Genomic DNA, 113,962 nt, shown 5'->3' with positions numbered 1-113,962 from the left:
AATACCGCCACGAAGTGGGTGATCGACTGGTCATGATTGCGCACGGCGCTGATGGTCAGCCAACTGGGATACAACTCGCCGTTCTTGCGCCGGTTGGAGATCTCGCCTTGCCAGTGGCCGTTGGCGGTCAATTGATGCCACATCGCTGCGTAGAACGCGCTGTCGTGCAGGCCGGAAGCCAGCAGGCGTGGGGTGTGGCCCAGGGCTTCTGCTTCGCTGTAGCCAGTGATTTCGCTGAAGGCGCGGTTGACGGCGCTGATGTTCTGCCGGGTATCGGTGATCAATACGCCTTCGGCGGTACTTTCGAAAACTGTTGCGGCCTGTTGCAGTTTTTCCTGCATCAACTGGCGTTCGGTAATATCGCGGGCGATGGTCAGCATGCAATCGTCATCACCGATGGGCAGTGGGCGGCTGGACACCTCGCACAGGCGAATCTGCCCGTCACTGCGTCGGATATGGCAGACGAAATCACGCACCAGGCCGTCGCGCTGCAGCAGCTCGAGCATGTGCTTGCGTTCGTTCAAGTCCACCCAGATGCCCAGGTCCAGGGTCGATTGGTCCAGGGACATCGCACTGTTGAACCCGGTGATACGGCTAAAGCCTTCATTGACTTCCAGCAGCAGGCCATCACTCTGGCGAGTCAGTAACAAGCCGTCCGGCGAGGCGTGGAAGGCCTTGGCGAACTTCTCTTCGGTAGTCTGCAGCAGTTGCTGGGTTTCCTTCAGTTGGGTGATATCCCGCACCACCACTACCAAGGCTGCGGTGGTATCGAGCTGGAAGGGTTCGGCAGAAATCAGCCCGGTAAACGCCTGGCCGTTGCTGCGCAGGAACGGCATCTCCAGGTTGCGGATACTGGTGGTCTGCACGCGCTTGAGCAGGTTGGGCCCCACACCCTGGATACCCCAGATGTTCAGCTCGGTAGCGGTCTTGCCAATGACGTCTGCGGCGCTCAGGCCAATCTGGTCCTCGAATGCCTTGTTGACCTCCAGCAGACAGCCATCGGACAGGCGGGCGATTACCAGGATGTCCGGGCACTGCTGGAACACCGAGGCGAACTTCTCCTGCGAGAGCCGCAACGCTTCCTCGGTGCGCTTGGCCTCGCTGATATCAATCATCAGACCACGCAGAACCGGCTCATGCCCATACTTGATCAGGCTGACAATGTCCCTGACCCACAGGCAGCGGCCGTCAGCGGTGATCACCCGGTAATCAATGCTGTGGTCGCGGTTGGCGCGGGTTTCCTGCTGGCAGAAGCTGTCGGCGCGGGTCAGGTCGGCGGGGTGAATGATGTTGCGCCAGAAGCCGGGGATCAGCCAGTGAGCGCGTGGATAGCCCAGTAGTTCTTCGGCGTGGGGTGACACGTAGCTGTAGGTGAAATCGTTGATGTCAGCTTCCCAGGCTATGGCGGAGAGGCTCTCTACCAGCCCACGGTAATGGTATTCGCTGCTGCGCAGTTTTTGCTCCAGGGCTACCCGGCGGGAAATTTCCGAACTGAGCCGGCGGTTGATCCGAATGACGATGGCCAGCACGGTACTCAACAGCAGCACGGCAGGCAGGCCGTAGAGCAGCAAGTCGGCCCAGAAGGCCCGGTGATCAATGACATTGCCAACCCAGTGCTTCTGGATCTCGTTAACTTCGCTGGGGCTGAGGTCGGCGAGCACTTTATCCAGAATGCCAATCAGCAGTTTGTTCTCTCGAGGCACGCCCATTGCCAGTTGGTAGCGATAGGGCGTTTCGCCACTGACATACAAGCCGTCGAGCTTGAGCTGGCGCAGGCTCCAGACGCTGGAGGCGAGGTCGCCGACGACGGCGTCCACCTCATCGGTGGCCAGGGCCTGCAACGTCGAGCTGACATTGGGCATCGCCACCAGGTTCAGGTCGGGATGGTGGGTGCGCAGCAATTCGTGGGGGGCATAGTTCTCCACCACGGCGATCTTCAGGCCATACAGGTCCTTGAGGGAGCGGGGCTGGGCACCGCCTTCATGGGCGAGAATGACGATGGGGAAGTCGAGGTAAGGCCGGGAGAATGCGAGGAAGCCCTGGCGCTCCGGGGTGGACATGATGCCCGGCAACAGGTCGAGCTGGTTGTTCCGCGCCTGCTCCAGCAATGCGCTCCAGTTGGCCGGTTCTATCAGCTTGATCTTGATGCCCAGGCGTTCCTGGAGCAGCCGCACATAGTCAGCGGCCAGGCCCTGATAGCGACCTTCTTCATCGCGATATTCAAACGGCGGCCACGAGGCATCAACGCCCAGGCGCAACTCTGGGTGGTCCGCCAACCAGCCATGCTCTTCATCTGTGAGAGTCAACGCGCCAGCCGTCGCGGTCCAGGTCAGCAGCGACAGCAGTAGCACGGTCGGCAGTCTGGGCATAACGGTCTCGTTATGGCACGGGGAATATTTCGAGTGTAGACGGGCATTGCGAGGGGGAGTGACGCGGGGAGGATTTAATCTGCACAAAGCAAAACCCCCAGGCCTGGGCCTGGGGGTTTTGTGATCACTCGTCGAGGAAGGAGCGCAAATGCTCGCTTCTCGTCGGGTGGCGCAACTTGCGCAGTGCCTTGGCTTCGATCTGACGGATCCGCTCGCGGGTCACGTCAAACTGCTTACCGACTTCCTCAAGGGTGTGGTCGGTATTCATGTCGATGCCGAAACGCATGCGCAGTACCTTGGCTTCACGGGCAGTGAGGCCGGACAGTACGTCGCGCGTCGCTTCTTTAAGGCTCTCAACGGTGGCGACATCGATTGGCGACTGCATGGTCGAGTCTTCGATGAAGTCACCCAGATGGGAGTCTTCGTCATCACCGATCGGGGTTTCCATGGAGATCGGCTCTTTAGCGATCTTCAATACCTTGCGGATTTTATCCTCAGGCATTTCCATGCGTTCGCCCAGCTCTTCCGGGGTCGGTTCACGACCCATTTCCTGCAACATCTGCCGGGAAATACGGTTGAGCTTGTTGATGGTCTCGATCATGTGCACCGGAATACGGATGGTGCGGGCCTGGTCGGCGATCGAGCGAGTGATCGCCTGACGGATCCACCAGGTGGCATAAGTCGAGAACTTGTAGCCGCGACGGTATTCGAACTTGTCCACAGCCTTCATCAAGCCGATGTTGCCTTCCTGGATCAGGTCGAGGAATTGCAGGCCACGGTTGGTGTACTTCTTGGCGATGGAGATCACCAGACGCAAGTTCGCTTCAACCATCTCTTTCTTCGCGCGGCGGGCCTTGGCCTCGCCGATCGACATGCGACGGTTGATGTCCTTGATCTCGGCAATCGTCAGACCGGTTTCGGTCTGCAGTGCAGTCAGCTTCTGCTGGCAACGAACGATGTCGGCCTGGAAGCGACCAATGGCTTCAGCGTATTTGCTTTTGCCCTTGGCCAGTGCGTCGGTCCAGCTTTCGTCAACTTCATTGCCCGGGAACTGGCGCAGGAAGTCGGCACGCGGCATGCGCGCATCACGGACACAGAGCTGCATGATCGCACGCTCTTGTGCACGCAGACGCTCAAGGGCGCTACGAACCCGCTCAACCAGGCCTTCGAATTGCTTCGGTACCAGTTTGATCGGCATGAACAGCTCAGCCAGGGCCAGCAGTTCGGCGGTTGCCTGCTTGCTGCCACGACCATGCTTCTTCAGGGCCTTGCGCGCCAGTTCCATCTGATCGGAGACCGCGCCAAAGCGCTGGGCTGCGATGATGGGATCCGGGCCGCTTTCGACTTCTTCGTCGTCGTCGGTGCTGGCTTCAGCTTCGTCGTCGTCGGTTTCGTCGTCCGCTTTCACGGCTTTCGGGTCGACAGGCGGCGGTATTTCGGCAGCCGGCGGGGTAATGCCGTCGTCCGGGTCGATATAACCGCTCAGGACGTCGGACAGGCGGCCACCCTCGGTGGTCACACGAGTGTACTCGGACAGAATATGGTCAACCGTGCCTGGGAAGTGCGCAATTGCGCCCATCACTTCACGGATGCCTTCCTCGATACGTTTGGCGATTTCGATTTCGCCTTCCCGTGTCAGGAGCTCTACCGTACCCATTTCGCGCATATACATGCGCACAGGGTCAGTCGTGCGACCGATGTCGGTCTCCACTGCTGCCAACGCGGCGGCTGCTTCTTCAGCGGCTGCTTCGTCGGTATCAGAGTCGGCCAACATAAGGGCGTCCGCATCCGGAGCACTCTCGTGTACGGGGATCCCCATGTCGTTAATCATGCGGATGATGTCTTCCACCTGCTCAGGATCTGAAATATCCTCAGGCAGGTGGTCATTGACCTCTGCGTAAGTCAGATACTTCTGCTCACGACCCAGGAGGATCAAATCTTTGATACGAGACTGCTGTTGCGCTTTTCCGGACATAACACCCTATCCACTGAAGGTCTTGGCGGGCAAAAAACAAGCCGAGGATTATACCCGAGCTATGACCTCACACGCCAGCTGAGGTCGGGTTTGATGCGGAAACATTCTGTTTTAAGAGGTCGCGCATCTGTTTTGCTATCTGAATTTGCTCTTCAGCCGACAATCCCGGCTGCCTTGCTCTCTTGATGAGTTCATCGAGGGTCTGCGTGTGCTGGCCCGCGGATAACCTAGTAATGGTGTCTAAAAACTGTTGTTCAAGGTTATCGCCGTCAATTAGCCACTCCTTTTCCGCGAGAGCCTTCAACAAGCGGCCTTGTTCCGTGCCGTGCCAGCGAGCCATAAGCTGAATAGAGTTTAGCTTAGGATTTTTCTGTACGGCCTCGATCAGGGCAATTAGCACCTGGGCATAGGTGTTGCTTTCGTTGGCAAAATGTTCGGCGCTTTCCACTTTTCCCGCCAGTTGCGGATGGTGGATCAGGGTGCGCAGGGCAATCAGCGTCGGCGCCTCCACGGCCACCGGCGTGCGCGGGGCGTAGGCCTCGTCGCGATCGCCGCGCTTGCCGTTTTTACTCCAGGGCTTCTTGTCCCATTTCTTGCCGCCGGCGCCGGGTTTCTTCGGCGTCCAGTCCTGTTGAGGCACAAAGGCTTCTTGGGGCTGGTGGAAGTCAGCGTAGTCCGGCATGGCATCGTAGTCGAAGCCCGGGTCATAGGCCGGTGGCGTATCCTGGGGCGCGCTGTGCACCAGCTGGCTGACCGCTTCGCCGCTCAGGCCGGTGATTTCCAGCAGGCGCTGGCGCATCAGGGCCTTGAGGTTGGCGCCGGGCACCTTGTCGATCAGCGGTGCTGCGAGGGTGGCCATGTGGGCCTTGCCTTCGAGGGAGCGCGGATCGGCTTCTTCGGTCAATTGCTGGAAAAAATAATCGGCCAGCGGCTGTGCGTGCTGGTGGATGCGCGCGCGAAACGCGTCGGTGCCTTCGGAGCGCACCAGGGTGTCCGGGTCTTCGCCTTCGGGCAGGAACAGGAAGCGTGCGCGGCGGCCATCCTGCAGGCTCGGCAGGGTGGCCTCGAGGGCACGCCATGCCGCATTGCGCCCGGCCTGGTCGCCGTCGAAACAGAACAATACGCTGGGCACCACACGAAACAGGCGCTTCATGTGCTCTTCGCTGGTGGCGGTGCCGAGAGTCGCGACGGCATTGCGCAGGCCTTGCTGGGCCAGGGCGATCACGTCCATATAACCTTCAACCACGATGATTTCATCGAGGTTGCGGTTGTTCTTGCGCGCTTCAAACAGGCCGTAGAGTTCCTGGCCCTTGTGAAATACCGGGGTTTCCGGGGAGTTCAGGTATTTGGGCTTGTCGTCACCCAGTACTCGGCCGCCGAAGGCGATGATGCGGCCACGGCTGTCGCGGATCGGGAACATCACCCGGTCGCGGAAACGGTCATAGCGCTTGCCGGTCTCGGCGTTTTCCACCAGGAGGCCGGCGTCGATCATGGCTTTTTGCTGCAGGGTGTCGCTGCTCAGGTGCTTGTACAGGTTGTCCCAGCCCGGCGGGGCGAAGCCCAGGCCGAAGTCGCGGGCAATTTCCCCGGTCAGGCCGCGGCCCTTGAGGTAGTCCACGGCGGCCTTGCGCTGCGGATGGCTTTTCAGGGCCTGGCGGTAGAACTCGGCGGCGGCGGTGAGCAACGGGTACAACGGCGAGTCGGTGGGCTGGCGTGGTTTGTGCGGCCGGCCACTTTCTTCGCGGGGGATTTCCATGCCGGCGGCTTTGGCCAGTTCCTCGACGGCCTGGGGGAAATCCAGGTTGTCGTGGTCCATGATAAAGCCGAGGGCGTTGCCGCCCGCGCCGCAGCCGAAGCAGTAGTAGAACTGCTTGTCGGGGCTGACGCTGAACGATGGGGTCTTTTCTTTGTGGAATGGGCAGCAGGCCGTGTAGTTCTTGCCGGCCTTTTTCATTTGCACGCGTGAGCTGACAACATCGACGATGTCGGTGCGGTTCAGAAGGTCGTCAATAAAGCTCTGGGGAATTAGCCCGGCCATGGCGTTCTCGTCATCACTGCGTGTAAATGAGAGCCCGTGACGCACTCAAGGCGCGCATGTTGGCGGCTTGATCATCAAATGTCTGTTTGGGCTGTCAGGAAGTGTATCTGTCGAGTGTTCACTGACGGTAGTTCCAATCAGTCTTCGACGTGTTTGAAAGTGTTGCCCTGGAGTCCGGTCGCGGCCAGTGCGGCCTCGGGAGCTCATCATGGGGCACAGTCGACCTATTGATCGCCTGCTTGGAAAATAAGTGTGCTCGTCAGTAGCCTTGATAGGCTCGTCAGAAGAGACGCGCACCGCTGGCAAAAGAGCCAGTCCTGACGTGTGAAGCTTTGTCTCGGTCGCATGTGCGGCGTCGACGGTGAAGCATCAAGCGATATCCGCAAATGCCAACAGCCCGGCTGAGGGCCGGGCTTGGCAGAAGCTTGCTACGAACGTCTGTGTATTAGTACAGACGAACGGCGCGGCGCTGCTCGCGCTGAACTTTCTTGGCGTGACGCTTAACAGCGGCTGCTGCTTTGCGCTTACGCTCAGAAGTTGGCTTCTCATAAAATTCGCGGCTACGAACTTCAGCCAGAACACCGGCTTTTTCGCAGGAGCGCTTGAAACGACGCAGAGCTACGTCGAAGGGTTCGTTCTCTTTTACTTTGACGGCTGGCATCCAGAGCTACCTTCTTTCATTACCGGGAATCAACGTTCTCGTCGCAAAAAATTCGCGGCTGAGGTCGTCGGTTTTTAAGGGTTGCGGATGTTAACCCCTCATTGCCCGGAATGCAAAGCCTCTGATCGAAAACCGCTAGTCGGGAGGGGAAGTGGCGACTATTATGCGCGCCTTCGAATTCAGCCTCTACAAGGCGCAAACCCATGTTAGTACTGGGCTTAGAAACCTCCTGCGACGAGACCGGCGTCGCGCTTTACGACAGTGAACGCGGGCTTTTGGCCGATGCGCTGTTCAGTCAGATCGACCTGCACCGGGCCTACGGCGGCGTGGTGCCCGAGCTTGCCAGCCGGGATCACGTCAAACGCATGCTGCCACTGATTCGTCAGGTGTTGGACGAGGCCGGTTGCGTCGCCACCGAGATTGATGCCATCGCCTATACCGCCGGCCCGGGATTGGTCGGGGCCCTGCTGGTTGGGGCCTCCTGCGCCCAGGCGCTGGCGTTTGCCTGGGGTATTCCAGCCCTCGGCGTGCACCATATGGAAGGCCATTTACTGGCGCCGATGCTGGAAGAAAACCCGCCTGGGTTCCCGTTCGTCGCTTTGTTGGTTTCCGGTGGCCATACGCAGCTGGTTCAGGTCGATGCAATCGGCCAGTACACGCTGCTGGGGGAGACCCTGGACGATGCTGCCGGCGAGGCTTTCGACAAGACCGCCAAGATGATGAACCTCAATTATCCCGGTGGTCCGGAAATCGCGCGTCTGGCGGAAAAAGGCGTGGCCGGGCGCTATACCTTCCCGCGCCCGATGTGTGATCGCCCTGGCCTGATGTTCAGCTTCAGTGGCTTGAAAACCTTTGCCTTGAACACCTGGCAGCAAAGCGTCAGCGCCGGGGACGACAGCGAGCAAGCCCGTTGCGACATCTCTCTGGCGTTCCAGCAGGCGGTGGTGGAGACTTTGACCATCAAGTGCAAGCGTGCCTTGAAACAGGCCGGCATGAAGCGCCTGGTCATTGCAGGCGGCGTCAGCGCCAACAAGGCCTTGCGTCTGTCATTGGAAAAAATGCTCGGCGATCTCAAGGGCGAGGTGTTTTACGCTCGCCCCGAGTTCTGCACCGACAACGGCGCGATGATCGCCTTCGCCGGTTGCCAGCGATTGCAGGCTGGCCAGCATGAAAGCCTGGCCATCAGCGTGCAGGCGCGTTGGCCGATGGAGCAATTGCCGCCGTTGTGATCGACGAACATGAGGCGGGTTCAGCCGGCGTATTTAAAAATGCCGTTCGCGCCCGGCAAACAGGTCGCGTAAATTGCCGCGATGGCGCCATACAATCAGCAGGGTGAGTACGCTCATCGGCAGCAGGGCCACCGGCTCCTGCCAGGCCAGCAATGGCAGGGTCAGGGGCGTGGCGATCAATGCGGCAAGGGAGCTGGTGCGGGTCAGGTAGAACGTCAGCAGCCAGGCGGCCACCGCTAGCAGGGCTGCCGGTGGGTAGATCCCCAGCAGCATGCCGGCCGCCGTCGCGACGCCCTTGCCACCGCGAAAGCGAAAGTACAGCGGGAACAGATGGCCGAGGACGGCGCATACACCGATCCAGGCTTGTTGTTGCAGGGAGAGGCCGGCGAGATCGGCGATCAGTACGGGCAAAAGGCCTTTGCACACGTCGCCAAGCAGCGTGAGTACGGCGAGCTTCTTGCCGGCCAGGCGCAACATATTGGTGGCGCCGGCATTGCCTGAGCCACTCATTCGCGGGTCGGGATTTCCCGTCAGGCGGCTGAGCAAGATGGCAAAGGACAGCGAGCCGAGCAGGTAGGCGAGGGTCGCCAGTAACCAAGACATGCTAACTATTCCGGGCGAGGACGCCTTGATTCTAACGGGGCATTGCGCCCTTGTCGTGCTGTGGAGAAGAGTGCTTGGACAGAGTGTTTATCGAAGGCCTGGAAGTTGACACCGTAATCGGGGCCTACGACTGGGAGCGCGGTATCCGTCAGTGCCTGCGCCTGGACCTGAGTTTCGCCTGGGACAATCGCCCCGCCGCAGCTGGTGATGACCTGACCCTGGCCCTCGATTACGCCAGTGTTTGCACCCGCATCCAGGCGTTTGCCGAGCAGGCGCAGTTCCAACTGGTGGAAACGTTCGCCGAGCGCCTGGCGCAAGTCTTGATGGAGGAGTTCCAGATCCCCTGGCTGCACCTCAAGTTGACCAAGCCCGGTGCCGTCCCGGCCGCCAAGGGCGTGGGCGTGGAGATCGAGCGCGGATGTCGCTAACTCAGGTTTACCTTGGTCTTGGCAGTAATATCGAGCGCGAGCCCCATTTGCAGGCGGGGCTTGAGGCGTTAGATGGCTTTTTGACCGATATGCGTTGTTCCGCCGTGTTCGAAAGTCAGCCGGTGGGGATCAAGAGTGGGCCGTTTTTCAACCTGGTGGTGTCGGCGTATACCGATCTGTCGTTGATGGAGTTGGACCGCAGGTTGAAGGTCATCGAGGCTGACAATGGCCGTTACGCGCCGGATCGCAAGGGCTTGCCCCTGGATATTGATGTGCTGCTGTATGGCGACCTGACAGGGAATTTCGATGGGCTGGTGTTGCCGCGCGCAGAGATCCTGAAGAACGCCTTTGTGCTGTGGCCGCTGTCGTTGATGGCGCCGGAGCGTGTGCATCCTGAAGTGGGCAAGACATTTGCCGTGCTGTGGCGGGATGCACAGATTGAGCAGGTGCTGGCCCCGGTTGCCTTCAAATGGCGCGACCGGCAACTGACCCCGGACGCTCTTCTGTAGGCGCGGGCAAGCACTAGGCGTCCCCCCGCTCCTGCAGTGAATGGTGTTCTTTGTAGGCTTTCAGGGCTTTGAGCCGCTCACGCTTGAGAGCCTCACCCAGTTCCGGGCCCTTGAAGCCTTTCTCCAGCAATGGCGCCACCGCCACCCCCCGTGCTACCCGCGCAGCACCGCGTAAATAATCCGCCTGTGGATAACTTCGCTGCTCAAGGCCCTTGCGGCCCCGTGCGTCCATTTCGCAGGCGACAACAAACTCTTCAAAACGCTGTGGTCGGCGGAATACGTCAAAACTCTGCAGCAACTCCAGCAGGGTCGAGGCTTTCAGCTCCAGGGCGCGATGACCGTGGGTGTGATACTCGCCAACCAAAAGTGCCAGTTCCTGGCAATCCTTCGGTACTTTGAAGCGTTCGTTGGCCGCTCTGATCAGCTTCAGGCCCCGCTGTTCGTGAGCAATATGCCGGGGCAACTTATCCACAGGCGTCAGGCCCTTGCCCAGATCATGCAGCAGGCAAGCCCAGCGCACAGTCAAGGGGTGGGCGTGGAGGGCTGCCTGTTCCAGCACGCTCAGGGTATGGATGCCGGTATCAATTTCCGGATGGTGGGCTTCGGGTTGGGGGACACCGAACAGCGCGTCCACTTCCGGCAGCAAGGTTTTCAGGGCGTGGCAGTCGCGCAGCACCTGGATAAACACCTGGGGTTGATCTTCCATCAGCGCCCGGGAAATTTCCTTCCAGCTGCGCTCCGGGGTCAGGGCATCCAGTTCGCCAGAGTCACTGAGTTGGCGCATCAGTTCCAGGGTTTCGGGGGCGACAGTGAAACCGAGGCTGGCATAACGTGCGGCAAACCGTGCCACCCGCAACACACGTAAGGGATCTTCGGCGAACGCCGGGGAAACGTGGCGCAACACTCGGGCTTGCAGATCGCGTTGGCCATGATAGGGATCGGTCAGGTTGCCGTCGTCGTCTTCAGCCATGGCGTTGATGGTCAGGTCGCGACGGATCAAGTCTTGTTCGAGGGTGACTTCAGGGCTGGCATGAAACACAAAGCCGCCATACCCCCGGCCGCTCTTGCGCTCGGTACGGGCGAGGGCGTACTCCTCGTTGTTTTTCGGGTCCAGGAACACCGGAAAATCAGAGCCTACAGGCCGATAGCCCAGGGCGAGCATTTCTTCGGTGGTGGCGCCTACGACGACCCGATCGACATCGGTAACGGGAATGCCCAGCAAGCGATCACGTACCGCTCCGCCGACTTTGTAGATTTGCATGAAAAAGCCTCCATTAGCCCTACAGGATAACGCCTGTGCCAGGCCAATGGAGGCATTGCTGCATCAAAGGTGAACCACGGCCAGGTCCAGGCGGCCGTAGTCGTTGTCGTTGTGTTCGTTGCGCGGCGGAACATGGTGGGTTTTCATGATCTGGTCGCCTTGCAGCGTCTCCAGATGGATATCAAAACCCCATAGCCGGTGCAGGTGCTTGAGCACTTCATCCGTGGATTCGCCCAGGGGTTTGCGGTCGTGCTGCTGGTGGCGCAGGGTCAGGGAGCGGTCGCCGCGCATATCGATGCTGTAGATCTGCACGTTGGGCTCGCGGTTGCCCAGGTTGTACTGGGCCGCCAGGGTCTCGCGGATGGTGCGGTAACCGGCTTCGTCGTGAATGGCAGGTACCAGCAGGTCGTCCTTGAGGTCGTCATCCATAATGCTGAACAGCTTGAGATCACGAATCACCTGGGGCGACAGGTACTGCAGGATAAAGCTCTCATCCTTGAAGCTGCTCATGGCGAACTTGAGGGTCGATAACCAGTCGCTGCCGGCGATCTCCGGGAACCAGCGGCGATCTTCCTCGGTCGGGTGTTCGCACATGCGCCGGATATCCCGGTACATGGCAAAGCCCAGGGCATAAGGGTTGATGCCGCTGTAGTAGGGGCTGTCGAAGCCTGGCTGGAAGACCACGCTGGTATGGGAGGTGAGGAACTCCATCATGAAACCGTCGGTCACCAGCCCTTCGTCGTAGAGGTCGTTTATCAGGGTGTAATGCCAGAACGTAGCCCAGCCTTCGTTCATCACCTGGGTCTGGCGCTGGGGGTAGAAATACTGGGCGATCTTGCGCACGATCCGCACGATCTCCCGTTGCCACGGCTCCAGCAACGGGGCGTGCTTTTCCAGGAAGTACAGGATGTTTTCCTGGGGTTCGCTGGGGAAGCGTGCATTGTCTTTGTCGCTGTTCTTGTCGGCGCGCTTGGGGATGGTGCGCCACAAGTCGTTGATCTGCTTTTGCAGATGCTCTTCACGGTCCTTCTGCCGCAGCCGTTCCTCTTCGGCGGAAATGGGGTAAGGGCGTTTGTAGCGGTCTACCCCGTAGTTCATCAAGGCATGGCAGGAGTCGAGCAGGTCTTCCACGGCGTCGATCCCGTGGCGCTCCTCGCATTGCATGATGTACTGCTTGGCGAACACCAGGTAATCAATGATCGAACTGGCGTCGGTCCAGGTGCGGAACAGATAGTTGCCCTTGAAGAAACTGTTGTGGCCGTAGCACGCGTGGGCCACCACCAGTGCCTGCATGCAGATGGTGTTTTCTTCCATCAGGTAGGCGATGCACGGGTCGGAGTTGATCACGATTTCGTAGGCCAGGCCCATCTGACCACGGCTGTAGGACTTCTCGGTGCTGAGGAAGTGCTTGCCGTAGGACCAATGGTGATAGCCCAGGGGCATGCCCACCGAGGCATACGCGTCCATCATCTGTTCGGCGGTGATCACTTCGATCTGGTTGGGATAGGTATCCAGGGCATAACCGGCCGCAATGCGGCTGATTTCCCGGTCATAGGCCTGGATCAGTTCGAAGGTCCATTCGGACCCCGTGGAAATGGGTTGGCGCTTATGCTCTTTGGCGGTCATGTCACTAACCTGCGCTGGAAGAGTTCACGGAAGACCGGATAGATATCGCCGGCCGAGACCAGTTGTTGCTGGGCGAAGGTATCGGCGAAGGCTTCACCGATGCGCTCGTATTCAAACCACAGGGCCTGGTGCTCGCGGGGGGTAATCTCCACATAAGTGTAGTACTGCACGAACGGCATGATCTGGTTGATCAGGATGTCGCGGCAGATGGGCGAGTCGTCGTTCCAGTTGTCGCCGTCGGAAGCCTGGGCCGCGTAGATGTTCCATTCGTTGGCTGGGTAGCGCTCAGCCATGATTTCCTGCATCAGTTTCAGCGCACTGGACACGATGGTGCCGCCGGTCTCCCGCGAATAGAAAAACTCTTCCTCGTCGACCTCGCGGGCGCTGGTGTGATGGCGGATAAACACCACGTCGATCTTGTCGTAGTTACGCTTGAGAAACAGGTACAGCAGAATAAAGAAGCGCTTGGCGATGTCCTTGGTCGCCTGGGTCATGGAGCCGGAAACGTCCATCAGGCAGAACATCACGGCCTTGGAGCTGGGGTTGGGTTGCTTGACCAGCAGGTTGTATTTCAAGTCGAAGGTGTCGAGGAACGGCACGCGGTGGATGCGCGCGCTGAGTTTCTCGATTTCTGCTTCGATTTCCTGGATATCGCCGAAGTTGTCCGGCTCTTCGCGCTTCAAGCGCGCCAACTCTTCCTTGGCTTCCCTCAGTTTGGCGCGGCTGCTGCCAGACAGGGCGATACGCCGTGCGTGGGCCGAACGCAGGGTGCGGATGATATTGATGCGCGAGGGGTTGCCCTCGTTGCTGATACCGGCGCGCACGGTCTTGAAGGTGTCAGTGCCGGTCAGGTTGCGCTTGACCAGGTTGGGCAGCTCCAGGTCCTCGAACATGAATTCGAGGAATTCCTCCTGGGTAATCTGGAACACGAACTCATCCATGCCTTCGCCGGAGTTGCCGGCCTTGCCTGGGCCTTTGCCGCCGCCACCGCCCTGAGGGCGCTGGATATGCTCGCCAGTGGTGAATTCCTTGTTTCCCGGATGAACCACGGTCTGTTTGCCGCCGCGGCCGTGATGCAGCACCGGTTCGTCGATGTCCCGGCCGGGAATGCTGATCTGCTCGCCGTGCTCCATATCGGTAATGGAGCGGCGACTCACCGCCTCTTCGACGGCCTTTTTGATGTGGTCACGGTAACGCCGCAGGAACCGCTGGCGGTTTACCGTGCTCTTGTTCTTGCCATTGAGGCGTCGGTCGATCACATAGCTCATAGGGAGCCCTCCGGGCAGCTTCACGTTACAAGCTTCAAGCCGCGAGCTGGAAGCTTAGAGACAAGCGGTCAACTGCCAGGCCAGGGGCCCGGCAGCGCACGCCTGTCGCTGCCTTACTGCGATTTGCGCACCCGCAGGTACCACTCGGAGAGCAGCCGTACCTGTTTGTCGGTGTAGCCGCGCTCGACCATTCGTGTGACGAAGTCGTTGTGTTTTTGCTGGTCCTCCTTGCTGGCCTTGGCGTTGAAGCTGATGACCGGCAGCAGATCCTCGGTGTTGGAAAACATTTTTTTCTCGATGACCACCCGCAGCTTCTCGTAGCTGAGCCAGGTCGGGTTCTTGCCGTTGTTGTTGGCCCGGGCGCGCAGTACGAAGTTGACGATTTCGTTGCGGAAATCCTTCGGATTGCTGATGCCGGCCGGTTTTTCGATCTTCTCCAGCTCTTCGTTGAGGGCTACGCGGTTGAGGATCTCGCCGGTTTCGGGGTCGCGGTATTCCTGATCCTGGATCCAGAAGTCGGCGTACAGCACATAGCGGTCGAAGATGTTCTGGCCGTATTCGCTGTAGGACTCCAGGTAGGCGGTCTGGATCTCCTTGCCGATGAACTCGATATAGCGCGGCGCCAGGTACTCCTTGAGGAAGCGCAGGTAACGCTCGCGGGTTTCGGCCTGGAACTGCTCCTGTTCGATCTGCTGCTCCAGTACATAGAGCAGGTGTACCGGGTTGGCGGCGATCTCATGGGGGTCGAAGTTGAAGACCTTGGACAGGATCTTGAAGGCGAAGCGGGTCGACAGGCCATTCATGCCCTCATCGACGCCCGCCGTGTCGCGGTACTCCTGGATCGACTTGGCCTTGGGATCGGTGTCCTTGAGGTTCTCCCCGTCGTAGACGCGCATTTTCGAGTAGATATTCGAGTTTTCCGGCTCCTTGAGACGCGAGAGCACCGTGAACTGGGCGAGCATCTTCAGGGTGTCTGGCGCGCAATGGGCCTTGGCCAGGGAACTGTTGAACAGCAATTTGTCGTAGATCTTGATTTCATCGCTGACCCGCAGGCAGTACGGCACCTTGACGATATAGATCCGGTCGATGAAGGCTTCGTTGTTCTTGTTGTTGCGGAAGGTGTGCCACTCCGATTCGTTGGAGTGGGCCAGCAGGATGCCAGTGAACGGAATCGCCCCGAGGCCTTCGGTACTGTTGTAGTTGCCTTCCTGGGTGGCGGTGAGCAATGGATGCAGCACCTTGATCGGCGCCTTGAACATCTCCACGAATTCCATCAGGCCCTGGTTGGCCCGGCACAGTGCGCCCGAGTAGCTGTAGGCATCGGCGTCGTTCTGCGGGAATTCCTCCAGCTTGCGGATATCCACCTTGCCCACCAGCGCGGAAATATCCTGGTTGTTTTCATCCCCCGGTTCGGTCTTGGCGACGCCGATCTGGTTGAGAATCGACGGATAGAGCTTCACCACCCGGAACTGGCTGATATCGCCGCCGAACTCGGCCAGGCGCTTGGTGGCCCAGGGCGACATGATGGTGTTGAGATAGCGCCGTGGGATGCCGAAGTCTTCTTCGAGAATCGCGCCATCTTCTGTGGCGTTGAACAGGCCCAGGGGCGATTCGAACACCGGAGAGCCCTTGATCGCGTAGAAGGGCACCTTTTCGATCAGTTGCTTGAGTTTTTCGGCCAGGGAAGATTTACCGCCGCCCACGGGGCCGAGCAGGTAGAGAATCTGTTTCTTCTCTTCCAGGCCCTGGGCGGCATGGCGGAAGTAGGAGACGATCTGGTCGATGCATTCTTCCATGCCATGGAAGTCTTCAAAGGCCGGGTAGCGGCGGATCACCTTGTTGGAGAATATTCGCGACAGCCGCGAGTTGTTGGAGGTGTCTACCAGCTCCGGTTCGCCAATCGCCAGTAGCAGGCGCTCGGCGGCAGACGCATAGGTGCTGCGGTCCTTTTTGCACAGCTCAAGATACTCCTGCAGCGTGAGTTCTTCCTGCTGGGTGGACTCGAAGCGTTGTTGGAAGTGGCTAAAAATACTCATGACGTCGTCACCTCGCTCGATACGTGGAGCCGACGCCGGATCAATCAGTCGATGCTGGCAGCCAGTGGCGTTTGCCGTGGCCATTTCCCCCCAGAACACCCTGAAACGCTACCGATGACCCGCACGCCGGTGTACCGGCTCTCCCCTGTTTTGGATGGCCTGCGCTTAATGATAGTTGGGAATCCGGGAGGTCAAGGCGAGATGCCTAATTAGTTTGGGTGCGCCGTTTCTCAGAAACGGCGCGAGCCCAAGCGTCACGCGGGGTAGCGGGGTTTGAAAAAAATTATTGCGAATTGCCTGTGGCAGTTTCCGCAGGATACGTCGTACGCCACAGCTCAAAGCCGCCGTCCAGGCTGTAGACATCGGAGAACCCCTGGCTGACCAGATAGGCCGCCGCGCTCTGGCTGGAGTTGCCGTGATAGCAGGCCACGATCACTGGCGCGTCGAGGTCGGCGGCGCGGATGAAATCGGCAATGTTGTGGTTGTCCAGGTGCTGTGCGCCCTTGATGTGGTTCAGGGCGTAAGTCTGGGGATCACGGATATCCACCACCAAGGCGCCTTGCTCACGCAGGGCCTGGGCTTGTTCGGGAGGGATACGTTTGAATTCGCTCATGGCGGGCTCCTTGGGCGGGCGGCAAGCGGCGTCTAGCGCTTGGCGGCAGCCGGCAGTGTAACGGGAAGGGGGGATTCACACTGGCAGCTCAGGCGCTCGCCGGTGTCGATGTTCATCAGGGTCATGGCTCCGCCCCAGACACACCCGGTGTCGAGGGCAAATACCCCAGGCTCGTCGCAGTGACCTTCAAGGGCGGCCCAGTGACCGAAGATGATCTTCGTTTCGCGGGTCTTGCGCTCCTTGTGGGTAAACCAGGGCTTGTAGCCGGGCAGGGCGGTTTCGGCGCCTTCCTTGCTCTTGAGGTCGAGTTTGCCTTCGGCGGTGCAAAAGCGCATGCGCGTGAAGTAGTTGGTAATGACCCGTAGGCGGGCAACGCCGGTCAGATCGTTATCCCACTTCACTGGCTCATTGCCGTACATGCCGTCCAGGTAGGTGGCGAACAGCGTGTCATCGGCCAGGGCGGTTTCAACCTCGGCAGCACATTTAAGGGCTTTTTTCAGGCTCCACTGCGGTGGGATGCCGGCATGCACCAGGGCGGTATTGCGGCCCTCGTCGTAGTGCACGAGCTTTTGCCGGCGCAGCCAGTCCAGCAACTCGGCGCGATCCGGAGCTTCGAGGATTTCGCGCAGGGTATCGCCTTTTTTCAGGCGCTCGATGTTATTGCCGACCGCCAGCAGGTGCAGGTCATGGTTGCCCAGCACGCACACCAGGGCGTCGCGCATGCCATAAAGAAAGCGCAGGGTTTCCAGGGATTGCGGGCCACGGTTGACCAGATCGCCCACCAGCCACAGACGATCTTGGGCTGGGTCGAAGGCTACACGGTCAAGCAGGCATTTGAGCGGCTCCAGGCAGCCTTGCAGGTCGCCGACAGCATAGGTCGCCATCAGTGCAGGGCTCCCGGTACCGCCAGGCGGAAGGGGGCGATGATGGCGTCGAAGTGTTTGCCGTCTTCGGCAAGCATTTGATAGCTGCCTTGCATCGTGCCGACCTTGGAGGTCATCACGGTGCCGCTGCTGTAGGTGTGGCTGGCGCCGCTGTCGATCAGTGGCTGTTGGCCGATGACACCCGCACCGCGCACTTCCTCGACATGGCCGTCGCCGTCGGTGATGACCCAATGGCGCGACAGCAGCTTGGCGGCCACCTGGCCGTTGTTCTTCACCGTGACGGTGTAGGCAAAGGCAAAGCGGTTCTGTTCAGGTTGCGATTGTTCCGCCAGGAAGCGGGTGACGACGCTGACGTCGATCTGATAGCGAGGATCGGACATGCAAGAGGCCTTAAGAGCAAAAGCGGAGGACAGCAGATGCGGATCAGTCTAGGCCATGAGGAGGGCACTAGGCCAGACATGTGTCTGGCTTGGTAAACGATGGCGTCCTGGCAGATGACGAAGCGCTACCAGTGTAGCGCGGCGCAAATGTGGGAGCGGGCAAGCCTACTCCCACATGTGGATCGCATTGCATCAAGCCTCTGCGGCTTATTCCGCCGTCGGCGCTGGCTGGATAGCTAGCTGGTCCGCCAGACGTACAAACGCGGCCAGGTCCAACTGCTCCGGGCGTAGGCTGCCGTCGACACCGGCGGCTTCGATCTCGGCGTTGCTCAGCAATGCCTTGAGTGTATTGCGCAGGGTCTTGCGGCGCTGGTTGAACGCTTCACGCACTACCCGCTCCAGCAGGCGATGATCCTTGGCCGGATGAGGAAGGACCGCGTGGGGCACCAGACGCACAATCGCCGAATCGACTTTCGGTGGTGGATTGAACGCGCCCGGCCCGACATTGAACAGGTGCTCGACCCGGCAGTGGTACTGGACCATGATCGACAGGCGACCCCAATCACCGCCGCCAGGGCCGGCGGCCAAGCGCTCGACCACTTCCTTCTGCAACATGAAATGCATGTCGCGGATGATCCCTGCGTTGTTCAGCAGGTGAAAGATCAGTGGCGTGGAGATGTTGTACGGCAAGTTGCCGACCACCCGCAGGCTGTTGGGGGCGGCATTGAGGCTGGTGAAGTCAAACTTCAGCGCGTCGCCCTGGTGCAGGTTGAAGTTGGGCATGCCAGCGAATTGCTGGTTGAGGATCGGGATCAGGTCCTTGTCCAGCTCAACCACATCCAGTTGGCCGCCGCTATTGAGCAGGCCCTGGGTCAGTGCGCCTTGGCCCGGGCCGATTTCCAGCAGGCGGTCTTCGGGCTTGGCATGGATGGAGCGCAGGATGCGGTCGATAACGCCGGCATCGTGCAGGAAGTTTTGCCCGAAGCGCTTGCGCGCCCGGTGTTGGTAATGCTCGGTCATATACGGGTCTCGGCCATCTGATAGGCGGTTTCCAGGGCCACGTGCAGGCTGCCGGTATCGATCTTGCCGCTGCCCGCCAGGTCCAGGGCGGTGCCATGGTCGACGGAGGTGCGGATGATCGGCAGGCCCAGCGTCACGTTGACTGCGGCGCCGAAACCTTTGTATTTCAGCACGGGCAGCCCCTGGTCATGGTACATCGCCAGCACTGCATCGCAGTGCTCCAGATATTTGGGGGTAAACAGAGTGTCCGCAGGCAATGGGCCACGCAGGTCCATGCCGTCTTGGCGCAGGCGCTCTAGTGTCGGTTCGATAATGTCGATTTCTTCATGGCCCAGGTGGCCACCTTCACCCGCATGGGGGTTGAGGCCACACACCAGGATTCGCGGCTGGGCGATGCCGAATTTTTGTTGCAGGTCAGCGTGCAGGATGCGCGTTACACGCTCCAGGCGCTCGGGGGTAATGGCATCGGCAATCTGGCGCAAGGGCAGGTGAGTGGTCACCAGTGCCACGCGCAGGCCGCGGGTTGCCAGCATCATCACCACTTGTTCGGTGTGGGTCAGTTCTGCGAGAAACTCGGTATGCCCGGAAAAGGCGATGCCGGCTTCGTTGATCACGCCTTTATGCACGGGCGCGGTGATCATCCCGGCGAAGTCGCCGTCGATGCAGCCTTGTCCGGCCCGGGTCAGAGTCTCCAGGACGAAGGCGGCGTTGGCCTTGTCCAGTTGCCCGGCGACCACCTTGGCCTGCAGCGGGGTGTCCCACACGTACAAGCTATTGGCAGGTGCCGGCTGGTCGGGCCAGTTGCCCGGCGAAACGGGCAGCAAGTCGACAGCCACGCCCAGTTGCGCGGCCCGCTCAAGGAGCAGGTCGCGGCTGGTAATGGCAATCAGGGGGTAAGGCTGGGCTTGCGCGGCGAGCAGCAGGCACAGGTCTGGACCTATGCCGGCCGGCTCGCCGGGTGTCAATGCGAAACGCTGGGGTTTCACTGGACTGCCTGGTCGGTGCCTGTTGTGTCGGCGCCAGGAAGCTTGTTTTCCACGTAGGCTTCGTCACGGATCTGACGCAGCCAGGTTTGCAGCTCTTCGTCGTATTTGCGGTTACGCAGTACGGTCAGTGCTTGCTGCTCACGGGCCTGGCTGGTGTTGTCGGTGGCGCGGCGGCCAAGGACTTCCAGGACATGCCAACCGTATTGGGTCTTGAACGGCTTGGACAGCACGCCTTGGGGCGTATCGTTCATGACTTGCTGGAACTCGGGCACCAGGGCTCGTGGGTCGATCCAGTTCAGGTCGCCGCCGTTGAGGGCAGAACCCGGGTCTTCCGAGAAGCTTTTGGCCAGGGTGGCGAAGTCTTCACCGCCTTCGATGCGCTCATAGATCTTTTGCGCCAGTTCCTTGGTTTGAGCCTCGGTGCGGATTTCGCTTGGCTTGACCAGGATATGGCGAACATGCACTTCGTCTTTCAACGAAGTTTCGCCGCCGCGGCGTTCCAGCAACTTCAGAATGATGAAGCCGCCAGGGGTGCGCGCAGGTTGGGTGATGCCACCTACTTCCATGGCGCTCAGCTCACGGTCAAATGGCGGTGGCAATTGAGCAGCTTTACGCCAGCCCATGTCGCCGCCTTCGAGAGCGTTGTCGCTACCGGACTGGGCGATTGCCATCTGGGCAAAGTCGGCACCGGCCTTCAGACGGTCATAGATCGCCTGGGTCTTGGCCGCTGCGGCATTGAGTTGCTCGGCGTTGGCGCTGTCCGGTGTCGGGATCAGGATATTGGCCAGGTGCAGTTCTTCGGAGAGCTGCATCTTGCCCAGGTCCGAGGCCAGGAAGTTCTTCACTTCCTGCTCTGATACCTGCACACGTTCGGCCACACGGCGCTGACGCACGCGGCTGATGATCATTTCGCGGCGGATCTGGTCACGGGCGTCCTCATAGGACAAACCGTCACGGGCCAGGGCCGCACGAAACTGATCAATGCTCATGTTGTTGCGTTGAGCGATGGTGCCGACGGCCTGGTTCAGTTCTTCGTCGGTGATGCGGATGCCGGAGCGGTCGCCAATCTGCAATTGCAGGTTTTCGACGATCAGGCGTTCCAGCACCTGCTGGTCCAGGACGCTGGTCGGCGGCACGCCACCACCACGCTTGGCGATGGTTTGCTGAACTTCCTTGACCCGTTGGTCCAGTTGGCTCTGCATGATCACGTCGTTATCGACGATGGCCACCACCTTGTCCAGCGGTTGCACTGCAGCGTGTGCCGCTGCAGTACCCAGGAACAGCGCGCCCAGCATCAGCGGGCGCAGACAATCAGAAAGCTTGATCTTCACGTTCACGATAACCTTGGATGCCTTTGTCGAGGAAGCTCTCTACCTTGGCGCCAGTCAGGCCGCCGAGTCCTTTGAGGACGATTTGGAGGAAGAGACCGTGGTCGCCTTTTTCGTTCTGCGGGGCGATCTGGGTGTATTCGTCGTTGGAAACCCAATAACGGTTGATCACGCGCAGTTTCCAGCAGCAGTTGTCGTACTCGAAACCACCGAAGGCTTCCAGGGTACGGTTGCGTGCATAGTCATACTGCCAGCGGGTGATCAGGTTCCATTGTGGAACGATCGGCCACATCATCGAGAAATCGTGTTGCTGGATTTTGTAGTAATCCTTCACGAAGTTCGGTTGCCCTTCGGTTCCGTAGTTGCCGCCAAACTGCCATTTACCGGTCAGTTGGTTGTAGACCACCTGGTCGTTGCGATAGCGATAACCAACGTTGATAACCTTGTTCAGGTTGTCTTCCGGCTGGTAGTGGAACATCGCGCTGCCGGAGCGGGCACTGTGGCTTTCAGTGTCCCAGTTGTAATCGGCAGTGGCGCGCCAGTCGCGGTTGAAGCGGAACTCGTAGTCCAGGGCGATTGGCGAGACGTCCGACTGCGAGTCTTCGCGGTCGGCAGCCACGACGCCAGGCAGTTGTACTTCGCGATCCTTGAAGTACAGGGCTTGGCCGACGGAAATGCGCTGACGCTCAAAGCCGTTTTCTTCGATCCAGCGGCTGGTCACGCCCAGGGACAGTTTGTTTTCGTCACCGATCCGGTCGCTGCCCGAGAAGCGGTTGTCGCGAAACAGCGAGTTGTAGCTGAACGTGGCTTCGCTGCTATCGAACACAGGGATATCGGACTGGTCTTTCTCTGGTACATAGAGATAGAAAAGGCGTGGTTCCAGGGTCTGGTTGTAGTTCTTGCCAAACCACTGGGTGCTGCGGTCAAAAAATAGCCCGCTATCGACGCTGGCGATCGGTATGGAGCGGTCTTGGGAACTCTTGAATTTCTGTCCCGCGGCAACCATTTGTTCTTTGCCGGTGCCGTCGAGATCAAGGTCGTATTTGGTGTAGGCGTACTTGAGTTTCGGCGTGACGAAGCCGTAACTCCAGTTCATCGGCAACGATATGCTTGGTGCTACATTCAATCGTGTTCCGTTGGCACGGGTCAATCCTGTTACATAGGTGTCTAGGCGGCGTTCACCTATCGTGCCGTTGGGGTTAAACGGCCCACCATCCTTGTTGGTAATATTGCCAGTCCTCAGATCCCGATCAAACCGGACGGCCTCGGCGTCATAATCAAAGTGCAGCCCGCCAGGGTTGTAAGGCAATGAACCCGTGAAGGTAATCTGTGGCAATCGATCATACGGAGTAATCTGCGAGATCGTCGCCAGCTCGTAGGCTTGCAGATTCAACCTGGCTTTATAGCTGTCTCCGCGATAGCTGACACTACCTTGCTGGTTGACGAATTCACGAGTCTCCACGCCAATCTGATTGGACTTCAGATCCTGGAAGTAGAACGGATCGCTGATCTTGGTGTAGTCGATCTCAGTCAATAAACGCGAATCCAACCCGCCCTTGTGCTGCCAATTGAGCATATAGCGGGTTTTGTCGTAGTCGCTCTGCTTCTTGCGTTCGTCGCTGTCATCGTTCAGATACGCACCGCCGAACTGACCTTCGCTGGACTTGGTGAGGTAGCGGAACTCGCCTTCCATCAACATGCCGCGCTTGGTCATGTATTGCGGGTACAACGTGGCATCGTAATTCGGCGCCAGGTTGAAGTAGTACGGTGTCACCAGCGTGAAGCCACTTTCCCCACCCGAGCTGAAGCTCGGCGGCAGGAAGCCGGACTGACGACGATCGTCAATCGGGAAGTAGATGTACGGGGTGTACAGGATCGGGATGTTCTTGACCCGCAACGTCGCGTTGGTCGCCGTACCGAAGCCGGTGGCCGGGTTCAACGTGATGTTGTTACCGCGCAGCTGCCAGGCATTGCTGTCTGGCTCGCAGGTGGTGTAGGTACCGTCCTTGAGGCGGATGATCGCGTTTTCGGCACGCTTGGCGTACAGCGCGTTACCGCGGATGCGCGACTTGTGCATTACGTACTCGGCGTTGTCGATCTGCGCGGCGCCGGTGTCCAGTTGGACCTGGGCATGGTCGCCGACGATCAGCGCGCCATTGTCGCGCATGCGCACATTGCCGTTCAGCTCGCCACGGTTCTCGGCCTGGTACAGGCTGGCCTCTTCGGCCTCGACCTGCATGCTGCCCTGACGCATGACCACGTCACCGGCCAGGGTGGCGACCTGGGTGTCCTGCTCGTAACGAGAGGCCTTGGCACCGATGAAGGTCGGTGCGTCGCTCTTGTCCGTCTTGTCGTTCATGCCAGGACGGAGCGGCTCGACGTACGCACCGGCGCAATAAGGACCGGTTTCGGCCAGTTGCGCTGCGGTGAGGTTTTCTCGAGGGACCCAGTCCAGGTGGCTGTAGTCGGCACTGCGCGAACGCAGGCCACGGCCCTTGGATTCGGTGACCAGCTTGGTCTGCGGTACGGCTTCGGCACCAGCAGCTTCGCCTTGCGGCGTGCCGTTGGCCGAGCTGACGGCACTGCCGTCATGCACCGGACGCGGTGGTAACGGGGCTGCGCTGGCTTTCGGCGCGCAATCCCAGGCACCCGAAGCAGAGACTGAGCAGTCATACTGTTCCGCGGCGACCACGAATGAGGTGGCGAAGGGTTGCATGGCCAGCAGACTGCCGGTTACCAGCAACGGAAATTTTCTACGAAACGCGGGGGATTTCAATGCCATCTTATTAGTCCGGGCTTCCTGCGTGCCATCTGCCCGCGGTGTGGGCCGCACGCCTCTCGATGGTCTGAAAAAGATGCGTGATAATAAAGCATGACCCGCTTGACGGCTAGCGCCGTCGGAGACCCTTGTAATGCCCGACCAAGATCTACGTTTGCAACACCTGAAAGTCTGGCTCGATCAGCAGTTACCCGAGCTTTTCCATGCCCAGGGATGGGGGGCCGTACCCCCGGCTACATTGACTGCGGCCAGCAGCGACGCGAGTTTCAGACGGTACTTCCGTTGGCAGGGCGAAGGTCGCACATTGATCGTGATGGATGCCCCACCCCCCCAGGAAAACTGCAAACCTTTCGTCGATATCGCGAGAATGTTGGCGAAATCGGGAATAAATGTTCCGCAAATTTATGCAGAAGATCTCTCCCAAGGCTTTCTTTTGCTCAACGACCTGGGCAAAAACACCTATCTGGATGTGATTGACGGTGAAAATGCCGATCAATTGTTTGCCGAAGCCATCGACGCGCTGCTGGCTTTCCAGCAATTGCCGATGGACGCCGGGTTGCCCAGCTACGACGTGCCATTGTTGCGCCGTGAATTGGAGTTGTTCCCCGAATGGTACGTGCGCCGGCATCTGGGCATTGAGTTCGACGAGCAGCAGTTGGCTCAATGGCAGCGGGTCAGCCAATTGCTGATCGACAGCGCCCTGGCCCAGCCCAAGGTCCTGGTGCATCGCGACTATATGCCGCGCAACCTGATGATCAGCGTGCCGAACCCTGGCGTGCTGGATTTCCAGGATGCGGTCTACGGCCCCGTGACCTACGACATCACCTGCCTGTTCAAGGACGCCTTCCTCAGTTGGCCCCAGGCGCGGGTGCGCGAATGGCAGCGTGGTTATTGGGCGCGTGCTGGCCAATTGGGCATCCCGGTGCAGGCGGACTTTGAAGATTTCCTGCGCGCCAGCGACTTGATGGGGGTGCAGCGTCACCTCAAGGTCATCGGTATCTTTGCGCGTATCTGCCACCGTGATGGCAAACCGCGCTACCTGGCGGACGTGCCGCGCTTCTTTGCCTATATAGACGCGGTGCTGGCCGATCGGCCGGAACTGGCCGACCTGGGCGAGTTGCTGGCCAGCCTGCGCCAACCGGCCGAGGCCCACGTATGAAGGCGATGATCCTGGCGGCCGGCAAGGGCGAGCGGATGCGTCCGCTCACCCTGCACACCCCAAAACCGTTGGTCCAGGCCGGTGGCAAGCGCCTGATCGAGTACCACCTGGAGGCGCTGGCGAAAGCGGGATTCACCGATATCGTCATCAACCATGCCTGGCTGGGCCAGCAAATCGAGAGTTATCTGGGAGACGGCGCGCAGTACGGCGTGCGTATCCAGTATTCGCCAGAGGGCGAGCCCCTGGAAACCGGTGGCGGAATCTTCCAGGCCTTGCCCTTGCTGGGGGAGGAGCCGTTCCTGGTGGTCAATGGCGATATCTGGACCGACTACGACTTTGTCCGCCTCAAGCAGCCCTCGAGCGGCTTGGCGCACTTGGTCATGGTCGATAACCCGCCTCATCACCCCAGTGGTGGCGATTTCTATATCAAGGATGGTTTGCTTCATGATGCAGCGCCCGGTGCCGATAACCTGACCTTCAGTGGCATTTCGGTGCTGCACCCCAAGCTGTTCGCGGGTTGCAGTGCCGGTGCCTTCAAGCTGGCGCCCTTGCTGCGCACGGCGATGGCTCAAGGCTTGGTCTCGGGGGAACACATGGATGGACGCTGGATTGACGTCGGTACGCTGGAGCGCCTGGCGCAGGTTGAAAGTCTGCTGACCGTGGGCCAGTAAGATGTTGTGGCCTGGGACTCTGATCGGCGCCGGGGCGGGTTTTGCCATCGCCAGCATTCCGGGGGCCATGTTGGGTGGGTTGCTGGGGCAGGCACTGGATCGGCGCCTGCAATTGCACAGTTGGGCCCAACTGCGCGAACGCCTGGGCGGCCGGCCGGCGCTGCGCAATGACGAACTGCTGTTTGTCCTGCTGGGCCGCCTGGCCAAGAGTAATGGGCGGGTGGTGGACGGCCATATCCAGCAGGCGCGGGTGGAGATGCGCTCGCTGGACATGAGCGAGCCGGCCCAGCGCCGGGCGATTGCCGCGTTCAACCGAGGCAAGTCGGGGACCGACCGCGTGCGCAGTTACCTGCGCGTGCTCAAGGTGCAGCCCCATGCGGCGGAAGGCGTGCTGCGCGCCTGCTGGCGCATGGTCTGGGCCGACGGCAAGGCCAGCCCCGCTGAGCGCGAGCTGATCGAGCTATGGGGCAAATGGCTGGGGTGGACGCCGCAACAACTCCAGGCACTGGCCCATGACTATGAGCCGGAACGCAAGCCCCTGGTCACCCGCGGTAGCACCTATCAAGAGGCCCTACGGATCCTCGGGGTAACCGGAACGACAGAGCCTGCGGTCATCAAACGTGCCTATCGACGGCTGCTCAGTCGGCACCACCCGGACAAGATTGCCGGCACTGGCGCGAGCCCCGCTCAAGTGCGCGAGGCCACGGAGCGCACCCGAGAGCTGCATAGTGCCTACACGATCATTCGCGAGCAGCGGGATTTCCGCTGACCCGACCGCCTGTGGCGAGCGGGCTTGCCAAAAGAGTCCACCCTGTCCCCGCACACCCGTCAACCATGTGCCCGGTCCGTAAAAAAAGAGCCCCAAAGTAACCAAGGGCTCCTGACATCGGAGGCCGGGGACCCACCACTCGGGACCTCGCCTGGTCTCGGTGTGCCTGCAGTCCAGCAGTGATTCGGGGGGCACCGAGATGGCGGTCTATCAGTCGATAGATGTATTGGCCGAGATATCTCTATCGCAGGCAAGCCAGCTCCCACAGGGGAATGTAGCTTCGCAGCTCTGGCTCTGCTGTTGCTCTGCTTTTGCTCTGCTTTTGATCTGGCTTTTGATCTTGATCTCAGGCGCCCCGTTAAACCACGCTGGCCGCAGGCAGGTATTGCGCAGTGAGCACCCCGGCAGGGATGCCGGGGTAGCCGCGACACGGCCATGGATGGCCGATCGCGGCGGGCCCACGGAGCAATGCCTGACTGCGGGCATGCCGAGCCTAGGCGAGGCACCGAGTGGTGGGGCAAGAGCGTTTTGCTTACTTTGGCGCTTCTCCAAAGTGAGCCGCCGTAAGGGCGGAACCCTAAGTGGCCATGACCGCAGCAACGGATATGTACACAAACCCAATAACCAAAAAAGAGCGAGTTGTGTAGATCCTCATGCCCCCACAGGGCCTCTTAGGTTTGTCAGATAAACCGAGCGGCGGGTTTTAGGGCTGCTGCGCAACCCAACGCGGGCAAGCCCGCTCGCCACAACCACAACCACAGACGGGGCAGTTGGGCTCAGCTACCGCTGCTTTGCGGGCTCAACCAGCCGCGAATCCGCCGGTACAACTGTTCCTGGGCCGCTGCGCTATTCCCGGGAATAGTCTTCAACGACACCTGCTTGTAGTTGTCATTCTTCAGCCGCTTGCTTGCCTGGCTGCGCTCCAGCGCCATTTTGCTGGCCAGGGCGTTGTCCTGATAGAAGACATCGGCGGTCGCCAGCTTCAATGTCGGGGTCAGCTGTTGCAGATCCGGTTGACGGCCCACCGGCGACTGCGCCGCGACCATGATGAACTTTTGCACCTGGGCCGGTTGTTTTTCGCTCAGGTAGCGCGCAGCCCACCAGGCCCCAGTCCCGTGCCCCAGCAGCACCACGCTGCGGGCGTTCTGGGTCTGGGCATAGGCGACGGCTGCGTCGATGCGGGCGAAGATCCGTGTCGCGTCGGTCTTGTCCTGCTCATCCACGCCAGGGACCACGGCCGGGTCGGTGCCCTCGGCTTCGGCGCTGGCCGCCTGTTCGATGGGCTTGGGCGCGGCGGTGCTGGCATCCTTGCTGCTGTCGACGACCGCATCGGGAGCCTGGATCACCCGCGGCGGCAGGGTATCGACACTCAGGTCGGGCAGCGACAGGCTCAGGCTGCCCCAGGCGGCATCCGGCAGCTTCTGGCGCAAAGGCCCGATGGCTTGCGGCCAGTCAGCCGTTTCTCCGGCGCCGGGGACGATAATCACCACACCCTGCGGTTCGGGGCTGTTCGCCGGTTTCCACAGTGCCAGGAACGACTCGTCGCCGGCCTGCAATTGTTGCTGCTCGTGGGGCGGCAGTTGTCGCTCCAGGGCCTGGGCTTCCTCCTGGCTACGCTCTGGCAGAGGCTGGCGTTCTGGTGGTTTTTCGGCGGCCGCCGGCGCGGTGTCAGCCGCCTGCACGCAAAAGGTGCTGGTAAACAGCAGTGACAGGCACAATGCTGGCAGTGTCGAACGGTGAAGCAGGGGCATAGTGGAATCCCGGCCAGAAGTGATCCCGGCAGCCTAATGGGTTGGATGTGAGATGTGAATGATGAATTTTCGCTGTCTGCTGGTTATCGGCTATCTGTGCTTGCCCTTGATGGTGAATGCTGCGCCTGCGTCTGTGGTGCCGCCGGCGGTGCTCAACCCGCAGCAGCGCGAGTGGTTGGCGCAGCACCCGCAACTGCGGGTCGGGGTGGTGTTGCAGGCGCCTTACGCGCAATACGACCGGCGCCTGCAGCGCTTGTCCGGAGCCAATGTCGAGCTGATGCAGGCGCTGGCCAAGGCGCTGAATATCGAGCTGACCTGGCGCAACTTCCCCACGCAGGAACAGTTGGAGGACGCCTTGCGCGAGGATGCGGTCGACCTCGCCCCAGGTCTGCTACAAACCCCTGCCGGCCTGCGCCTGTGGCAGTTTTCCGACCCGTATATGCGCGTGCCCCAGCACATTGTTGGCATTCGCGACGGCAGCGGCACCGTGGACCTGGAAAAGCTCGATGAACAGTCCCGGGTCGCCGTGCGCATGCCCAGCGGCGTGGCGGATTACCTGCGCAGCAATTACCCCAGGCTGAACCTGCAAGGTGTGCCCCTGGAGCGCCAGGCCTTGCAGCTATTGGTCAGCCAGCAGGCGCGCTATGCGGTAGTCGATGAGGCGCAGTTGAGCCGCTTGTCGATCGAGCCCGAGTTCGCCGGTTTGGCCGTGGTCGGCGATATTGGATTGCCGCAACTGTTGCGGGTGGCCACCCGGCGTGACTGGCCAGCCCTGGCAGAGATTGTCGAGAGCGGCCTGCGCGCCATTCCGGCCCGTGAGCTGGAGCAATTGCATGCCCGCTGGCTGCAACCCAAATACCCACGCCTGTCGGAATCACCGGGATTCTGGCAAAACCTCAGCCTGCTGCTGGGCCTGCTGTTGCTCGCGTGCCTGACGGTTGCCCTGTGGCAGCGTCGGCAAAAACATGCCCTGGAACACCAGTTGCTGGCCACGCGTGAGGAAAGCGCTGCCCGTGCGGCGGGCGCCGAAGCATTGCGTCTGACCCAGTTTTCGATTGATCAAAGTACCGTGGGTATCCTCTGGGTCAATTGGGACAGCCATGTGCGCTACGCCAACGTCGCCGCCGAAACCATGCTCGGTTACGCCTCGGGAGCGTTGATCGAGCGCCCGCTGATCGAGTTCGAACCCAATCTGAGCATGGACCGCTGGCTGAACCTGTGGAAGCGCGCCCGGGCCAGTGAAGACGGGCCGCAGAGCTTCGCCACCCAGTGCCTGCGCGCAGATGGCAGCCTGTTGCCCACGGATGTGTCCTTGAGTTTCCTGCGCTTTGCCGGTGGCGAATACCTGGTGGTGTACCTCAACGACGTTACCGAGCGCCGCCGGGCCTTGGCCGCGTTGCAGGAAAGTGAAGCGCGCCTGCAAGGCATCGCCGCCAATGTGCCAGGGCTGGTGTTTCGCCTGGAGCGTCTGCCGTTGAGCGCCGCCATCGACTTTGCCTATATCAGCGAAGGCAGTGAGCGCCTGGTGGGCTATTCGCCATCCGTGCTCAGCCACCGCGATGTGGGGATTCGCAGCCTGGTCCACCCGGATGATCGCGCCAGTTACCACCAGACCCAGGATCAGGCCATCGACACCGAGAGCAACTGGTCGTGGCAGGGCCGCATCCTGACCCGCCAGGGCGAGCAGCGCTGGGCCGAGATCAAGGCGGTCACCCGGCGTCTGGACGATGGGGCGGTGGTCTGGGATGGGATCGTCTGGGATATCAGCGACAGCAAACGCATTGAGCTGGAATTGGACGCCTCGCGGGCGCAACTGCGCGAACTCTCGGCGCACCTGGAAACCGTGCGTGAGGAAGAGAAGGCGCGGATTGCCCGCGAAGTTCACGATGAGCTGGGGCAGATGCTCACGGTGTTGAAGCTGGAAACCTCCATGTGCGAGTTGGCCTACGCCCAGTTGGACCCAGGCCTGCACGAGCGCCTGAACAGCATGAAGCGCCTGATCGCTCAACTGTTCCAATTGGTCCGTGATGTGGCCACGGCGTTGCGCCCGCCGATTCTCGACGCGGGGATCGCCTCGGCCATCGAGTGGCAGGCCCGGCGGTTTGAGGCGCGCACACAGATTCCGTGCCTGGTGCAGGTGCCGGATAACCTCCCGGCCTTGAGTGACGCCAAGGCCATTGGCCTGTTCCGTATCCTGCAGGAGGCGCTGACCAACGTCATGCGCCATGCCCAGGCGCATACGGTGGAGTTGACCCTGGTGGTGGAGGGCGCCAATCTGCGGTTGACCATCAGTGATGATGGCGCAGGCTTCGTCCCTGCGCCGGGGCGCCCGGTGTCGTTTGGTTTGGTGGGCATGCGCGAGCGGGTGCTGATCATGGGCGGGCAGTTGACCCTCGACAGCGAACTGGGGGAGGGCACCACCCTGAGCGTTACGGTGCCGTTGGATTCGCCATAGATCCCTTGTGGGCTTGCTCGCACATTTTGAATGTCGACGTTTAATCGCTATAGAGAGAGGAAATTGCCGTGATCCGCGTATTGGTAGCCGAAGACCACACCATCGTCCGTGAAGGCATCAAGCAGTTGATCGGCCTGGCCAAGGACCTGCTGGTGGTGGGCGAGGCGGGTAACGGCGAACAGCTGTTGGAAGCCTTGCGTCACACGCCCTGCGAGGTGGTGCTGCTGGATATCTCCATGCCCGGGGTCAACGGCCTGGAGGCGATTGCGCGGATCCGCGCGCTGAACAACCCGCCGGCCATTCTGGTGCTGTCGATGCATGACGAGGCACAAATGGCCGCCCGGGCGCTGAAGGTCGGCGCGGCAGGGTATGCCACCAAGGACAGCGATCCTGCGCTGTTGTTGACGGCAATCCGCAAAGTCGCCGCGGGCGGGCGCTATATCGACCCGGACCTGGCGGACCGCATGGTGTTTGAGGTCGGCCTCACCGATACCCGGCCGTTGCATTCGCTGTTGTCCGAGCGCGAGTTCTCGGTGTTCGAGCGCTTGGCTCAGGGCGCCAACGTCAACGATATCGCCCAGCAACTGGCCCTGAGCAGCAAGACCATCAGCACCCATAAGGCGCGGTTGATGCAAAAACTCAACATCAGCTCCCTGGCCGAGCTGGTGAAGTACGCGATGGAGCACAGGCTCCTATAGGCGCGTGTCTATTTGCGACATCGCTCAACCCCCAGGAAGCCCGTGCTTGCAGCTTGTCGCTTGAAGCTTGCTGCGCAACTGTCCCTTGCCCGCCATCCGTGTAGGGCAATCCCTACCCCGAACCTTCCATCCTGCTGATGCCAATCTCTCCTGCGCCCCGATTTCCGGGGGCTTGCGCCTGGATTACGCTAGCTTCACAGCAGTCCAAAACAAAAAGGTGCGGGTATGAGCGAGGCGGATTCAAATGATGTGCTGGTCAGCTTTCGTGGTGTGCAGAAGAGCTACGATGGCGAGAACCTGATCGTCAAAGACCTCAACCTGGACATTCGCAAAGGCGAGTTCCTCACCCTGCTGGGCCCGTCCGGTTCGGGCAAGACCACCAGCCTGATGATGTTGGCGGGCTTCGAAACGCCGACCGCCGGGGAGATCCTGCTGGCCGGGCGCTCGATCAACAATGTGCCGCCGCACAAGCGCGACATTGGCATGGTGTTCCAGAACTATGCGCTGTTCCCGCACATGACGGTGGCCGAGAACCTGGCGTTCCCCCTCACGGTGCGGGGCTTGAGCAAGACCGATGTCAGCGAACGGGTCAAGCGCGTGCTGAGCATGGTCCAGCTCGACGCCTTCGCCCAGCGCTACCCGGCGCAGCTCTCCGGCGGCCAGCAGCAACGGGTGGCCCTGGCTCGCGCCCTGGTGTTCGAGCCGCAGCTGGTGCTGATGGACGAACCCCTTGGCGCCCTCGATAAACAGCTGCGTGAACACATGCAGATGGAGATCAAGCACCTGCACCAGCGCCTCGGCGTGACCGTGGTTTACGTGACCCACGACCAGGGTGAAGCGCTGACCATGTCCGACCGGGTAGCGGTGTTCCACCAGGGCGAGATCCAGCAGATCGCTCCGCCGCGCACTTTGTATGAAGAGCCGAAAAACACCTTCGTCGCCAATTTTATCGGCGAGAACAACCGTCTTAACGGCCGCCTGCACAGCCACACCGGCGAGCGGTGCGTGGTTGAGCTGGCGCGCGGCGAGAAGGTCGAGGCGCTGGCGGTGAATGTCGGGCAGATCGGTGGCCCGGTGACGCTGTCGGTGCGCCCGGAGCGGGTCAGCCTCAACGGTTCCAGCGAAAGCTGCAGCAACCGTTTCTCGGGCCGGGTGGCCGAATTTATCTACCTGGGCGACCACGTGCGCGTGCGCCTGGAAGTCTGCGGCAAGGCCGATTTCTTTGTGAAACAACCGATCGCCGAGCTGGATCCGGCACTGACGGTCGGCGATGTGGTTCCGATTGGCTGGCAAGTCGAGCACGTTCGCGCACTCGACCCACTTCTAGAGGCGAATTGATCGCCCCCTTGGCTTCATCCAACCCTGCACGTGGAGAGAACAATAAATGTTGAGATCCCTGAAATTGACCGCCCTGGCCATTGGCCTGGCGAGTGCTTCACAGGTCATGGCAGGTCCGAACCTGACGGTGGTGTCGTTTGGCGGCGCGAACAAGGCGGCCCAGGTCAAGGCTTTCTATGCCCCGTGGGAAAGCGCGGGCAACGGCAAGATCATCGCCGGCGAGTACAACGGCGAGATGGCCAAGGTCAAAGCCATGGTCGACACCAAAAGCGTGTCCTGGGACCTGGTGGAAGTCGAGTCGCCGGAACTGTCCCGTGGCTGTGACGAGGACATGTTCGAGCCGTTGGATCCTAAGCTGTTCGGCAACCCCGACGACTATGTGAAAGGCGCGATCCAGCCCTGTGGCGTGGGTTTCTTCGTGTGGTCCACGGTGATGGCGTACAACGCCGACAAACTGAAGACGGCCCCAACCAGTTGGGCGGACTTCTGGGACACCAAGACTTTCCCCGGCAAGCGCGGCTTGCGCAAGGGGGCCAAGTACACCCTGGAATTCGCCCTGATGGCCGACGGTGTAGCGCCCAAGGACGTGTACAAAGTGCTGGCCGGCAAGGACGGCCAGGACCGCGCCTTCAAGAAACTCGATGAACTCAAGCCGTCGATCCAGTGGTGGGAAGCCGGCGCCCAGCCGCCGCAGTACCTGGCCTCGGGTGACGTGGTGATGAGCTCGGCCTACAACGGCCGGATCGCCGCCGTGCAGAAAGAGAGCAACCTGAAAGTGGTGTGGAACGGTGGTATCTACGATTTCGACGCCTGGGCGATCCCCAAGGGCCTGAGCAAGGAGCGCGCCGAGGCGGCGAAGAAATTCATCGCCTTCTCCGTTGCACCGCAGCAACAGAAAATCTACTCGGAAAACATCGCCTACGGTCCGGCCAATACCCAAGCCGTGCCGCTGCTGGCCAAGGACATCCTCAAGGATATGCCGACTACTCCGGAAAACATCGCCAACCAGGTGCAGATTGATGTGAGCTTCTGGGCGGATAACGGTGAGCAACTGGAGCAGCGCTTCAATTCCTGGGCTGCCAAATAACAAGCCCCACCGCTTAACCCCTGTGGGAGCTGGCTTGCCTGCGATGGCAGCACCTCGGTAGACCCGACACACCGAGTTGCTGCCATCGCGGGCAAGCCCGGCTCCCACAAGGGGGCCTTTCACACGGGTTTCAACTGTAGATTTTCCGGAGTTTGCCATGGCCATCGCCGTTCCCTCGAACGAGGTCACCACCCCCAGCTTGAAGCAGCGCCTGGCGCGTGCCGAGCGGCTTAACCGCTGGAAGGCCCAGGCCTTGATCGCGCCGCTGGTGGTGTTTTTGCTGCTGGTGTTCCTGGTGCCCATCGTTGCGCTGTTGTACAAAAGCGTCGGTAACCCGGAAGTGGTCGCTGGCCTGCCGCGTACCGTGGTGGCGGTGACCGCCTGGGATGGTCGTGGCCTGCCCGGCGAGTCGGTGTACCAGGCTGTCAGCGAGGACCTGGGTGAAGCCCGGAAAAACCAGACCCTGGGCGACTTGTCCAAGCGCCTGAACATGGAGCTGGCGGGTTATCGCAGCCTGTTGACCAAAACCGCGCGGGCGCTGCCGTTCAGCGAAGTGCCGGCCTCTTATAAAGAAGCGCTGGAAAACCTCGACGAACGCTGGGGCGACCCCGCGTACTGGCAGGCCATCCGGCGCAACACCAGCAGCCTCACGCCTTATTACCTGCTGGCGGCGGTCGATCATCGGATCGACGACCTCGGCGAAGTCGCGCCGGCCACGCCGGACCAGGCGATTTACCTCGATATCTTCGCCCGCACCTTCTGGATGGGCCTGGTGATTACCGTGTGCTGCCTGCTGCTGGCCTATCCGCTGGCGTACCTGCTGGCCAACCTGCCGGCGCGGCAAAGCAACCTGTTGATGATCCTGGTGCTGCTGCCCTTCTGGACCTCGGTGCTGGTGCGCGTGGCCGCCTGGATTGTGCTGCTGCAGTCCGGCGGGCTGATCAACGGCGCGCTGATGGGCCTGGGCATCATTGATAAGCCTCTGGAGTTGGTGTTCAACCGGCTGGGGGTCTACATCTCCATGGTGCATATCCTGCTGCCGTTCATGATTCTGCCGATCTACAGCGTGATGAAGGGTATTTCACCGACCTATATGCGTGCGGCGATCTCTTTGGGTTGTCACCCGTTCGCCAGTTTCTGGCGGGTGTACTTCCCACAGACTTACGCGGGTGTGGGCGCCGGTTGTCTGCTGGTGTTTATCCTGGCGATTGGCTACTACATCACCCCGGCCCTGCTGGGCAGCCCGAACGATCAGATGGTCAGCTACTTCGTGGCGTTCTACACCAACACCAGCATCAACTGGGGCATGGCGACTGCGCTGGGCGGCTTGCTGCTGCTGGCGACCGTGGTGCTGTACCTGATCTACAACTGGCTGGTGGGCGCCAGCCGCCTGCGCCTGAGCTGAGGAGCGCCTGAAATGTCCAGCAGTCCTTATATGTCACCCATCGAGCGGGTGTGGTTCTACAGCTTGCGGATCCTCTGCGGCCTGATCCTGTTGTTCCTGATCCTGCCGGTGCTGGTGATCATCCCGCTGTCGTTCAACTCCGGGAGTTTCCTGGTGTACCCGCTGCAGGGGTTTTCGTTGCACTGGTACCAGGACTTCTTTGCCTCGGCGGAATGGATGCGCGCCTTGAAGAACAGCATCATCGTCGCCCCGGCGGCCACGGTGCTGGCGATGGTGTTTGGCACGTTGGCCGCTATTGGCCTGACCCGTGGCCACTTCCCCGGCAAGGCGCTGGTGATGGCCCTGGTGATTTCGCCGATGGTGGTACCGGTGGTGATTATCGGCGTGGCGAGTTACTTGTTCTTTGCCCCGCTGGGGCTGGGCAACAGTTTCTTTTCGCTGATTGTGGTGCATGCGGTGCTGGGCGTGCCCTTTGTGATCATCACCGTGTCGGCGACCTTGCAGGGCTTCAACCACAACCTGGTGCGAGCCGCGGCCAGCCTGGGGGCGTCGCCGTTGACCGCGTTTCGCCGGGTGACGCTGCCGCTGATTGCGCCGGGCGTCATTTCCGGGGCGCTGTTTGCCTTTGCCACATCGTTCGATGAGGTGGTGGTGACGCTGTTCCTCGCCGGGCCCGAGCAGGCCACCTTGCCTCGGCAGATGTTCAGCGGCATCCGCGAAAACCTCAGCCCGACCATTGCCGCAGCGGCGACCTTGCTGATTGCCTTCTCGGTGGTGCTGTTGCTGACCCTGGAGTGGCTGCGTGGGCGCAGCGAAAAACTGCGGACGGCGCAGGTCTGACTGCTGAAACCCGATCACCTGTGGGAGCTGGCTTGCCTGCGATGGTCTCGACTCGGTACACCTGATGCACCGAGTCGAGGCCATCGCAGGCGAGCCAGCTCCTACATTGACCGCGCCCGCTTTGAATGACCCAACCATTCAGCCGCTGAATGGCAGACAACCCGCATTCCCCAGCTATTCTTGTGCCAGCCCACCAATTTATAAGAGGCCGCGCACATGAGTACCTCCTCATTCAAGATCGCCCACAAATTGCTCACCGGCCCAGGCGCCATCGAGCAATTGGCCGCCGAGCTGACCCGGCTGGATATCGACAACCCGTTGATCGTCACCGATGCTGCGCTGGTCAAGTCCGGTACGGTGCAACTGGCATTGGCGCAGTTGGGTGATCGGCCTTACGAGATCTTCGACCGGGTGCTGCCCGACCCGGAGATCGCCATCGTCGAAGACTGCATGCAGGCCTACCGCGAAGGCGGGCATGACGGCCTGATCGGCGTGGGCGGTGGCAGTGCCATTGATATCGCCAAGAGCGTCGCCGCCTATGCCGGTTATCACGGCGCACTCGAGGATTTGTTCGGTGTGGACCAGGTGCCGCGCAAAGGCCCGCCGCTGATTGCCATTCCCACCACGGCCGGCACGGGGTCGGAAGTGACCAATGTGGCGATTCTGTCGGACAAGGCCGCGCAATTGAAAAAAGGCATCGTCAGCGACTACCTGCTGCCGGATGTTGCGCTGATCAGCCCGCAAATGACCCTGACCTGCCCGCGCAGTGTTACGGCTGCCAGTGGTGTGGATGCCCTGGTGCATGCCATCGAGTCCTATCTGTCCCTGAACGCCTCGCCAATCACCGATGCCCTGGCCATTGGCGCGATCAAGTTGATTGCCAACGCCTTGCCCAAGGCCTACGCCAATCCGGCCAACCTGCAGGCGCGTGACGATATGGCCACGGCCAGCCTGATGGCCGGCATGGCCTTCGGCAATGCCGGGGTGGGGGCGGTGCATGCGCTGGCCTACCCGTTGGGCGGGCGTTTCAATATTGCCCACGGGGTGAGCAACGCGTTGCTGCTGCCCTATGTGATGCACTGGAACAAGCTGGCCTGTGTCGAGCGCATGCAGGATATCGCCCAGGCCATGGGGGTGAATATCACGGGCTTGAGCGTCAACGATGCAGCGGACCAGGCGGTGGAGGCCATGACGCGACTGTGCGCCGCAGTGGAGATCCCTTGCGGCTTGCGCAGCTTCGGCGTGCCAGAGGAGGCGATCCCGGCCATGGCCGTAGAAGCCGCGGGAATCGAACGCCTGATGCGCAACAATCCGCGCAAGCTCAGTGCGGCGGATATCGAGAAAATCTACCGCGCCGCGTACTAGTCATTGAGTCAGGTCACGGTGCGCGCAACAAAGCATGAGGTATACAATGCGCGCCATCGTGATTTAGCTCAGAAAAGGTGCGTCATGCAGCCCTTCGTAATTGCTCCATCGATCCTCTCCGCCGACTTCGCCCGCCTGGGCGAGGAAGTGGACAACGTGTTGGCCGCCGGTGCCGACTTCGTGCACTTCGATGTCATGGACAACCACTATGTGCCGAACCTGACCATCGGCCCGATGGTTTGCGCCGCGCTGCGCAAGTACGGCGTGACCGCGCCGATTGACGTGCACCTGATGGTCAGCCCGGTGGACCGCATCATCGGCGACTTCATCGAAGCCGGCGCGACCTACATCACCTTCCACCCGGAAGCCACGCTGCATGTCGACCGCTCCCTGCAACTGATCCGCGAAGGCGGCTGCAAGGCTGGCCTGGTGTTCAACCCGGCGACCCCGCTGGACACCCTCAAGTACGTGATGGACAAGGTCGACATGGTCTTGCTGATGAGCGTCAACCCGGGTTTTGGCGGGCAGAAGTTCATTCCCGGTACCCTCGACAAGCTGCGTGAGGCCCGTGCGCTGATTGACGCCTCTGGCCGCGATATCCGCCTGGAGATCGACGGTGGGGTCAACGTCAACAACATCCGTGATATCGCGGCGGCGGGCGCGGACACCTTCGTCGCCGGCTCGGCGATCTTCAACACCCCTGACTACCAGGCCGTGATTGCCAAGATGCGTGAAGAACTGGCGCTGGCGCGTCCATGAGCGGTTTTGAGCAGCTGTTCCCCGGTAAATTGCCGCGGCTGGTGATGTTCGATCTGGACGGCACCCTGGTCGATTCGGTGCCGGACCTGACGGCTGCGGTGGATCACATGTTGCTCAAGTTGGGGCGCAAGCCTGCCGGTATCGAATCGGTACGCGAGTGGGTCGGCAACGGCGTGCAGATGCTGGTGCGCCGTGCGCTGGCCAATCACATTGATGCCGAAGGTGTCGATGAGGTGGAGGCCGAGCACGCGCTGGAACTGTTCAACGCGGCCTACGAAGACGGCCACGAACTGACCGTGGTTTACCCCGGCGTGCGCGACACCCTCAAGTGGCTGCACAAGCAGGGCGTGGAAATGGCCCTGATCACCAACAAGCCGGAACGCTTCGTCGCGCCGCTGCTGGACCAGATGAAGATCGGCCGGTATTTCCGCTGGATCATCGGCGGCGATACCCTGCCGCAGAAAAAACCGGATCCGGCGGCGCTGTTCTTTGTGATGAAAATGGCCAATATCCCGGCGTCCCAGTCGCTGTTTGTCGGCGATTCGCGCAGCGATGTGCTGGCGGCGAAAGCGGCGGGGGTCAAGTGTGTGGCCTTAAGCTATGGCTACAACCATGGCCGGCCGATTGCCGAAGAGTCGCCGGCGCTGGTCATTGATGACCTGCGACTGCTAATCCCCGGTTGCTTGGGAGCGGGCGCTGAGATAACGTTGCCCGACGCTGTCCCATCCCCTTCTGGAAATCCCATCGTGGTGGTCACTCGCAAACTCTGGATGAAAGTCATCAAGGCCCTGGCCCGCTGGCGTTGGCGCGCCTGACTGATCCTGGCCGCGCTGCGGCACGTTTGCATACCTGACTGTTAGACCCTCACGCCACGAGGCACCCCATGATCCGCGAAGAATTCCTGCGTTTGGCCGCTGCCGGCTACAACCGCATCCCCATGGCCCGGGAAACCCTGGCCGACTTCGATACGCCGCTGTCGATCTACCTGAAACTGGCCGACGAGCCCAATTCCTATCTGCTGGAATCGGTGCAGGGCGGCGAAAAGTGGGGCCGTTACTCGATCATCGGCCTGCCGTGCCGCACGGTCCTGCGGGTGCATGACCATCACGTCAGCATCACCCATGATGGCGTCGAGATCGAAAGCCACGATGTGCAAGACCCGCTGGCCTTCGTCGAAGCCTTCAAGGCGCGCTACAACGTGCCAACCATTGCTGGTTTGCCGCGTTTCAATGGCGGCCTGGTGGGGTATTTCGGCTACGACTGCGTGCGTTATGTGGAGCAACGCCTGGGCAAATGCCCGAACCCCGACCCGTTGGGTGTGCCGGACATCCTGCTGATGGTTTCCGACGCGGTGGTGGTGTTCGACAACCTGGCCGGCAAGATGCACGCGATTGTGCTCGCCGACCCGACCCAGGCCGATGCGTTCGAGCAAGGCCAGGCCAGCCTCGAAGCGCTGCTGGACAAGCTGCGCCAGCCGATCACCCCGCGTCGCGGCCTGGACCTCAGCCGTCCGCCGGCGGCCGATCCGGTGTTTCGCTCCAGCTTTACCCAGGATGACTACGAGCGCGCGGTCGATACCATCAAGCAATACATCCTCGCCGGTGACTGCATGCAAGTGGTGCCGTCGCAACGGATGTCCATCGACTTCAAGGCGGCGCCCATCGACTTGTACCGGGCACTGCGCTGCTTCAACCCGACGCCGTACATGTACTTCTTCAACTTTGGCGACTTCCACGTAGTGGGCAGCTCGCCGGAAGTGCTGGTGCGCGTCGAAGACAACCTGATCACCGTGCGCCCGATTGCCGGCACGCGCCCCCGTGGCGCGACCGAAGAGGCCGACCTGGCACTTGAAGAAGACCTGCTGTCCGACGACAAGGAAATCGCCGAGCACTTGATGCTCATCGACCTGGGGCGTAACGACACCGGACGCGTTTCGGAAATCGGCTCGGTGAAGCTCACCGAGAAGATGGTGATCGAGCGTTATTCCAACGTGATGCACATTGTGTCCAACGTCACCGGCGAGCTGAAGGCCGGCCTTACGGCGATGGACGCGCTGCGCGCAATTCTGCCGGCGGGCACCTTGTCCGGCGCCCCGAAGATTCGTGCGATGGAAATCATCGACGAGCTGGAGCCGGTCAAGCGTGGGGTCTACGGCGGCGCCGTGGGTTATTTCGCGTGGAATGGCAACATGGACACCGCCATTGCGATCCGCACGGCGGTGATCAAGGACGGCGAACTGCATGTGCAGGCGGGCGGCGGGATTGTCGCCGACTCGGTGCCGGCCCTTGAGTGGGAAGAAACCCTGAACAAGCGCCGGGCGATGTTCCGTGCGGTGGCATTGGCCGAGCAGACCCCGCAAGACTGACGGTCGATCCCGAGCTAAATGTGGGGTTGGGCTTGTGTGGGAGCGGGCTTGCCCGCGATGGCGGTCTGCTAGTCACCGATGCAGTGACTGAACCACCGCTATCGCGGGCAAGCCCGCTCCCACATGGGTTTTATGTTGTTTTTAAGGCCGTATTAGAAATCCAGGCTCACTCCGACACTGAACCCTTGCTGGGTCAGGCTGTCATCCTTCCTCACGTTATACGCCGCGCGCAGTGCCAACTCCTGGGTGAGCTTGTGGCTGACCCCGAGACTCAAGCGATCCGAATTGCTGCGAGGGGTGTAGCCGTCGAGTTCGAAGCCGATCCCCTGCACGCTGTTGAGCGCAATGTTCACCTTCTGGGTGTCGTTTTCGAACTCATGCTCGTGGGCCACTTCGCCAAAAACCTGGGTTTGCGGGGTGACGCGGTAGCTGCCCTGCAGGCCAACGCCCAGGCGTTTGGAGTCGCGTTGCTGGTCGGCAAAGGTCAGCGCGGTGGAGCGGCTGCCTTTTTCCGAGTAGCCATCGACTTCGATTCGCGCATAGTCGGCGCTGATGAACGGCGACAGGTGCCAATCGCTGCCTACCCCGGCAATGTCATAGCCTACGCGGCCGCTCAAGGCCCAGAGCCAGCCGTCGGTGTCACCTTTTTCTGAGCCTTCGCTGACGCCCAGGGCGAACTTGCGCTTGAGGCTGTCGAAGTCCAGCCGGCCGCCGGTCAGCGCGGCATCGGCCCACCAGTGATTGTGTTGATACTGCGCGAATGCGCTGCCCATGTAGCTGTTGAGCTTGTAGTCCGAGTCGCTGGCGCCTGCTTCGAGAGTCTGGCGATACAGCCCGGCCGCGACACCTACGCGCCAGCTGTCGTCGAGACGATAGCTGCCGCCGACATTCAGGTTGTAGCCACTGCCGTCGCCACTGGCCGAGCTGCCTTGACCGTCGAAGTCCAGGCGCTGACCACCACCGGCGACAATTGCGCGCCATTGGCCGACGGCTTGCCAGTTGCCGTTGTCTGCCTGCCACTGGTTACGCAGCTCATCCTGATGGGCGCGCAGGGTGCCTTGGGCCATTTCTGGCAGCAGGCTCAGCTCCCAGGGGGCGGCGAGCAGCGAGTAGGCATAGTCGGCGATCAAGCGTTGCCCGGCGACGGTGGGGTGGACCGAGTCGTTGTAGATCAGCTTGGTCGGGTCCGGCTGGGTGCCGCCGATGCCATACGTCGGGTTGGCGGTGCAACTGTTGCCAGTGAAGCAGGTGCCGGTAAGGTTCTGCCCGGTCGCCAGGCCAAATCGGCCCGGGTCGGCGAAGGTTTCCTGCAACAGCAGTGGAATATTCAACGGGATGATCTGGGCGTCGATCTGCGACAGGCGCTGTACCAGTGCCTGGTTGAAAATAGTGCTCAGGGCGGACGTCCCAGCCTGCTGCGGCGTGCCGTTGATGGCGGGTGTCAGGCCCAGGTCGGGCAGCATCCACACCATGATGTAGCGCGCACCGGCTTGTTGCAGAGCCTGGGCGCTGTCGGCCAGGCGCCCGCCTGCGGCAACGGCTTGGCCTGGACTGAGGACGCGCTGTTGCAGGAAGTCATTACCGCCACCGGACAGAAAATACAGCGCGTTGGGGTCGGCCCGCCCACCGTTTGCCGGTAGATAACCCTGGCGACTGCGTAAAACAGTGCCCGCGCCCGCATTGCCGGGGGGGATCGCCGTGTCGGAGACTGAGGTGATGGAATCCAGGATGTTGTCGGTACGGTAGCCACCGACCGCCCAGTTATTGCCGTCAGGCAAGCCTTGCGCGGCGCGAACCGGCGAGGTGGAGGCGTTCAGATCGTTTGGCGCTACACCCAGTTTGGAGCCCAGCAGGGTCGATGAAACCAGGCCGTAGTCACCCTGGAATGTGGGGCCGGTACGGTTGGTAAAACGCAGGGTGGCACCGGACACACCATCGGGGAACTGGCCGGCGTCCGCCAGGCTATCGCCAAAAACCACCATGGTTGAATAAGGTGACGGTGCTGCAAACGCCTGCGCGCAGGCCAGTGCCAGGAGGCATCCGGCAAGGGGCGCAACAAAAGATGGTCTGAGCATAGGGATTCCATATGATTGTTTTTGTATCGGAAGTGAAACACTAGCAATGTAGAGGGAGTTTTCTGTGAGGAAAATCGTTTTTTCTTACAAAACCTTCGTCATGCCCCCCGTATTTGCTGCTCTATATTGCACCGCTGGCGAGGCTACGTTACTGTGCGGGAACGTATGAATGAGACCCTCCCCGTGTTGATCATCAGCAAACTCTTGATGCGAGTAGTCAAGGCACACGCCCGTTGGCGTTGGCGCGCCTGAATTTTCTCTGCCGGCCCGGCCGGACCTGTACCGATTTGCCTTCTTCACCCTTTGTTCGACGCCCCTTGCCGGCTGACCCTGGCAACCGGAACGTGCGTCTGGCAGCGGGTCACGCTCCTGGAAGGCGGTCATTCGAAATCAGTGAATTCAAGAGGTTTGAACCCACATGTTGCTGATGATTGATAACTACGACTCCTTTACCTACAACGTTGTGCAATACCTGGGCGAGCTCGGTGCCGAGGTCAAGGTGGTGCGCAACGATGAAATGACGGTGGCGCAGATTGCTGCCCTGAACCCGGAGCGTATCGTGGTTTCCCCAGGCCCCTGCACGCCGACCGAGGCGGGTATCTCCCTGGAAGCCATCCGTTTTTTCGCCGGCAAGCTGCCGATTCTCGGGGTTTGCCTGGGCCACCAGTCCATCGGCCAGGCATTTGGCGGCGACGTGGTGCGTGCCCGCCAGGTGATGCACGGCAAGACCAGCCCGGTGTTCCATAATGATCAAGGTGTGTTCCAGGGCTTGAACCTGCCGGTGACGGTGACCCGTTACCACTCACTGGTGGTCAAGCGCGAGACCTTGCCCGAATGCCTGGAACTGACGGCCTGGACCCAGCTGGAAGACGGCTCGGTCGACGAGATCATGGGCCTGCGGCACAAGACACTGAATGTCGAAGGGGTGCAGTTTCACCCTGAATCAATTCTGACCGAGCAGGGCTACGAGCTGTTCGCCAACTTTCTCAAGCAGAGCGGCGGCACGCGCTAAGGACTTTCCATGGATATCAAGACTGCCCTGAGCCGTATCGTCGGCCATCTGGACCTGAGCACCGCTGAAATGAGCGATGTCATGCGCGAAATCATGACCGGCCAATGCACCGATGCGCAGATTGGCGCCTTTATGATGGCCATGCGCATGAAGAGCGAGAGCATCGACGAAATCGTCGGCGCCGTCTCGGTGATGCGTGAACTGGCGGACAAGGTCGAACTCAAGACCCTCGACGGCGTGGTCGATGTGGTCGGCACCGGCGGTGACGGTGCGAATATTTTCAACGTTTCGACGGCATCATCCTTTGTCGTAGCCGCTGCCGGCTGCACCGTGGCCAAGCACGGCAACCGCGCGGTATCGGGCAAGAGCGGCAGTGCCGATCTGCTGGAAGCGGCCGGGATCTACCTGAACCTGACCCCGGTGCAGGTGGCGCGCTGCATCGACAACGTCGGTATCGGCTTTATGTTTGCCCAGTCCCACCATGGGGCGATGAAACACGCCGCGGGCCCGCGCAAGGACCTTGGCCTGCGTACCCTGTTCAACATGCTTGGCCCGCTTACGAATCCGGCCGGTGTGAAGCATCAGGTGGTGGGCGTGTTCAGCCAGGCGCTGTGCCGGCCATTGGCCGAAGTCCTGCAGCGCCTGGGCAGCAAACACGTGCTAGTGGTGCACTCCAAGGATGGCCTGGACGAATTCAGCCTGGCGGCCCCAACCTTTGTGGCCGAGCTGAAGAACGATCAGGTCACCGAATATTGGGTCGAGCCAGAAGACCTCGGTATGAAGAGCCAGAGCCTGCATGGCCTGGCGGTAGAAAGCCCGGCGGCGTCCCTTGAATTGATTCGCGATGCCCTGGGGCGTCGCAAGACCGAGAACGGTCAGAAAGCGGCAGAGATGATTGTTCTGAATGCTGGCGCGGCACTTTATGCAGCCGATCACGCCTATAGTCTTACAGAAGGTGTCGCCTTGGCCCACGATGCGCTGCATACGGGTCTGGCTCGCGAAAAGCTCGAAGAGCTGGGAGCATTCACGGCCGTATTCAAGATGGAGAATGAAGGATGAGCGTGCCAACAGTTCTGGAAAACATCCTCGCCCGCAAAGTTGAAGAAGTGGCCGAACGCCGCGCACGGGTGAGCCTGGCCGAGTTGGAAAATCTGGCAAAAAGCGCCGATGCACCCCGCGGCTTTGCCAATGCCCTGATCACCCAGGCCAGGCTCAAGCAGCCAGCGGTGATCGCCGAGATCAAAAAGGCCTCGCCGAGCAAAGGCGTGATCCGCGAGAACTTCGTGCCGGCAGAGATTGCTGCCAGCTATGAGAAGGGCGGGGCAACTTGCCTTTCGGTGTTGACCGATATCGACTACTTCCAGGGTTCCGACGCTTACCTGCAACAAGCCCGCGCCGCGTGCAAGTTGCCGGTGATCCGCAAGGACTTCATGATCGACCCGTACCAGATCGTCGAGGCCCGGGCGTTGGGCGCGGATTGCGTGCTGCTGATCGTTTCGGCGCTGGACGACGTGCAGATGGCCGAGTTGGCGGCGGTTGCCAAAGGCGTGGGCCTGGATGTGCTGGTCGAGGTCCATGACGGTGACGAACTGGAGCGCGCGCTGAAAACCCTCGACACACGACTGGTTGGGGTCAACAACCGCAACCTGCACACCTTTGACGTCAACCTGGAAACCACCCTGGACCTGCTGCCGCGCATTCCTCGTGACCGCCTGGTGATTACCGAGAGCGGGATCGTCAATCGTGCGGATGTGGAGTTGATGGAAATCAGCGACGTGTATTCGTTCCTGGTCGGCGAGACCTTTATGCGTGCGGAGAATCCAGGGGCGGAGTTGCAGCGCCTGTTTTTCCCGGAGCGTGGTCTACCGATCAGTGGTTCGACACTGGATTGATGTGAAACGCGGACACTGTGGGAGCTGGCTTGCCTGCGATAGCATCACCTCGGTGCAACAGAGACACCGAGGCGATAGCATCGCCGGCAAGCCAGCTCCCACATTTTTTTGTGTTTATTCAGAAAGGCAGGTGTTCGATGATCCAACCCGTAGCGATGACCGTTGAAGCAGGCCTTGCCGCCGAGCAGGACTTGCTGGCCGCCGTCTGCGCGGGTGAACAATCCTTCGGCCTGCTGTTCTGGCAGCCCAGCGACCAGGCACTGGTGATGCCTCGCCGTCTGAGTCGTCTGCCCGCCTTTGACGCGGCCAGTCAGGTATCGGCCGCCCACGGTTGGCCGGTGTTGCTGCGGGAAACAGGAGGGGAGCCAGTGCCGCAGTCTGCGGCGACGGTGAATATCGCACTGGTCTACGCGCCACCCCGTAGCGAGGGCGACCAGGGCCGCATCGAGACCGGCTACCTGCGCCTGTGCCAGCCCATTTGCGACTTGCTGACCGAGTTGGGCGGCGATGCCTCTGTGGGCGAAATCGATGGGGCCTTTTGCGATGGCCGCTATAACGTCAATCTCAACGGACGCAAGATGGTCGGTACTGCCCAGCGCTGGCGCCAGAGTGGCGGGCGCCCGGTAGGCCTGGTGCATGGCGCATTGTTGCTGGAGAACCATCGTGAGGAACTGATTGCAGCGGTCAATCGCTTCAATCAGGCGTGCGGCCTCGAGCAGCGGGTGCGTGCCGACAGCCATATCGCCTTGCATGAAGCCTTTGCTGCGCCGGATGCCATCAGCCGCCTCGACGGTTTATACCGGCAGATGCTCGCACAGGTGTTTGCGCACTAGCGAGTGCCGAACACCACCATCGTCTTGCCTTTGACGTGCACCAGGTTGCGCTCTTCCAGATCTTTGAGCACTCGACCGACCATCTCCCGTGAGCAACCGACAATCCGGCCGATTTCCTGGCGCGTAACCTTGATTTGCATGCCGTCTGGATGGGTCATGGCATCCGGCTGCTTGCACAGTTCCAGCAAGCAGCGGGCGACGCGCCCGGTGACGTCGAAGAACGCCAGGTCACCGACTTTGCGCGTGGTGTTGCGCAAGCGCTGGGCAATCTGGCCGCTCAGGGCATAAAGGATGTCCGGATCTTGTTGGGCCAGTTCGCGAAATTTCGCATAGCTGATTTCTGCGACCTCACACTCAATCTTCGCCCGCACCCAGGCGCTGCGCTCCTGTTCTTTCCCCGCTTGTTCAAACAGGCCCAGCTCACCGAAGAAATCACCGGTATTGAGATAGGCGATGATCATTTCGCGACCGTCATCATCCTCGATTAGGATCGTGACTGAACCTTTGATAATGAAAAACAGGGTTTCCGAGCGTTCCCCGGCGCAGATGATGTTCTGCTTGGCCGGATAGCGTTGCCGCTGACAATGGGTCAGTAACTTATCGAGGTTCTTGATCTTGGGTATGGGGGTAATAGCAACCATGGTTGTATCCCGAAAAGACTGCACGGTGTGGTTGGGCTGGTATTTTTATAGAGCGGATCCATCCGGAGGATGGCAATGCGCCATAGATTTGGCGTCAGCTTAACAGACACATTCTGACTCGATCAGGGAATTTACCTATCAAAGTCTGCTGTTGAACGTATTTGGGCAGAACACTGCGCTTGCGGGGGCCTGTGATAAGCTAGCGCCCCTTTTTTAGCAGTGGAGTCTGGGCGATGAAGGCACGCATCCAATGGGCGGGCGAAGCCATGTTCCTCGGTGAGTCGGGCAGTGGCCATGTGGTGGTCATGGATGGCCCGCCGGAAGCTGGTGGCCGCAATCTGGGTGTACGGCCCATGGAAATGCTCCTGCTCGGCGTGGGCGGTTGCAGCAACTTCGATGTGGTCAGCATCTTGAAGAAGTCGCGCCAGGCGGTGGAAAGCTGCGAAGCCTTTTTGGAAGCCGAGCGCGCGACTGAAGACCCGAAGGTGTTCACCAAGATCCATATGCATTTTGTGGTCAAGGGGCGTGCGCTGAAGGAAGCGCAGGTCAAGCGGGCCATCGAGCTGTCGGCGGAGAAGTACTGCTCGGCTTCGATCATGCTCGGCGCGGCAGGTGTGGCCATTACCCATGATTACGAGATCATTGAGTTGGGCTGATCGCAGGACCTTATGACAAAAAGAAAGGGCGCTTTGCAAGCGCCCTTTTTTGCAGCTCAGATTCGGTAGGTGCTTTTGGTCATGACCTTGGCCATCAGGCTCATGCCAAACCTCACCGGCGCCGGGAAGCGGAAACCGCCGGCATCCAGCGCACTTTCTGCGTGGTGTTCCTCGTCGATACGCATCTGCTCAAGAATCGCCCGGGACTTTTCATCCTCGGCCGGTAGTTGCTCCAGGTGCTCATCCAGGTGTTTGCACACCTGATGTTCGGTCGCGGCGACAAAACCCAGGCTGACCTTGTCGCTGATCAAGCCGGCAGCGGCGCCGATGCCAAACGACAGACCATAAAACAGTGGGTTGAGCACACTGGGGTGGCTGCCCAATTGGCGGATACGTTGTTCACACCAGGCCAAGTGGTCGATTTCTTCCTCGGCCGCGTGCTCCATGGCTGCGCGTACTTGCGGCAGCTTGGCGGTCAGGGCCTGGCCCTGGTAGAGCGCCTGGGCACAGACTTCGCCGGTATGGTTGATGCGCATCAGGCCGGCGACATGACGGGTATCCGTTTCGCTCATTTGTGCTTCGGGTTGCACGATGGCAGGTGACGGGCGATACGGCTGGCCGCTGAAGGGCAGCAGTGTGCGCATGGCTGTGTCGGCCTGCAGCAACAGTCGGTCAATCGGCGAGTAGTGACGTTGGGTAGTCATGCTGACCTCCGGGAAAAATCTCGGCGGTCAGTTTACCGCAAGAGAGGGGCGTGCGTTTGCGCTGGGTCATGCTTCTTGCAGGAGCCGGCAAGCCGGCTCCTGCAATGGCGGGTTTCAGCCGGGTGGCCAGTTCATCTGGCGTTGACCCAGTACATGCATATGAATGTGATAGACGGTCTGGCCGCCATCTTCATTGCAGTTCATCACCACGCGAAAGCCTTTTTCACAGCCTTGTTCTACGGCCAGGCGCTGGGCGGTGAACAGGATGTGTCCAGCCAGGCCTTTGTCTTCTTCCGTCAGGTCGTTGAGGGTACGGATCGGCTTTTTCGGAATCACCAGGAAATGCACGGGGGCCATTGGCGCAATATCGTGGAAGGCCAGGACCTGGTCATCCTCGTAGATAATCCTCGCGGGTATTTCTCTGTTGATGATCTTGGTGAACAGAGTATCCACAGCTGTTTCTCCATTATGAAAGTGCAGGGTGAGTGTACCCAGCAGGTCAACGCGGGCAATAGGCCTTGTTGATCGCGCCGGCAATCTTGCGGGTCAACCAGCGTGGGCTCAAGCGTGGGCTGAACGCCAGCCAGCGGTTACGGCGACCGGGAACAATGATCGCTTTGTTCTTTGCCAGGGCTCGTACGGTGTGCAGCGCCACTTCTTCCGGGCTCATCAGCTGCTGACGGTCCAGCTTGGCGGTGTCCATCTGTGCGGTGCCGAAGAAGGCAGTGCGGGTCGGGCCGGGGCAGAGCACTGAGACCTTGATACCACAGCTTTTCAGCTCTTCGCGCAGACCTTCGGAGAAGTGCAGTACATAGGCCTTGCTGGCGTAGTAGGTACTCATCCATGGCCCCGGCTGGAAGGCCGCGACGGAGGCGACGTTAAGAATCTGCCCACCACCGTGCAAGGCCATGGAGTTACCCAGCGCATGGCACAGGCGGGTCAGGGCGAGGATGTTGACTTCGATCAGGTCCTGCTCGGTCATCCAGTCCTGGGCCAGGAATGGGCCGCTGGTGCCAATACCGGCACAGTTGACCAGCAAGTCGATCTGCCGCTCGCCTTCTTCCAGCTCCAGCAGGAACCCGGACAGGCGCAGTGGCTCGCCCAGGTCACAGGCGCGGAACAGCACCTCGACGCCAAAACGTTGGGTCAGCTCTATGGCAATACTTTCCAACTGATCACGCTGGCGGGCCACCAGAATCAAGCTGCGGCCGCGACGGGCCAGTGCTTCGGCCAAGGCCAGGCCGATGCCACTGGAGGCACCGGTGATCAGAGCGTAACGGGTCATGCATTTCTCCATCGCAACGCCACCGCGCCTGCGACAGATGCGTCACAGGCGTGGGGCGTTTCTTCATTCTTGCGGAGAGTCTACAGGTTCGGCCGCATCGTCAGCACTTTGCACATCTTCTTCACCGGCGATGACGCTCTGGTCAGCTTCTTCATCGGTGGACATGGAGCTGCTTTCGTAGCCACTGTCCACGCTGGTTTCGAGCTGGTCCAGGTAACCGCCCATGGCCAGCATCACTGCGGCGGCGAATATCAATGGGAGCATCGCCAGCCACAGGGTGGCCAGGACCTTTACTGCGGTCGAGTTGCGTGGCGGTGGTGCACCATATTGGTTGGCGCCTGCATTGCCGGGCAGCACGATCAACAGGATCGGGAAAATGCTGCCCACGATCGGCACCAGGTTCAGGAACCATAACCAGCCGGACCAGCCCAGGTCATGCAGGCGCTGCACGGTGATCAGGACGCTCATCCACACCGATGCCACGAGCAAGACCAGACCAAGCAGTGAACCAATGATGATCGCCGCAGTGGGAGATGCCGCGGCAATACCCACGCCCACGGTGAACAAGGCGCCCACGATGGCGAACAGCGCCAGGCTCAGGACCAGGGTCCAGGCCAGGAAACGCAGGCGCCCGATACGGCCGTTGACGGTGAACACGTTGAGGGTGGAAAACTCTGGAAGGTCATCCCCCACGGCTGCGCGCGGTGGTGCATACGGCGATGTGGCCGGGCGCGAAAAATCGGAGGCGCCGGAGTCGGTCTCGTGGGTTTCAGCCAGGTTGAAAGCCACAGGCTGTTCAGCTTCGATGCGCGCATCCACCCCGGCGTTTTTCAGGGCGGCCAGGTAGGTTTCGGCATCGGGGCGAGACAGGTCGCGCTTGAGGGCGACTGGACGCCCGGTGAAGAGCTTTTCGATCGCCTCGACTTCGCTTTTGAACAATTCGGCCAGGTTCAGCTTGGCGGTGGTGCTTTCGACACCCGGGAGCAAGGCTCCATCAAACACAATCTTGAAACGGTTGTCGCTCATGCAGGCATCCTTGTCACTTTTCAGGGGGGTAATGCTGGCCTGCCTCATTCGGCAGGCCAGGCGGGTGGGTCAGCGCGGCCAGCGCAATTGTGCTGCGTGCTCGCGCGCCTTGCGGTATTCGGCATCAAGGCGGGCAACCAGTTCATCGACACTGGGTAAATCGTCAATCTCACCGACGCCTTGGCCGGCGGACCATACGGTCTTCCAGGCTTTGGCCTCGTCGCTGAGTGGTTTGAGCTTGGAGCCAAAGTTGACTTCGCCCTTGCCTTGCAGGGCGGCGAGGTCGAAACCGGCGTTTTCCAGACTCTGGCGCATAAAGCTTGCAGGCACGCCGGACACCGCCGGAGTGTGCACGATATCGGCTGCACGCGATGTGAGCAGCATCTCTTTATAGGCATCGGGGGCGTGGCTTTCGGTGGTGGCGATAAAGCGCGTGCCGAAATACGCGAGATCAGCCCCGAGCAATTGCGCGGCGAGGATTTCGTGCCCATGGTTCAGGCAGCCGGCCAGCAACAGGGTCTTGTCGAAGAACTGGCGAATTTCGGCGACCAGCGAAAACGGGCTCCAAGTGCCGGCGTGGCCACCAGCCCCTGCCGCCACCGCGATCAGCCCATCGACCCCGGCTTCGGCGGCCTTTTCGGCATGGCGCCGAGTGGTGACGTCGTGGAACACCAGGCCGCCGTAGCTGTGTACGGCGTCTACCAATTCCTTGACCGCGCCCAGGCTGGTGATAACGATCGGCACCTTGTGCTCGACGCAAATCGCCAGGTCAGCCTCAAGGCGCGGGTTGCTGTGGTGCACGATCAGGTTGACCGCGTAGGGCGCAGGGTTGTCCAGCAGCGCCAGGCCCGCTTCGATTTCTTCCAGCCAGGCCTTGAAGCCACTGCTTTCACGCTGGTTGAGTGCCGGAAAGCTCCCGACCACGCCATTGCGGCAGCACGCCAGGACCAGTTGCGGATTGGAAATCAGGAACATCGGCGCAGCCACCACGGGCAGGCGCAGACGTTGTTCAAGCAAAGCGGGCAGCGACATTGGAAGTATCCCGGATTAAGTGCGGCTAAGTAGAGTTAGAACGGCTTGACGACGACCAAAATTACAATAGCCAGCAATATCAGAACCGGCACTTCATTGAACCAGCGATAAAAGACATGGCTGCGGGTGTTTTCGCCACGAGCAAAACGTTTTACCTGAGCGCCACACATATGGTGGTAACCGATCAGGATCACCACCAGGGTCAGCTTGGCGTGCATCCAGCCACCCTGGCTGAAGATGCTCGGGTTAAGGCTGATCAACCAGATGCCGAATACCAGCGTGGCGATCATCGACGGCAGCATGATGCCCTTGTACAGCTTGCGCTCCATGATGCAGAAGCGTTCCTGGCTGACGGCATCCTGGCTTTGTGCGTGGTAGACGAACAGGCGCGGCAGGTAAAACAGCCCGGCAAACCAGCAGACAATGCTGACGATATGGAAGGCTTTGAGCCATAGATAAAGCATTTTTAGTTATTCCCAGGTTCACGGTAACTGGAGATAGTAGAGGTTAGAGCGTGCGTACGTCACCTTGACGGTTGTCGCAGAACGATACGGCCCCTATTATCGACGGCTTTCCAGTGGGTTCGTTGAGGGCAGGTTTATGGTCAAGGTCGGTATCGTCGGCGGCACGGGTTACACCGGTGTCGAATTGCTGCGTCTGTTGGCTCAGCATCCGCAAGCTGAGGTAGTGGTCATTACCTCCCGATCCGAGGCCGGCCTGGCCGTTGCCGATATGTACCCCAACCTGCGCGGCCATTACGACGGCCTGGCGTTCAGCGTTCCGGATATCAAGACCCTGGGCGCCTGCGATGTGGTGTTTTTCGCGACCCCCCACGGTGTTGCCCATGCGTTGGCCGGCGAGCTGCTGGCCGCAGGGACCAAGGTCATTGACCTCTCGGCGGACTTCCGTTTGCAGGATGCCGATGAGTGGGCCAAGTGGTACGGTCAGCCCCATGGTGCTCCAGAGCTGCTTGAAGAGGCGGTGTACGGCTTGCCAGAGGTTAATCGTGAGCAGATCAAGCAGGCGCGTCTGATCGCCGTGCCGGGTTGCTATCCGACGGCTACGCAGCTGGGTTTCCTACCGCTGCTGGAAGCTGGCCTGGCGGACGCCTCGCGCCTGATTGCCGACTGCAAGTCGGGCGTCAGCGGCGCTGGTCGCGGTGCAGCAGTAGGCTCCTTGTACTCCGAGACCTCGGAAAGCATGAAGGCGTATGCCGTAAAGGGGCATCGCCATCTGCCGGAAATTCGCCAGGGGCTGCGGCGTGCGGCGGGCAGTGACGTCGGTCTGACGTTCGTGCCGCACCTGACCCCGATGATCCGGGGGATTCACTCGACACTGTATGCAACGGTCGTGGATCGCTCGGTGGATCTGCAGGCATTGTTTGAAAAGCGTTATGCCAATGAGCCGTTCGTCGATGTAATGCCTGCCGGTAGTCACCCGGAAACCCGCAGCGTGCGCGGTGCCAACGTGTGCCGGATTGCCGTGCATCGTCCGCAGGATGGCGACTTGGTGGTGGTGCTGTCGGTTATCGATAATCTGGTCAAGGGCGCCTCGGGCCAGGCTGTGCAGAACATGAACATCTTGTTCGGCCTTGATGAGAAGCTCGGTTTGTCCCACGCCGGCATGCTGCCTTAAGGCGTTGGCTGCTGTGCAAAAGGCCCGTTGATCGGGCCTTTCGTGTTTTTAAGGGCCGCCGGGCAGATTGATATACCGTAACAATAGTTGACCGCTTTTCTAGGAGAAGCGGATAATGGCGGTCATCACGCATATGGCGGCGCTACGCCGGGAGATTATCAGCATGAGCGTTGAATCCTTCACCCCCACGGCTTTGCAATTCACCCACGGTGCTGCGCACAAGGTGAAGAGCCTGGTCGATGAAGAGGGTAATGATCGCTTGAAGCTGCGCGTATTCGTTACGGGCGGCGGTTGTTCAGGGTTTCAGTACGGCTTCACCTTCGATGAAGATGTGGCTGACGACGACACCATTGTCGAGCGCGAAGGCGTAAGCCTGGTCGTGGATCCGATGAGCTTCCAGTACTTGGCAGGTGCCGAGGTGGACTACCAGGAAGGTTTGGAAGGCTCACGCTTTGTGATCAAGAACCCGAATGCCACCACGACGTGTGGTTGCGGTTCGTCTTTCTCGATCTGATCAGTAGCGGATTAAGCAAAACGCCGCTTGGCTCTTATGGGGCCAAGCGGCGTTTTGCTATCTGCGTTTCAGGCGGGGTAGATCGCGCCAAGTACGCGAAGACCGCGGGCGCCTGTCACGCTGGGACGGTTGGCGGCGATACCTTCCAGGCAGCAATGGGCCAGCCAGGCGAAGGCCATGGCTTCCACCCAGTCGGGGTCTACACCGTGGGTGGCGGTGCTGCTGACACGGGTGGTCGGTAGCATGGCGGCGAGGCGGTTCATCAGCGTCGAGTTATGGGCGCCGCCGCCACACACCAGCAGGGTTTCGGTTTGCGGCTGTGCGGTTTTCAACGACTCGACGATGGTCTGTGCGGTCAGTTCCAGCAGCGTGGCCTGGATATCCTGGGCATTGAACGATGGCAGTCGACCGAGGTGGTGTTCCAGCCAAGGCAGGTTGAAGACTTCGCGCCCAGTGCTTTTCGGCCCCTTGGTCAGGAAGAAGGGGTCGCTGAGCAAAGCGTTAAGCAACTGTGGCTCGACCTTTCCCGTCGCGGCCCATTGGCCGTCGCGGTCAAAGTTTTCGCCTCGTTGCTGGTGAATCCAGGCGTCGAGCAGAACGTTGCCCGGGCCGCAGTCAAAACCCGCTACGGGTTTGCCGGTCTCGATCAGGCTCAGATTGCTGAAACCGCCGACATTCAGTACTGCGCGGTTGCCAGTAGCCTCGCCGAACAGCGCTTCGTGAAAGGCGGGCACCAGTGGTGCGCCCTGGCCGCCGGCGGCTACATCGCGGCTGCGAAAGTCGCTGACGACGGTTATTCCGGTCAGTTCGGTCAGTAGGGCGGGGTTGCCAATCTGCACGGTGAAACCGCGGGCGGGCTCGTGGCGAATGGTCTGCCCATGGCTGCCAATCGCACGGATGTCGTGGTGAGTGAGTTGCTGCTGCTCAAGCACGGCATGAATGCCCTGGGCTGCGAGCGTTACCCAGCTTTGCTGGGCAATCGCCGAGCGTGCAATTTCATCCGGGCCACTGGCGCAAAGGCCCAGCAGCTCGGCGCGCAGGGATTCAGGCATGGGGATGTAATGTGTGGCGATCAACTTGACCGCCGTATCTTGCTCGATCAGCGCTATGTCCAGGCCATCAAGGCTGGTCCCGGACATGACACCTATATAGAGCGCCATCGCTTAGCGCTTCGCCGAAGCCAGCATGGTGGCGCGTTCCTGGTCCATGCGTGCCATCAGCGGTTGGCTTTGCTGAAGGAAGCGTGCGCGCTCGGCCTTGGCGATCGGGTCGGCCATCGGCAGCTTCTGGCCCAGGGGGTCGACGTGCACGCCGTTGACCTGGAACTCATAGTGCAGGTGCGGGCCGGTGGACAGGCCGGTGGTGCCGATATAGCCAATCACTTGGCCTTGCTTGACGTTGCCGCCGGTCTTCACGCCTTTGGCAAAGCCTTGCATGTGCCCATAAAGCGTACGGTAGCTGTTGCCGTGCTGGATGATAACGGTGTTGCCGTAGCCACCACGGCGCCCGGCCAGCAGTACCTTGCCGTCGCCGGCCGCTTTGATCGGCGTGCCGCGCGGTGCTGCATAGTCCACGCCTTTGTGGGCACGGATTTTGTTCAGAATTGGATGCTTGCGACCCATGGAGAAACGCGAGCTAATACGGGCGAAGTCAACCGGAGTACGGATGAAGGCCTTGCGCATGCTATTGCCGTCGGCGGTGTAGTAGCTGCTATTGCCTTGTTTGTTGGTGTAACGCACGGCAGTGTAGGTCTTGCCGCGGTTGGTGAAGCGCGCCGAGAGGATATTGCCGGTACCGACAACCTTGCCGTTGGCCACCTTTTGCTCGTAGATCACATCGAATTCGTCACCCTGGCGAATGTCCTGAGCGAAGTCGATGTCGTAGCCAAATACGCTGGCCATGTCCATGGTCATGCTATGGGACAGGCCCGCGCGAGCTGCGGACTGGGACAGCGAGCTATTGATCACGCCGTGGATGTAGGCGGAGCGCACCACTGGCTTGGTGGTCACGCGATTGAAGGCAAAGCCCTTGGCGCCTCTGGTCAGGGTGATGCTTTCGAGGTGGTTGAGCTTGGTGTGCAGAGTGGTCAGTTGGCCTTCAGGGCTCAGCTCGAACTCAAGCTTTTGGCCACTCTTGAGCTGGGTGAATTGCTTGGCTTGCTTATCGCTGGCCAGCACATCGCTAACGGTGGTGGCGGGTAGGCCGACCTTTTCAAATAGCGTCGACAGCGTATCGCCTTTGGCCACGACCACTTCGCGATGCACGGGGCCTTTCGCTACCTGAGCGGTTTGTTTGGTGTCGTCTGGGCTTTCTTCAATCTGCGCAAATGGCGACTCTGCGCTCGCGGTTGTGGCTTGTTGCGCGTCAGAAGCGTCTTGATCTTGTGTCAGTTGTTCAACCGGACTCTCCAAGTCAAGACTCAGGGTCGTTCGTTTGGCTTCTACGTCACTGGAAGGGAATACCAGGAGTGCCAGGCTTAGAAGGGCGGCGATACCACTTGCGGCGAGCAGGTGGGTCTTCGGGTAAAGCGGTGGCGCTTTAGACGGTTCAGTGGTCATAGGTAATTTTGACTTTGAAAAGGTGAAATGGAAAAGATGAATGACATGATGAAGATGAAATAACTGTATAAAATATAACCAAATCATCTGTGGCGCAAGCTTGCGAATGCCGGGCTCGCCGAATGGTGTCCGTTTGCAGGGCAAAACTTGTAATTAGTCCCTGATCTTGTATGGTTGGTTCCCTTTGAATCTGAGCCTTGCGGGTCTGTTATGAAGTCGGTTGAAGAGCAGCTAGCGCTGATCAAACGTGGTGCGGAAGAACTGTTGGTCGAGGCCGAGCTGATCGAAAAGCTCAAGCGTGGCCAACCCCTGCGTATTAAGGCTGGCTTTGATCCGACGGCACCGGATCTGCACCTGGGTCACACCGTGCTTATTAATAAGCTGCGCCAGTTCCAGGAGTTGGGGCATCAGGTGATCTTCCTTATAGGTGATTTCACCGGGATGATCGGTGATCCGAGTGGTAAGAGCGCCACGCGCCCGCCGCTGACCCGTGAGCAGGTTCTCGATAATGCCGAGACCTACAAGACCCAGGTTTTCAAGATTCTCGATCCGGCCAAGACCGAAGTGGCTTTCAACTCCACCTGGATGGATCTGATGGGGCCGGCGGATTTCATTCGCCTGACGTCCCAGTACACCGTTGCGCGGATGCTTGAGCGCGATGACTTCGATAAGCGCTACTCCACCAATCAGCCTATTGCGATACATGAGTTCCTATACCCGTTGGTTCAAGGGTATGACTCGGTAGCGTTGCGGGCGGACGTTGAGCTGGGCGGTACTGATCAGAAGTTCAACCTGTTGATGGGGCGTGAGCTGCAGCGTGCGTATGGCCAGGAGGCTCAGTGCATTCTGACTATGCCGTTGCTGGAAGGCTTGGATGGCGTCAAGAAGATGTCCAAGTCGCTGGGCAACTACGTCGGCATCCAGGAAGCGCCGGGGGTGATGTACGGCAAGTTGGTTTCTATCCCTGATGCGCTGATGTGGCGCTACTTCGAGCTGTTGAGCTTCCGCTCGATGGATGAGATCAACGCGTTGCGTGCTGACGTGGAGGCGGGTGCGAATCCTCGGGACGTCAAGATCAAGCTGGCGGAAGAGATTGTTGCGCGTTTCCATGGCGAGGAGGCTGCGGCCAGTGCTCACCGTGCGGCGGGCAATCGTATGAAGGATGGCGAGCTGCCGGATGATCTGCCTGAGATCGAATTGACTGCTGGTGAGGCGATGCCGATTGCGGCCGTCCTTAATAAGGCGGGCCTGGTGAAGAACTCGGCGGTTGCACGTGACCTTCTGGGTTCCGGTGGTGTGCGTATAGATGGTGGGGTTGTCGATCGCACCTTTATATACGAGCTGGGTGCGACCCACGTTTGCCAGGCCGGCAAGAAGGCATTTGCGCGTATTACGCTTAAATCCGAATAAACCTGAAATTAACTGTTGACGGCGATTTATATCTGTCTATAATTCGCCCCACTTCCGGCGCAGTCGAAACGGAAAACTCCTTGGTAAACAAAGAGTTACGCAGAATTCGACAGCGAGTTGCTTCAGATCATCGAAGCCCAGAAGGAGTTGGTAGAGCAGTGTTGTTTGGCTCTATTAACGTTTCGATCCTCTCGGTCGAAAGCGGAGAAAAAGAGGTGTTGACAGCAGCGTGTAACGCTGTAGAATTCGCCTCCCGCTAACGAGAGATCGGAAGCGCAAGTGGTTGAAGTTGTTGAGGAAATCCTCGAAAACTTCTGAAAATAATCACTTGACAGCAAATGAGGCTGCTGTAGAATGCGCGCCTCGGTTGAGACGAAAGATCTTAACCAACCGCTCTTTAACAACTGAATCAAGCAATTCGTGTGGGTGCTTGTGGAGTCAGACTGATAGTCAACAAGATTATCAGCATCACAAGTTACTCCGCGAGAAATCAAAGATGTAACCAACGATTGCTGAGCCAAGTTTAGGGTTTCTTAAAAACCCAAAGATGTTTGAACTGAAGAGTTTGATCATGGCTCAGATTGAACGCTGGCGGCAGGCCTAACACATGCAAGTCGAGCGGTAGAGAGAAGCTTGCTTCTCTTGAGAGCGGCGGACGGGTGAGTAATGCCTAGGAATCTGCCTGGTAGTGGGGGATAACGTTCGGAAACGGACGCTAATACCGCATACGTCCTACGGGAGAAAGCAGGGGACCTTCGGGCCTTGCGCTATCAGATGAGCCTAGGTCGGATTAGCTAGTTGGTGGGGTAATGGCTCACCAAGGCGACGATCCGTAACTGGTCTGAGAGGATGATCAGTCACACTGGAACTGAGACACGGTCCAGACTCCTACGGGAGGCAGCAGTGGGGAATATTGGACAATGGGCGAAAGCCTGATCCAGCCATGCCGCGTGTGTGAAGAAGGTCTTCGGATTGTAAAGCACTTTAAGTTGGGAGGAAGGGTTGTAGATTAATACTCTGCAATTTTGACGTTACCGACAGAATAAGCACCGGCTAACTCTGTGCCAGCAGCCGCGGTAATACAGAGGGTGCAAGCGTTAATCGGAATTACTGGGCGTAAAGCGCGCGTAGGTGGTTAGTTAAGTTGGATGTGAAATCCCCGGGCTCAACCTGGGAACTGCATTCAAAACTGACTGACTAGAGTATGGTAGAGGGTGGTGGAATTTCCTGTGTAGCGGTGAAATGCGTAGATATAGGAAGGAACACCAGTGGCGAAGGCGACCACCTGGACTGATACTGACACTGAGGTGCGAAAGCGTGGGGAGCAAACAGGATTAGATACCCTGGTAGTCCACGCCGTAAACGATGTCAACTAGCCGTTGGGAGCCTTGAGCTCTTAGTGGCGCAGCTAACGCATTAAGTTGACCGCCTGGGGAGTACGGCCGCAAGGTTAAAACTCAAATGAATTGACGGGGGCCCGCACAAGCGGTGGAGCATGTGGTTTAATTCGAAGCAACGCGAAGAACCTTACCAGGCCTTGACATCCAATGAACTTTCTAGAGATAGATTGGTGCCTTCGGGAACATTGAGACAGGTGCTGCATGGCTGTCGTCAGCTCGTGTCGTGAGATGTTGGGTTAAGTCCCGTAACGAGCGCAACCCTTGTCCTTAGTTACCAGCACGTAATGGTGGGCACTCTAAGGAGACTGCCGGTGACAAACCGGAGGAAGGTGGGGATGACGTCAAGTCATCATGGCCCTTACGGCCTGGGCTACACACGTGCTACAATGGTCGGTACAGAGGGTTGCCAAGCCGCGAGGTGGAGCTAATCCCACAAAACCGATCGTAGTCCGGATCGCAGTCTGCAACTCGACTGCGTGAAGTCGGAATCGCTAGTAATCGCGAATCAGAATGTCGCGGTGAATACGTTCCCGGGCCTTGTACACACCGCCCGTCACACCATGGGAGTGGGTTGCACCAGAAGTAGCTAGTCTAACCTTCGGGAGGACGGTTACCACGGTGTGATTCATGACTGGGGTGAAGTCGTAACAAGGTAGCCGTAGGGGAACCTGCGGCTGGATCACCTCCTTAATCGACGACATCAGCTGCTCCATAAGTTCCCACACGAATTGCTTGATTCATTGAAGAAGACGAAAGAAGCAGCCCGAAATTGGGTCTGTAGCTCAGTTGGTTAGAGCGCACCCCTGATAAGGGTGAGGTCGGCAGTTCGAATCTGCCCAGACCCACCAATTTTGTGTGGGAAACGCCTGTAGAAATACGGGGCCATAGCTCAGCTGGGAGAGCGCCTGCCTTGCACGCAGGAGGTCAACGGTTCGATCCCGTTTGGCTCCACCACTACTGCTTCTGTCTGTATAAAGCTTAGAAATGAGCATTCCATCAATGCGATGGTGAATGTTGATTTCTAGTCTTTGACTAGTTCGTTCTTTAAAAATTTGGGTATGTGATAGAAAGATAGACTGAACGTTACTTTCACTGGTAACGGATCAGGCTAAGGTAAAATTTGTGAGTTACTCAAATTGAGTATTATCGAATTTTCGGCGAATGTCGTCTTCACAGTATAACCAGATTGCTTGGGGTTATATGGTCAAGTGAAGAAGCGCATACGGTGGATGCCTTGGCAGTCAGAGGCGATGAAAGACGTGGTAGCCTGCGAAAAGCTTCGGGGAGTCGGCAAACAGACTTTGATCCGGAGATGTCTGAATGGGGGAACCCAGCCATCATAAGATGGTTATCTTAAGCTGAATACATAGGCTTAAGAGGCGAACCAGGGGAACTGAAACATCTAAGTACCCTGAGGAAAAGAAATCAACCGAGATTCCCTTAGTAGTGGCGAGCGAACGGGGACTAGCCCTTAAGTGGCTTTGAGATTAGCGGAACGCTCTGGAAAGTGCGGCCATAGTGGGTGATAGCCCTGTACGCGAAAATCTCTTAGTCATGAAATCGAGTAGGACGGAGCACGAGAAACTTTGTCTGAATATGGGGGGACCATCCTCCAAGGCTAAATACTACTGACTGACCGATAGTGAACTAGTACCGTGAGGGAAAGGCGAAAAGAACCCCGGAGAGGGGAGTGAAATAGATCCTGAAACCGTATGCGTACAAGCAGTGGGAGCCCACTTTGTTGGGTGACTGCGTACCTTTTGTATAATGGGTCAGCGACTTATTTTCAGTGGCGAGCTTAACCGAATAGGGGAGGCGTAGCGAAAGCGAGTCTTAATAGGGCGTCTAGTCGCTGGGAATAGACCCGAAACCGGGCGATCTATCCATGGGCAGGTTGAAGGTTGGGTAACACTAACTGGAGGACCGAACCGACTACCGTTGAAAAGTTAGCGGATGACCTGTGGATCGGAGTGAAAGGCTAATCAAGCTCGGAGATAGCTGGTTCTCCTCGAAAGCTATTTAGGTAGCGCCTCATGTATCACTGTAGGGGGTAGAGCACTGTTTCGGCTAGGGGGTCATCCCGACTTACCAAACCGATGCAAACTCCGAATACCTACAAGTGCCGAGCATGGGAGACACACGGCGGGTGCTAACGTCCGTCGTGAAAAGGGAAACAACCCAGACCGTCAGCTAAGGTCCCAAAGTTATGGTTAAGTGGGAAACGATGTGGGAAGGCTTAGACAGCTAGGAGGTTGGCTTAGAAGCAGCCACCCTTTAAAGAAAGCGTAATAGCTCACTAGTCGAGTCGGCCTGCGCGGAAGATGTAACGGGGCTCAAACCATACACCGAAGCTACGGGTATCATCTTCGGATGATGCGGTAGAGGAGCGTTCTGTAAGCCTGTGAAGGTGAGTTGAGAAGCTTGCTGGAGGTATCAGAAGTGCGAATGCTGACATGAGTAACGACAATGGGTGTGAAAAACACCCACGCCGAAAGACCAAGGTTTCCTGCGCAACGTTAATCGACGCAGGGTTAGTCGGTCCCTAAGGCGAGGCTGAAAAGCGTAGTCGATGGAAAACAGGTTAATATTCCTGTACTTCTGGTTATTGCGATGGAGGGACGGAGAAGGCTAGGCCAGCTTGGCGTTGGTTGTCCAAGTTTAAGGTGGTAGGCTGGAATCTTAGGTAAATCCGGGATTCTAAGGCCGAGAGCTGATGACGAGTCATCTTTTAGATGACGAAGTGGTTGATGCCATGCTTCCAAGAAAAGCTTCTAAGCTTCAGGTAACCAGGAACCGTACCCCAAACCGACACAGGTGGTTGGGTAGAGAATACCAAGGCGCTTGAGAGAACTCGGGTGAAGGAACTAGGCAAAATGGCACCGTAACTTCGGGAGAAGGTGCGCCGGTGAGGGTGAAGGACTTGCTCCGTAAGCTCATGCCGGTCGAAGATACCAGGCCGCTGCGACTGTTTATTAAAAACACAGCACTCTGCAAACACGAAAGTGGACGTATAGGGTGTGACGCCTGCCCGGTGCCGGAAGGTTAATTGATGGGGTTAGCTAACGCGAAGCTCTTGATCGAAGCCCCGGTAAACGGCGGCCGTAACTATAACGGTCCTAAGGTAGCGAAATTCCTTGTCGGGTAAGTTCCGACCTGCACGAATGGCGTAACGATGGCGGCGCTGTCTCCACCCGAGACTCAGTGAAATTGAAATCGCTGTGAAGATGCAGTGTATCCGCGGCTAGACGGAAAGACCCCGTGAACCTTTACTATAGCTTTGCACTGGACTTTGAATTTGCTTGTGTAGGATAGGTGGGAGGCTTTGAAGCGTGGACGCCAGTTCGCGTGGAGCCAACCTTGAAATACCACCCTGGCAACTTTGAGGTTCTAACTCAGGTCCGTTATCCGGATCGAGGACAGTGTATGGTGGGTAGTTTGACTGGGGCGGTCTCCTCCTAAAGAGTAACGGAGGAGTACGAAGGTGCGCTCAGACCGGTCGGAAATCGGTCGTAGAGTATAAAGGCAAAAGCGCGCTTGACTGCGAGACAGACACGTCGAGCAGGTACGAAAGTAGGTCTTAGTGATCCGGTGGTTCTGTATGGAAGGGCCATCGCTCAACGGATAAAAGGTACTCCGGGGATAACAGGCTGATACCGCCCAAGAGTTCATATCGACGGCGGTGTTTGGCACCTCGATGTCGGCTCATCACATCCTGGGGCTGAAGCCGGTCCCAAGGGTATGGCTGTTCGCCATTTAAAGTGGTACGCGAGCTGGGTTTAGAACGTCGTGAGACAGTTCGGTCCCTATCTGCCGTGGACGTTTGAGATTTGAGAGGGGCTGCTCCTAGTACGAGAGGACCGGAGTGGACGAACCTCTGGTGTTCCGGTTGTCACGCCAGTGGCATTGCCGGGTAGCTATGTTCGGAATAGATAACCGCTGAAAGCATCTAAGCGGGAAACTAGCCTCAAGATGAGATCTCACTGGAACCTTGAGTTCCCTGAAGGGCCGTCGAAGACTACGACGTTGATAGGTTGGGTGTGTAAGCGCTGTGAGGCGTTGAGCTAACCAATACTAATTGCCCGTGAGGCTTGACCATATAACACCCAAGCAATTTGACTACTCTTGACTTGGAAACAAGCAAAAGCATCAGATTGCGGTGTGTGAAGACGAAATGAACCGAAAGTTCGAATCTCACAAAACACCGAAAGCTGTCACATACCCAATTTGCTGAAGCGAGGCCATCTGGTCACGACTCAGTACCCGAATTTCTTGACGACCATAGAGCATTGGAACCACCTGATCCCATCCCGAACTCAGTAGTGAAACGATGCATCGCCGATGGTAGTGTGGGGTTTCCCCATGTGAGAGTAGGTCATCGTCAAGATTAAATTCCAAAACCCCTGTTTGCTAACGCAAACAGGGGTTTTGTTTTGGGCGGTCGAAAAGGTTCTGGCCTATCGCCATTGCATAGAAGCAAGCTGTCCCTGCGCTCTCGCCATAAGCCAGCTTGCTTTCTATGCAATGGCTCTGCGCATGGCTATCATGCGTGCCTCATTGTGAGGCGAGACTTGCATGCTGACGTTGTTAAAACTTCTGAAAGATGGCCGATTCCACTCGGGTGAAGCGCTAGGCGCCGCCCTGGGCGTCAGTCGTAGTGCTGTGTGGAAGCAACTCCAGCATCTGGAGATCGAGCTGGATCTGACAATTCACAAGGTCAGGGGGAGGGGCTATCAATTGGCGTCCCCGCTGGTTCTATTGAGCGCTGATGAGATCGCCCTCAAGTCACAGGTCTGCGCAGGTTCAGTTTTTATATCCGAGACCATCGGCTCCACTAATGCCGAGGCTTTGCGCCTTATTGAGGCGGGGCAGGTGGCGCCGTTTCTTGTTCTCTCAGAACAGCAGACCGCAGGAAGGGGGCGTCGAGGGCGTAAATGGGTCAGTCCATTTGCACAGAATGTTTACTACAGCCTTGTGCTGCGTATCGATGGCGGTTTACGACAGCTAGAAGGGCTGAGTCTCGTCGTGGGCTTGGCGGTGATGCAAACGTTGCGCGACTTTGGTGTCCACGGTTCGGGTTTGAAGTGGCCTAATGACGTTCTCGTTGGTTCGAAGAAGATAGCTGGCATCCTTCTTGAATTGGTAGGGGACCCTGCTGACGTATGCCATGTAGTGCTCGGTATTGGTATCAATGCGAACATGCAGAGCGCCGCGGAAGTGGATCAGCAGTGGACATCAATACAGCTCGAAACAGGTCGTGCGGTAGACCGAAATCATCTGGTCGCACACCTGAGTCAGGCGTTACAAGGTTATCTCGATCATCATAGAGATTCCGGCTTTTCGGTAATTCGCCAGGAGTGGGAGCAAAACCATCTATGGCAGGGAAAGGCGGTGTCATTGATCGCAGGTGTTAACCAGGTGGACGGGGTTGTGCTGGGTATTGATGATCAAGGCGCTCTACGTCTCGAAGTAAACGGTGTTGAGAAAATATACAGTGGTGGTGAGTTAAGCCTGAGGTTGCGTGATGATTCTTGAGCTCGACTGTGGGAATAGTTTCATCAAATGGCGAGTACTCGAGGCAAGCCACGCAGCCGTTTTTGCTGAAGGGGTTGTTGATTCCGATGTGGCGTTGCTGGGTAGCCTTCATTCGTTGACTGGACTGTCGCTGCAGCATTGCAGATTGGTCAGCGTTCGCGCGCAGGAAGAGACGAACCGCCTGGCGGGTGTGTTGGTTGCGGCCTTTGGTGTTTCTATCAGCTGTGCTGCGCCGTCGCGTGAAATGGCCGGCGTGCGCAATGGGTATGAAGACTACGCCCGTCTAGGGCTGGATCGTTGGCTGGCGATGCTTGGAGGCTTCCAGCTAGCCTCGGGAGCATGCCTGGTGCTTGATTTTGGTACGGCGGCCACTGCCGATTTCATCACGGCTGATGGCGAGCATCTTGGAGGATTTATCTGCCCGGGCATGCCCCTGATGCGCAATCAGCTGCGAACCCATACCCGTAAAATACGGTATGACGATGTTGCTGCTGAGCGTGCGTTGGAAAGCCTGGTGCCTGGCCGTACCACTGCCCAAGCCGTTGAACGAGGTTGCACGCTCATGCTCCGCGGTTTTGCTCAGTCACAACTGGAACTGGCCCGCAGTTATTGGGGGGAAGACTTCTCGGTGTTTCTTACGGGGGGGGATGCGGAGTTGGTCGCTGACGCCTTGCCGGGCGCTCGCTTCGTTCCGGACCTGGTATTTGTTGGCTTGGCGATGGCGTGCCCTTTGTCCTGAGGTTTTTATGCGTTGGTTGTTTCTGTTGCTGCTGGTCCTCAATGTTTTTTATTACGTCTGGCACCAGCAAGAGGCTCCGCTGCGTGCAAAGGATGTCACTCCGTTGGCGCTGTACCGGGGCTCCCAGCAGGATATTCAGCTGCTGAGCGAGTCGGCGGACTCTGTGTCGCGGCGTGACAAGGCCAAGGCTCCGGAGGCGCCTGCTGGCTGCTTGTATATCGGAGGGTTTTCGAGTCATGAGCAAGCGCAGTTCCTGGAGCAGCGGCTTATCAGTCTGGATATCAGGGTCCGGATCCAGTCGTTGGTCTCAGCGGGTGCGCCTTCTTTCTGGTTGCGTGTAGCGCCTGAAAGCCGCCGCCTGGCTGACGATCTGCCTTTTGAAAGCCTTGCTAATGAATTCAATGAGTTAAAACATAAAATAATGCCGTGCGAAGGCATTGCAACTGTCGAATAGTTTGCATAGAATGGCGCCCGCTCCACAGTGATGACCCTCTTGGGAAGTTGGTGTGAAGCGATCGTCACGCAGCTAACCTCATATTTTTTATGAGAAAATGCTTGACAGAAGGTCGGCGTAATGTAAAATGCCGGCTCGCTTAGGAGGGGTTCCCGAGCGGCCAAAGGGATCAGACTGTAAATCTGACGTCTACGACTTCGAAGGTTCGAATCCTTCCCCCTCCACCATTTTTAGCGTGAGCTGCAAGCTCCGCGGGTATAGTTTAGTGGTAGAACCTCAGCCTTCCAAGCTGATGATGCGGGTTCGATTCCCGCTACCCGCTCCAAGTTTGCAGGTTGTGCAAAGTGTTTCGCTCTTGTAGCTCAGTTGGTAGAGCACACCCTTGGTAAGGGTGAGGTCAGCGGTTCAAATCCGCTCAAGAGCTCCATATAACAAGGCAGATATGAAAATATCTGCCTTTGTTTTAACAGCTGCCTCGGCTTGATGTTGTTTTGCCTGGTGTTATCGGGTTGTTTCAAGTCTATTGGGGTTGGTTGTTGTAAAGTCTTTTTCAGGCCTGCATAATGGTCGGCCTGATTTTGTTTTAGGTCAGTAGCTCAATTGGCAGAGCGACGGTCTCCAAAACCGTAGGTTGGGGGTTCGATTCCCTCCTGACCTGCCAGATTCACGTGGTGTATCTGGCTTTCTTTTCACAGGATCTTCATAGATGACTCCTAAGGCTGAAGCTCAAAGCTCTCGTTTCGATCTGGTTAAGTGGCTCGCTGTCGTCGCTTTGGTGGTCGTAGGCGTTGTTGGCAATCAGTATTATTCTGCTTCGCCGATCCTGTACCGCGTACTCGTATTGCTCGCTCTTGCTGCTGTGGCCGTTTTCATTGGTCTGCAGACAGTAAAGGGTAAGTCTTTCGCTGTGCTGGTAAAGGAAGCTCGCACCGAAATACGTAAAGTCGTTTGGCCAACTCGCCAAGAAACCACGCAGACCACGCTGATTGTTGTGGCTGTTGTTCTGGTTATGGCGTTGCTGTTGTGGGGTCTTGATTCCCTGCTCGGCTGGCTTGTTTCCTTGATTGTTGGCTAAGGGTGTCCCGTGGCTAAGCGTTGGTACGTTGTGCATGCTTACTCGGGTTACGAGAAGCATGTCATGCGCTCTTTGCTAGAGCGCGTAAAGCTGGCAGGCATGGAAGATGGCTTCGGCGAAATTCTGGTTCCCACTGAAGAAGTGGTTGAAATGCGTAATGGCCAGAAACGCAAAAGCGAGCGCAAGTTCTTCCCTGGCTACGTGCTGGTACAGATGGACATGAATGAGGGTACTTGGCACTTGGTCAAGGACACTCCTCGCGTCATGGGCTTCATCGGCGGTACCGCTGATAAGCCTGCACCGATCACTGACAAGGAAGCAGAAGCGATTCTGCGTCGTGTTGCTGACGGTAGCGACAAGCCAAAGCCGAAGACGTTGTTCGAGCCGGGTGAGGTTGTTCGTGTCACTGATGGTCCGTTTGCTGATTTCAACGGTACTGTCGAAGAAGTTAACTACGAAAAGAGCCGGATCCAAGTGGCGGTGCTCATTTTCGGTCGCTCTACTCCGGTAGAGTTGGAGTTCAGCCAGGTCGAAAAGGTCTAGCTGACAAAGCATCCCAACCCCGCAGCCTTAGGCTGTGGGGTTTTGTCGTCACTGGGATAAACGCGCAAGTAACCGGGGAGCCTTTCGAGGCGCTTGAACCCGTAATTGGAGTGCCTCATGGCCAAGAAGATTACCGCTTACATCAAGCTGCAAGTGAAGGCCGCTCAGGCCAACCCTAGCCCACCCGTCGGTCCAGCTCTGGGTCAGCACGGCGTGAACATCATGGAATTCTGCAAGGCCTTCAACGCCCGTACCCAGGGTATTGAGCCAGGTCTGCCGACTCCAGTGATCATCACTGTATACAGCGACCGTAGCTTCACTTTCGAAACCAAGTCGACCCCGGCTTCGGTTCTGTTGAAGAAAGCTGCTGGTTTGACTAGCGGTTCCGCTCGTCCGAACACCGTTAAGGTTGGCACCGTAACTCGTGCTCAGCTGGAAGAAATCGCGAAAACCAAAAACGCGGATCTGACTGCAGCTGATATGGATGCAGCCGTGCGTACCATCGCCGGTTCTGCTCGTAGCATGGGCCTTAACGTGGAGGGTGTGTAATGGCTAAGCTGACCAAGCGCCAAAAGGCTATCGCCGGCAAAATCGAAGCGGGCAAGTCCTACAACTTTGTAGATGCTGCTGCTCTGCTGACCGAGCTGTCGACTGTCAAGTTCAGCGAGTCCGTTGACGTTGCTGTAAACCTGGGTGTTGACCCACGTAAATCCGACCAGGTCGTTCGTAGCGCTACTGTGCTGCCACACGGTACTGGCAAGACTGTACGTGTTGCTGTCTTCACCCAAGGCCCGGCAGCTGAAGCTGCTCTGGCCGCTGGCGCTGATCGCGTTGGCATGGACGACCTGGCTGCCGAAATGAAAGGCGGCGACCTGAACTATGACGTAGTTATTGCTTCCCCGGATGCAATGCGCGTTGTAGGTCAGTTGGGTCAGATCCTGGGTCCACGTGGTCTGATGCCTAACCCGAAAGTCGGTACCGTAACTCCAGACGTAGCTACCGCGGTTAAAAACGCCAAGGCTGGTCAGGTTCGTTATCGCACCGACAAAAACGGCATCATTCACACTTCCGTTGGCAAGGTCGGCTTCGACGCCGTCAAGCTGAAGGAAAACGTTGAAGCCCTGATCGCTGATCTGAAGCGTATCAAGCCAGCTTCTTCGAAAGGTATCTACGTCAAGCGCGTTACCCTGAGCACCACTATGGGCCCAGGTCTGGTCATCGACCAGGGTTCGCTGGACGTATAAGACACAGGTTGGCGCGAGTGATTGCGCCAATTGAAAAATTGGGGTCCCTGCCTGGCGGGGGCTATCCAAGACCGTAGGCGACGCAAGTCTTAAACCATCAAGCCTACGCAGATGGTGCTCCCGGTTCCTTACCGAATCAGACACCAAAACGACATCCGGCCTAGGCCAGATGAAACGGTAACAAGCAGGAGTTAAACCCGTGGCAATTAATCTCGAAGACAAGAAGGCCATCGTCGCTGAAGTCAACGAGGCTGCCAAAGCTGCTCTGTCCGCTGTCGTGGCTGATGCCCGTGGTGTGACAGTAGGCGCTATGACCGGACTCCGTAAAGAGGCTCGTGAAGCTGGCGTATACGTACGTGTTGTACGTAACACCCTGCTCAAGCGCGCTGTTGCTGACACTGAATACAGTGTCCTCAACGACGTGTTCACCGGCCCGACTCTGATCGCGTTCTCCAAGGACCATCCAGGCGCTGCTGCCCGTTTGTTCAAGGAATTCGCCAAGAGTCAGGATAAGTTCGAGATCAAGGCAGCTGCGTTCGAGGGCAAGTTCCTCGCAGCTAACCAAATCGACGTACTGGCAACACTGCCGACCCGTAACGAAGCTATTTCGCAGCTGATGAGCGTGATTCAAGGCGCTACCAGCAAGCTGGCTCGTACTCTGGCCGCAGTTCGCGAGCAAAAAGAAGCTGCAGCAGCCTAAGGCTGAGCAACGTCTCTCGCGTTTTTTTGTTTATTTCGATGGCCGCGTAGGCCGTCCCCCAATTCAGGAAATACAGCAATGTCTATCTCCCAAGACGATATCCTCAACGCCGTAGCTGAAATGTCGGTTCTGCAGGTTGTTGAGCTGATCAAAGCTTTCGAAGAAAAATTCGGCGTTTCCGCTGCCGCTGCTTCCGCTGGCCCAGCTGTTGCTGCTGTTGCTGCTGAAGAGCAAACCGAATTCAACGTCATGCTGCTGGAAGCTGGCGAGAAGAAAGTAAACGTGATCAAGGCAGTACGTGAACTGACCGGTCTGGGCCTGAAAGAAGCCAAGGCTGTAGTTGACGGCGCTCCTGCCCAGGTTCTGGAAGCTGTGTCCAAAGACGCTGCTGACAAAGCCAAAGCAGTACTGGAAGAAGCAGGCGCTAAAGTCGAGCTGAAGTAAGCATCGACCTTGCGTTTCCAGCCCAAGCGTTAAGCTGAAGGCTGATGGCTGGTGGCTCTTGCCACCGGCCTTTTTCCGTTCTTGGCTGTCGACTCGGTCGCCGCCACTAACGCGCTGTAGCCACCCGATGCGGTGGTGCAAACCAAGGGGTTTGCAAGATTTTCTGGCTGCTCCCGTCGGGGGGGCCAAACAAGCAGGTGACCAAGCTGGGGAACGCTGATGGCTTACTCATATACTGAGAAAAAACGTATCCGCAAGGACTTTAGCAAGTTGCCGGACGTCATGGATGTCCCGTACCTTCTGGCTATCCAGCTGGATTCGTATCGTGAATTCTTGCAGGCGGGAGCGACCAAAGATCAGTTCCGCGACGTGGGCCTGCATGCGGCCTTCAAATCCGTTTTCCCGATCATCAGCTACTCCGGCAATGCTGCGCTGGAGTACGTCGGTTATCGCCTGGGCGAACCGGCATTTGATGTCAAAGAATGCGTGTTGCGCGGTGTTACGTACGCCGTACCTTTGCGGGTAAAAGTTCGTCTGATCATTTTCGACAAAGAATCGTCGAACAAAGCGATCAAGGACATCAAAGAGCAAGAAGTCTACATGGGCGAAATCCCATTGATGACTGAGAACGGTACCTTCGTTATCAACGGTACCGAGCGTGTAATCGTTTCCCAGCTGCACCGTTCCCCGGGCGTGTTCTTCGACCACGACCGCGGCAAGACGCACAGCTCCGGTAAGCTCCTGTACTCCGCGCGGATCATTCCGTACCGTGGTTCGTGGTTGGACTTCGAGTTCGACCCTAAAGACTGCGTGTTCGTGCGTATCGACCGTCGTCGCAAGCTGCCGGCCTCGGTACTGCTGCGCGCGCTCGGCTATACCACTGAGCAAGTGCTGGACGCTTTCTACACCACCAACGTATTCAGCCTGAAGGATGAAACCCTCAGCCTGGAACTGATTGCTTCGCGTCTGCGTGGTGAAATTGCCGTCCTGGACATCCAGGATGAGAAGGGCAAGGTCATTGTTGAGGCTGGCCGTCGTATTACTGCGCGCCACATCAACCAGATCGAAAAAGCCGGTATCAAGTCGCTGGACGTGCCTCTGGACTACGTCCTGGGCCGCACTACCGCCAAGGTTATCGTTCACCCGGCGACAGGCGAGATCCTGGCTGAGTGCAACACCGAGCTGAACACCGAGATCCTGGCAAAAATCGCCAAGGCCCAGGTTGTTCGCATCGAGACCCTGTACACCAACGATATCGACTGCGGTCCGTTCGTCTCCGACACCCTGAAGATCGACTCCACCAGCAACCAATTGGAAGCGCTGGTCGAAATCTATCGCATGATGCGTCCTGGCGAGCCACCAACCAAAGACGCTGCCGAAACCCTGTTCAACAACCTGTTCTTCAGCCCTGAGCGCTATGACCTGTCTGCGGTCGGCCGGATGAAGTTCAACCGTCGTATCGGTCGTACCGAGATCGAAGGTTCGGGCGTGCTGTGCAAGGAAGACATCGTTGCGGTCCTGAAGACTCTGGTCGACATCCGTAATGGTAAAGGCATCGTCGATGACATCGACCACCTGGGTAACCGTCGTGTTCGCTGCGTAGGCGAAATGGCCGAGAACCAGTTCCGCGTTGGCCTGGTACGTGTTGAGCGTGCGGTCAAAGAGCGTCTGTCGATGGCCGAAAGCGAAGGCCTGATGCCGCAAGACCTGATCAACGCCAAGCCAGTGGCTGCGGCGGTGAAAGAGTTCTTCGGCTCCAGCCAGCTCTCGCAGTTCATGGACCAGAACAACCCGCTCTCCGAGATCACCCACAAGCGCCGTGTTTCTGCACTGGGCCCGGGCGGTCTGACCCGTGAGCGTGCTGGCTTTGAAGTTCGTGACGTACACCCGACGCACTACGGTCGTGTTTGCCCGATCGAAACGCCGGAAGGTCCGAACATCGGTCTGATCAACTCCCTGGCTGCCTATGCGCGCACCAACCAGTATGGCTTCCTCGAGAGCCCGTACCGCGTGGTGAAAGACGCCCTGGTCACCGACGAGATCGTCTTCCTGTCCGCCATCGAAGAAGCTGATCACGTGATCGCTCAGGCTTCGGCCACGATGAACGACAAGAAAGTCCTGATCGACGAGCTGGTAGCTGTTCGTCACTTGAACGAGTTCACCGTCAAGGCGCCGGAAGACGTCACCTTGATGGACGTATCGCCCAAGCAGGTAGTTTCGGTTGCAGCATCGCTGATCCCGTTCCTGGAACACGATGACGCCAACCGTGCGTTGATGGGTTCCAACATGCAGCGTCAAGCTGTACCGACCCTGCGCGCTGACAAGCCGCTGGTAGGTACCGGCATGGAGCGTAACGTAGCCCGTGACTCCGGCGTTTGCGTCGTGGCTCGTCGTGGCGGCGTGATCGACTCTGTTGATGCCAGCCGTATCGTGGTTCGTGTTGCCGATGACGAAGTTGAAACTGGCGAAGCCGGTGTCGACATCTACAACCTGACCAAATACACCCGCTCGAACCAGAACACCTGCATCAACCAGCGTCCGCTGGTGCGTAAGGGTGATCGCGTTCAGCGTAGCGACATCATGGCCGACGGTCCGTCCACCGATATGGGTGAGTTGGCTCTGGGTCAGAACATGCGCATCGCGTTCATGGCGTGGAACGGCTTCAACTTCGAAGACTCCATCTGCCTGTCCGAGCGTGTTGTTCAAGAAGACCGTTTCACCACGATCCACATCCAGGAACTGACCTGTGTGGCACGTGACACCAAGCTTGGGCCAGAGGAAATCACTGCAGACATCCCGAACGTGGGTGAAGCTGCGCTGAACAAGCTGGACGAAGCCGGTATCGTTTACGTAGGTGCTGAAGTTGGCGCTGGCGACATCCTGGTCGGTAAGGTCACTCCGAAAGGCGAGACCCAACTGACTCCGGAAGAGAAGCTGCTGCGTGCCATCTTCGGCGAAAAAGCCAGCGACGTTAAAGACACCTCCCTGCGCGTACCTACTGGTACCAAGGGTACTGTCATCGACGTACAGGTCTTCACCCGTGACGGCGTCGAGCGTGATGCTCGTGCACTGTCCATCGAGAAGACTCAACTCGACGAAATCCGCAAGGATTTGAACGAAGAGTTCCGTATCGTTGAAGGCGCGACCTTCGAACGTCTGCGTTCTGCCCTGGTAGGCCACAAGGCTGAAGGCGGCGCAGGTCTGAAGAAAGGTCAGGATATCACCGACGAAATCCTCGACGGTCTTGAGCACGGCCAGTGGTTCAAACTGCGCATGGCTGAAGATGCTCTGAACGAGCAGCTCGAGAAGGCCCAGGCCTACATCGTTGATCGCCGCCGTCTGCTGGACGACAAGTTCGAAGACAAGAAGCGCAAACTGCAGCAGGGCGATGACCTGGCTCCAGGCGTGCTGAAAATCGTCAAGGTTTACCTGGCAATCCGTCGTCGCATTCAGCCGGGCGACAAGATGGCCGGTCGTCACGGTAACAAAGGTGTGGTCTCCGTGATCATGCCGGTTGAAGACATGCCGCACGATGCCAATGGCACCCCGGTCGACGTCGTCCTCAACCCGTTGGGCGTACCTTCGCGTATGAACGTTGGTCAGATCCTTGAAACCCACCTGGGCCTCGCGGCTAAAGGTCTGGGCGAGAAGATCAACCGTATGATCGAAGAGCAGCGCAAGGTCGCAGACCTGCGTAAGTTCCTGCACGAGATCTACAACGAGATCGGCGGCCGCAAAGAAGAGCTGGACACTTTCTCCGACCAGGAAATCCTGGATCTGGCGAAAAACCTGCGCGGCGGCGTTCCAATGGCTACCCCGGTGTTCGACGGTGCCAAGGAAAGCGAAATCAAGGCCATGCTGAAACTGGCAGACCTGCCAGAAAGCGGCCAGATGCAGCTGTTCGACGGCCGTACCGGCAACAAGTTCGAGCGCCCGGTTACTGTTGGCTACATGTACATGCTGAAGCTGAACCACTTGGTAGACGACAAGATGCACGCTCGTTCTACCGGTTCGTACAGCCTGGTTACCCAGCAGCCGCTGGGTGGTAAGGCTCAGTTCGGTGGTCAGCGTTTCGGGGAGATGGAGGTCTGGGCACTGGAAGCATACGGTGCTGCATACACTCTGCAAGAAATGCTCACAGTGAAGTCGGACGATGTGAACGGTCGTACCAAGATGTACAAAAACATCGTGGACGGCGATCACCGTATGGAGCCGGGCATGCCCGAGTCTTTCAACGTGTTGATCAAAGAAATTCGTTCCCTCGGCATCGATATCGATCTGGAAACCGAATAACACGTGACGCGAATCGAGAGCGGGGCAGTGATGCCCGCTCTCTGCTCCGCCAGGAGGAAAGGCCTTGAAAGACCTACTGAATTTGCTGAAAAACCAGGGTCAAGTCGAAGAGTTCGACGCCATCCGTATTGGATTGGCATCGCCTGAGATGATCCGTTCGTGGTCGTTCGGTGAAGTTAAAAAGCCGGAAACCATCAACTACCGTACGTTCAAACCTGAGCGTGACGGCCTGTTCTGCGCCAAGATCTTTGGCCCGGTAAAGGATTACGAGTGCCTGTGCGGTAAGTACAAGCGCTTGAAGCACCGTGGTGTGATCTGCGAGAAGTGCGGCGTTGAAGTTGCACTGGCCAAGGTTCGTCGTGAGCGCATGGCGCACATCGAGCTGGCTTCGCCGGTTGCCCACATCTGGTTCCTGAAATCGCTGCCGTCCCGTATCGGCTTGCTGATGGACATGACCCTGCGTGATATCGAACGCGTTCTCTACTTCGAGAGCTATGTCGTTATCGACCCAGGCATGACCACCCTTGAAAAAGGTCAGCTGCTCAACGACGAGCAGTACTTCGAAGCGCTGGAAGAGTTCGGCGACGATTTCGATGCCCGCATGGGTGCCGAAGCTGTCCGCGAACTGCTGCACGCTATCGACCTGGAGCACGAGATTGGCCGCCTGCGTGAAGAAATTCCGCAAACCAACTCCGAAACCAAGATCAAGAAGCTGTCCAAGCGTCTGAAGTTGATGGAAGCCTTCCAGGGTTCCGGCAACCTGCCAGAGTGGATGGTGCTGACTGTTCTGCCGGTTCTGCCGCCAGACCTGCGTCCGCTGGTACCGTTGGACGGTGGTCGTTTCGCGACGTCCGACCTCAACGACCTGTACCGCCGCGTGATCAACCGTAACAACCGCTTGAAGCGCCTGCTTGATCTGTCCGCTCCGGACATCATCGTGCGCAACGAAAAGCGTATGTTGCAAGAAGCGGTCGACGCCTTGCTCGACAACGGTCGTCGTGGCCGCGCTATTACCGGTTCCAACAAGCGTCCTCTGAAATCCCTGGCTGACATGATCAAGGGTAAGCAAGGTCGTTTCCGTCAGAACTTGCTCGGTAAGCGTGTTGACTACTCCGGTCGTTCGGTAATTACCGTAGGCCCGACCCTGCGTCTGCACCAGTGCGGTCTGCCTAAGAAGATGGCGCTTGAGCTGTTCAAGCCTTTCATCTTCGGCAAGCTGGAAATGCGCGGTCTCGCGACCACCATCAAAGCGGCCAAGAAAATGGTCGAGCGCGAACTGCCAGAGGTTTGGGACGTTCTCGCTGAAGTGATTCGCGAACACCCGGTCCTCCTCAACCGTGCACCGACCCTTCACCGTCTGGGTATCCAGGCGTTTGAACCGGTACTGATCGAAGGTAAGGCTATCCAGCTGCACCCTCTGGTCTGTGCTGCGTACAACGCCGACTTCGACGGCGACCAAATGGCCGTGCACGTACCGCTGACACTGGAAGCCCAGTTGGAAGCGCGTGCGTTGATGATGTCGACCAACAACATTCTGTCGCCAGCCAACGGTGAGCCAATCATCGTTCCGTCGCAGGACGTTGTATTGGGTCTGTACTACATGACCCGTGAAGCGATCAACGCCAAGGGCGAAGGTCGTGTGTTCGCTGACCTGCAAGAAGTTGACCGTGTGTTCCGTGCCGGCGAAGCCGCACTGCACGCCAAGGTCAAAGTGCGCATTCACGAAACCGTCAACGACCGTGACGGCGGCAGCGTGAGCAACACCCGTATCGTCGACACCACTGTCGGCCGTGCGCTGTTGTACCAGGTTGTGCCAAAAGGTCTGTCGTACGACGTCGTCAACCTGCCGATGAAGAAAAAGGCGATCTCCAAGCTGATCAACCAGTGCTACCGCGTGGTTGGTCTGAAAGAGACCGTGATCTTCGCTGACCAGTTGATGTACACCGGTTTTGCTTATTCGACCATTTCCGGCGTTTCCATCGGTGTTAACGACTTCGTTATCCCGGATGAAAAAGCCCGCATCATCAGTGCTGCTACTGACGAAGTGAAAGAGATCGAGAGCCAGTACGCCTCCGGCCTGGTAACCCAGGGCGAGAAGTACAACAAAGTGATCGACCTTTGGTCCAAGGCCAACGACGAAGTGTCCAAGGCAATGATGGCCAACCTCTCGAAAGAGAAGGTTATCGACCGTCATGGCGTGGAAGTCGATCAAGAGTCTTTCAACTCGATGTACATGATGGCCGACTCGGGCGCACGGGGTTCTGCTGCGCAGATCCGTCAGCTCGCCGGTATGCGTGGCCTGATGGCCAAGCCGGACGGTTCCATCATCGAAACGCCGATTACTGCGAACTTCCGTGAAGGTTTGAGCGTACTTCAGTACTTCATCTCTACTCACGGTGCTCGTAAAGGTCTGGCGGATACCGCGTTGAAAACCGCTAACTCCGGTTACCTGACTCGTCGTCTGGTAGACGTTGCACAAGATCTGGTTGTAACCGAGATCGATTGCGGCACCGAGCACGGCCTGCTGATGACTCCGCACATTGAAGGCGGTGACGTTGTAGAGCCGCTGGGTGAGCGCGTATTGGGTCGTGTTATTGCCCGTGACGTGTTCAAGCCAGGTACCGAGGAAGTTATCGTTCCTGCCGGCACCCTGGTGGATGAGAAGTGGGTCGAGTTCATCGAACTCAACAGCATCGACGAAGTGATTGTTCGCTCGCCGATCAGCTGCGAAACCCGCTACGGTATCTGCGCCAAGTGCTACGGCCGTGACTTGGCTCGTGGCCACCAGGTGAACATCGGTGAAGCGGTCGGCGTTATCGCTGCCCAGTCCATCGGTGAGCCGGGTACCCAGCTGACCATGCGTACGTTCCACATCGGTGGTGCGGCAAGCCGGACCTCCGCAGCCGACAGCGTTCAGGTGAAGAATGGCGGTACTGTCCGTCTGCACAACCTGAAACACGTTGAGCGAGTGGATGGCCACCTGGTTGCTGTGTCCCGTTCCGGTGAGCTGGCGATTGCTGATGACTTCGGTCGTGAGCGTGAGCGTTACAAGCTGCCGTACGGTGCTGTGATTTCGGTTAAAGAAGGTGACAAGGTCGACGCTGGCGCAATCGTGGCCAAGTGGGATCCGCACACTCACCCAATCGTTACCGAAATGAAAGGTACCGTGACCTACGTGGGCATGGAAGAAGGCATCACGATCAAGCGTCAGACTGACGAATTGACCGGTATGACCAACATTGAAGTACTCGACGCCAAAGATCGTCCAGCTGCCGGTAAAGACATCCGTCCTGCCGTGAAGATGGTCGATGACAACGGCAAGGATCTGCTGCTGCCAGGCACTGACGTTATCGCTCAGTACTTCCTGCCAGCCAACGCCCTGGTCGGTGTAGCGGATGGTGCGAAGATCGCGATCGGTGATGTTATCGCGCGTATCCCGCAAGAAACTTCGAAGACCCGTGACATCACCGGTGGTCTGCCGCGTGTTGCCGACTTGTTCGAAGCTCGTCGTCCGAAAGAAGCGTCGATCCTGGCTGAAGTCAGCGGCACCATCGCGTTCGGTAAAGAGACCAAGGGCAAGCGCCGTCTGGTCATTACCCCGAACGACGGTAGCGATCCGTATGAAGAGCTGATTCCGAAGTGGCGTCACCTGAACGTGTTCGAAGGCGAACAGGTAAACCGCGGCGAAGTTATCTCCGACGGTCCGAGCGATCCACACGACATCCTGCGTCTGCTGGGTGTGAGTGCGCTGGCCAAGTACATCGTTAACGAGATCCAGGACGTTTACCGTCTGCAAGGCGTGAAGATCAACGATAAGCACATCGAGACCATCCTGCGTCAGATGCTGCGTAAAGTTGAAATCGCTGAATCCGGCGATTCGAGTTTCATCAAGGGCGACCAGATGGAACTGACTCACGTACTGGTAGAAAACGAGCGTCTGGCAACCGAAGAGAAATTTGTTTCCAAGTTCACTCGCGTGTTGCTGGGTATCACCAAGGCGTCGTTGTCCACTGAGTCGTTCATCTCGGCGGCCTCCTTCCAGGAGACCACTCGCGTACTGACCGAAGCAGCGGTAACCGGCAAGCGCGATTACCTGCGCGGCCTGAAAGAAAACGTGGTTGTGGGTCGACTGATCCCGGCCGGTACCGGCTTGGCCTACCACAGCGAGCGTAAGCGTCGCCGTGAACTCGACAAGCCGCTGCGCGTAAGCGCCAGTGAAGTGGAAGCTGCACTGACCGAAGCGCTGAACTCTAGCGGTAACTGAGTTCTGCGATAAATAAGTCCGGGCCCTGGCAGCCCCGTTCGTCGGAACAAGACAGTTTTGTCGGGTTTCGATGGAGGGGGAGGTCGGGGCCTTGCCTTGACTGGGGGCAAGATCCTCTTTAGACTCTTGTACCCCTAAATTTGGCGGGAATTCGTTCCTGCCATTTTGCTTTTCTTGCAAGACAATAGCGTCGCAAGACAACAGTGGAGCTAGTAGATGGCAACTATCAACCAGCTGGTACGTCAGCCGCGTAAGCGTATCGTCGAGAAATCCGACGTACCTGCGCTGCAGAACTGCCCGCAACGTCGTGGCGTATGCACTCGCGTGTATACCACTACGCCGAAAAAACCTAACTCGGCACTGCGTAAAGTATGCCGTGTGCGCCTGACCAACGGTTTCGAGGTTTCCTCGTACATCGGTGGTGAAGGTCACAACCTGCAAGAGCACAGCGTGGTACTGATCCGCGGCGGTCGTGTAAAAGACTTGCCAGGTGTTCGTTACCACACCGTACGCGGCTCCTTGGATACTTCCGGCGTTAAAGGTCGTAACCAGGGTCGTTCGAAGTACGGTACCAAGAAGCCTAAGTAGTAGCGGCTTTTTGTAAACTGAATCATCTTATTTTCTGAGTCGATAAGAGTAAGGTCGGAGGCGTCCCGCAAGGGCACCGATTCCGAACGAACCTGAAGACCGTTTGAGGGCTTATCCATGCCAAGAAGACGCGTAGCAGCCAAGCGCGAAGTGCTTGACGATCCAAAATACGGAAGCCAAATTCTGGCCAAGTTCATGAACCACGTGATGGAAAGCGGCAAGAAAGCCGTTGCCGAGCGTATCGTTTATGGCGCGCTGGAAAAGGTTAAAGAACGCAAGAACAGCGACCCCCTGGAAATCTTCGAGAAAGCTCTCGACGCCATCGCTCCGCTGGTCGAAGTGAAGTCGCGCCGTGTAGGCGGTGCTACTTACCAGGTTCCGGTCGAAGTTCGTCCGTCCCGTCGTAACGCCCTGGCAATGCGCTGGTTGGTAGACTTCGCCCGTAAGCGCGGCGAGAAGTCTATGGCTCTGCGTTTGGCCGGCGAGCTGTTGGACGCTGCTGAAGGTAAAGGTGCTGCTGTTAAGAAGCGTGAAGACGTGCACCGTATGGCTGAAGCTAACAAAGCTTTCTCGCACTACCGCTTCTAATCTTAGCTTCACTAATTTTGCGAGGGCTTTATGGCTCGTACTACTCCGATTAGCCGCTACCGTAACATCGGTATCGTTGCTCACGTGGATGCTGGTAAAACCACCACCACCGAGCGCGTACTGTTTTACACCGGCAAAAGTCACAAAATGGGCGAGGTGCATGATGGCGCCGCGACCACAGACTGGATGGTTCAGGAGCAGGAGCGTGGTATTACCATTACTTCTGCTGCTATTACCGCCTTCTGGAAAGGTTCTGCCAAGCAGTACAAGGACGAGCACCGCTTCAACGTAATCGATACCCCGGGCCACGTAGACTTCACCATTGAAGTTGAGCGTTCCCTGCGTGTACTCGACGGCGCGGTCGTTGTGTTCTGCGGTACTTCGGGCGTTGAGCCTCAGTCGGAAACCGTATGGCGTCAAGCCAACAAGTACGGTGTTCCACGTCTTGTTTACGTAAACAAGATGGACCGTGCTGGTGCGAACTTCCTGCGCGTGATCGGTCAGATCAAGCAGCGTCTGGGTCACACTCCGGTGCCAATCCAATTGGCTATCGGTTCTGAAGACAACTTCCAGGGCCAGATCGATCTGATCACCATGGAAGCCGTCTACTGGAATGACGCCGACAAAGGTATGGTTCCTGTTCGTAAGCCTATCCCTGCAGAATTGCAGGAGCTGGCTGACGAGTGGCGCAATAACCTGGTTGAGGCTGCTGCCGAAGCCAGCGAAGAGCTGATGAACAAGTACCTCGAAGGTGAAGAACTCACCAACGTGGAAATCAAGGCTGCTCTGCGTCAGCGTACTATCGCTGGTGAGATCGTCTTGGCTGTTTGCGGTTCTTCCTTCAAGAACAAGGGTGTTCCCCTGGTTCTCGACGCCGTTATCGACTACCTGCCTGCTCCAACTGACATTCCTGCTATCAAGGGTACTAACCCTGATAACGAGGAAGAAGAGATGGAGCGTCACGCTGACGACAGCGAGCCGTTCTCGGCTCTGGCGTTCAAGATCGCTACCGACCCATTCGTGGGTACCCTGACTTTCGTCCGCGTTTACTCGGGCGTGTTGGCCTCCGGCGACGGCGTGATCAACTCGGTCAAGGGCAAGAAAGAGCGTGTGGGTCGTATGGTGCAAATGCACGCAAACGCCCGCGAAGAGATCAAGGAAGTACGCGCTGGTGACATCGCGGCCTTGATCGGCATGAAGGATGTCACCACTGGTGAGACCTTGTGCGACGCTGCTAAGCCAATCATCCTGGTTCGCATGGACTTCCCGGAGCCGGTTATCTCGGTTGCCGTAGAGCCTAAGACCAAGGATGACCAGGAAAAAATGGGTATTGCACTGGGCAAGCTTGCTCAGGAAGATCCATCTTTCCGCGTCAAGACTGATGAAGAGACTGGTCAAACGATCATCTCCGGCATGGGCGAGTTGCACCTGGACATCCTGGTTGACCGGATGCGCCGTGAGTTCAACGTCGAAGCCAACATCGGTAAGCCTCAGGTTTCCTATCGTGAGCGCATCACGAAGAACTGTGAAATCGAAGGCAAGTTCGTTCGTCAGTCCGGCGGTCGTGGTCAGTTCGGTCACTGCTGGATCCGTTTTGCTCCTGCTGACGAAGGTCAGGAAGGTCTGCAATTCGTGAACGAAGTAGTAGGTGGTGTTGTTCCTAAGGAATACATCCCTGCTATCCAGAAGGGTATCGAAGAGCAGATGAAGAACGGTGTTGTTGCCGGCTATCCGCTGATCGGCCTGAAAGCAACCGTTTTTGACGGTTCTTACCACGACGTCGACTCCAACGAGATGGCGTTTAAGGTGGCTGCTTCCATGGCAACCAAGCAACTGGCCCAGAAGGGCGGTGGTGAGTTGCTTGAGCCAATCATGGCGGTAGAAGTTGTTACACCTGAAGACTATATGGGTGATGTCATGGGCGACCTTAACCGTCGTCGCGGCATGATCTTGGGTATGGAAGACACGGTTTCCGGCAAAGTGATTCGCGCCGAGGTTCCGTTGGGTGAGATGTTCGGTTACGCGACCGACGTTCGCTCCATGTCCCAGGGTCGCGCAAGCTACTCTATGGAATTCAAAAAATACAACACAGCTCCGGCGCACATCGCTGAAACTGTATCCAAAAAACAAGGCTGATTCAGTCCTTTAGGCAAGGAGTTAATTGTCGTGGCTAAAGAAAAATTTGATCGTTCCCTACCGCACGTCAACGTTGGCACTATCGGTCACGTTGACCATGGTAAAACCACTCTGACTGCTGCTCTGACTCGCGTTTGCTCCGAAGTATTCGGTTCCGCAATCGTTGATTTCGATAAAATCGACAGCGCGCCAGAAGAAAAAGCTCGTGGTATCACCATCAACACCGCGCACGTTGAATACAACTCGCTGATCCGTCACTACGCTCACGTTGACTGCCCAGGTCACGCTGACTATGTGAAGAACATGATCACCGGTGCTGCCCAGATGGACGGCGCAATCCTGGTTTGCTCGGCCGCTGATGGTCCGATGCCACAAACCCGTGAGCACATCCTGCTGTCCCGTCAGGTAGGCGTTCCGTACATCGTGGTTTACCTGAACAAGGCCGACCTGGTAGACGACGCTGAGCTGCTGGAACTGGTTGAGATGGAAGTGCGCGATCTGCTGAGCACTTACGACTTCCCAGGCGACGACACTCCGATCATCATCGGTTCTGCTCGTATGGCTCTGGAAGGCAAAGACGATAACGAAATGGGCACCACGTCCGTTCGTAAACTGGTTGAGACTCTGGACAGCTACATCCCAGATCCAGTTCGTGTTATCGACAAGCCGTTCCTGATGCCAATCGAAGACGTATTCTCGATCTCCGGTCGCGGTACTGTTGTAACTGGTCGTATCGAGCGCGGTATCGTCAAGGTTCAGGATCCACTGGAAATCGTTGGTCTGCGTGACACTACCGTCACCACCTGCACCGGTGTTGAAATGTTCCGTAAGCTGCTTGACGAAGGTCGTGCTGGCGAGAACTGCGGCGTTCTGCTGCGTGGTACCAAGCGTGACGACGTTGAGCGTGGCCAGGTTCTGGTTAAGCCAGGTTCGGTTAAGCCGCACACCAAGTTCGAAGCTGAAGTGTACGTGCTGAGCAAAGAAGAAGGCGGTCGTCACACTCCGTTCTTCAAAGGCTACCGTCCACAGTTCTACTTCCGTACTACTGACGTGACTGGTAACTGCGAACTGCCGGAAGGCGTTGAAATGGTAATGCCAGGCGACAACATCAAAATGGTTGTCACCCTGATCAAAACCATCGCAATGGAAGACGGTCTGCGCTTCGCAATCCGTGAAGGCGGCCGTACCGTTGGTGCTGGCGTTGTAGCTAAAATCATCGAGTAAGCATCTCTTCTGAGATAGCTTCGATGCTTTGAAAAGCCCCCGCTCAGCGGGGGCTTTTTTATTGGGTTGACACCTATCTGGGGCGTCTATAGAATTGCGCCTCCTTTTAACGGGCGCAGTGCGCTCGGTGGGAATAGCAGCCGGAGTCTGAAATCCAATGCAAAATCAGCAAATCCGTATCAGGTTGAAGGCTTTTGACCATCGCCTGATCGACCAATCCACCCAGGAAATCGTGGAAACCGCGAAACGTACTGGGGCACAAGTGCGTGGTCCTATTCCACTGCCTACCCGCAAAGAGCGGTTCACCGTTCTGGTCTCCCCGCACGTCAACAAAGACGCGCGTGACCAGTACGAGATCCGTACTCATAAGCGCGTTCTGGACATCGTCCAGCCAACGGATAAAACCGTTGATGCACTTATGAAGCTTGATCTGGCGGCCGGTGTGGAAGTACAGATCAGCCTCGGCTAAGACTCGGGTCTTAGTCGTGTAACGCTCTGAAATGGGCGGCCATAGCGGGTGAAAGCCCCGTACACTCATGAGGTTTACAACATGACTATTGGTGTAGTCGGTCGTAAATGCGGTATGACCCGTATTTTCACCGAAGAAGGTGTCTCCATTCCGGTCACGGTCATTGAGATCGAGCCGAATCGCGTCACCCAGTTCAAAACTGAAGAAACCGATGGCTATCGTGCAGTGCAAGTCACTGTCGGCGAGCGTCGTGCTTCGCGCGTGACTGCTGCTCAAGCAGGTCACTTCGCTAAAGCAAACGTTGCAGCTGGTCGTACTGTTATGGAGTTCCGTCTTGAAGATGGTGACTACCAGGCTGGCGATCTGATCAACGCTGAAATCTTCGCCGCTGGTCAACTGGTTGATGTAACCGGTCAGTCCAAGGGTAAAGGCTTCCAGGGTACGATCAAGCGTTGGAATTTCCGTGGCCAAGACAACACTCACGGTAACTCCGTTTCCCACCGCGTCCCGGGCTCTATTGGCCAGTGCCAGACTCCTGGTCGTGTATTCAAGGGCAAAAAAATGTCCGGTCATATGGGCGCTGAGCGCGTGACCGTGCAGTCCCTCGAAGTAGTGCGCGTCGACGCTGAACGCAATCTGTTGTTGGTCAAGGGTGCTGTTCCTGGCGCTACTGGCGGCAACCTGGTTGTACGTCCAGCGGCCAAGGCTCGCGGTTAAGGGGAAGCTGACATGCAATTAAATGTAAATGACGCTCAAGCGATCGAAGTTTCCGAACTGACATTTGGCGGCGAATTCAACGAGACGCTCGTTCACCAAGCAGTCGTGGCCTACATGGCCGGCGGCCGTCAAGGTAGCAAGCAGCAAAAGACCCGTTCCGACGTTCGTGGTGGCGGTAAGCGCCCTTGGCGTCAGAAAGGTACTGGCCGTGCTCGTGCCGGTACTATCCGTAGCCCAATCTGGCGTGGCGGCGGTACCACTTTCGCAGCTCGTCCACAGGATCACTCTCAGAAGCTCAACAAGAAGATGTATCGCGCAGCACTGCGCTCCATCCTTGCTGAACTCGTGCGTACTGATCGTCTGGTCGTGGTTCAGGACTTCGCTGTTGAAGCGCCGAAAACCAAAGATCTGCTGAACAAGCTGAACGGCATGGGTCTGACTGATGTCCTGATCGTGTCTGAAGCTGTTGATCAGAACCTGTACCTGGCTGCTCGCAACCTGCCACACGTTGATGTACGTGACGTGCAAGGTTCCGATCCAGTTAGTCTGATCGCATACGACAAGGTGTTGATCACCGTGTCGGCCGTGAAGAAATTCGAGGAGCTGCTGGGATGAACCAGGAACGCGTATTTAAAGTTCTGCTTGGCCCGCACGTTTCCGAAAAGGCTACGGTTCTGGCTGACAAGAAAGGCCAGTTCGTTTTCAAGGTTGCAACTGACGCAACCAAGCTGGAAATCAAGAAGGCCGTCGAAAGCCTGTTCAGCGTGAAAGTAGAGCGTGTTACTACCCTGAATGTTCTGGGTAAGAGCAAGCGCACTGCTCGCGGTCTGGGCAAGCGTAATGACTGGAAGAAGGCAGTTATCTCCCTTCAGCCAGGCCAAGATCTCGATTTCAGCAGCAGTGCTGAGTAAGGAAGGGGTGCATCATGGCAATCGTTAAATGCAAACCGACTTCCCCTGGCCGCCGTTTTGTGGTCAAGGTGGTCAACCAGGAGCTGCATAAAGGCGCTCCTCACGCACCGCTGCTCGAGAAGAAATCGAAGACTGGTGGTCGTAACAACAATGGTCGCATTACCACTCGTCACATCGGTGGTGGCCATAAGCAGCATTATCGTCTGGTCGATTTCCGTCGCAACGACAAAGATGGCATCTCTGCCACTGTCGAGCGTATCGAATACGATCCAAACCGTACTGCTCACATCGCTCTGCTGCTGTACGCAGATGGCGAGCGTCGCTACATCATCGCGCCTAAAGGCGTGAGTGCTGGCGACCAGCTGATCGCAGGTGCCCTGGCACCGATCAAGCCGGGCAACGCTCTGCAACTGCGTAACATTCCAGTTGGTAGCACCGTACACGGCATCGAATTGAAGCCAGGTAAAGGCGCACAGATCGCTCGTTCCGCTGGTGCTTCGGCTCAGCTGATCGCTCGTGAAGGTGTCTACGTGACCCTGCGTCTGCGTTCTGGTGAGATGCGTAAAGTACTGGCTGAATGCCGTGCGACCCTGGGCGAAGTCTCGAACTCCGAGCACAGCCTGCGTTCGCTGGGTAAAGCTGGTGCCAAACGCTGGCGTGGCGTTCGCCCAACCGTTCGTGGTGTTGCCATGAACCCGGTTGACCACCCACACGGTGGTGGTGAAGGTCGTACCTCTGGTGGTCGTCATCCGGTATCGCCATGGGGCTTCCCGACTAAGGGCGCGAAGACTCGTGGTAATAAGCGTACCGACAAAATGATCGTCCGTCGTCGCAAGTAAATAGAGGGATACGACAGTGCCACGTTCTCTGAAAAAAGGTCCTTTTATTGATCTTCACCTACTGAAGAAGATCGAAGTGGCGGCGGAAAAGAACGATCGCAAACCAGTTAAGACCTGGTCGCGCCGTTCTATGATCCTGCCACAAATGGTCGGTTTGACCATCGCAGTACACAACGGTCGTCAGCACGTCCCAGTTCTCGTTAACGAAGACATGGTCGGCCACAAACTGGGCGAGTTTGCCGGTACCCGCACTTATCGTGGGCACGTGGCAGACAAGAAAGCCAAGCGTTAAGGGGTTAGGAAATGGAAGTAGCCGCTAAGTTGTCGGGCGCTCGAATCTCCGCCCAGAAAGCCCGCTTGGTCGCCGACCAGATCCGCGGGAAGAAGGTGGGCGAAGCGCTCAACCTGTTGGCTTTCAGCAGTAAGAAAGCCGCCGAGATCATGAAGAAAGTGCTGGAGTCGGCCGTAGCCAACGCCGAGCATAACGAAGGCGCAGACGTTGATGACCTGAAGGTCAGCACCGTTTTCGTCAACGAAGGGCGTTCGCTGAAGCGTATCATGCCGCGTGCCAAAGGCCGTGCTGATCGCATCGTCAAGCGGTCTTGCCATATCACTGTCAAGGTTGCTGACAAGTAACGGAGTCGAAGAGATGGGTCAGAAAGTACATCCCATTGGCATTCGCCTGGGAATCGTCAAGGAGCACACCTCCGTCTGGTACGCAGACGGTCGGACTTATGCGGACTATTTGTTCGCTGATCTGAAGGTGCGTGAGTATCTCCAAGACAAACTAAAAAGCGCGTCCGTAAGCCGTATCGATATCCATCGTCCGGCGCAAACTGCACGTATCACCATCCACACCGCTCGTCCAGGTATCGTTATCGGGAAGAAAGGTGAAGATGTTGAGAAACTGCGTCAGGACCTGACCAAGCAAATGGGTGTGCCTGTGCACATCAATATCGAAGAGATCCGCAAGCCGGAGCTCGACGGTATGCTGGTTGCGCAGAGCGTAGCTCAGCAGCTGGAGCGCCGCGTAATGTTCCGTCGTGCTATGAAGCGCGCTGTACAGAACGCCATGCGCATTGGTGCCAAAGGCATCAAAATCCAAGTGAGCGGTCGTCTCGGCGGTGCTGAAATCGCACGTACTGAATGGTATCGCGAAGGTCGTGTGCCATTGCACACCCTGCGTGCCGACATCGACTATGCCAACTACGAAGCTCACACCACTTACGGTGTGATCGGTGTAAAGGTTTGGATCTTCAAGGGCGAAGTAATTGGTGGTCGCCAAGAAGAACTGAAACCACAAGCACCAGCGCCTCGTAAAAAAGCTGCTAAGTAAGGGGTACGCCAAATGTTGCAACCTAAGCGTACGAAGTTCCGCAAGCAGATGACAGGCCACAACCGTGGTCTGGCTCAGCGCGGTAGCAAAGTCAGCTTCGGCGAGTTCGCGCTGAAGTCTGTAGCTCGTGGTCGTCTCACCGCTCGTCAGATCGAGTCAGCGCGTCGTGCTCTGACCCGTCACGTTAAACGTGGCGGCAAGATCTGGATCCGTGTATTCCCGGACAAGCCGATCTCCAAAAAACCTCTCGAGGTTCGGATGGGTAAAGGTAAGGGTAACGTGGAATACTGGGTAGCCCAGATTCAGCCAGGCAAAGTCCTGTATGAAATCGAGGGTGTAACTGAAGAGCTGGCGCGTGAGGCTTTTGCCCTGGCTGCTGCAAAGCTGCCGCTCGCCACCGCCTTTGTTAAACGGACGGTGATGTGATGAAAGCGAATGAACTTCGTGAAAAATCCGCACAGCAGCTGAACGAGCAACTGCTCGGCCTGCTGCGCGACCAGTTCAATCTGCGTATGCAGAAAGCAACTGGCCAGTTGGGGCAGTCTCATCTGCTCTCGCAAGTTAAGCGTGACATCGCTCGCGTGAAGACTGTGCTCAACCAGCAGGCAGGTAAGTGATCATGGCTGAAGCCGAAAAGACTGTCCGTACGCTGACTGGCCGTGTTGTCAGCGACAAGATGGACAAAACCATCACCGTTTTGATCGAGCGTCGCGTTAAGCACCCGATCTACGGTAAATATGTTAAGCGTTCGACTAAGCTGCACGCGCACGACGAAACCAATCAGTGCCACATCGGCGACAAAGTCACTATTCGTGAAACTCGTCCGCTGGCCAAGACCAAGTCTTGGGCACTGGTTGATGTTCTCGAACGCGCTGTGGAAGTCTAAGGACTAGGGGTCGGAGAAATTATATGATTCAGACTCAATCCATGCTCGATGTGGCCGATAACAGCGGCGCTCGCCGTGTTATGTGCATCAAGGTGCTGGGTGGCTCCCATCGTCGTTACGCTGGTATCGGTGACATCATCAAAGTTACCGTGAAGGAAGCAATTCCTCGCGGTAAAGTGAAAAAAGGCCAAGTGATGACTGCTGTTGTAGTCCGCACTCGTCACGGCGTACGTCGTGCTGATGGCTCCATTATCCGCTTTGATGGCAACGCTGCTGTTCTTCTGAACAACAAGCAAGAGCCGATCGGCACCCGTATCTTTGGGCCAGTGACCCGTGAACTTCGTACTGAGAAGTTCATGAAGATCGTCTCGCTCGCCCCAGAAGTGCTGTAAGGAGATCCGACATGCAAAAGATTCGTCGTGACGACGAGATCATCGTGATCGCCGGCAAAGACAAAGGTAAGCGCGGTAAGGTGCTGAAGGTTCTTGCTGATGACCGTCTGGTCATTGGTGGTCTGAACCTGGTCAAGCGTCATACCAAGCCTAACCCCGCGTCGGGCGTACAGGGCGGTATCGTCGAGAAAGAAGCGCCATTGCACGCTTCTAACGTCGCCATCTTCAACGGCGAAACCAACAAGGCTGACCGCGTTGGTTTCAAAGTAGAAGACGGTAAGAAAATTCGTGTCTTCAAGTCGACCCAAAAAGCGGTTGATGCTTGAACACTGCTAGGTAGATAAGACCATGGCACGACTAAAAGAGATTTACCGGAAGGAAATCGCTCCGAAGCTTAAGGAAGAACTTAAGCTTTCGAACGTGATGGAAGTTCCGCGCGTTACCAAAATCACCCTGAACATGGGTCTGGGCGAAGCGATCGGTGACAAAAAAGTCATCGAGCACGCTGTTGCTGACCTGGAAAAGATCACCGGTCAAAAAGTCGTTGTGACTTACGCTCGGAAATCCATCGCTGGCTTTAAAGTCCGTGAAGGTTGGCCGATCGGTGTCAAAGTGACTCTGCGCCGTGAGCGTATGTACGAGTTCCTGGATCGTCTGCTGTCGATCTCCCTGCCTCGGGTTCGCGACTTCCGCGGCCTGAATGCCAAGTCCTTCGATGGTCGTGGTAACTACAGCATGGGCGTGAAAGAGCAGATCATCTTCCCGGAAATCGACTACGACAAGATCGATGCTCTCCGCGGTCTGGACATCACCCTGACCACCACTGCCAAGAACGATGATGAAGGCCGCGCTCTGCTGCGTGCGTTCAAATTCCCGTTCCGCAACTGATTGGAGTAGGACCATGGCCAAGATGAGCATGAAAAACCGCGAGCTGAAGCGTCAGCTCACGGTTGCCAAGTACGCCAAGAAGCGTGCAGCACTGAAAGCTATCATCGTTGATCTGAACGCAAGTCCAGAAGCGCGTTGGGAAGCTACAGTAGCTCTGCAGAAGCAGCCACGTGACGCAAGCGCTTCGCGCATGCGTAACCGCTGCCGCCTGACCGGTCGTCCGCACGGCGTTTACCGCAAGTTCGGCCTCGGCCGTAACAAACTGCGTGAAGCGGCAATGCGTGGTGACGTACCTGGTCTGGTTAAAGCCAGCTGGTAAGTACTTTCGAAGTCTCGGTGGCCAGGATCGCAAGATACTGACCGCCGGTGGCCTAGAATCTGGAACAAGCCCCTTTTGGGGCTTGTTTCATTTCCGGAGTGTGTCTAAAATACGCGGCTCGCCTGAGCCCGTGTGTTTTATGCCCGGAGATTCTCGGTGACATATGTAGCCGCAAGGCTAATTTTTTTGTATTAGGAGCGTCTAGCCCATGAGTATGCAGGACCCGTTAGCGGACATGCTAACTCGTATCCGTAATGCCCAGATGGCTGAAAAGTCCGTCGTAAGCATGCCATCTTCCACGTTGAAGGTAGCTGTTGCCAAAGTCCTGAAAGACGAAGGCTACATTGCGGGTTATCAGATCAGCAGCGAAATCAAGCCACTGCTGTCCATCGAGCTGAAGTACTTCGAAGGCCGTCCGGTCATCGAGGAAGTGAAGCGCGTTAGCCGTCCAGGCCTGCGTCAGTACAAGTCCGTTGAAGATCTGCCGAAAGTTCGTGGCGGTCTTGGCGTGTCTATCGTCTCCACCAACAAAGGTGTGATGACGGATCGTGCTGCGCGCGCTGCCGGTGTCGGCGGCGAAGTTCTTTGCACTGTGTTCTAAGGGGGGATAAGCATGTCTCGCGTCGCTAAGAACCCCGTTAAGCTGCCAGCCGGTGTCGAAGTAAAATTCGCAGGCCAACAGCTTTCGGTGAAGGGTGCCAAGGGTACTCTTGAACTGAACATCCATTCGTCCGTTGAGATCGTTGAAGAAGCTGGTGAGCTGCGTTTCGCTGCTCGCAATGGCGATCAACAAACTCGCGCAATGGCCGGTACCACGCGTGCGTTGGTAAACAACATGGTCCAAGGCGTAAGCCAAGGCTTCGAGCGTAAGCTCCAGCTGGTCGGTGTTGGTTACAAAGCGCAAGCAAAAGGCACGGTTTTGAACCTGGCCCTTGGCTTCTCGCACCCAGTGGATTACGAACTGCCGGAAGGCATCACCGCTGAAACTCCTAGCCAGACCGATATCCTGATCAAGGGCATCGACAAGCAGCTGGTAGGTCAAGTGGCTGCCGAGATCCGCGACTTCCGTCCACCAGAGCCGTACAAAGGCAAAGGTGTGCGCTACGCGGACGAAGTCGTCCGTCGTAAAGAAGCCAAGAAGAAGTAGGGCATAGCAAATGACCGACAAAAAAGTTACTCGACTGCGTCGCGCTCGCAAAGCACGCCTGAAAATGCACGAACTCGAAGTCGTGCGTCTCTGCGTGTTCCGCTCGTCGCAGCACATCTACGCCCAGGTCATCTCGGCCGACGGCAACAAAGTCCTGGCAAGCGCCTCGACTTTGGATAAAGAACTGCGTGATGGTGCCACTGGCAACATCGACGCGGCCACTAAGGTTGGCCAGCTGGTCGCTACGCGTGCTAAGGCCGCTGGCGTCTCGCAAGTGGCTTTCGACCGCTCTGGCTTCAAGTACCACGGCCGCGTTAAAGCGCTGGCTGATGCTGCTCGTGAAGCTGGGCTGGAGTTCTAAGTTATGTCAAATAACGACCAAAAGCGCGACGAAGGCTACATTGAGAAGCTGGTTCAAGTTAACCGCGTAGCCAAAACCGTTAAAGGCGGCCGTATCTTCACCTTCACCGCGTTGACCGTGGTTGGTGATGGTAAGGGCCGTGTTGGCTTCGGCCGTGGCAAGTCGCGTGAAGTGCCTGCTGCGATCCAGAAGGCAATGGAAGCTGCTCGTCGCAACATGATCCAAGTTGACCTGAACGGCACCACTCTGCAGTACGCAATGAAGTCCGCTCACGGCGCTTCGAAGGTGTACATGCAGCCTGCTTCTGAAGGTACCGGTATCATCGCTGGCGGCGCTATGCGTGCTGTCCTCGAGGTTGCTGGTGTTCAGAACGTTCTGGCCAAGTGCTACGGCTCGACTAACCCGGTAAACGTGGTTCACGCCACTTTCAAAGGTTTGAAAGCTATGCAATCTCCTGAATCCATTGCCGCCAAGCGTGGCAAAAGCGTCAAGGAGATCTTCTGATCATGGCTACCGTTAAAGTAACGCTGATCAAAAGCATGACCGGCCGCATCCCTAACCACAAATTGTGCGTTAAGGGTTTGGGTCTGCGTCGCATCGGTCACACTGTAGAAGTCCAGGATACTCCCGAGAATCGCGGGATGATCAACAAGGCTTACTACATGCTGCGTGTCGAGGGTTAATCGATGAAACTCAATGATCTGAGTCCAGCGCCGGGTTCCCGTCGCGAAAAGCATCGTCCGGGCCGTGGTATCGGTAGCGGTTTGGGTAAGACTGGTGGCCGTGGCCACAAAGGTCAAACCTCCCGCTCCGGTGGCACCATCGCTCCAGGCTTTGAAGGCGGTCAACAGCCGCTGCATCGTCGCCTGCCGAAGTTCGGTTTCGTTTCCCTGAAGGCCATGGACCGCGCAGAAGTGCGTCTGTCCGAGCTGGCTAAAGTGGAAGGCGACATCGTTACCGTGCAGACCCTGAAAGATGCCAACGTGATCAACGTCAACGTACAGCGTGTGAAAATCATGCTGTCCGGTGAAGTGACTCGCGCTGTCACTATCGGCAAGGGAATCGGCGCCACCAAAGGTGCGCGTTCGGCTATCGAAGCAGCTGGCGGCAAGTTCGAGGAATAAATGGCTAAGCAAGGTGCTCTCTCAGCGCTCGGCAAAGGCGGTATGTCTGAACTTTGGGCTCGTCTGCGTTTTCTGTTCCTGGCGATTATCGTCTACCGAATAGGCGCACACATCCCGGTTCCAGGTATCAACCCGGACCGACTCGCAGACCTGTTTCGACAGAATGAGGGGACCATTCTTAGCTTGTTCAACATGTTTTCCGGCGGCGCGCTGGAGCGGATGAGCATCTTTGCACTGGGGATCATGCCGTACATTTCGGCATCGATCATCATGCAGTTGATGAGCGCCGTCAGCCCGCAGCTGGAGCAGTTGAAGAAGGAAGGTGAAGCTGGTCGTCGCAAGATAAGCCAGTACACCCGCTACCTCACTGTCGCTCTTGCTCTTGTCCAGGCTATTGGCATGTCCATTGGTCTGGCAGGGCAGGGCGTAGCGTTCACTGGTGACTTTGGCTTCCATTTCGTCGCGGTAACCACATTTGTGGCTGGTGCGATGTTCATGATGTGGCTGGGTGAGCAGATTACTGAGCGTGGTGTTGGCAACGGTATCTCGATGTTGATTTTCGCAGGTATCGTCGCCGGTCTTCCGAGGGCAATCGGGCAGTCTTTCGAGTCTGCACGTCAGGGTGATATCAATATCTTCGCCTTGGTTGCCATCGGTTTGCTGGCAGTAGCGATTATCGGTTTTGTGGTGTTCATTGAGCGTGGCCAGCGTCGTATTGCTGTTCACTACGCCAAGCGTCAGCAGGGCCGAAAGGTCTTCGCTGCGCAGACCAGCCACTTGCCGCTGAAAGTGAATATGGCCGGTGTTATTCCTGCTATCTTCGCGAGCAGCATTTTGCTGTTCCCGGCTTCGCTGGGTGCCTGGTTTGGTCAGTCTGAAGGTATGGGCTGGTTGCAGGACATCTCGCAGTCGATCGCTCCTGGTCAGCCGTTGAATATTCTGCTGTTTAGTGCAGGGATTATTTTCTTCTGCTTCTTCTATACGGCGTTGATGTTCAATCCGAAAGACGTAGCGGAAAACCTGAAGAAGTCCGGTGCCTTTATTCCGGGTATTCGTCCAGGCGAGCAGTCGGCGCGCTACATTGATGGCGTTCTGACCCGTTTGACCCTGTTCGGTGCTCTATATATGACGGCCGTGTGCTTGTTGCCCCAGTTCCTGGTGGTTGCAGCAAACGTTCCGTTCTACCTTGGCGGGACCTCGTTGCTGATCGTGGTCGTGGTTGTGATGGACTTCATGTCCCAAGTACAATCGCACCTCGTTTCGCACCAGTACGAATCCCTGATGAAGAAAGCCAACCTGAAGGGCTACGGCAGCGGCATGTTGCGCTGAGTACCCCATAAGGTTCGAGGAGTTGGTGATGAAAGTTCGTGCATCGGTGAAAAAGCTGTGCCGTAACTGCAAGATTATTCGCCGCGAAGGTGTTGTTCGAGTAATTTGCAGCGCGGAACCGCGTCACAAACAGCGCCAAGGCTGAGTGTGATCCGCTTGAAGCCCGGCAGCTAGTGCGCTGCCGGGTTGATTATTTGTTATTACAGCGATATTATCTCGCGCCCTATTTCTTGGCTTCCGGGGCGTAGGTAGCTGTCAATTGGAGTCCCACTGAATGGCCCGTATTGCAGGCGTTAACATTCCAGATAACAAGCACACTGTTATCTCGCTGACCTACATCTATGGTGTTGGTCGCACTACTGCGCAGAAAATTTGCGCAGTTGCTGGGGTAAACCCAGCCGCTAAGATCAAGGATCTGAGCGACGAGCAGATTGAATTGCTGCGTGGCGAAGTGGCGAAGTTCACCACTGAAGGTGACCTGCGTCGCGAAATCAACATGAAAATCAAGCGTTTGATGGACCTCGGTTGCTATCGCGGTCTGCGTCATCGTCGTGGTCTTCCAGTGCGCGGTCAGCGTACCAAGACTAACGCGCGTACCCGTAAAGGTCCGCGTAAGCCGATCCGCAAGTAATCGCCCCAGCGAATCGACAGGAAAATTATCATGGCAAAACCTGCTGCTCGTCCTCGTAAAAAAGTTAAAAAGACAGTGGTTGATGGCATCGCCCACATCCATGCATCTTTTAACAACACCATCGTGACCATCACCGACCGTCAAGGTAACGCGCTTTCTTGGGCTACCTCCGGTGGTTCGGGTTTCCGCGGTTCCCGCAAGTCCACCCCGTTTGCTGCTCAAGTAGCTGCTGAACGTGCTGGTCAAGCTGCGCTGGAATATGGCCTGAAAAACCTCGACGTTAACGTCAAGGGTCCAGGTCCAGGTCGTGAGTCTGCTGTCCGTGCTTTGAACGGCTGTGGCTATAAGATCGCCAGCATCACCGACGTGACGCCAATCCCGCACAACGGGTGCCGTCCGCCGAAGAAGCGCCGCGTGTAATCCAGGAGATTGTAAAGAATGGCTCGTTACATTGGTCCAAAATGCAAACTCGCTCGTCGCGAAGGCACCGATCTCTTCCTGAAGAGCGGCGTGCGCGCGATCGAATCGAAGTGCAACATTGAAGCAGCACCTGGTATCCACGGCCAACGCCGCGGTCGCCAGTCCGATTACGGCACCCAACTGCGTGAAAAGCAGAAGGTCCGTCGTATCTACGGCGTTCTCGAGCGTCAGTTCAGCGGCTACTACAAAGAAGCTGCTGGCAAGAAAGGTGCAACCGGTGAAAACCTGCTGCAACTGCTCGAATGCCGTCTGGACAACGTTGTATACCGTATGGGCTTTGGTTCGACTCGTGCCGAATCCCGTCAGCTGGTATCGCACAAATCCGTCAGCGTAAACGGCCAAACCGTTAACGTTCCGTCCTACCAGGTTCGTGCTGGTGACGTGGTCGCGATTCGCGAGAAAGCAAAAAACCAACTTCGCATTGTCCAAGCTCTCGATCTGTGTGCCCAACGTGGCCGCGTAGAATGGGTAGAAGTAGACACTGAGAAGAAGTCGGGCGTTTTCAAGAACGTTCCTGCTCGCAGTGATCTGTCCGCCGACATCAACGAAAGCCTGATTGTCGAGCTCTACTCCAAGTAAGGGCTAGAAAATAGGTGCATCCATGCAGATTTCGGTAAATGAGTTCCTGACACCCCGCCACATTGATGTGCAGGTTGTCAGTCCAACCCGCGCCAAGATCACTCTCGAGCCTCTCGAGCGTGGTTTTGGCCACACCCTGGGCAACGCGCTGCGCCGCATCCTGTTGTCCTCAATGCCCGGCTGTGCAGTAGTCGAGGCCGAGATTGACGGTGTGCTCCACGAGTACAGCGCCATCGAAGGTGTACAGGAAGACGTAATTGAAATCCTGTTGAACCTTAAAGGTCTGGCTATCAAGCTGCACGGCCGTGACGAAGTTACGCTGACCTTGTCGAAGAAGGGTTCGGGGGTGGTTACCGCTGCCGATATTCAGCTGGATCATGATGTCGAGATCGTTAACCCCGATCACGTAATCGCTAACCTGGCGTCTAACGGCGCTTTGAACATGAAGCTCACCGTAGCTCGTGGTCGTGGTTATGAACCGGCCGACTCGCGTCAGAGCGATGAAGACGAAAGCCGCAGCATTGGTCGCTTGCAGCTTGACTCTTCGTTCAGCCCGGTTCGCCGTATCGCATACGTGGTGGAAAACGCCCGTGTCGAGCAGCGTACTAACCTGGACAAGCTGGTTATTGATCTGGAAACCAACGGTACTCTGGATCCTGAAGAGGCTATTCGCCGCGCTGCAACCATTCTGCAACAGCAGTTGGCTGCGTTCGTCGACCTCAAAGGTGACAGCGAACCAGTGGTAATCGAGCAGGAAGACGAGATCGATCCGATCCTGCTTCGCCCGGTTGACGATCTGGAACTGACTGTACGTTCGGCTAACTGCCTTAAGGCGGAAAACATTTACTACATCGGTGACCTGATTCAGCGTACCGAAGTAGAACTGTTGAAGACTCCGAACCTGGGCAAGAAATCCTTGACTGAAATCAAGGACGTTCTGGCCTCCCGCGGTCTGTCCCTCGGCATGCGCCTCGACAACTGGCCGCCTGCAAGTCTTAAGAAGGACGACAAGGCGACTGCCTGATCGTCGTAATCACCGAACGTGAGTTTGGTAAGGAATGAACCATGCGTCATCGTAAAAGTGGTCGTCACCTGAGCCGTACCAGCTCGCACCGCAAGGCCATGTTTCAAAACATGGCGGTGTCGCTGTTCGAGCACGAGCTGATTAAAACTACACTGCCGAAAGCCAAAGAACTGCGTCGCGTTGCTGAGCCGCTGATCACTTTGGCCAAGACAGACAGCCTGGCTAACCGCCGTCTGGCTTTCGACCGTACTCGTTCGAAAGCTATCGTTGGTAAGCTCTTCAACGACCTGGGCAAGCGTTATGCTACCCGTGAGGGTGGCTACCTGCGCATCCTCAAGTGCGGTTTCCGCACTGGCGACAACGCGCCTATGGCGTACGTCGAGTTGGTTGATCGTGCTACTGCTGGCGAAGCTGTATCCGCCGAGTAAGACGACAGTCTGCTACGAAAAACCGGGCCTAGTGCCCGGTTTTTTGTGGGCGATTGAAAAGCAACGTGATGTTCACTCATTGCCCTTTGGCTATGCGAGTCGATTGGGTGTTAGTAAAAATCTATTGAGTGGCATGATTTAATACATTTGAAGGTGTCATCTTCCTGGTCAATACTGCCTCCAAGCCGATTAGCCGGCAGTTCCAAGACTGACCTGAGGAGATTGAGCATGAGCCAGAATAAAACCCTTACAACCGCCAGCGGTTCTCCCGTTGCGGATAACCAGAATTCCCGTTCCGCCGGCCCGCGTGGCCCGTTGTTGCTCGACGACTTTCACCTGATCGAGAAGCTTGCCCACTTCAACCGTGAAAACATCCCAGAGCGCCGCGTACACGCCAAAGGCTCGGGAGCGTATGGGACCTTCACGGTTACCAAAGACATCACCCAATACACCAATGCCAAACTGTTTGAAGCTGTCGGTAAGCAGACTCCGACCTTTCTGCGCTTCTCTACCGTAGGTGGTGAACGCGGCTCGGCAGACACCGAGCGCGACCCACGTGGCTTCGCGCTGAAGTTCTACACCGAAGAAGGCAACTGGGACATCGTTGGTAACAACACCCCGGTGTTCTTTATCCGTGACCCGCTGAAGTTCCCCGACTTTATCCACACTCAAAAGCGCCTGCCGCAAAGCAACCTGAAAAGTGCACAGATGATGTGGGACTTCTGGTCGCACTCGCCTGAGGCGCTGCACCAGGTCACCATCCTGTTTTCGGACCGTGGCATCCCTGACGGCTACCGTCATATGCATGGCTTTGGTAGCCACACCTACAGCTTGATCAACGCCAATGGCGAGCGTCATTGGGTGAAGTGGCACTACAAGACCAAGCAAGGCATCAAGAACCTGGCGCCTGCCGATGCAGCGCGTCTGGCTGGTACCGATCCGGATTACGCCCAGCGCGATCTGTTTGGGGCCATTGAGCGTGGTGACTTCCCTAAATGGCGTGTGTGCATCCAGATCATGACTGAGGCCCAGGCCAACGCTCACTACGAGAACCCCTTCGACGTAACCAAAACCTGGTCGCAGAAAGAGTTCCCGTTGATTGAAGTGGGTGAGCTGGAGTTGAACCGCAACCCGCAGAACTACTTCGCCGAAGTGGAGCAGGCCGCGTTCGGCCCAAGCAACATGGTGCCAGGCGTCGGTTTGTCGCCGGATCGCATGCTGCAGGGCCGTGTATTCGCTTACGCCGATGCGCACCGCTACCGTATCGGCACTAACCATCAGCACCTGCCAGTGAATGCTCCACGCAGTCCGGTCAACACCTATCAGCGTGACGGGTCCATGGCGTTCGGCACCAACGGAGGTGCGGCTCCCAACTACGAGCCAAACAGTTACGCCGATGCGCCAAAACAGGCACCGCAGTACGCAGAACCAGCCTTGGCGCTCAGTGGTGCGGCCGATCGTTACGACCACCGCGAAGACACTGATTACTACAGCCATGCCGGTGCGCTGTTCCGCCTGATGAACGCTGAGCAAAAAGCGCTGTTGATTAACAACATCGCCGGCGCGATGGCCGGGGTTTCCAGTGATGTGGTTCAGCGTCAACTGCAGCACTTCTTCAAAGCTGATCCAGCTTATGGAGAAGGAATCGCAACAGCGCTGGGTGTATCGCTTAACTGACTCTAAGTGATAAGCAGAACCGCCCTCATTTGGGCGGTTTTTGCGTTATTTCAGCTACTTTTCTCTGAAAATCTTCACTTTTCTGCCGTTCGTCTCGTGACCTGCAGGTCAGCATGGTTCAAACTAGGGCCTTTCAAGCAGGGAGATGTAGGGCGATGCAAGGTCACCCCGACGTAATCGATTACCTCAACACGTTGCTGACGGGCGAACTGGCAGCTCGTGACCAATATTTCATTCACTCGCGGATGTACGAAGACTGGGGCTTTACCGAGCTCTACGAGCGTATCAATCACGAAATGGAAGAAGAGGCACAGCACGCCGACGCGCTGATGCGCCGTATCCTGATGCTCGAAGGCACGCCGCGTATGCGTCCTGATGACCTGGATACCGGTACCACCGTGCCTGAGATGCTCGCCAGCGACTTGCGCCTGGAATACAAAGTCCGCGCTGCGCTGTGCAAAGGCATTGAGCTTTGCGAGAAGCACAACGACTACGTGACCCGGGAAATCCTGCGCGTACAGTTGAACGACACTGAAGAAGATCACACCTACTGGCTGGAAAAGCAGCTGGGTCTGATCAAGTTGATCGGTCTGGAAAACTACCTGCAATCGCAGTTCTGATTTCGCCGGCATAAAAAAGCCCCTGTCACCATAGCGGTGACAGGGGCTTTTTGTTGGGCCCGAAAACTCAGGCCCGGTCGCGCGCCAGCAACGGCTTCAGATAGTAGCCAGTGTGGGACTGCGGCATCTCGGAAACCTGCTCCGGCGTACCCACCGCAATAATCTGCCCACCCTTGGAGCCGCCTTCCGGCCCAAGGTCCACGAGCCAGTCGGCCGTCTTGATTACATCCAGGTTGTGCTCGATCACGACTACCGTGTTGCCGTGGTCGCGCAGGCGGTGCAGTACGTCGAGCAACTGCTGAATATCCGCAAAGTGCAAGCCGGTGGTCGGCTCATCGAGGATATACAAGGTCTTGCCGGTATCGCGCTTGGACAGCTCGCGAGACAGCTTCACCCGCTGCGCCTCACCACCGGACAGCGTAGTCGCCGACTGCCCTAGTTTGATATACGACAAGCCCACGTCCATCAGGGTCTGGAGTTTGCGTGCCAGGGCCGGCACTGCGTCAAAGAACACCCGCGCCTCCTCGATGGTCATCTCGAGGGTTTCATGGATGTTCTTGCCCTTGTACTTGATCTCCAGGGTTTCGCGGTTGTAACGCTTGCTCTTGCACACATCGCACGGCACGTAGATGTCCGGGAGGAAGTGCATCTCGACCTTGATCAGGCCATCGCCCTGGCACGCCTCGCAGCGCCCGCCCTTGACGTTGAAGGAGAAGCGCCCTGGCCCATAACCCCGCGAGCGGGACTCCGGCACACCGGCGAACAGTTCGCGAATCGGCGTGAACAGCCCGGTATAGGTTGCAGGGTTGGAGCGGGGCGTGCGACCGATCGGGCTCTGGTCGATATCCACCACTTTATCCAGCAGCTCCAGGCCCTTGATGCTGTCATGGGCGGCAGCTTCCAGGGTGGTGGCACCGTTCAGTGCCGTGGCACTGAGGGGGAACAGCGTGTTGTTGATCAGCGTCGACTTGCCAGAGCCGGATACACCGGTCACGCAGGTCAGCAGGCCCAGGGGGATTTCCAGGTCGACATTGCGCAGGTTGTTGCCGCGCGCGCCCTTGAGGTGCAGCGCTTGTTTTTTGTTGCGTGGCGTACGTTTGGCCGGCACTTCGATTTTTACCCGGCCAGACAGGTATTTCCCTGTCAATGAGTCCGGATGGGCCATGACTTCCGCGGGAGTGCCCTGGGCCACAATATGGCCGCCATGCACGCCGGCACCAGGGCCGATATCGACCACATAGTCCGCCAGGCGAATGGCATCCTCATCGTGTTCGACCACGATCACCGTGTTGCCGATGTCCCGCAGGTGCTTGAGCGTGCCCAGCAGACGATCGTTGTCACGCTGGTGCAGGCCGATGGACGGCTCGTCGAGAATGTACAGCACGCCCACCAGGCCGGCGCCGATCTGGCTGGCCAGGCGTATACGCTGTGCCTCGCCGCCAGACAGGGTGTCGGCACTGCGATCCAGGGACAGGTAATCCAACCCCACATTGACCAGGAACTGCAGACGCTCGCGAATTTCCTTGAGGATCTTGTCGGCAATTTCGCCGCGTCGCCCGGTCAGCTTCAATACGCCGAAGTATTCGCAGGCATCGCCGATGGGCAGGTTGGTCACGGCCGGCAGGGTTTTCTCGCCGACCCAGACGTGGCGGGCCTCGCGACGCAAACGGGTGCCGCGGCAATCCGGGCAGGGCTGGGTGCTGAGGAACTTGGCCAGCTCCTCGCGCACACTGGCCGACTCGGTTTCCCGGTAGCGCCGTTCCAGGTTAGGCACGATGCCTTCGAACGGGTGGGAGCGCTTGACGATGTCGCCACGATCATTCAGGTACTTGAAGTCGACGTTCTGCGAGCCGCTGCCGTGCAGGATGACTTTTTGCTGCTCGGCCGGCAGCTCGTTGAAAGGCACTTCCAGACTGAATTTATAGTGGGCAGCCAACGACCCGAGCATCTGGAAGTAGTACACATTGCGCCGGTCCCAACCACGTATCGCGCCCTCCGCCAGCGTCAGGTCGCCATTGACCAGGCGCTTGATATCGAAGAACTGCTTGACCCCCAGCCCATCACAGGTCGGGCAGGCGCCAGCCGGGTTGTTGAAGGAGAACAGCTTGGGTTCCAGCTCACTGATGGCGTGGCCGCAGATCGGGCAGGCGAAGCGCGCGGAGAAGATGATTTCTTCGCCCGGCTCGTCGTCCATCGGCGCCACCAGGGCAATACCGTCTGCCAGCTTCAGTGCGGTCTCGAACGACTCCGCCAGGCGTTGCTGCAGATCGGCACGCACCTTGAAACGGTCGACCACCACATCAATGGTGTGCTTCTTCTGTTTATCCAGCTTCGGCGCTTCATCCAGCTCATACAGCTTGCCGTTGATCCGGGCGCGGACAAAGCCCTGGGCGCGCAACTCTTCGAAGACCGACAGGTGCTCGCCCTTGCGCTCACGAATCACCGGCGCCAGCAGCATCAGCTTGGCGCCTTCCGGCTGGGCCAGCACCAGGTCGACCATCTGGCTGACGGTCTGGGCTTCCAGCGGGATATCGTGATCCGGGCAGCGCGGAATACCGACGCGTGCATACAACAAGCGCAGGTAATCGTAGATTTCGGTAATGGTGCCCACGGTGGAGCGTGGGTTGTGGGAGGTCGACTTCTGTTCGATGGAAATGGCTGGCGACAGGCCTTCGATGGTGTCGACATCAGGCTTTTCCATCATCGACAGGAACTGCCGGGCATAGGCCGACAGCGACTCCACATAACGACGCTGGCCTTCGGCATACAGCGTGTCGAACGCCAGCGATGATTTGCCGGACCCGGACAAGCCGGTGATGACAATCAGTTTGTCCCGGGGCAGGGTCAGGTCGATGTTCTTCAGGTTGTGGGTTCTAGCCCCACGAATCAGGATCTTGTCCAAGATGGCCTCGCACGGCGGGCGTATAAATAATGCAGGAGTATACGGTTAAAGACTGGATGAATATACACTGTCAGTTTGCCCATTTCAGCCTTACATGAAAGCTGCGCGGCAAAGCGCCGCATATACCCTCTCAAACGATGGGACTGGTAGAATCGCCGCCGGTTCACACGAGGTTTTTCCATGCACGATCCCCACAGCGAACGCATGAGTAGCGGCGAGACCCGAGCAGCAAGCGGTCTGGCCCTGGTGTTCGCCTTCCGTATGCTGGGCATGTTTATGGTGTTGCCGGTACTGGCGACCTATGGCATGGACCTCGCAGGCGCGACCCCGGCCCTGATCGGCCTGGCGATTGGCGCCTATGGCCTGACCCAGGCGATTTTCCAGATTCCGTTCGGGATCATTTCCGACCGCATTGGCCGTCGACCGGTGATCTACCTGGGGCTGATCATCTTTGCCCTGGGCAGTGTGCTGGCGGCCAATGCCGATTCGATCTGGGGCGTGATCGCCGGACGTATCCTGCAGGGCGCCGGGGCGATTTCTGCGGCGGTGATGGCGCTGCTGTCGGACCTGACCCGCGAACAACATCGCACCAAGGCCATGGCCATGATCGGCATGACCATCGGCCTGTCGTTTGCCGTGGCCATGGTGGTGGGCCCCTTGCTGACCCGCGCCTTTGGCTTGCACGGCCTGTTCCTGGCCACTGGCGGCATGGCCCTGTTGGGTATCGTGATCGTGGCCTTTATGGTGCCGCGCTCCACCGGGCCGCTGCAGCACCGTGAATCGGGCGTGGCGAAGCAGGCGCTGCTACCGACCCTCAAGCACCCGGATCTGCTGCGCCTGGATTTAGGTATCTTCGTATTGCACGCGATGTTGATGTGCAGCTTCGTCGCCTTGCCCCTGGCGCTGGTGGAAAAGGCCGGGTTGCCCAAGGAGGAGCACTGGTGGGTGTACCTGACCGCATTGCTGATTTCGTTCTTCGCCATGATCCCGTTCATCATCTATGGCGAGAAGAAACGCAAAATGAAACGAGTTTTGCTCGGCGCCGTCGCGACATTGATGCTCACTGAACTATTCTTCTGGCAGTTCGGCGACAGCCTACGGGCACTGGTAGTCGGCACGGTGGTGTTTTTCACCGCGTTCAACCTGCTGGAGGCGTCACTGCCTTCGCTGATCAGTAAAGTGTCACCGGCAGGCGGCAAAGGCACGGCAATGGGGGTGTATTCCACCAGCCAGTTCCTCGGTTCGGCGCTGGGCGGCATCATGGGCGGCTGGATGTTCCAGCATGGCGGTTTGTCGGTTGTGTTCCTCGGATGCGCCGGGCTGGCTGCACTTTGGCTGGTCTTTGCTGTTACCATGCGCGAACCTCCCTACGTCACAAGTCTGCGTTTGCCGCTATCGCCCGAGGCGATCCGTGAAAGCGGTCTGGTAGAACGCCTGAAGGCCGTCGTAGGGGTAACAGATGCAGTCGTGGTCGCGGAAGAAGCGGCCATTTACATCAAATTGGACACCGAACTATTGGATCGCGCGACGCTCGAGCAACTGGTCAACCCAGTGCCGACAGCGCGCCCAGCCTAGGAGAACGTTATGGCCCGTGGGGTTAACAAAGTCATATTGGTCGGTACATGCGGCCAGGATCCCGAAGTTCGCTACTTGCCTAACGGTAACGCCGTGACCAACCTGAGTCTGGCGACCAGCGAACAGTGGACCGACAAGCAGACCGGCCAGAAGGTCGAGAAAACCGAATGGCACCGTGTGTCGATGTTCGGCAAGGTTGCAGAGATCGCCGGTGAATACCTGCGCAAGGGTTCGCAGGTCTACATCGAAGGCAAACTGCAGACCCGCGAGTGGGAAAAAGACGGCATCAAGCGTTACACCACAGAAATCGTGGTCGACATGCAAGGCACCATGCAATTGCTGGGCGGCCGTCCACAGGGCGACCAACAGGGCCAGGGCGGCATGTCCAACTCGGCACCGCGTCCACAGCAGTCCCGTCCGCAGCCAAGCCAGCAGCCACAGCGTGAGTCGCGTCCAGCGCCACAGCAGGCGGCACCACAGCCAGCCGCTGACTTCGACAGTTTTGATGACGATATTCCGTTCTAAGGCCACCTTGGCCCGGACTATCCCGTAACACCAGGAACCCCCGCTGGCATTTGCCTCGGGGGTTTCTTGTTTTTAGGTAGGGAAACTCCCCGGCTCTGGCATTTGTCCCTAAGCGTCACAAGATTTAGGCTGTAGCGCACTCCCTTACCCAAGAAGGAAGCCCCGATGACCTGGTCTGCCCAGCAGTATTCGATGTTTGAACAACAGCGCACCCGTCCCGTCCGGGATCTGGTCGCCGCCATTCCCGCAGGCGACGTACGAACTGCAGTCGACCTGGGGTGTGGCCCCGGCAACTCCACCGAGGTGTTGGCCCAGCGTTTCCCCCAGGCGACGATTACTGGCTTGGACAGCTCGCAGGACATGCTGGTCAGCGCCCGTGAGCGGTTGCCGGCACTCAACTTTGAATTGGCCGATATCGGCGCCTGGAAGCCTGCGCGACAGTTTGATGTGATCCTCGCCAACGCCTCGCTGCAGTGGGTACCGGACCACGCCACCCTCTATCCGCACCTGGTGGCGCAATTGACGCCGGGCGGGACGCTGGCGGTGCAAACCCCGGACAACCTCAACGAGCCCGCCCACCGCCTGGCCCGTGAAGTGGCAGCGCAAGGGCCGTGGGCGGACAAGATCGGTGCGGTCAAGCACAACGAGCGCCACGGGGCACGTGATTACTACGAGATGCTGAACAAGCATTGCAGCACCGTCGATGTATGGCACACCACCTATTACCATCCGCTGAGCGGCCATGAGGCGGTGGTGGAATGGTTCAAGGGCACGGGCCTGCGGCCATTTCTGGCGCCGCTGGATGAGGCCGAGCAAGGTGCTTTTCTCGACGTCTATCTGGCGCGTATCCGCGAGGCTTACCCGGCCCTGGCCGATGGCACGGTGTTGCTGCCATTTCCACGGCTGTTCGTCCTCGCGACACGCTGACAGTCAGGCCTTCAGGAACTCGTCCGCCGACACCACGCTGGCGTAGGCAAAGGCCAGTGACGCCATGTAGGCATCATGCACCTGCGCCGCCGGAACGGTCTTGCCATTGAATTCCTGATCGCGGGTAGCACAGGCGTCGTGGATCACCGTCACGTTGTAGCCATAGTCCGCCGCTGCGCGAACCACGGCGTCGATGCACATGTGGCTCATGCTGCCGACGACCACCAGGTCGGTGATGCTGTGTCGTTCGAGTAATTCGCGCAGGTTGGTTTGGCGAAAAGCATTTACAAAGTGCTTGAGCACCACCGGCTCGTCGTTTTCGTTCTGCACCTTGGCATGTATATGGGCGCCTTCAGAGCCCGGGGTGAAGAAGGGCGCATCTGCCGAGGTGAACTCATGGCGCACGTGGATCACTGCATCGCCGGCCTGACGAAATGCGTGGAGCACTTGTTGCGCCTTGTCGGCCGCCGCTTCCACACCGGCTAATGGCCACTTGCCTTGGGGGAAGTAGTCGTTCTGGATATCAATTAGGATAAGTGCTTGCTTGGCCATGTGTGTTTTCTCGTGAGGGGTTGATGCGCCCAGTATCGTAGCTGGCGCATGGCGCGGGGATTGGCTCTACCGACAATAACAGGGGGAAAACTGACAATGGCTGTGGAACGCGCGATCGTCGAGCTCGGCGTGCTGATCTACCGTGGCGCGCAGATGGCGGCAGTACACGGTTTGACCGACCTGTTCGGCGTCGCCAATCGTATCGCCGCCGAGCATCAGAGCCAGCAGCTACCCTTGCTGCGTGTCAGCCACTGGCAGGTTAATGCAGAGGGTACGCCGGTTCGGGCATTTGACAGCCAGCCGGGCCCCGATCAACCGTTGATGGCCGTGCTGGTGCCGCCGTCGATTGGCGAATTTTGCGAAGAACAGGCGCCGCCCGCGCTGTTGCACTGGCTGCGTCAGCAACATGCGGCCGGCACCGTGCTGGGAGGTGTGTGCATCGGTTCGATCATGCTGGCGCGCAGCGGCTTGCTCGATGGGCGTAGCGCCACTGCCCACTGGTCTTCGGCCAGCGCCTTCGCCAGTCGTTTTCCTGCGGTGCGCCTGGAGGCCGATAAGCCTATCGTCGATGATGGCGACCTGATTACCACTGCCGGGCTGATGGCCTGGTCCGAGCTGGGCCTGCGCCTGGTCGACCGCCTCATGGGTCCGAGCATCGCCGCCGACACCGCGCGCTTTCTGGTGATTGAGCACAGTGACAGCGCCAGCCAGTGCGGCAGCAATTTTGCGCCGATCCTCGGCCATGGCGACGCAGCCATTCTCAAGGTCCAGCACGCGTTACAGGCCAGTGGCGCGGTGGATGTCTCCCTCGCGGCGATGGCCCAGGCCGCCGGCCTGGAAGAGCGCACCTTCCTGCGCCGGTTTCGCACTGCCACCGGCCTGAAACCCACCGAGTACTGTCAGCACCTGCGGGTGGGCAAGGCGCGACAGATGCTGGAGTTCACCACTACCACCATTGATCAGATTGCCTGGACCGTGGGCTATCAGGACCCCAGCGCCTTTCGCGGGATCTTCAAAAAAATCACCGGCCTTGCGCCCAGTGATTACCGCAACCGATTCGGCGTCAGGGCCCCGACCTGAATCCCGAACACGCCAACCCCCTATGTGCGAGCGGGCTTGCCCTAATGCCGATCAGTTAAGCGAACGCAATGCTCAAAGCAGTGAGGATCAAATGTGGGAGCGGGCTTGTCGGATCGCCGCATCGCCGCGAAGACGTCGGCCCAGCCAACATTGATGTTGACTGACCCACTGCTTTCGCGAGCAAGCCCGCTCCCACAGGGGATCTGCGCTTAACTGACTGGCATTAGGGCTTGCCCGCGATAGCGGTGGATCAGTCAGAGCGGTACTCACTGATAGACCGCTATCGCGGACAAGCCCATATTTTTAATCGCCCCGCGCCCTGGATCGTGCAGAACGCCGGACCCTCCTCGGCCCGTCGTGCAGAATGATGCAGGCCAAATGCTACTGCTTGCCCCCTAACCACTTGATCCGCCAACCCTTTGCCCCGACTGCGCCTTGGCCTGATCCCTGCAACCCTTGCACTACACACCTGCAAGCCTTGCCCAAGGGGGACGCATGACCCCGACCAACCGCAAAAAAGCCGTGGTGGCGCACTCGGTCCGGCCCGATGCACCGTTGCACGAAGTGGAAACCAACCGCGCCCTGGCCCGTTGGCTGGCGCAGATCCTCGGGCTCGACTACGGCGTCAGCTACAGCGCCGACCTGCATTCCCCCGCCGATCTTTACCTGCTGCCAACCCAGACCCTGATAGGCGCGGCCCAGGCACTGAGCCTGGGCGTGAAGGGGCCGGAGGACTTGTGGGGCGGTTATGTGGACCACGATTTTATCTGCACCAAAGCCATCACCCATGGCCTGCACGCCCCTGATGCAGTGGCCCCCGAGGGCTGGTCGCCGCTGTTTGCCGAGCGGGTACGCGGGGTGGTCCTCGATGGCTTGAGCGTGTTTGCCATGGAGGATGCCCGCATCGCCGCCACACAGTTGCTGGACAGTGGGCCGATTCGCCTGAAGCCGGTGCATGCCTGTGCCGGTCGTGGTCAGGAGGTGATCGAAAGCCTCAAGCAATTGGAGCTGATCCTCGCCCGCCCGGACATGCCAGAGCTGTTCACTCAAGGCGTAGTACTGGAGCAGGATTTACAGGAGGTCGTCACCCACAGTGTCGGCCAGAGCTTTATTGGCGGTCGTGTATTCAGTTACTGCGGCGAGCAATACCTGACCCAGGACGGGCAGGGCGAAGCGGTCTATGGCGGCTCCAACCTGCTGGTGGTACCGGGGTATTACGACGCGTTGCTGGCCCTGGCGCTGGAGGATGACGTGCGCCTGGCCATCGAGCAGGCACAAGTGTTCGATAACGCCGCCGATGAAGCCTATCCTGGGTTTTATGCCTCGCGGCGCAATTACGATATCGCCCAGGGCCTGGACAGCCAAGGCACGCGCCGCAGCGGGGTGCTGGAGCAGTCCTGGCGCATGGGCGGTGCCAGTAGCGCCGAGGTCGCGGCGCTGCAGAGTTTTATCAATGATCCCGGCCTGCGCGCGATTCGTGTGTCGTCCGTCGAAACCTATATCGACCAGCCACTGCCCGCCCATGCGATCGAGATCTATCGCGGCCCGGCAGAGCACGGCGACTTTCTTCTCAAGTACGTAACGGTCCAACCTTATGACGGCTAGAAGCGAAACCATCACCATTGATATCGACGACGAACAGATGAGCGGGACCTTCCTCAGCCCCAAATCAAAAGTGCCGGGTGTGTTGTTTGTGCATGGCTGGGGCGGTAGCCAGGAACGGGACCTGGAACGGGCCAAAGGTATCGCCGGCCTGGGCTGCGTGTGCCTGACCTTTGATCTGCGCGGGCACGCGGGCAACGGCATCCCCTTGTCGCGGGTCACCCGCGAAGACAACCTGCGGGACTTGCTGGCGGCCTATGATCGATTGCTGGCGCACCCGGCCATCGACACCTCGGCGGTGGCGGTGGTGGGCACCAGTTATGGCGGTTACCTGGCGGCGATCCTCACGTCATTGCGCCCGGTGCGCTGGCTGGCGCTGCGGGTACCGGCGCTGTACCGCGACCAGGAATGGCACACGCCCAAGCGCGACCTGGATAAAGTCGACTTGATGGATTACCGCAGCACCCTGGTACACGCCCAGAGCAATCGCGCATTGCATGCGTGTGCGGCGTTTACCGGTGATGTGTTGATTGTCGAATCGGAAACCGATGACCACGTGCCCCACGCCACCATCATGAGCTACCGGGCTGCGTGCCAGCAGACCCATTCGCTGACCCACCGGATCATCGACGGTGGCGATCACTCCTTGAGCGACCCGGTGTCCCAACAGGCCTACACCTCGATCCTGGTGGACTGGATCACCGAGATGGTGGTGGGCGAGCGCTTGAGCATCATCCAATCCTGATGACGGGTTTCACGCGGGTGTTTTCTTCACCCGCAAGGCCTTGGCCTTCGCCTCCACCGTGAGGTACATCAGCAGCGCTACCAGCAGTGGCAAAATAAAATAGATCGCCCGGTAAGCAATCAATCCGGCGAGCAGGCTGCCCCGTGACGCTTCATGTTGCAGCAGCGCGATAAACACCGCTTCCAGCACGCCAAGGCCGGCCGGAATATGCGTCAGCACCCCGGCGATCGCGCTGATCAGCAACACCCCCAGCACCAGCGGGTAGTCCAGCTTCGCCGGCAGCAAGGTGAAAATCACGGCCGCCATCAGCGACCAGTTCAACGCGCCGAGCGCCAGTTGCAGACACGCCATGCGCAGCGACGGCAGGTTGATCTCGATCCCGCGAATCGACCAGGCGCGCTTCTTCGAGAACTGACACGCAGCCAGATAGCCGAGGCTCGCAACGATCAGCAACACGCCAACCCCTTGCAGCGCGCCACTACTGAGCTTCCAGCCCGGCGGCATCGTCACCAGGCCGCTGCTGAACACCACGCCGGCCAGGGCCATATAGCCAAACCAATTGGTGGCCAGGCTCAAGCCGAGGATTTTTGCGATATTGCCGTTGCTCACCCCCAGCCGCGAATACAGCCGATAGCGCATGGCAATCCCGCCGACCCAGGCGCTGAGGTTGAGGTTGAACGCATAGCTGATGATGCCTACCGGCAGGATCTGCTTCCAGCGCAAGGGTTGGCGGATGTAGGTGCGGCCGATCAGGTCAAAGCACGCATACACCAGGAAACTGCACAGGGTCAGCCCGGCGGCGATCCACAAGGTGCGCAGCTTGAAGTCGCCGAGGGTGTCGAACACCTCGCTCCAGTCGATACGCCGGGCGAGCAGGGTGAAGAGCACGATCAGCAGCAGAAAGAACGCGATGGTCAGCGGTTTCTTCCAGCGCTTGAAACCGCGGGGGCTGGCATCAGCCGTGTGGGCTTGGCTCATGGTCCTGGCTCCGGTCATGGACAAAGGGTTTCAAGCGCGGTTTATGGGCAGGCAACCAGCCGGTCCAGGCCGGGAAATGCCGCAGCACATGGAACACCACAAACCCCACGGTCACCCGCCATAACCAGCCGCGTGGGGTACGGTTTTCCGGCATGGTCTTGCAGTGGTTGCGGCTCAAGTCTTCCAGGCGCTCGAACAACTGTTGATTGAACCCCCGGTCATGAATCAGCACGTTGGCTTCCAGGTTCAACGACAGGCTCAACGGGTCGAGGTTGCTCGAGCCCACGGTGCTCCAGGCTTCGTCCACCAGGGCCACCTTGCCGTGCAACGGGCGCTGGCAATATTCGTGGATCACCACGCCTTCCTTGAGCAGGTAGTCGTAGAGCATGCGAGCCGCCAGCTTGGCCAGCAGTACATCGGGCTGGCCCTGCATGATCAGTTGCACCTGCACCCCACGCCGCGCGGCATTGCGCAGTTCGCGCAGCAGACGATAACCGGGAAAGAAATAGGCATTGGCGATCACCACGCGCTGGCGGGCGTGGCGCAGGGCGTGCAGGTAGGCTTCTTCGATATCGGAGCGGTGTTGCAGGTTGTCGCGGTAGATCAGGCGTACCAGGCCATCACCTTCTTCTGTAGCCCAGGCAGGCCGTTGCTGACGTCGCCAGCCACGCCGCGTACGCACCGGGCGCCCGCTTTGTGCCAGGGCAAAATGATGCAGGTCGGCCACAGCCGGCCCGATCACTTGCACCGCATAATCCTGCTTGGCCTCGGGCCCGAAGTCCGCCAGGTGGTCGGCGGAAAAATTGATCCCGCCGATAAACCCCACCGTGGCATCTACCACCACGATCTTGCGGTGCAAGCGGCGAAACCAGTTGGTGCGAAACCCCAGGGTCTTGGGCGCCGGGTCAAACATCTGCACCGTGACCCCGGCCTGGGCCAATTCGCCGAGAAACCCCGGGCTCAGTTCGCCACAGCCAAAGCCATCAAGGCTGACCACCACCTTCACCCCGCGCTGTGCGGCCTCGATCAGAATCCCGTGCAGTTCATGACCGACCTTGTCCTCGAACAGAATAAAGGTCTCCAGGAGGATTTCCTGGCGAGCCTGGCGCAGGGCCTCGAACACCTTGGGGAAGTACGCCTCACCGTTTTCCAGCAACTCCACCTGGTTGCCGGGCTGCCAGGCGTAGTCCAGATCCCTGGCCCTGGTGTCATCTGGTGGCTGATCGGTGGCGATGTGTTCCACGGCGCCGTTCATAACTCAATCTCCACCGACAGCGGCGCGTGATCCGACAGGTGGGACCAGGGGCGAGTTGTCAGCACTTGCGGCTGATGGACCTTGAGGTTGCGCACATAAATGCGGTCCAGTGCCAGCAGTGGCAGGCGCGCCGGAAACGTACGGGCCGGTTTGCCGTGGGCTTGCACGAACACTTCTTGCAGGCCGCTGTGGCTCAGGTCGGCCTGCTGGCGCCAGTCATTGAAGTCGCCGGCGACGATCAACGGTGCTTCGCCGGGGATCTCGGCGATCCGCTGCGCCAGCAGTTTCAACTGCTGTTGGCGGTGAACCTCGCGCAGCCCCAGGTGCACGCAAATGGCATGCACCTCCCGGCCGGTGCCGGGCAGGCGCAACACACAATGCAACAGCCCGCGGCTTTCGTGACCGCTCTGGGAGATGTCGAGGTTGTCATAGCGAATGATCTGGAATTTCGACAGCAATGCATTGCCGTGGTCGCCATGGGGGTACACCGCGTTGCGCCCGTAGGCGAACTGCGGCCAGATACTGTCGGCGAGAAACTCGTACTGCGGCATGCTCGGCCAGTTGCTGTAGCGGCGCGGGTGGTGCTCATGGGTGCCATGCACCTCCTGCAGGAACACCACATCGGCAGCCACGCCGCGCACCGCCTCGCGCAATTCCGGCAGGATGAAGCGTCGATTGAGGGCAGTGAAGCCCTTGTGAGTATTGACCGTCAGCACCTTGAAGCGGGTGATGGCAGCGCTGGGCGTGACAGGCACCCATTCTGGAATCACAGCCATGGTGGCTCCCGTGGGTTGGCGGGGCAGTGGCCTCCGTTCGTTAATGGCTGACTGTGGTGTTCGAAGGAAAGTTTCGACGGTCCTACAAACGGCACATCCATGGCCTGACCATCCGCACCCTGCACCTGCGCGACGGCAAGGGCTTTTTGCATTCGGTGCAGTTCACCTATGACCCCGACGGGGACGGGGCCGTGGCGTTGATCCGCGAAGCCGGGCAGTCGATTCGCGACGATGTGTTCCTCAAGTACAACCTGCAAGGCCCGCTGGAAGTGTTTGGGGTCGATAAGATGGACCTCAATGGCGTGGTCCTGACGGCGCAGTTCCGTGCGGTGTCTGGTGGGCAGTACGCGGTCAGTCGCGCTTTCAACCAGCGTCTGAAAAAGCTTGTGGATAACTGCCCCGCAGTACACTTCGCGCAAACTTATCCACAGCCGGTGCTTTTGCCGCAGCGTGTGGCGCAGATTGAGGAGGAGGGCGCGCTGCCCAAAGCCACTTAGTAAGTGACGGTTGCGCTACAAACCCGCAAAATGCAACGATTCTGGCAAACACCTACGGCATGGCGTCACCGCCTGTCGATACTAGCCATCGTTCCAAACAGACCGGGCCTGCTCAATCTATGCGAATGCGCCTTATGTTACTGGGCGGCGGGAATGCTCTCGGGCAAGCGCTGATTCGCCTCGGTGCGGAGGAAGATATCGGTTTCCTCGCCCCGCGCCCGCCCCAAGACGGCTGGGATGCCGCCAGCCTTACCCAGTTGCTCGACGACACCCGTCCCGATGCCTTGATCAACCTCGCCTACTATTTCGACTGGTTCCAGGCCGAGAGCGTGAACGAGGTTCGCCTGGCCGGGCAGGAATCCGCCGTCGAGCGCCTGGCGGAGTTGTGCCAGCACCACAGCATCACGCTGCTGCAACCGTCCAGCTACCGGGTGTTTGATGGCTCGCGCGCCACCGCCTACAGCGAAAAAGACGAGCCGGTGCCCCTGGGCCTGCGTGGCCAGGCGCTATGGCGCATTGAGCAGAGTGTGCGCGCTACCTGCCCGCAGCATGTGCTGCTGCGTTTTGGCTGGTTGCTCGATGACAGCGTCGACGGCACGCTGGGACGTTTCCTGGCGCGTGCCGAGAAAACCGAGGAATTGTTGCTGGCCGACGATCGACGGGGCAACCCGACGCCGGTGGACGATGCGGCGCGGGTGATCATCTCGGTGCTCAAGCAACTCGATTGTGCGGCACCGTTGTGGGGCACCTACCACTATGCGGGGCAAGAGGCGACCACGCCTGTGGCCCTTGGCCAGGCGATCCTCAGCGAAGCGCGTAACTTCCATGCGCTGGCGGTCGAAGCGCCGACGGCCCAAGCCCATGCCGCGCGGCCGGATGCCGCCGACGAGCCGCAACATGCGGTGCTGGCCTGCAAGAAGATCCTGCATACATTCGGCATCAAGCCACGGGCGTGGCGTGCGGGACTGCCGGCGTTGCTCGATCGCTTCTACCGGCATCACTAGCTGACTGAACACAAAAAAATGTGGGAGCCCGGCTTGTGTAGGAGCTGGCTTGCCTGCGATGCAGACACCCCGGTCTATCAAAGACATTGAGGTGATGCTATCGCAGGCAAGCCAGCTCCCATACAAGCCTGCTCCCACATTGTTGTGTGGCGTTTGTTACGTCGGGTTTAGAACTTGTAGCCGATACCGACCATGTAGACCATCGGATCCACGTCCACATTGACCTTGGCACGAG

109 protein-coding genes, 6 tRNA genes, 3 rRNA genes and 1 pseudogene (2 of these 119 running past the window's edge) are annotated in these 113,962 nt (G+C 58.4%); 86 read left to right on the top strand and 33 right to left on the bottom strand.

The features are described from left to right. The 4 genes from K1X80_RS26170 to rpsU form a co-directional block, all read right to left on the bottom strand. Window positions 1–2,369 carry the 5' portion of a bifunctional diguanylate cyclase/phosphodiesterase gene (locus K1X80_RS26170; RefSeq protein ID WP_198792497.1) on the bottom strand. The gene continues 1,375 nt to the left of window position 1, outside the view, so 2,369 of the gene's 3,744 nt are visible here — the first part of the coding sequence; it begins with the start codon at window positions 2,367–2,369; its stop codon lies beyond the left edge, outside the window. Window positions 2,370–2,493: 124 nt separating this feature from the next. Further along, window positions 2,494–4,344 (bottom strand): RNA polymerase sigma factor RpoD, encoded by a 1,851-nt coding sequence (rpoD, locus tag K1X80_RS26165; protein WP_057444304.1) that lies wholly within the window; start codon window positions 4,342–4,344, stop codon window positions 2,494–2,496. A gap of 67 nt (window positions 4,345–4,411) precedes the next feature. Next, window positions 4,412–6,382, bottom strand: a complete 1,971-nt coding sequence (dnaG, locus tag K1X80_RS26160) for a DNA primase (RefSeq protein WP_120734240.1) — start codon at window positions 6,380–6,382, stop codon at window positions 4,412–4,414. Between the two features lie 445 nt (window positions 6,383–6,827). Continuing rightward, window positions 6,828–7,043, bottom strand: a complete 216-nt coding sequence (gene rpsU / locus K1X80_RS26155) for a 30S ribosomal protein S21 (RefSeq protein ID WP_002551877.1) — start codon at window positions 7,041–7,043, stop codon at window positions 6,828–6,830. A 203-nt stretch (window positions 7,044–7,246) separates the two neighbouring features. Here rpsU and tsaD point away from each other — a divergent pair, with 203 nt between their 5' ends. After that, complete coding sequence (gene tsaD / locus K1X80_RS26150) at window positions 7,247–8,272, top strand: tRNA (adenosine(37)-N6)-threonylcarbamoyltransferase complex transferase subunit TsaD (RefSeq protein ID WP_057960795.1); 1,026 nt, start codon at window positions 7,247–7,249, stop codon at window positions 8,270–8,272. 33 nt (window positions 8,273–8,305) lie between these two features. On the opposite strand, the gene plsY is transcribed toward tsaD, so the two are convergent. Continuing rightward, window positions 8,306–8,875, bottom strand: coding sequence for a glycerol-3-phosphate 1-O-acyltransferase PlsY (gene plsY, locus K1X80_RS26145; RefSeq protein WP_057960794.1), 570 nt, complete (start codon window positions 8,873–8,875; stop codon window positions 8,306–8,308). Between the two features lie 74 nt (window positions 8,876–8,949). Between plsY and folB the strand changes: the two genes are divergently transcribed. Together folB and folK are read left to right on the top strand one after the other, a co-directional pair. After that, window positions 8,950–9,303, top strand: a complete 354-nt coding sequence (gene folB, locus K1X80_RS26140) for a dihydroneopterin aldolase (protein ID WP_057440310.1) — start codon at window positions 8,950–8,952, stop codon at window positions 9,301–9,303. Then, on the top strand, window positions 9,294–9,812 hold the full coding sequence (gene folK / locus K1X80_RS26135) for a 2-amino-4-hydroxy-6-hydroxymethyldihydropteridine diphosphokinase (protein ID WP_057960793.1): 519 nt from the start codon (window positions 9,294–9,296) through the stop codon (window positions 9,810–9,812). Before folB ends, folK begins: the two co-directional genes overlap by 10 nt. A 13-nt stretch (window positions 9,813–9,825) precedes the next feature. Here the strand turns inward: folK and K1X80_RS26130 are convergent, their stop codons facing one another. The 11 genes from K1X80_RS26130 to K1X80_RS26080 form a co-directional block, all read right to left on the bottom strand. After that, window positions 9,826–11,073, bottom strand: coding sequence for a multifunctional CCA addition/repair protein (locus tag K1X80_RS26130; protein ID WP_220172566.1), 1,248 nt, complete (start codon window positions 11,071–11,073; stop codon window positions 9,826–9,828). 63 nt (window positions 11,074–11,136) lie between these two features. Continuing rightward, a complete protein-coding gene (locus K1X80_RS26125; protein WP_057960791.1) occupies window positions 11,137–12,699 on the bottom strand; it encodes a SpoVR family protein in 1,563 nt (520 codons plus the stop codon). After that, a complete protein-coding gene (locus tag K1X80_RS26120; RefSeq protein WP_057444302.1) occupies window positions 12,696–13,967 on the bottom strand; it encodes a YeaH/YhbH family protein in 1,272 nt (423 codons plus the stop codon). The genes K1X80_RS26125 and K1X80_RS26120 overlap by 4 nt, the downstream gene beginning before the upstream one ends. A gap of 113 nt (window positions 13,968–14,080) precedes the next feature. Then, window positions 14,081–16,003: a PrkA family serine protein kinase gene (locus K1X80_RS26115; RefSeq protein WP_017739508.1), complete on the bottom strand. Its 1,923-nt coding sequence runs from the start codon at window positions 16,001–16,003 to the stop codon at window positions 14,081–14,083. Between the two features lie 283 nt (window positions 16,004–16,286). Further along, window positions 16,287–16,616 carry a thiosulfate sulfurtransferase GlpE gene (gene glpE / locus K1X80_RS26110; protein WP_220172565.1) on the bottom strand — a complete coding sequence of 110 codons (330 nt, stop codon included), beginning with the start codon at window positions 16,614–16,616 and terminating at the stop codon, window positions 16,287–16,289. A 32-nt stretch (window positions 16,617–16,648) separates the two neighbouring features. Next, window positions 16,649–17,500, bottom strand: coding sequence for a symmetrical bis(5'-nucleosyl)-tetraphosphatase (locus K1X80_RS26105; protein WP_057440314.1), 852 nt, complete (start codon window positions 17,498–17,500; stop codon window positions 16,649–16,651). Further along, window positions 17,500–17,880: a Co2+/Mg2+ efflux protein ApaG gene (apaG, locus tag K1X80_RS26100; RefSeq protein ID WP_057960789.1), complete on the bottom strand. Its 381-nt coding sequence runs from the start codon at window positions 17,878–17,880 to the stop codon at window positions 17,500–17,502. The genes K1X80_RS26105 and apaG overlap by 1 nt, the downstream gene beginning before the upstream one ends. 207 nt (window positions 17,881–18,087) lie before the next feature. Further along, window positions 18,088–18,900: a 16S rRNA (adenine(1518)-N(6)/adenine(1519)-N(6))-dimethyltransferase RsmA gene (gene rsmA, locus K1X80_RS26095; RefSeq protein WP_057440316.1), complete on the bottom strand. Its 813-nt coding sequence runs from the start codon at window positions 18,898–18,900 to the stop codon at window positions 18,088–18,090. Further along, entirely contained in the window at window positions 18,897–19,886 is a 990-nt protein-coding gene (pdxA, locus tag K1X80_RS26090; protein ID WP_198849145.1) for a 4-hydroxythreonine-4-phosphate dehydrogenase PdxA, read from the bottom strand. Before pdxA ends, rsmA begins: the two co-directional genes overlap by 4 nt. Continuing rightward, window positions 19,883–21,217 carry a peptidylprolyl isomerase gene (locus K1X80_RS26085; RefSeq protein ID WP_169960149.1) on the bottom strand — a complete coding sequence of 445 codons (1,335 nt, stop codon included), beginning with the start codon at window positions 21,215–21,217 and terminating at the stop codon, window positions 19,883–19,885. Before K1X80_RS26085 ends, pdxA begins: the two co-directional genes overlap by 4 nt. Further along, the gene (locus K1X80_RS26080) at window positions 21,198–23,996 is read right to left on the bottom strand and encodes an LPS-assembly protein LptD (RefSeq protein ID WP_220172564.1); all 2,799 of its coding nucleotides are present in this window, start codon (window positions 23,994–23,996) and stop codon (window positions 21,198–21,200) included. The genes K1X80_RS26085 and K1X80_RS26080 overlap by 20 nt, the downstream gene beginning before the upstream one ends. 130 nt (window positions 23,997–24,126) lie before the next feature. Here K1X80_RS26080 and K1X80_RS26075 point away from each other — a divergent pair, with 130 nt between their 5' ends. The 3 genes from K1X80_RS26075 to K1X80_RS26065 are packed head-to-tail and all read left to right on the top strand — an operon-like array spanning window position 24,127 to window position 26,592. Further along, a complete protein-coding gene (locus tag K1X80_RS26075; RefSeq protein WP_220172563.1) occupies window positions 24,127–25,152 on the top strand; it encodes an aminoglycoside phosphotransferase family protein in 1,026 nt (341 codons plus the stop codon). Next, window positions 25,149–25,823, top strand: a complete 675-nt coding sequence (murU, locus tag K1X80_RS26070; RefSeq protein WP_057960784.1) for an N-acetylmuramate alpha-1-phosphate uridylyltransferase MurU — start codon at window positions 25,149–25,151, stop codon at window positions 25,821–25,823. The genes K1X80_RS26075 and murU overlap by 4 nt, the downstream gene beginning before the upstream one ends. A gap of 1 nt (window position 25,824) precedes the next feature. Next, window positions 25,825–26,592, top strand: a complete 768-nt coding sequence (locus K1X80_RS26065) for a TerB family tellurite resistance protein (protein ID WP_057960783.1) — start codon at window positions 25,825–25,827, stop codon at window positions 26,590–26,592. A gap of 776 nt (window positions 26,593–27,368) precedes the next feature. Here K1X80_RS26065 and K1X80_RS26060 read toward each other — a convergent pair. After that, window positions 27,369–28,343, bottom strand: coding sequence for an alpha/beta hydrolase family protein (locus tag K1X80_RS26060; RefSeq protein WP_220172562.1), 975 nt, complete (start codon window positions 28,341–28,343; stop codon window positions 27,369–27,371). Between the two features lie 58 nt (window positions 28,344–28,401). Here K1X80_RS26060 and K1X80_RS26055 point away from each other — a divergent pair, with 58 nt between their 5' ends. From K1X80_RS26055 to trpE, 10 genes are all read left to right on the top strand, one after another. Beyond that, a complete protein-coding gene (locus K1X80_RS26055) occupies window positions 28,402–30,798 on the top strand; it encodes a PAS domain S-box protein (RefSeq protein ID WP_220172561.1) in 2,397 nt (798 codons plus the stop codon). 68 nt (window positions 30,799–30,866) lie between these two features. Further along, window positions 30,867–31,496 carry a response regulator transcription factor gene (locus tag K1X80_RS26050; RefSeq protein ID WP_057960779.1) on the top strand — a complete coding sequence of 210 codons (630 nt, stop codon included), beginning with the start codon at window positions 30,867–30,869 and terminating at the stop codon, window positions 31,494–31,496. A gap of 225 nt (window positions 31,497–31,721) precedes the next feature. Then, window positions 31,722–32,834, top strand: coding sequence for an ABC transporter ATP-binding protein (locus tag K1X80_RS26045; protein ID WP_057440325.1), 1,113 nt, complete (start codon window positions 31,722–31,724; stop codon window positions 32,832–32,834). 46 nt (window positions 32,835–32,880) lie between these two features. Continuing rightward, window positions 32,881–33,921, top strand: coding sequence for an ABC transporter substrate-binding protein (locus tag K1X80_RS26040; protein WP_057960778.1), 1,041 nt, complete (start codon window positions 32,881–32,883; stop codon window positions 33,919–33,921). 157 nt (window positions 33,922–34,078) lie between these two features. Next, window positions 34,079–35,326, top strand: coding sequence for an ABC transporter permease (locus K1X80_RS26035; RefSeq protein ID WP_057960777.1), 1,248 nt, complete (start codon window positions 34,079–34,081; stop codon window positions 35,324–35,326). Between the two features lie 12 nt (window positions 35,327–35,338). Beyond that, on the top strand, window positions 35,339–36,166 hold the full coding sequence (locus K1X80_RS26030; protein WP_029296783.1) for an ABC transporter permease: 828 nt from the start codon (window positions 35,339–35,341) through the stop codon (window positions 36,164–36,166). A gap of 216 nt (window positions 36,167–36,382) precedes the next feature. Then, window positions 36,383–37,531: an iron-containing alcohol dehydrogenase gene (locus K1X80_RS26025; protein WP_115129121.1), complete on the top strand. Its 1,149-nt coding sequence runs from the start codon at window positions 36,383–36,385 to the stop codon at window positions 37,529–37,531. Between the two features lie 84 nt (window positions 37,532–37,615). Beyond that, window positions 37,616–38,290 (top strand): ribulose-phosphate 3-epimerase, encoded by a 675-nt coding sequence (gene rpe, locus K1X80_RS26020; protein ID WP_057440329.1) that lies wholly within the window; start codon window positions 37,616–37,618, stop codon window positions 38,288–38,290. Then, the gene (locus tag K1X80_RS26015) at window positions 38,287–39,105 is read left to right on the top strand and encodes a phosphoglycolate phosphatase (protein WP_057444298.1); all 819 of its coding nucleotides are present in this window, start codon (window positions 38,287–38,289) and stop codon (window positions 39,103–39,105) included. The genes rpe and K1X80_RS26015 overlap by 4 nt, the downstream gene beginning before the upstream one ends. A gap of 68 nt (window positions 39,106–39,173) precedes the next feature. Next, a complete protein-coding gene (gene trpE / locus K1X80_RS26010; protein WP_057960776.1) occupies window positions 39,174–40,655 on the top strand; it encodes an anthranilate synthase component I in 1,482 nt (493 codons plus the stop codon). Between the two features lie 152 nt (window positions 40,656–40,807). On the opposite strand, the gene estP is transcribed toward trpE, so the two are convergent. Then, the gene (gene estP / locus K1X80_RS26005) at window positions 40,808–42,730 is read right to left on the bottom strand and encodes an esterase EstP (protein ID WP_220172560.1); all 1,923 of its coding nucleotides are present in this window, start codon (window positions 42,728–42,730) and stop codon (window positions 40,808–40,810) included. A gap of 418 nt (window positions 42,731–43,148) precedes the next feature. Here estP and K1X80_RS26000 point away from each other — a divergent pair, with 418 nt between their 5' ends. From K1X80_RS26000 to K1X80_RS25985, 4 genes are all read left to right on the top strand, one after another. Continuing rightward, window positions 43,149–43,742, top strand: coding sequence for an aminodeoxychorismate/anthranilate synthase component II (locus tag K1X80_RS26000; protein ID WP_057440330.1), 594 nt, complete (start codon window positions 43,149–43,151; stop codon window positions 43,740–43,742). A gap of 9 nt (window positions 43,743–43,751) precedes the next feature. Beyond that, entirely contained in the window at window positions 43,752–44,801 is a 1,050-nt protein-coding gene (gene trpD, locus K1X80_RS25995) for an anthranilate phosphoribosyltransferase (protein ID WP_032858515.1), read from the top strand. Next, the gene (gene trpC / locus K1X80_RS25990) at window positions 44,798–45,634 is read left to right on the top strand and encodes an indole-3-glycerol phosphate synthase TrpC (RefSeq protein WP_057440331.1); all 837 of its coding nucleotides are present in this window, start codon (window positions 44,798–44,800) and stop codon (window positions 45,632–45,634) included. The genes trpD and trpC overlap by 4 nt, the downstream gene beginning before the upstream one ends. A gap of 137 nt (window positions 45,635–45,771) precedes the next feature. Continuing rightward, on the top strand, window positions 45,772–46,467 hold the full coding sequence (locus K1X80_RS25985) for a lipoyl protein ligase domain-containing protein (RefSeq protein WP_115129118.1): 696 nt from the start codon (window positions 45,772–45,774) through the stop codon (window positions 46,465–46,467). Here the strand turns inward: K1X80_RS25985 and crp are convergent. Next, entirely contained in the window at window positions 46,464–47,108 is a 645-nt protein-coding gene (gene crp / locus K1X80_RS25980) for a cAMP-activated global transcriptional regulator CRP (protein WP_057440333.1), read from the bottom strand. The two genes, K1X80_RS25985 and crp, sit on opposite strands and share 4 nt — an antisense overlap. A gap of 233 nt (window positions 47,109–47,341) precedes the next feature. Here crp and K1X80_RS25975 point away from each other — a divergent pair, with 233 nt between their 5' ends. Next, window positions 47,342–47,764, top strand: coding sequence for an OsmC family protein (locus K1X80_RS25975; protein ID WP_005792019.1), 423 nt, complete (start codon window positions 47,342–47,344; stop codon window positions 47,762–47,764). A 56-nt stretch (window positions 47,765–47,820) separates the two neighbouring features. On the opposite strand, the gene coq7 is transcribed toward K1X80_RS25975, so the two are convergent. The 6 genes from coq7 to hemJ form a co-directional block, all read right to left on the bottom strand. Next, window positions 47,821–48,468 (bottom strand): 2-polyprenyl-3-methyl-6-methoxy-1,4-benzoquinone monooxygenase, encoded by a 648-nt coding sequence (gene coq7, locus K1X80_RS25970; protein ID WP_029296753.1) that lies wholly within the window; start codon window positions 48,466–48,468, stop codon window positions 47,821–47,823. 114 nt (window positions 48,469–48,582) lie between these two features. Next, window positions 48,583–48,921, bottom strand: a complete 339-nt coding sequence (locus tag K1X80_RS25965) for a histidine triad nucleotide-binding protein (RefSeq protein ID WP_032858506.1) — start codon at window positions 48,919–48,921, stop codon at window positions 48,583–48,585. A gap of 46 nt (window positions 48,922–48,967) precedes the next feature. Then, window positions 48,968–49,753 (bottom strand): SDR family oxidoreductase, encoded by a 786-nt coding sequence (locus tag K1X80_RS25960; RefSeq protein ID WP_057440334.1) that lies wholly within the window; start codon window positions 49,751–49,753, stop codon window positions 48,968–48,970. A gap of 63 nt (window positions 49,754–49,816) precedes the next feature. Then, window positions 49,817–50,779, bottom strand: a complete 963-nt coding sequence (locus K1X80_RS25955; protein ID WP_057440335.1) for a DUF805 domain-containing protein — start codon at window positions 50,777–50,779, stop codon at window positions 49,817–49,819. Between the two features lie 69 nt (window positions 50,780–50,848). Further along, entirely contained in the window at window positions 50,849–51,811 is a 963-nt protein-coding gene (locus K1X80_RS25950; RefSeq protein WP_057440336.1) for a nitronate monooxygenase family protein, read from the bottom strand. 35 nt (window positions 51,812–51,846) lie between these two features. Further along, on the bottom strand, window positions 51,847–52,275 hold the full coding sequence (gene hemJ / locus K1X80_RS25945; RefSeq protein ID WP_057440337.1) for a protoporphyrinogen oxidase HemJ: 429 nt from the start codon (window positions 52,273–52,275) through the stop codon (window positions 51,847–51,849). 136 nt (window positions 52,276–52,411) lie between these two features. On the opposite strand from hemJ, the gene argC reads away from it, so the two are divergent. Together argC and erpA are read left to right on the top strand one after the other, a co-directional pair. Beyond that, window positions 52,412–53,446, top strand: coding sequence for an N-acetyl-gamma-glutamyl-phosphate reductase (argC, locus tag K1X80_RS25940; protein WP_057440338.1), 1,035 nt, complete (start codon window positions 52,412–52,414; stop codon window positions 53,444–53,446). Between the two features lie 163 nt (window positions 53,447–53,609). Next, on the top strand, window positions 53,610–53,960 hold the full coding sequence (gene erpA / locus K1X80_RS25935) for an iron-sulfur cluster insertion protein ErpA (RefSeq protein ID WP_003176443.1): 351 nt from the start codon (window positions 53,610–53,612) through the stop codon (window positions 53,958–53,960). 68 nt (window positions 53,961–54,028) lie between these two features. Here erpA and K1X80_RS25930 read toward each other — a convergent pair whose 3' ends face one another. Together K1X80_RS25930 and K1X80_RS25925 are read right to left on the bottom strand one after the other, a co-directional pair. Then, window positions 54,029–55,120 (bottom strand): anhydro-N-acetylmuramic acid kinase, encoded by a 1,092-nt coding sequence (locus K1X80_RS25930; RefSeq protein WP_057960772.1) that lies wholly within the window; start codon window positions 55,118–55,120, stop codon window positions 54,029–54,031. A gap of 3 nt (window positions 55,121–55,123) precedes the next feature. Beyond that, window positions 55,124–56,518: a peptidoglycan DD-metalloendopeptidase family protein gene (locus K1X80_RS25925; protein WP_057960771.1), complete on the bottom strand. Its 1,395-nt coding sequence runs from the start codon at window positions 56,516–56,518 to the stop codon at window positions 55,124–55,126. Between the two features lie 210 nt (window positions 56,519–56,728). Here K1X80_RS25925 and tyrS point away from each other — a divergent pair, with 210 nt between their 5' ends. From tyrS to bfr, 55 genes are all read left to right on the top strand, one after another. Next, on the top strand, window positions 56,729–57,928 hold the full coding sequence (tyrS, locus tag K1X80_RS25920; protein WP_169990379.1) for a tyrosine--tRNA ligase: 1,200 nt from the start codon (window positions 56,729–56,731) through the stop codon (window positions 57,926–57,928). 553 nt (window positions 57,929–58,481) lie between these two features. After that, a 16S ribosomal RNA gene (locus K1X80_RS25915) occupies window positions 58,482–60,018 on the top strand. Window positions 60,019–60,099: 81 nt separating this feature from the next. Continuing rightward, a tRNA-Ile gene (locus K1X80_RS25910) sits at window positions 60,100–60,176 on the top strand. A 30-nt stretch (window positions 60,177–60,206) separates the two neighbouring features. Then, a tRNA-Ala gene (locus K1X80_RS25905) sits at window positions 60,207–60,282 on the top strand. A gap of 248 nt (window positions 60,283–60,530) precedes the next feature. Continuing rightward, window positions 60,531–63,424: ribosomal RNA gene (locus tag K1X80_RS25900) — 23S ribosomal RNA — on the top strand. A 172-nt stretch (window positions 63,425–63,596) separates the two neighbouring features. After that, window positions 63,597–63,712: ribosomal RNA gene (gene rrf, locus K1X80_RS25895) — 5S ribosomal RNA — on the top strand. The 16S, 23S and 5S rRNA genes sit together here with 2 tRNA genes alongside, the layout of an rRNA operon. 188 nt (window positions 63,713–63,900) lie before the next feature. Further along, entirely contained in the window at window positions 63,901–64,860 is a 960-nt protein-coding gene (gene birA / locus K1X80_RS25890) for a bifunctional biotin--[acetyl-CoA-carboxylase] ligase/biotin operon repressor BirA (protein WP_057438742.1), read from the top strand. Continuing rightward, window positions 64,850–65,599, top strand: coding sequence for a pantothenate kinase (locus K1X80_RS25885; protein WP_169959840.1), 750 nt, complete (start codon window positions 64,850–64,852; stop codon window positions 65,597–65,599). Before birA ends, K1X80_RS25885 begins: the two co-directional genes overlap by 11 nt. A gap of 7 nt (window positions 65,600–65,606) precedes the next feature. After that, window positions 65,607–66,053 (top strand): hypothetical protein, encoded by a 447-nt coding sequence (locus tag K1X80_RS25880; protein WP_057960766.1) that lies wholly within the window; start codon window positions 65,607–65,609, stop codon window positions 66,051–66,053. A 142-nt stretch (window positions 66,054–66,195) separates the two neighbouring features. Then, window positions 66,196–66,280 (top strand) — tRNA-Tyr (locus K1X80_RS25875). Window positions 66,281–66,304: 24 nt separating this feature from the next. Further along, window positions 66,305–66,378: transfer RNA gene (locus K1X80_RS25870), tRNA-Gly, on the top strand. 26 nt (window positions 66,379–66,404) lie between these two features. After that, window positions 66,405–66,480: transfer RNA gene (locus K1X80_RS25865), tRNA-Thr, on the top strand. Between the two features lie 158 nt (window positions 66,481–66,638). After that, a tRNA-Trp gene (locus K1X80_RS25860) sits at window positions 66,639–66,714 on the top strand. 45 nt (window positions 66,715–66,759) lie between these two features. After that, entirely contained in the window at window positions 66,760–67,128 is a 369-nt protein-coding gene (gene secE, locus K1X80_RS25855; RefSeq protein ID WP_029299242.1) for a preprotein translocase subunit SecE, read from the top strand. Between the two features lie 9 nt (window positions 67,129–67,137). Continuing rightward, a complete protein-coding gene (nusG, locus tag K1X80_RS25850; protein ID WP_003176436.1) occupies window positions 67,138–67,671 on the top strand; it encodes a transcription termination/antitermination protein NusG in 534 nt (177 codons plus the stop codon). A gap of 117 nt (window positions 67,672–67,788) precedes the next feature. After that, window positions 67,789–68,220 (top strand): 50S ribosomal protein L11, encoded by a 432-nt coding sequence (gene rplK, locus K1X80_RS25845; RefSeq protein WP_003210097.1) that lies wholly within the window; start codon window positions 67,789–67,791, stop codon window positions 68,218–68,220. Then, entirely contained in the window at window positions 68,220–68,915 is a 696-nt protein-coding gene (gene rplA, locus K1X80_RS25840) for a 50S ribosomal protein L1 (RefSeq protein ID WP_003176434.1), read from the top strand. The genes rplK and rplA overlap by 1 nt, the downstream gene beginning before the upstream one ends. Before the next feature lie 199 nt (window positions 68,916–69,114). Beyond that, window positions 69,115–69,615: a 50S ribosomal protein L10 gene (rplJ, locus tag K1X80_RS25835; protein ID WP_003176433.1), complete on the top strand. Its 501-nt coding sequence runs from the start codon at window positions 69,115–69,117 to the stop codon at window positions 69,613–69,615. A 78-nt stretch (window positions 69,616–69,693) separates the two neighbouring features. Beyond that, on the top strand, window positions 69,694–70,059 hold the full coding sequence (gene rplL / locus K1X80_RS25830; RefSeq protein ID WP_003210093.1) for a 50S ribosomal protein L7/L12: 366 nt from the start codon (window positions 69,694–69,696) through the stop codon (window positions 70,057–70,059). 219 nt (window positions 70,060–70,278) lie between these two features. Further along, a complete protein-coding gene (gene rpoB / locus K1X80_RS25825) occupies window positions 70,279–74,352 on the top strand; it encodes a DNA-directed RNA polymerase subunit beta (protein WP_053138310.1) in 4,074 nt (1,357 codons plus the stop codon). A gap of 64 nt (window positions 74,353–74,416) precedes the next feature. Continuing rightward, window positions 74,417–78,616, top strand: a complete 4,200-nt coding sequence (rpoC, locus tag K1X80_RS25820) for a DNA-directed RNA polymerase subunit beta' (RefSeq protein ID WP_057960765.1) — start codon at window positions 74,417–74,419, stop codon at window positions 78,614–78,616. A gap of 216 nt (window positions 78,617–78,832) precedes the next feature. Then, window positions 78,833–79,204: a 30S ribosomal protein S12 gene (rpsL, locus tag K1X80_RS25815; protein WP_002555494.1), complete on the top strand. Its 372-nt coding sequence runs from the start codon at window positions 78,833–78,835 to the stop codon at window positions 79,202–79,204. A 117-nt stretch (window positions 79,205–79,321) separates the two neighbouring features. Next, a complete protein-coding gene (rpsG, locus tag K1X80_RS25810) occupies window positions 79,322–79,792 on the top strand; it encodes a 30S ribosomal protein S7 (protein WP_002555493.1) in 471 nt (156 codons plus the stop codon). A gap of 30 nt (window positions 79,793–79,822) precedes the next feature. Continuing rightward, window positions 79,823–81,928 (top strand): elongation factor G, encoded by a 2,106-nt coding sequence (fusA, locus tag K1X80_RS25805; RefSeq protein WP_029299268.1) that lies wholly within the window; start codon window positions 79,823–79,825, stop codon window positions 81,926–81,928. 30 nt (window positions 81,929–81,958) lie between these two features. Then, entirely contained in the window at window positions 81,959–83,152 is a 1,194-nt protein-coding gene (tuf, locus tag K1X80_RS25800; RefSeq protein WP_003176426.1) for an elongation factor Tu, read from the top strand. A 157-nt stretch (window positions 83,153–83,309) separates the two neighbouring features. After that, window positions 83,310–83,621 carry a 30S ribosomal protein S10 gene (gene rpsJ / locus K1X80_RS25795; protein WP_003186070.1) on the top strand — a complete coding sequence of 104 codons (312 nt, stop codon included), beginning with the start codon at window positions 83,310–83,312 and terminating at the stop codon, window positions 83,619–83,621. Between the two features lie 81 nt (window positions 83,622–83,702). Continuing rightward, window positions 83,703–84,338 (top strand): 50S ribosomal protein L3, encoded by a 636-nt coding sequence (gene rplC, locus K1X80_RS25790; RefSeq protein WP_003194649.1) that lies wholly within the window; start codon window positions 83,703–83,705, stop codon window positions 84,336–84,338. Window positions 84,339–84,350: 12 nt separating this feature from the next. Next, the gene (gene rplD / locus K1X80_RS25785; RefSeq protein ID WP_057438746.1) at window positions 84,351–84,953 is read left to right on the top strand and encodes a 50S ribosomal protein L4; all 603 of its coding nucleotides are present in this window, start codon (window positions 84,351–84,353) and stop codon (window positions 84,951–84,953) included. Continuing rightward, window positions 84,950–85,249 carry a 50S ribosomal protein L23 gene (rplW, locus tag K1X80_RS25780; RefSeq protein WP_002555488.1) on the top strand — a complete coding sequence of 100 codons (300 nt, stop codon included), beginning with the start codon at window positions 84,950–84,952 and terminating at the stop codon, window positions 85,247–85,249. Before rplD ends, rplW begins: the two co-directional genes overlap by 4 nt. Window positions 85,250–85,263: 14 nt before the next feature. Beyond that, window positions 85,264–86,088: a 50S ribosomal protein L2 gene (rplB, locus tag K1X80_RS25775; protein WP_003176423.1), complete on the top strand. Its 825-nt coding sequence runs from the start codon at window positions 85,264–85,266 to the stop codon at window positions 86,086–86,088. Window positions 86,089–86,104: 16 nt separating this feature from the next. Next, window positions 86,105–86,380, top strand: a complete 276-nt coding sequence (gene rpsS, locus K1X80_RS25770; protein ID WP_002555486.1) for a 30S ribosomal protein S19 — start codon at window positions 86,105–86,107, stop codon at window positions 86,378–86,380. A gap of 11 nt (window positions 86,381–86,391) precedes the next feature. Beyond that, window positions 86,392–86,724, top strand: coding sequence for a 50S ribosomal protein L22 (gene rplV / locus K1X80_RS25765; RefSeq protein WP_003103908.1), 333 nt, complete (start codon window positions 86,392–86,394; stop codon window positions 86,722–86,724). A 13-nt stretch (window positions 86,725–86,737) separates the two neighbouring features. Then, window positions 86,738–87,424: a 30S ribosomal protein S3 gene (gene rpsC, locus K1X80_RS25760; RefSeq protein ID WP_003176422.1), complete on the top strand. Its 687-nt coding sequence runs from the start codon at window positions 86,738–86,740 to the stop codon at window positions 87,422–87,424. Window positions 87,425–87,436: 12 nt separating this feature from the next. Further along, window positions 87,437–87,850: a 50S ribosomal protein L16 gene (gene rplP / locus K1X80_RS25755; protein ID WP_003232424.1), complete on the top strand. Its 414-nt coding sequence runs from the start codon at window positions 87,437–87,439 to the stop codon at window positions 87,848–87,850. Then, window positions 87,850–88,041 (top strand): 50S ribosomal protein L29, encoded by a 192-nt coding sequence (rpmC, locus tag K1X80_RS25750; protein WP_002555481.1) that lies wholly within the window; start codon window positions 87,850–87,852, stop codon window positions 88,039–88,041. The genes rplP and rpmC overlap by 1 nt, the downstream gene beginning before the upstream one ends. Window positions 88,042–88,043: 2 nt before the next feature. Then, entirely contained in the window at window positions 88,044–88,310 is a 267-nt protein-coding gene (rpsQ, locus tag K1X80_RS25745) for a 30S ribosomal protein S17 (protein ID WP_003176419.1), read from the top strand. 23 nt (window positions 88,311–88,333) lie between these two features. Continuing rightward, window positions 88,334–88,702 (top strand): 50S ribosomal protein L14, encoded by a 369-nt coding sequence (gene rplN / locus K1X80_RS25740; RefSeq protein WP_002555479.1) that lies wholly within the window; start codon window positions 88,334–88,336, stop codon window positions 88,700–88,702. An 11-nt stretch (window positions 88,703–88,713) separates the two neighbouring features. Beyond that, a complete protein-coding gene (rplX, locus tag K1X80_RS25735) occupies window positions 88,714–89,028 on the top strand; it encodes a 50S ribosomal protein L24 (RefSeq protein ID WP_029299388.1) in 315 nt (104 codons plus the stop codon). A gap of 22 nt (window positions 89,029–89,050) precedes the next feature. Continuing rightward, window positions 89,051–89,590 carry a 50S ribosomal protein L5 gene (gene rplE / locus K1X80_RS25730; RefSeq protein ID WP_003210069.1) on the top strand — a complete coding sequence of 180 codons (540 nt, stop codon included), beginning with the start codon at window positions 89,051–89,053 and terminating at the stop codon, window positions 89,588–89,590. Between the two features lie 13 nt (window positions 89,591–89,603). Then, the gene (gene rpsN, locus K1X80_RS25725; RefSeq protein ID WP_003176414.1) at window positions 89,604–89,909 is read left to right on the top strand and encodes a 30S ribosomal protein S14; all 306 of its coding nucleotides are present in this window, start codon (window positions 89,604–89,606) and stop codon (window positions 89,907–89,909) included. Between the two features lie 208 nt (window positions 89,910–90,117). After that, window positions 90,118–90,510: a 30S ribosomal protein S8 gene (gene rpsH, locus K1X80_RS25720; RefSeq protein WP_017848802.1), complete on the top strand. Its 393-nt coding sequence runs from the start codon at window positions 90,118–90,120 to the stop codon at window positions 90,508–90,510. A gap of 12 nt (window positions 90,511–90,522) precedes the next feature. After that, a complete protein-coding gene (gene rplF, locus K1X80_RS25715; RefSeq protein WP_003176412.1) occupies window positions 90,523–91,056 on the top strand; it encodes a 50S ribosomal protein L6 in 534 nt (177 codons plus the stop codon). 10 nt (window positions 91,057–91,066) lie between these two features. Next, window positions 91,067–91,417: a 50S ribosomal protein L18 gene (rplR, locus tag K1X80_RS25710; protein WP_003186037.1), complete on the top strand. Its 351-nt coding sequence runs from the start codon at window positions 91,067–91,069 to the stop codon at window positions 91,415–91,417. 3 nt (window positions 91,418–91,420) lie between these two features. After that, a complete protein-coding gene (gene rpsE / locus K1X80_RS25705) occupies window positions 91,421–91,921 on the top strand; it encodes a 30S ribosomal protein S5 (protein WP_003186035.1) in 501 nt (166 codons plus the stop codon). Window positions 91,922–91,923: 2 nt separating this feature from the next. Continuing rightward, on the top strand, window positions 91,924–92,100 hold the full coding sequence (rpmD, locus tag K1X80_RS25700) for a 50S ribosomal protein L30 (protein WP_003176408.1): 177 nt from the start codon (window positions 91,924–91,926) through the stop codon (window positions 92,098–92,100). Window positions 92,101–92,103: 3 nt separating this feature from the next. Further along, a complete protein-coding gene (gene rplO, locus K1X80_RS25695) occupies window positions 92,104–92,541 on the top strand; it encodes a 50S ribosomal protein L15 (protein WP_003176407.1) in 438 nt (145 codons plus the stop codon). Then, entirely contained in the window at window positions 92,542–93,870 is a 1,329-nt protein-coding gene (secY, locus tag K1X80_RS25690; protein ID WP_038443739.1) for a preprotein translocase subunit SecY, read from the top strand. Between the two features lie 28 nt (window positions 93,871–93,898). Continuing rightward, entirely contained in the window at window positions 93,899–94,015 is a 117-nt protein-coding gene (rpmJ, locus tag K1X80_RS25685) for a 50S ribosomal protein L36 (protein WP_002555468.1), read from the top strand. Window positions 94,016–94,144: 129 nt separating this feature from the next. Continuing rightward, window positions 94,145–94,501, top strand: coding sequence for a 30S ribosomal protein S13 (rpsM, locus tag K1X80_RS25680; RefSeq protein WP_024077676.1), 357 nt, complete (start codon window positions 94,145–94,147; stop codon window positions 94,499–94,501). Between the two features lie 30 nt (window positions 94,502–94,531). Then, entirely contained in the window at window positions 94,532–94,921 is a 390-nt protein-coding gene (gene rpsK, locus K1X80_RS25675; RefSeq protein ID WP_002555466.1) for a 30S ribosomal protein S11, read from the top strand. A gap of 18 nt (window positions 94,922–94,939) precedes the next feature. Beyond that, window positions 94,940–95,560 carry a 30S ribosomal protein S4 gene (rpsD, locus tag K1X80_RS25670; protein ID WP_003210056.1) on the top strand — a complete coding sequence of 207 codons (621 nt, stop codon included), beginning with the start codon at window positions 94,940–94,942 and terminating at the stop codon, window positions 95,558–95,560. Window positions 95,561–95,582: 22 nt separating this feature from the next. Continuing rightward, a complete protein-coding gene (locus K1X80_RS25665; RefSeq protein ID WP_003176403.1) occupies window positions 95,583–96,584 on the top strand; it encodes a DNA-directed RNA polymerase subunit alpha in 1,002 nt (333 codons plus the stop codon). Between the two features lie 41 nt (window positions 96,585–96,625). Next, window positions 96,626–97,012, top strand: a complete 387-nt coding sequence (gene rplQ, locus K1X80_RS25660) for a 50S ribosomal protein L17 (protein ID WP_007918448.1) — start codon at window positions 96,626–96,628, stop codon at window positions 97,010–97,012. Between the two features lie 228 nt (window positions 97,013–97,240). Beyond that, the gene (locus tag K1X80_RS25655) at window positions 97,241–98,689 is read left to right on the top strand and encodes a catalase (protein WP_220172559.1); all 1,449 of its coding nucleotides are present in this window, start codon (window positions 97,241–97,243) and stop codon (window positions 98,687–98,689) included. A gap of 155 nt (window positions 98,690–98,844) precedes the next feature. Further along, window positions 98,845–99,309 (top strand): bacterioferritin, encoded by a 465-nt coding sequence (gene bfr, locus K1X80_RS25650; RefSeq protein WP_029299402.1) that lies wholly within the window; start codon window positions 98,845–98,847, stop codon window positions 99,307–99,309. Between the two features lie 67 nt (window positions 99,310–99,376). Here the strand turns inward: bfr and uvrA are convergent, their stop codons facing one another. Beyond that, on the bottom strand, window positions 99,377–102,211 hold the full coding sequence (gene uvrA / locus K1X80_RS25645; protein WP_029299403.1) for an excinuclease ABC subunit UvrA: 2,835 nt from the start codon (window positions 102,209–102,211) through the stop codon (window positions 99,377–99,379). A 180-nt stretch (window positions 102,212–102,391) separates the two neighbouring features. Between uvrA and K1X80_RS25640 the strand changes: the two genes are divergently transcribed. From K1X80_RS25640 to tam, 3 genes are all read left to right on the top strand, one after another. Next, window positions 102,392–103,786 carry an MFS transporter gene (locus tag K1X80_RS25640; RefSeq protein ID WP_198792002.1) on the top strand — a complete coding sequence of 465 codons (1,395 nt, stop codon included), beginning with the start codon at window positions 102,392–102,394 and terminating at the stop codon, window positions 103,784–103,786. Between the two features lie 9 nt (window positions 103,787–103,795). Beyond that, the gene (locus K1X80_RS25635) at window positions 103,796–104,311 is read left to right on the top strand and encodes a single-stranded DNA-binding protein (RefSeq protein ID WP_017849542.1); all 516 of its coding nucleotides are present in this window, start codon (window positions 103,796–103,798) and stop codon (window positions 104,309–104,311) included. 165 nt (window positions 104,312–104,476) lie between these two features. Then, entirely contained in the window at window positions 104,477–105,238 is a 762-nt protein-coding gene (tam, locus tag K1X80_RS25630) for a trans-aconitate 2-methyltransferase (protein WP_057960762.1), read from the top strand. A 3-nt stretch (window positions 105,239–105,241) separates the two neighbouring features. Here the strand turns inward: tam and K1X80_RS25625 are convergent, their stop codons facing one another. Further along, entirely contained in the window at window positions 105,242–105,790 is a 549-nt protein-coding gene (locus tag K1X80_RS25625) for a cysteine hydrolase family protein (RefSeq protein ID WP_057960761.1), read from the bottom strand. A gap of 96 nt (window positions 105,791–105,886) precedes the next feature. Here K1X80_RS25625 and K1X80_RS25620 point away from each other — a divergent pair, with 96 nt between their 5' ends. From K1X80_RS25620 to K1X80_RS25610, 3 genes are all read left to right on the top strand, one after another. Continuing rightward, window positions 105,887–106,870 carry a GlxA family transcriptional regulator gene (locus tag K1X80_RS25620; RefSeq protein ID WP_057960760.1) on the top strand — a complete coding sequence of 328 codons (984 nt, stop codon included), beginning with the start codon at window positions 105,887–105,889 and terminating at the stop codon, window positions 106,868–106,870. A gap of 495 nt (window positions 106,871–107,365) precedes the next feature. Continuing rightward, a complete protein-coding gene (locus K1X80_RS25615; RefSeq protein WP_057960759.1) occupies window positions 107,366–108,475 on the top strand; it encodes a DUF3182 family protein in 1,110 nt (369 codons plus the stop codon). Next, window positions 108,465–109,217 carry a S9 family peptidase gene (locus K1X80_RS25610; protein ID WP_057960758.1) on the top strand — a complete coding sequence of 251 codons (753 nt, stop codon included), beginning with the start codon at window positions 108,465–108,467 and terminating at the stop codon, window positions 109,215–109,217. Before K1X80_RS25615 ends, K1X80_RS25610 begins: the two co-directional genes overlap by 11 nt. Window positions 109,218–109,226: 9 nt before the next feature. Here the strand turns inward: K1X80_RS25610 and K1X80_RS25605 are convergent, their stop codons facing one another. From K1X80_RS25605 to K1X80_RS25595, 3 genes are read right to left on the bottom strand one after another with little or no spacing between them, the layout of a single operon-like run. Further along, window positions 109,227–110,195, bottom strand: coding sequence for a lysylphosphatidylglycerol synthase domain-containing protein (locus K1X80_RS25605; protein WP_057960757.1), 969 nt, complete (start codon window positions 110,193–110,195; stop codon window positions 109,227–109,229). Next, window positions 110,173–111,450 (bottom strand): cardiolipin synthase ClsB, encoded by a 1,278-nt coding sequence (gene clsB, locus K1X80_RS25600; RefSeq protein WP_057438958.1) that lies wholly within the window; start codon window positions 111,448–111,450, stop codon window positions 110,173–110,175. Before clsB ends, K1X80_RS25605 begins: the two co-directional genes overlap by 23 nt. Continuing rightward, window positions 111,447–112,226 (bottom strand): endonuclease/exonuclease/phosphatase family protein, encoded by a 780-nt coding sequence (locus tag K1X80_RS25595; protein WP_128593462.1) that lies wholly within the window; start codon window positions 112,224–112,226, stop codon window positions 111,447–111,449. The genes clsB and K1X80_RS25595 overlap by 4 nt, the downstream gene beginning before the upstream one ends. A gap of 95 nt (window positions 112,227–112,321) precedes the next feature. On the opposite strand from K1X80_RS25595, the pseudogene K1X80_RS25590 reads away from it, so the two are divergent. Both K1X80_RS25590 and K1X80_RS25585 read left to right on the top strand, forming a co-directional pair. Next, window positions 112,322–112,723 (top strand): annotated as a pseudogene (locus K1X80_RS25590) (mechanosensitive ion channel protein); the annotation flags it as partial. Window positions 112,724–112,842: 119 nt separating this feature from the next. Further along, on the top strand, window positions 112,843–113,727 hold the full coding sequence (locus K1X80_RS25585; RefSeq protein ID WP_081044312.1) for a sugar nucleotide-binding protein: 885 nt from the start codon (window positions 112,843–112,845) through the stop codon (window positions 113,725–113,727). 167 nt (window positions 113,728–113,894) lie between these two features. Here K1X80_RS25585 and K1X80_RS25580 read toward each other — a convergent pair whose 3' ends face one another. Beyond that, window positions 113,895–113,962, bottom strand: partial view of an OmpW family protein gene (locus tag K1X80_RS25580; RefSeq protein WP_057960754.1) — the 3' portion only. Its footprint extends 631 nt past the window's final position; only the last 68 of its 699 coding nucleotides appear in the window; its start codon lies off the right edge, out of view — the gene reads right to left on this strand; it ends in the stop codon at window positions 113,895–113,897.

This window comes from Pseudomonas sp. So3.2b (genome assembly GCF_019464415.1).
Taxonomy (GTDB): domain Bacteria; phylum Pseudomonadota; class Gammaproteobacteria; order Pseudomonadales; family Pseudomonadaceae; genus Aquipseudomonas; species Aquipseudomonas shahriarae.
This window is presented reverse-complemented; position numbering and strand designations above follow the sequence as displayed.

Coding starts and splice junctions, on each gene's coding strand:
- apaG (WP_057960789.1), bottom strand. CDS start 17,880: ATGTCCGATCCTCGCTATCAGATCGACGTCAGCGTCGTCACCCGCTTC.
- fusA (WP_029299268.1), top strand. CDS start 79,823: ATGGCTCGTACTACTCCGATTAGCCGCTACCGTAACATCGGTATCGTT.
- rplQ (WP_007918448.1), top strand. CDS start 96,626: ATGCGTCATCGTAAAAGTGGTCGTCACCTGAGCCGTACCAGCTCGCAC.
- K1X80_RS26075 (WP_220172563.1), top strand. CDS start 24,127: ATGCCCGACCAAGATCTACGTTTGCAACACCTGAAAGTCTGGCTCGAT.
- coq7 (WP_029296753.1), bottom strand. CDS start 48,468: ATGACTACCCAACGTCACTACTCGCCGATTGACCGACTGTTGCTGCAG.
- K1X80_RS25610 (WP_057960758.1), top strand. CDS start 108,465: ATGACGGCTAGAAGCGAAACCATCACCATTGATATCGACGACGAACAG.
- K1X80_RS25960 (WP_057440334.1), bottom strand. CDS start 49,753: ATGACCCGTTACGCTCTGATCACCGGTGCCTCCAGTGGCATCGGCCTG.
- rplL (WP_003210093.1), top strand. CDS start 69,694: ATGTCTATCTCCCAAGACGATATCCTCAACGCCGTAGCTGAAATGTCG.
- glpE (WP_220172565.1), bottom strand. CDS start 16,616: ATGAGCGAATTCAAACGTATCCCTCCCGAACAAGCCCAGGCCCTGCGT.
- K1X80_RS25975 (WP_005792019.1), top strand. CDS start 47,342: ATGAAGGCACGCATCCAATGGGCGGGCGAAGCCATGTTCCTCGGTGAG.
- argC (WP_057440338.1), top strand. CDS start 52,412: ATGGTCAAGGTCGGTATCGTCGGCGGCACGGGTTACACCGGTGTCGAA.
- rpsQ (WP_003176419.1), top strand. CDS start 88,044: ATGGCTGAAGCCGAAAAGACTGTCCGTACGCTGACTGGCCGTGTTGTC.
- secY (WP_038443739.1), top strand. CDS start 92,542: ATGGCTAAGCAAGGTGCTCTCTCAGCGCTCGGCAAAGGCGGTATGTCT.
- rpsE (WP_003186035.1), top strand. CDS start 91,421: ATGTCAAATAACGACCAAAAGCGCGACGAAGGCTACATTGAGAAGCTG.
- K1X80_RS26130 (WP_220172566.1), bottom strand. CDS start 11,073: ATGCAAATCTACAAAGTCGGCGGAGCGGTACGTGATCGCTTGCTGGGC.
- K1X80_RS26015 (WP_057444298.1), top strand. CDS start 38,287: ATGAGCGGTTTTGAGCAGCTGTTCCCCGGTAAATTGCCGCGGCTGGTG.
- K1X80_RS25620 (WP_057960760.1), top strand. CDS start 105,887: ATGGCTGTGGAACGCGCGATCGTCGAGCTCGGCGTGCTGATCTACCGT.
- K1X80_RS25605 (WP_057960757.1), bottom strand. CDS start 110,195: ATGAGCCAAGCCCACACGGCTGATGCCAGCCCCCGCGGTTTCAAGCGC.
- K1X80_RS25985 (WP_115129118.1), top strand. CDS start 45,772: ATGATCCAACCCGTAGCGATGACCGTTGAAGCAGGCCTTGCCGCCGAG.
- birA (WP_057438742.1), top strand. CDS start 63,901: ATGCTGACGTTGTTAAAACTTCTGAAAGATGGCCGATTCCACTCGGGT.
- K1X80_RS26025 (WP_115129121.1), top strand. CDS start 36,383: ATGAGTACCTCCTCATTCAAGATCGCCCACAAATTGCTCACCGGCCCA.
- plsY (WP_057960794.1), bottom strand. CDS start 8,875: ATGTCTTGGTTACTGGCGACCCTCGCCTACCTGCTCGGCTCGCTGTCC.
- rplF (WP_003176412.1), top strand. CDS start 90,523: ATGTCTCGCGTCGCTAAGAACCCCGTTAAGCTGCCAGCCGGTGTCGAA.
- K1X80_RS25930 (WP_057960772.1), bottom strand. CDS start 55,120: ATGGCGCTCTATATAGGTGTCATGTCCGGGACCAGCCTTGATGGCCTG.
- hemJ (WP_057440337.1), bottom strand. CDS start 52,275: ATGCTTTATCTATGGCTCAAAGCCTTCCATATCGTCAGCATTGTCTGC.
- K1X80_RS25885 (WP_169959840.1), top strand. CDS start 64,850: ATGATTCTTGAGCTCGACTGTGGGAATAGTTTCATCAAATGGCGAGTA.
- K1X80_RS25950 (WP_057440336.1), bottom strand. CDS start 51,811: ATGTCGCTGCCCGCTTTGCTTGAACAACGTCTGCGCCTGCCCGTGGTG.
- rpmJ (WP_002555468.1), top strand. CDS start 93,899: ATGAAAGTTCGTGCATCGGTGAAAAAGCTGTGCCGTAACTGCAAGATT.
- K1X80_RS25925 (WP_057960771.1), bottom strand. CDS start 56,518: ATGACCACTGAACCGTCTAAAGCGCCACCGCTTTACCCGAAGACCCAC.
- K1X80_RS26040 (WP_057960778.1), top strand. CDS start 32,881: ATGTTGAGATCCCTGAAATTGACCGCCCTGGCCATTGGCCTGGCGAGT.
- rpmD (WP_003176408.1), top strand. CDS start 91,924: ATGGCTACCGTTAAAGTAACGCTGATCAAAAGCATGACCGGCCGCATC.
- K1X80_RS25640 (WP_198792002.1), top strand. CDS start 102,392: ATGCACGATCCCCACAGCGAACGCATGAGTAGCGGCGAGACCCGAGCA.
- rplR (WP_003186037.1), top strand. CDS start 91,067: ATGACCGACAAAAAAGTTACTCGACTGCGTCGCGCTCGCAAAGCACGC.
- rplC (WP_003194649.1), top strand. CDS start 83,703: ATGACTATTGGTGTAGTCGGTCGTAAATGCGGTATGACCCGTATTTTC.
- K1X80_RS26115 (WP_017739508.1), bottom strand. CDS start 16,003: ATGAGTATTTTTAGCCACTTCCAACAACGCTTCGAGTCCACCCAGCAG.
- murU (WP_057960784.1), top strand. CDS start 25,149: ATGAAGGCGATGATCCTGGCGGCCGGCAAGGGCGAGCGGATGCGTCCG.
- rpe (WP_057440329.1), top strand. CDS start 37,616: ATGCAGCCCTTCGTAATTGCTCCATCGATCCTCTCCGCCGACTTCGCC.
- rplW (WP_002555488.1), top strand. CDS start 84,950: ATGAACCAGGAACGCGTATTTAAAGTTCTGCTTGGCCCGCACGTTTCC.
- crp (WP_057440333.1), bottom strand. CDS start 47,108: ATGGTTGCTATTACCCCCATACCCAAGATCAAGAACCTCGATAAGTTA.
- clsB (WP_057438958.1), bottom strand. CDS start 111,450: ATGAACGGCGCCGTGGAACACATCGCCACCGATCAGCCACCAGATGAC.
- K1X80_RS26080 (WP_220172564.1), bottom strand. CDS start 23,996: ATGGCATTGAAATCCCCCGCGTTTCGTAGAAAATTTCCGTTGCTGGTA.
- tsaD (WP_057960795.1), top strand. CDS start 7,247: ATGTTAGTACTGGGCTTAGAAACCTCCTGCGACGAGACCGGCGTCGCG.
- rplX (WP_029299388.1), top strand. CDS start 88,714: ATGCAAAAGATTCGTCGTGACGACGAGATCATCGTGATCGCCGGCAAA.
- folK (WP_057960793.1), top strand. CDS start 9,294: ATGTCGCTAACTCAGGTTTACCTTGGTCTTGGCAGTAATATCGAGCGC.
- rpsC (WP_003176422.1), top strand. CDS start 86,738: ATGGGTCAGAAAGTACATCCCATTGGCATTCGCCTGGGAATCGTCAAG.
- K1X80_RS25955 (WP_057440335.1), bottom strand. CDS start 50,779: ATGAGCGACAACCGTTTCAAGATTGTGTTTGATGGAGCCTTGCTCCCG.
- K1X80_RS26125 (WP_057960791.1), bottom strand. CDS start 12,699: ATGACCGCCAAAGAGCATAAGCGCCAACCCATTTCCACGGGGTCCGAA.
- tyrS (WP_169990379.1), top strand. CDS start 56,729: ATGAAGTCGGTTGAAGAGCAGCTAGCGCTGATCAAACGTGGTGCGGAA.
- K1X80_RS25655 (WP_220172559.1), top strand. CDS start 97,241: ATGAGCCAGAATAAAACCCTTACAACCGCCAGCGGTTCTCCCGTTGCG.
- K1X80_RS25595 (WP_128593462.1), bottom strand. CDS start 112,226: ATGGCTGTGATTCCAGAATGGGTGCCTGTCACGCCCAGCGCTGCCATC.
- secE (WP_029299242.1), top strand. CDS start 66,760: ATGACTCCTAAGGCTGAAGCTCAAAGCTCTCGTTTCGATCTGGTTAAG.
- K1X80_RS26105 (WP_057440314.1), bottom strand. CDS start 17,500: ATGGCGACCTATGCTGTCGGCGACCTGCAAGGCTGCCTGGAGCCGCTC.
- rsmA (WP_057440316.1), bottom strand. CDS start 18,900: ATGACCGAGCATTACCAACACCGGGCGCGCAAGCGCTTCGGGCAAAAC.
- rplA (WP_003176434.1), top strand. CDS start 68,220: ATGGCTAAGCTGACCAAGCGCCAAAAGGCTATCGCCGGCAAAATCGAA.
- K1X80_RS26060 (WP_220172562.1), bottom strand. CDS start 28,343: ATGCCCCTGCTTCACCGTTCGACACTGCCAGCATTGTGCCTGTCACTG.
- rplE (WP_003210069.1), top strand. CDS start 89,051: ATGGCACGACTAAAAGAGATTTACCGGAAGGAAATCGCTCCGAAGCTT.
- rpsM (WP_024077676.1), top strand. CDS start 94,145: ATGGCCCGTATTGCAGGCGTTAACATTCCAGATAACAAGCACACTGTT.
- K1X80_RS25615 (WP_057960759.1), top strand. CDS start 107,366: ATGACCCCGACCAACCGCAAAAAAGCCGTGGTGGCGCACTCGGTCCGG.
- K1X80_RS26035 (WP_057960777.1), top strand. CDS start 34,079: ATGGCCATCGCCGTTCCCTCGAACGAGGTCACCACCCCCAGCTTGAAG.
- rpsU (WP_002551877.1), bottom strand. CDS start 7,043: ATGCCAGCCGTCAAAGTAAAAGAGAACGAACCCTTCGACGTAGCTCTG.
- K1X80_RS26120 (WP_057444302.1), bottom strand. CDS start 13,967: ATGAGCTATGTGATCGACCGACGCCTCAATGGCAAGAACAAGAGCACG.
- erpA (WP_003176443.1), top strand. CDS start 53,610: ATGAGCGTTGAATCCTTCACCCCCACGGCTTTGCAATTCACCCACGGT.
- rplV (WP_003103908.1), top strand. CDS start 86,392: ATGGAAGTAGCCGCTAAGTTGTCGGGCGCTCGAATCTCCGCCCAGAAA.
- rpsG (WP_002555493.1), top strand. CDS start 79,322: ATGCCAAGAAGACGCGTAGCAGCCAAGCGCGAAGTGCTTGACGATCCA.
- rplD (WP_057438746.1), top strand. CDS start 84,351: ATGCAATTAAATGTAAATGACGCTCAAGCGATCGAAGTTTCCGAACTG.
- rpsN (WP_003176414.1), top strand. CDS start 89,604: ATGGCCAAGATGAGCATGAAAAACCGCGAGCTGAAGCGTCAGCTCACG.
- dnaG (WP_120734240.1), bottom strand. CDS start 6,382: ATGGCCGGGCTAATTCCCCAGAGCTTTATTGACGACCTTCTGAACCGC.
- rpsK (WP_002555466.1), top strand. CDS start 94,532: ATGGCAAAACCTGCTGCTCGTCCTCGTAAAAAAGTTAAAAAGACAGTG.
- trpE (WP_057960776.1), top strand. CDS start 39,174: ATGATCCGCGAAGAATTCCTGCGTTTGGCCGCTGCCGGCTACAACCGC.
- K1X80_RS25585 (WP_081044312.1), top strand. CDS start 112,843: ATGCGAATGCGCCTTATGTTACTGGGCGGCGGGAATGCTCTCGGGCAA.
- rpoB (WP_053138310.1), top strand. CDS start 70,279: ATGGCTTACTCATATACTGAGAAAAAACGTATCCGCAAGGACTTTAGC.
- K1X80_RS26030 (WP_029296783.1), top strand. CDS start 35,339: ATGTCCAGCAGTCCTTATATGTCACCCATCGAGCGGGTGTGGTTCTAC.
- K1X80_RS26055 (WP_220172561.1), top strand. CDS start 28,402: ATGATGAATTTTCGCTGTCTGCTGGTTATCGGCTATCTGTGCTTGCCC.
- K1X80_RS25635 (WP_017849542.1), top strand. CDS start 103,796: ATGGCCCGTGGGGTTAACAAAGTCATATTGGTCGGTACATGCGGCCAG.
- rpmC (WP_002555481.1), top strand. CDS start 87,850: ATGAAAGCGAATGAACTTCGTGAAAAATCCGCACAGCAGCTGAACGAG.
- rplK (WP_003210097.1), top strand. CDS start 67,789: ATGGCCAAGAAGATTACCGCTTACATCAAGCTGCAAGTGAAGGCCGCT.
- rplB (WP_003176423.1), top strand. CDS start 85,264: ATGGCAATCGTTAAATGCAAACCGACTTCCCCTGGCCGCCGTTTTGTG.
- K1X80_RS26065 (WP_057960783.1), top strand. CDS start 25,825: ATGTTGTGGCCTGGGACTCTGATCGGCGCCGGGGCGGGTTTTGCCATC.
- rpsD (WP_003210056.1), top strand. CDS start 94,940: ATGGCTCGTTACATTGGTCCAAAATGCAAACTCGCTCGTCGCGAAGGC.
- rplN (WP_002555479.1), top strand. CDS start 88,334: ATGATTCAGACTCAATCCATGCTCGATGTGGCCGATAACAGCGGCGCT.
- K1X80_RS26045 (WP_057440325.1), top strand. CDS start 31,722: ATGAGCGAGGCGGATTCAAATGATGTGCTGGTCAGCTTTCGTGGTGTG.
- K1X80_RS26000 (WP_057440330.1), top strand. CDS start 43,149: ATGTTGCTGATGATTGATAACTACGACTCCTTTACCTACAACGTTGTG.
- tam (WP_057960762.1), top strand. CDS start 104,477: ATGACCTGGTCTGCCCAGCAGTATTCGATGTTTGAACAACAGCGCACC.
- rplO (WP_003176407.1), top strand. CDS start 92,104: ATGAAACTCAATGATCTGAGTCCAGCGCCGGGTTCCCGTCGCGAAAAG.
- trpC (WP_057440331.1), top strand. CDS start 44,798: ATGAGCGTGCCAACAGTTCTGGAAAACATCCTCGCCCGCAAAGTTGAA.
- estP (WP_220172560.1), bottom strand. CDS start 42,730: ATGCTCAGACCATCTTTTGTTGCGCCCCTTGCCGGATGCCTCCTGGCA.
- K1X80_RS25880 (WP_057960766.1), top strand. CDS start 65,607: ATGCGTTGGTTGTTTCTGTTGCTGCTGGTCCTCAATGTTTTTTATTAC.
- rplP (WP_003232424.1), top strand. CDS start 87,437: ATGTTGCAACCTAAGCGTACGAAGTTCCGCAAGCAGATGACAGGCCAC.
- K1X80_RS25665 (WP_003176403.1), top strand. CDS start 95,583: ATGCAGATTTCGGTAAATGAGTTCCTGACACCCCGCCACATTGATGTG.
- rpoD (WP_057444304.1), bottom strand. CDS start 4,344: ATGTCCGGAAAAGCGCAACAGCAGTCTCGTATCAAAGATTTGATCCTC.
- rpsL (WP_002555494.1), top strand. CDS start 78,833: ATGGCAACTATCAACCAGCTGGTACGTCAGCCGCGTAAGCGTATCGTC.
- K1X80_RS25625 (WP_057960761.1), bottom strand. CDS start 105,790: ATGGCCAAGCAAGCACTTATCCTAATTGATATCCAGAACGACTACTTC.
- bfr (WP_029299402.1), top strand. CDS start 98,845: ATGCAAGGTCACCCCGACGTAATCGATTACCTCAACACGTTGCTGACG.
- rpsJ (WP_003186070.1), top strand. CDS start 83,310: ATGCAAAATCAGCAAATCCGTATCAGGTTGAAGGCTTTTGACCATCGC.
- trpD (WP_032858515.1), top strand. CDS start 43,752: ATGGATATCAAGACTGCCCTGAGCCGTATCGTCGGCCATCTGGACCTG.
- rpsH (WP_017848802.1), top strand. CDS start 90,118: ATGAGTATGCAGGACCCGTTAGCGGACATGCTAACTCGTATCCGTAAT.